This is a genomic window from Lysinibacillus sp. F12 (assembly GCF_057773605.1).
Window position 1 is genome coordinate 230,686 of the sequence record NZ_JBYMLP010000003.1, and the last position, 111,926, is coordinate 342,611.

140 protein-coding genes and 4 pseudogenes (1 of these 144 running past the window's edge) are annotated in these 111,926 nt (G+C 38.0%); 100 read left to right on the top strand and 44 right to left on the bottom strand.

Annotation, left to right across the window (positions count from 1 at the left end; translation table 11 throughout):
* A protein-coding gene (gene fumC / locus AC3CH7_RS14935; RefSeq protein ID WP_488381519.1) for a class II fumarate hydratase crosses the window boundary here: on the bottom strand, positions 1-833 show its 5' portion. 559 nt of this gene lie to the left of the window's left edge; the window shows 833 of its 1,392 coding nt (coding positions 1-833); the start codon lies at positions 831-833; the stop codon falls past the left edge of the window.
* 275 nt (positions 834-1,108) lie between these two features.
* The gene (locus AC3CH7_RS14940) at positions 1,109-1,324 is read right to left on the bottom strand and encodes a hypothetical protein (RefSeq protein WP_012294039.1); all 216 of its coding nucleotides are present in this window, start codon (positions 1,322-1,324) and stop codon (positions 1,109-1,111) included.
* A 526-nt stretch (positions 1,325-1,850) separates the two neighbouring features.
* Here AC3CH7_RS14940 and AC3CH7_RS14945 point away from each other — a divergent pair.
* The 5 genes from AC3CH7_RS14945 (at position 1,851) to AC3CH7_RS14965 (ending at position 6,402) form a co-directional block, all read left to right on the top strand.
* A complete protein-coding gene (locus tag AC3CH7_RS14945; RefSeq protein WP_012294040.1) occupies positions 1,851-2,579 on the top strand; it encodes an AAA family ATPase in 729 nt (242 codons plus the stop codon).
* Positions 2,576-3,799: a GNAT family N-acetyltransferase gene (locus tag AC3CH7_RS14950; protein WP_031419764.1), complete on the top strand. Its 1,224-nt coding sequence runs from the start codon at positions 2,576-2,578 to the stop codon at positions 3,797-3,799. Before AC3CH7_RS14945 ends, AC3CH7_RS14950 begins: the two co-directional genes overlap by 4 nt.
* Before the next feature lie 137 nt (positions 3,800-3,936).
* Complete coding sequence (locus tag AC3CH7_RS14955) at positions 3,937-4,074, top strand: hypothetical protein (protein ID WP_447402839.1); 138 nt, start codon at positions 3,937-3,939, stop codon at positions 4,072-4,074.
* 71 nt (positions 4,075-4,145) lie between these two features.
* Positions 4,146-4,664: a GNAT family N-acetyltransferase gene (locus AC3CH7_RS14960; protein WP_031419766.1), complete on the top strand. Its 519-nt coding sequence runs from the start codon at positions 4,146-4,148 to the stop codon at positions 4,662-4,664.
* A 526-nt stretch (positions 4,665-5,190) separates the two neighbouring features.
* A complete protein-coding gene (locus AC3CH7_RS14965; protein WP_447402840.1) occupies positions 5,191-6,402 on the top strand; it encodes an MFS transporter in 1,212 nt (403 codons plus the stop codon).
* Between the two features lie 52 nt (positions 6,403-6,454).
* Here the strand turns inward: AC3CH7_RS14965 and pdxR are convergent, their stop codons facing one another.
* A complete protein-coding gene (gene pdxR / locus AC3CH7_RS14970) occupies positions 6,455-7,864 on the bottom strand; it encodes a MocR-like pyridoxine biosynthesis transcription factor PdxR (protein ID WP_447402841.1) in 1,410 nt (469 codons plus the stop codon).
* A gap of 110 nt (positions 7,865-7,974) precedes the next feature.
* On the opposite strand from pdxR, the gene AC3CH7_RS14975 reads away from it, so the two are divergent.
* On the top strand, positions 7,975-8,415 hold the full coding sequence (locus AC3CH7_RS14975) for a GNAT family N-acetyltransferase (protein ID WP_036166314.1): 441 nt from the start codon (positions 7,975-7,977) through the stop codon (positions 8,413-8,415).
* Between the two features lie 100 nt (positions 8,416-8,515).
* Here AC3CH7_RS14975 and AC3CH7_RS14980 read toward each other — a convergent pair whose 3' ends face one another.
* A complete protein-coding gene (locus tag AC3CH7_RS14980; RefSeq protein WP_012294047.1) occupies positions 8,516-9,199 on the bottom strand; it encodes a class I SAM-dependent methyltransferase in 684 nt (227 codons plus the stop codon).
* Positions 9,200-9,428: 229 nt separating this feature from the next.
* Between AC3CH7_RS14980 and AC3CH7_RS14985 the strand changes: the two genes are divergently transcribed.
* The 5 genes from AC3CH7_RS14985 (at position 9,429) to AC3CH7_RS15005 (ending at position 11,758) form a co-directional block, all read left to right on the top strand.
* A complete protein-coding gene (locus AC3CH7_RS14985) occupies positions 9,429-10,028 on the top strand; it encodes a CPBP family intramembrane glutamic endopeptidase (protein ID WP_012294048.1) in 600 nt (199 codons plus the stop codon).
* Positions 10,029-10,099: 71 nt separating this feature from the next.
* A complete protein-coding gene (locus tag AC3CH7_RS14990) occupies positions 10,100-10,285 on the top strand; it encodes a hypothetical protein (RefSeq protein ID WP_031419772.1) in 186 nt (61 codons plus the stop codon).
* Entirely contained in the window at positions 10,278-10,445 is a 168-nt protein-coding gene (locus tag AC3CH7_RS14995) for a hypothetical protein (protein WP_008175876.1), read from the top strand. Before AC3CH7_RS14990 ends, AC3CH7_RS14995 begins: the two co-directional genes overlap by 8 nt.
* An 8-nt stretch (positions 10,446-10,453) precedes the next feature.
* Positions 10,454-11,086, top strand: a complete 633-nt coding sequence (locus AC3CH7_RS15000) for a hypothetical protein (protein ID WP_012294050.1) — start codon at positions 10,454-10,456, stop codon at positions 11,084-11,086.
* Positions 11,087-11,446: 360 nt separating this feature from the next.
* Positions 11,447-11,758, top strand: coding sequence for an RNHCP domain-containing protein (locus AC3CH7_RS15005; protein ID WP_031419777.1), 312 nt, complete (start codon positions 11,447-11,449; stop codon positions 11,756-11,758).
* A gap of 49 nt (positions 11,759-11,807) precedes the next feature.
* Here the strand turns inward: AC3CH7_RS15005 and AC3CH7_RS15010 are convergent, their stop codons facing one another.
* The gene (locus AC3CH7_RS15010; RefSeq protein WP_447402842.1) at positions 11,808-12,305 is read right to left on the bottom strand and encodes a DUF1648 domain-containing protein; all 498 of its coding nucleotides are present in this window, start codon (positions 12,303-12,305) and stop codon (positions 11,808-11,810) included.
* Positions 12,306-12,396: 91 nt separating this feature from the next.
* Between AC3CH7_RS15010 and AC3CH7_RS15015 the strand changes: the two genes are divergently transcribed.
* From AC3CH7_RS15015 to AC3CH7_RS15045, 7 genes are all read left to right on the top strand, one after another.
* Positions 12,397-13,137 (top strand): sulfite exporter TauE/SafE family protein, encoded by a 741-nt coding sequence (locus AC3CH7_RS15015; RefSeq protein WP_036215674.1) that lies wholly within the window; start codon positions 12,397-12,399, stop codon positions 13,135-13,137.
* 3 nt (positions 13,138-13,140) lie between these two features.
* The gene (locus AC3CH7_RS15020; RefSeq protein ID WP_488381518.1) at positions 13,141-14,085 is read left to right on the top strand and encodes a PD-(D/E)XK nuclease family protein; all 945 of its coding nucleotides are present in this window, start codon (positions 13,141-13,143) and stop codon (positions 14,083-14,085) included.
* A 45-nt stretch (positions 14,086-14,130) separates the two neighbouring features.
* On the top strand, positions 14,131-14,787 hold the full coding sequence (locus AC3CH7_RS15025; protein WP_488381517.1) for a hypothetical protein: 657 nt from the start codon (positions 14,131-14,133) through the stop codon (positions 14,785-14,787).
* A 583-nt stretch (positions 14,788-15,370) separates the two neighbouring features.
* Positions 15,371-15,502, top strand: a complete 132-nt coding sequence (locus AC3CH7_RS15030; RefSeq protein ID WP_257216143.1) for a hypothetical protein — start codon at positions 15,371-15,373, stop codon at positions 15,500-15,502.
* A gap of 119 nt (positions 15,503-15,621) precedes the next feature.
* Positions 15,622-15,774 (top strand): hypothetical protein, encoded by a 153-nt coding sequence (locus AC3CH7_RS15035; protein WP_012294057.1) that lies wholly within the window; start codon positions 15,622-15,624, stop codon positions 15,772-15,774.
* A gap of 194 nt (positions 15,775-15,968) precedes the next feature.
* On the top strand, positions 15,969-17,147 hold the full coding sequence (locus AC3CH7_RS15040; RefSeq protein ID WP_488381516.1) for an MFS transporter: 1,179 nt from the start codon (positions 15,969-15,971) through the stop codon (positions 17,145-17,147).
* Positions 17,148-17,244: 97 nt separating this feature from the next.
* On the top strand, positions 17,245-17,904 hold the full coding sequence (locus tag AC3CH7_RS15045; protein ID WP_036162693.1) for an MBL fold metallo-hydrolase: 660 nt from the start codon (positions 17,245-17,247) through the stop codon (positions 17,902-17,904).
* A gap of 38 nt (positions 17,905-17,942) precedes the next feature.
* On the opposite strand, the gene AC3CH7_RS15050 is transcribed toward AC3CH7_RS15045, so the two are convergent.
* The gene (locus tag AC3CH7_RS15050) at positions 17,943-19,109 is read right to left on the bottom strand and encodes a Ger(x)C family spore germination protein (RefSeq protein ID WP_198696011.1); all 1,167 of its coding nucleotides are present in this window, start codon (positions 19,107-19,109) and stop codon (positions 17,943-17,945) included.
* 140 nt (positions 19,110-19,249) lie between these two features.
* Positions 19,250-19,495 (bottom strand): YkuS family protein, encoded by a 246-nt coding sequence (locus AC3CH7_RS15055; protein ID WP_012294061.1) that lies wholly within the window; start codon positions 19,493-19,495, stop codon positions 19,250-19,252.
* A 326-nt stretch (positions 19,496-19,821) separates the two neighbouring features.
* Between AC3CH7_RS15055 and AC3CH7_RS15060 the strand changes: the two genes are divergently transcribed.
* A complete protein-coding gene (locus tag AC3CH7_RS15060) occupies positions 19,822-20,013 on the top strand; it encodes a hypothetical protein (protein ID WP_012294062.1) in 192 nt (63 codons plus the stop codon).
* A gap of 53 nt (positions 20,014-20,066) precedes the next feature.
* Here the strand turns inward: AC3CH7_RS15060 and AC3CH7_RS15065 are convergent, their stop codons facing one another.
* Positions 20,067-20,642 (bottom strand): LOG family protein, encoded by a 576-nt coding sequence (locus AC3CH7_RS15065; protein ID WP_031419819.1) that lies wholly within the window; start codon positions 20,640-20,642, stop codon positions 20,067-20,069.
* An 80-nt stretch (positions 20,643-20,722) separates the two neighbouring features.
* On the opposite strand from AC3CH7_RS15065, the gene AC3CH7_RS15070 reads away from it, so the two are divergent.
* Both AC3CH7_RS15070 and AC3CH7_RS15075 read left to right on the top strand, forming a co-directional pair.
* Complete coding sequence (locus AC3CH7_RS15070) at positions 20,723-21,040, top strand: MazG nucleotide pyrophosphohydrolase domain-containing protein (protein WP_012294064.1); 318 nt, start codon at positions 20,723-20,725, stop codon at positions 21,038-21,040.
* A 78-nt stretch (positions 21,041-21,118) separates the two neighbouring features.
* The gene (locus AC3CH7_RS15075) at positions 21,119-21,514 is read left to right on the top strand and encodes a GNAT family N-acetyltransferase (protein WP_080695186.1); all 396 of its coding nucleotides are present in this window, start codon (positions 21,119-21,121) and stop codon (positions 21,512-21,514) included.
* A gap of 16 nt (positions 21,515-21,530) precedes the next feature.
* Here the strand turns inward: AC3CH7_RS15075 and AC3CH7_RS15080 are convergent, their stop codons facing one another.
* A complete protein-coding gene (locus AC3CH7_RS15080; protein WP_197149470.1) occupies positions 21,531-21,983 on the bottom strand; it encodes an NUDIX domain-containing protein in 453 nt (150 codons plus the stop codon).
* A gap of 96 nt (positions 21,984-22,079) precedes the next feature.
* On the opposite strand from AC3CH7_RS15080, the gene AC3CH7_RS15085 reads away from it, so the two are divergent.
* On the top strand, positions 22,080-22,577 hold the full coding sequence (locus AC3CH7_RS15085) for a hypothetical protein (RefSeq protein ID WP_012294067.1): 498 nt from the start codon (positions 22,080-22,082) through the stop codon (positions 22,575-22,577).
* Positions 22,578-22,645: 68 nt separating this feature from the next.
* Here AC3CH7_RS15085 and AC3CH7_RS15090 read toward each other — a convergent pair whose 3' ends face one another.
* Positions 22,646-23,818, bottom strand: coding sequence for a multidrug effflux MFS transporter (locus AC3CH7_RS15090; RefSeq protein WP_481276628.1), 1,173 nt, complete (start codon positions 23,816-23,818; stop codon positions 22,646-22,648).
* A 363-nt stretch (positions 23,819-24,181) separates the two neighbouring features.
* Here AC3CH7_RS15090 and AC3CH7_RS15095 point away from each other — a divergent pair, with 363 nt between their 5' ends.
* Together AC3CH7_RS15095 and AC3CH7_RS15100 are read left to right on the top strand one after the other, a co-directional pair.
* Positions 24,182-24,724 (top strand): GNAT family N-acetyltransferase, encoded by a 543-nt coding sequence (locus AC3CH7_RS15095; RefSeq protein ID WP_012294069.1) that lies wholly within the window; start codon positions 24,182-24,184, stop codon positions 24,722-24,724.
* A 220-nt stretch (positions 24,725-24,944) separates the two neighbouring features.
* Positions 24,945-25,475, top strand: a complete 531-nt coding sequence (locus AC3CH7_RS15100; protein ID WP_481276345.1) for a helicase — start codon at positions 24,945-24,947, stop codon at positions 25,473-25,475.
* An 81-nt stretch (positions 25,476-25,556) separates the two neighbouring features.
* Here AC3CH7_RS15100 and AC3CH7_RS15105 read toward each other — a convergent pair whose 3' ends face one another.
* Positions 25,557-25,952 carry a hypothetical protein gene (locus AC3CH7_RS15105; RefSeq protein ID WP_012294071.1) on the bottom strand — a complete coding sequence of 132 codons (396 nt, stop codon included), beginning with the start codon at positions 25,950-25,952 and terminating at the stop codon, positions 25,557-25,559.
* Positions 25,953-26,141: 189 nt separating this feature from the next.
* On the opposite strand from AC3CH7_RS15105, the gene nagZ reads away from it, so the two are divergent.
* Together nagZ and AC3CH7_RS15115 are read left to right on the top strand one after the other, a co-directional pair.
* Positions 26,142-27,842 carry a beta-N-acetylhexosaminidase gene (gene nagZ / locus AC3CH7_RS15110; RefSeq protein WP_481276346.1) on the top strand — a complete coding sequence of 567 codons (1,701 nt, stop codon included), beginning with the start codon at positions 26,142-26,144 and terminating at the stop codon, positions 27,840-27,842.
* Between the two features lie 274 nt (positions 27,843-28,116).
* Entirely contained in the window at positions 28,117-28,302 is a 186-nt protein-coding gene (locus AC3CH7_RS15115; RefSeq protein WP_036166283.1) for a hypothetical protein, read from the top strand.
* Between the two features lie 68 nt (positions 28,303-28,370).
* On the opposite strand, the gene AC3CH7_RS15120 is transcribed toward AC3CH7_RS15115, so the two are convergent.
* Positions 28,371-30,548: a DNA topoisomerase III gene (locus AC3CH7_RS15120; protein WP_036161385.1), complete on the bottom strand. Its 2,178-nt coding sequence runs from the start codon at positions 30,546-30,548 to the stop codon at positions 28,371-28,373.
* 297 nt (positions 30,549-30,845) lie between these two features.
* Between AC3CH7_RS15120 and AC3CH7_RS15125 the strand changes: the two genes are divergently transcribed.
* Together AC3CH7_RS15125 and AC3CH7_RS15130 are read left to right on the top strand one after the other, a co-directional pair.
* On the top strand, positions 30,846-31,325 hold the full coding sequence (locus AC3CH7_RS15125) for an RNA polymerase sigma factor (protein ID WP_488381515.1): 480 nt from the start codon (positions 30,846-30,848) through the stop codon (positions 31,323-31,325).
* Positions 31,325-31,843: a hypothetical protein gene (locus tag AC3CH7_RS15130; RefSeq protein WP_012294076.1), complete on the top strand. Its 519-nt coding sequence runs from the start codon at positions 31,325-31,327 to the stop codon at positions 31,841-31,843. Before AC3CH7_RS15125 ends, AC3CH7_RS15130 begins: the two co-directional genes overlap by 1 nt.
* A gap of 277 nt (positions 31,844-32,120) precedes the next feature.
* Here AC3CH7_RS15130 and AC3CH7_RS15135 read toward each other — a convergent pair whose 3' ends face one another.
* Entirely contained in the window at positions 32,121-32,735 is a 615-nt protein-coding gene (locus AC3CH7_RS15135; RefSeq protein ID WP_012294077.1) for a TetR/AcrR family transcriptional regulator, read from the bottom strand.
* Between the two features lie 357 nt (positions 32,736-33,092).
* Between AC3CH7_RS15135 and AC3CH7_RS15140 the strand changes: the two genes are divergently transcribed.
* The 13 genes from AC3CH7_RS15140 (at position 33,093) to AC3CH7_RS15200 (ending at position 43,054) form a co-directional block, all read left to right on the top strand.
* Complete coding sequence (locus tag AC3CH7_RS15140; protein WP_036215700.1) at positions 33,093-33,845, top strand: SDR family NAD(P)-dependent oxidoreductase; 753 nt, start codon at positions 33,093-33,095, stop codon at positions 33,843-33,845.
* Between the two features lie 531 nt (positions 33,846-34,376).
* Complete coding sequence (locus tag AC3CH7_RS15145; protein ID WP_012294079.1) at positions 34,377-35,735, top strand: aspartate kinase; 1,359 nt, start codon at positions 34,377-34,379, stop codon at positions 35,733-35,735.
* Between the two features lie 103 nt (positions 35,736-35,838).
* Positions 35,839-36,021, top strand: a complete 183-nt coding sequence (locus tag AC3CH7_RS15150) for a hypothetical protein (RefSeq protein ID WP_031419837.1) — start codon at positions 35,839-35,841, stop codon at positions 36,019-36,021.
* A 205-nt stretch (positions 36,022-36,226) separates the two neighbouring features.
* Complete coding sequence (locus AC3CH7_RS15155; protein WP_031419839.1) at positions 36,227-36,910, top strand: adenosylcobinamide amidohydrolase; 684 nt, start codon at positions 36,227-36,229, stop codon at positions 36,908-36,910.
* Positions 36,907-37,863, top strand: a complete 957-nt coding sequence (gene cbiB / locus AC3CH7_RS15160; protein WP_036215706.1) for an adenosylcobinamide-phosphate synthase CbiB — start codon at positions 36,907-36,909, stop codon at positions 37,861-37,863. The genes AC3CH7_RS15155 and cbiB overlap by 4 nt, the downstream gene beginning before the upstream one ends.
* A complete protein-coding gene (locus tag AC3CH7_RS15165; protein WP_012294083.1) occupies positions 37,850-38,944 on the top strand; it encodes a pyridoxal phosphate-dependent aminotransferase in 1,095 nt (364 codons plus the stop codon). Before cbiB ends, AC3CH7_RS15165 begins: the two co-directional genes overlap by 14 nt.
* Entirely contained in the window at positions 38,941-39,549 is a 609-nt protein-coding gene (locus AC3CH7_RS15170; protein ID WP_012294084.1) for a histidine phosphatase family protein, read from the top strand. Before AC3CH7_RS15165 ends, AC3CH7_RS15170 begins: the two co-directional genes overlap by 4 nt.
* 12 nt (positions 39,550-39,561) lie before the next feature.
* On the top strand, positions 39,562-40,137 hold the full coding sequence (locus tag AC3CH7_RS15175; RefSeq protein ID WP_012294085.1) for a bifunctional adenosylcobinamide kinase/adenosylcobinamide-phosphate guanylyltransferase: 576 nt from the start codon (positions 39,562-39,564) through the stop codon (positions 40,135-40,137).
* Between the two features lie 20 nt (positions 40,138-40,157).
* Positions 40,158-40,934, top strand: a complete 777-nt coding sequence (gene cobS, locus AC3CH7_RS15180) for an adenosylcobinamide-GDP ribazoletransferase (RefSeq protein WP_200991172.1) — start codon at positions 40,158-40,160, stop codon at positions 40,932-40,934.
* Positions 40,907-41,503 carry a histidine phosphatase family protein gene (locus tag AC3CH7_RS15185; protein ID WP_197149475.1) on the top strand — a complete coding sequence of 199 codons (597 nt, stop codon included), beginning with the start codon at positions 40,907-40,909 and terminating at the stop codon, positions 41,501-41,503. Before cobS ends, AC3CH7_RS15185 begins: the two co-directional genes overlap by 28 nt.
* Positions 41,455-41,847 carry a bifunctional adenosylcobinamide kinase/adenosylcobinamide-phosphate guanylyltransferase gene (locus tag AC3CH7_RS15190; RefSeq protein WP_447402848.1) on the top strand — a complete coding sequence of 131 codons (393 nt, stop codon included), beginning with the start codon at positions 41,455-41,457 and terminating at the stop codon, positions 41,845-41,847. Before AC3CH7_RS15185 ends, AC3CH7_RS15190 begins: the two co-directional genes overlap by 49 nt.
* A 32-nt stretch (positions 41,848-41,879) precedes the next feature.
* Positions 41,880-42,371: an ECF transporter S component gene (locus AC3CH7_RS15195; protein WP_036166270.1), complete on the top strand. Its 492-nt coding sequence runs from the start codon at positions 41,880-41,882 to the stop codon at positions 42,369-42,371.
* Positions 42,371-43,054, top strand: coding sequence for a hypothetical protein (locus AC3CH7_RS15200; protein ID WP_036161398.1), 684 nt, complete (start codon positions 42,371-42,373; stop codon positions 43,052-43,054). The genes AC3CH7_RS15195 and AC3CH7_RS15200 overlap by 1 nt, the downstream gene beginning before the upstream one ends.
* A gap of 190 nt (positions 43,055-43,244) precedes the next feature.
* Here the strand turns inward: AC3CH7_RS15200 and AC3CH7_RS15205 are convergent.
* A pseudogene (locus AC3CH7_RS15205) lies at positions 43,245-43,475 on the bottom strand (transposase); the annotation flags it as partial.
* A 466-nt stretch (positions 43,476-43,941) separates the two neighbouring features.
* Here AC3CH7_RS15205 and AC3CH7_RS15210 point away from each other — a divergent pair.
* The 6 genes from AC3CH7_RS15210 to AC3CH7_RS15235 all read left to right on the top strand — a co-directional run bounded on the left by AC3CH7_RS15210 (position 43,942) and on the right by AC3CH7_RS15235 (position 50,744).
* A complete protein-coding gene (locus AC3CH7_RS15210) occupies positions 43,942-45,675 on the top strand; it encodes an ABC transporter ATP-binding protein (protein WP_197148874.1) in 1,734 nt (577 codons plus the stop codon).
* Entirely contained in the window at positions 45,672-47,483 is a 1,812-nt protein-coding gene (locus AC3CH7_RS15215) for an ABC transporter ATP-binding protein (RefSeq protein ID WP_488381514.1), read from the top strand. The genes AC3CH7_RS15210 and AC3CH7_RS15215 overlap by 4 nt, the downstream gene beginning before the upstream one ends.
* A 48-nt stretch (positions 47,484-47,531) precedes the next feature.
* Entirely contained in the window at positions 47,532-47,954 is a 423-nt protein-coding gene (locus tag AC3CH7_RS15220) for a DUF1801 domain-containing protein (RefSeq protein ID WP_031419881.1), read from the top strand.
* A 148-nt stretch (positions 47,955-48,102) separates the two neighbouring features.
* Entirely contained in the window at positions 48,103-49,086 is a 984-nt protein-coding gene (locus AC3CH7_RS15225) for an alpha/beta fold hydrolase (protein WP_031419882.1), read from the top strand.
* Position 49,087: 1 nt separating this feature from the next.
* Complete coding sequence (locus AC3CH7_RS15230) at positions 49,088-49,771, top strand: response regulator transcription factor (RefSeq protein WP_012294098.1); 684 nt, start codon at positions 49,088-49,090, stop codon at positions 49,769-49,771.
* Complete coding sequence (locus tag AC3CH7_RS15235) at positions 49,755-50,744, top strand: sensor histidine kinase (protein ID WP_031419885.1); 990 nt, start codon at positions 49,755-49,757, stop codon at positions 50,742-50,744. The genes AC3CH7_RS15230 and AC3CH7_RS15235 overlap by 17 nt, the downstream gene beginning before the upstream one ends.
* A gap of 35 nt (positions 50,745-50,779) precedes the next feature.
* Here AC3CH7_RS15235 and AC3CH7_RS15240 read toward each other — a convergent pair whose 3' ends face one another.
* Positions 50,780-51,649 carry a DMT family transporter gene (locus tag AC3CH7_RS15240; RefSeq protein ID WP_012294100.1) on the bottom strand — a complete coding sequence of 290 codons (870 nt, stop codon included), beginning with the start codon at positions 51,647-51,649 and terminating at the stop codon, positions 50,780-50,782.
* A gap of 122 nt (positions 51,650-51,771) precedes the next feature.
* Complete coding sequence (locus AC3CH7_RS15245) at positions 51,772-52,629, bottom strand: LysR family transcriptional regulator (protein WP_012294101.1); 858 nt, start codon at positions 52,627-52,629, stop codon at positions 51,772-51,774.
* A gap of 141 nt (positions 52,630-52,770) precedes the next feature.
* Here AC3CH7_RS15245 and AC3CH7_RS15250 point away from each other — a divergent pair, with 141 nt between their 5' ends.
* The 7 genes from AC3CH7_RS15250 to AC3CH7_RS15280 all read left to right on the top strand — a co-directional run bounded on the left by AC3CH7_RS15250 (position 52,771) and on the right by AC3CH7_RS15280 (position 57,607).
* Complete coding sequence (locus AC3CH7_RS15250; RefSeq protein ID WP_488381513.1) at positions 52,771-53,979, top strand: MFS transporter; 1,209 nt, start codon at positions 52,771-52,773, stop codon at positions 53,977-53,979.
* A 29-nt stretch (positions 53,980-54,008) separates the two neighbouring features.
* Positions 54,009-54,392, top strand: a complete 384-nt coding sequence (locus AC3CH7_RS15255) for an SRPBCC domain-containing protein (protein WP_012294103.1) — start codon at positions 54,009-54,011, stop codon at positions 54,390-54,392.
* A gap of 109 nt (positions 54,393-54,501) precedes the next feature.
* Positions 54,502-55,218 carry a toast rack family protein gene (locus tag AC3CH7_RS15260; RefSeq protein ID WP_036161404.1) on the top strand — a complete coding sequence of 239 codons (717 nt, stop codon included), beginning with the start codon at positions 54,502-54,504 and terminating at the stop codon, positions 55,216-55,218.
* A 199-nt stretch (positions 55,219-55,417) separates the two neighbouring features.
* The gene (locus AC3CH7_RS15265; protein ID WP_031419890.1) at positions 55,418-55,942 is read left to right on the top strand and encodes a tubby C-terminal domain-like protein; all 525 of its coding nucleotides are present in this window, start codon (positions 55,418-55,420) and stop codon (positions 55,940-55,942) included.
* Between the two features lie 113 nt (positions 55,943-56,055).
* A complete protein-coding gene (locus AC3CH7_RS15270; RefSeq protein WP_236249632.1) occupies positions 56,056-56,811 on the top strand; it encodes an alpha/beta hydrolase in 756 nt (251 codons plus the stop codon).
* Between the two features lie 304 nt (positions 56,812-57,115).
* Entirely contained in the window at positions 57,116-57,322 is a 207-nt protein-coding gene (locus AC3CH7_RS15275; protein WP_343225176.1) for a (4Fe-4S)-binding protein, read from the top strand.
* Between the two features lie 15 nt (positions 57,323-57,337).
* Entirely contained in the window at positions 57,338-57,607 is a 270-nt protein-coding gene (locus AC3CH7_RS15280) for a GNAT family N-acetyltransferase (protein ID WP_012294109.1), read from the top strand.
* A gap of 37 nt (positions 57,608-57,644) precedes the next feature.
* On the opposite strand, the gene AC3CH7_RS15285 is transcribed toward AC3CH7_RS15280, so the two are convergent.
* Positions 57,645-57,797 (bottom strand): hypothetical protein, encoded by a 153-nt coding sequence (locus AC3CH7_RS15285; RefSeq protein ID WP_155273022.1) that lies wholly within the window; start codon positions 57,795-57,797, stop codon positions 57,645-57,647.
* A gap of 240 nt (positions 57,798-58,037) precedes the next feature.
* On the opposite strand from AC3CH7_RS15285, the gene AC3CH7_RS15290 reads away from it, so the two are divergent.
* The 5 genes from AC3CH7_RS15290 to AC3CH7_RS15310 all read left to right on the top strand — a co-directional run bounded on the left by AC3CH7_RS15290 (position 58,038) and on the right by AC3CH7_RS15310 (position 63,770).
* A complete protein-coding gene (locus AC3CH7_RS15290; RefSeq protein ID WP_012294111.1) occupies positions 58,038-58,475 on the top strand; it encodes a hypothetical protein in 438 nt (145 codons plus the stop codon).
* Positions 58,476-58,635: 160 nt separating this feature from the next.
* Positions 58,636-60,318: a methyl-accepting chemotaxis protein gene (locus tag AC3CH7_RS15295; protein ID WP_488381512.1), complete on the top strand. Its 1,683-nt coding sequence runs from the start codon at positions 58,636-58,638 to the stop codon at positions 60,316-60,318.
* Positions 60,319-60,390: 72 nt separating this feature from the next.
* On the top strand, positions 60,391-61,335 hold the full coding sequence (locus AC3CH7_RS15300) for a hypothetical protein (protein ID WP_198695747.1): 945 nt from the start codon (positions 60,391-60,393) through the stop codon (positions 61,333-61,335).
* A 232-nt stretch (positions 61,336-61,567) separates the two neighbouring features.
* Positions 61,568-63,127, top strand: a complete 1,560-nt coding sequence (locus AC3CH7_RS15305) for a right-handed parallel beta-helix repeat-containing protein (RefSeq protein WP_197225004.1) — start codon at positions 61,568-61,570, stop codon at positions 63,125-63,127.
* A gap of 451 nt (positions 63,128-63,578) precedes the next feature.
* A complete protein-coding gene (locus tag AC3CH7_RS15310; RefSeq protein ID WP_012294117.1) occupies positions 63,579-63,770 on the top strand; it encodes a hypothetical protein in 192 nt (63 codons plus the stop codon).
* A 68-nt stretch (positions 63,771-63,838) separates the two neighbouring features.
* Here the strand turns inward: AC3CH7_RS15310 and aac(6') are convergent, their stop codons facing one another.
* Positions 63,839-64,273, bottom strand: a complete 435-nt coding sequence (gene aac(6'), locus AC3CH7_RS15315) for an aminoglycoside 6'-N-acetyltransferase (protein ID WP_012294118.1) — start codon at positions 64,271-64,273, stop codon at positions 63,839-63,841.
* 167 nt (positions 64,274-64,440) lie between these two features.
* Between aac(6') and AC3CH7_RS15320 the strand changes: the two genes are divergently transcribed.
* Genes AC3CH7_RS15320 through AC3CH7_RS15330 form a run of 3 tightly spaced genes read left to right on the top strand, consistent with a single transcriptional unit; the run spans position 64,441 to position 66,310 of the window.
* On the top strand, positions 64,441-65,037 hold the full coding sequence (locus AC3CH7_RS15320; RefSeq protein ID WP_488381511.1) for a class I SAM-dependent methyltransferase: 597 nt from the start codon (positions 64,441-64,443) through the stop codon (positions 65,035-65,037).
* A 24-nt stretch (positions 65,038-65,061) separates the two neighbouring features.
* Positions 65,062-65,637 (top strand): DNA-3-methyladenine glycosylase I, encoded by a 576-nt coding sequence (locus AC3CH7_RS15325; protein ID WP_488381510.1) that lies wholly within the window; start codon positions 65,062-65,064, stop codon positions 65,635-65,637.
* Positions 65,627-66,310 carry a DUF1963 domain-containing protein gene (locus tag AC3CH7_RS15330; protein ID WP_488381509.1) on the top strand — a complete coding sequence of 228 codons (684 nt, stop codon included), beginning with the start codon at positions 65,627-65,629 and terminating at the stop codon, positions 66,308-66,310. Before AC3CH7_RS15325 ends, AC3CH7_RS15330 begins: the two co-directional genes overlap by 11 nt.
* A 6-nt stretch (positions 66,311-66,316) precedes the next feature.
* Here AC3CH7_RS15330 and AC3CH7_RS15335 read toward each other — a convergent pair whose 3' ends face one another.
* A complete protein-coding gene (locus AC3CH7_RS15335; protein ID WP_031419903.1) occupies positions 66,317-66,613 on the bottom strand; it encodes a hypothetical protein in 297 nt (98 codons plus the stop codon).
* Positions 66,614-66,688: 75 nt separating this feature from the next.
* Between AC3CH7_RS15335 and AC3CH7_RS15340 the strand changes: the two genes are divergently transcribed.
* A complete protein-coding gene (locus AC3CH7_RS15340; protein ID WP_289449085.1) occupies positions 66,689-66,889 on the top strand; it encodes a hypothetical protein in 201 nt (66 codons plus the stop codon).
* 161 nt (positions 66,890-67,050) lie between these two features.
* The gene (locus AC3CH7_RS15345; RefSeq protein WP_012294124.1) at positions 67,051-67,350 is read left to right on the top strand and encodes a hypothetical protein; all 300 of its coding nucleotides are present in this window, start codon (positions 67,051-67,053) and stop codon (positions 67,348-67,350) included.
* A gap of 89 nt (positions 67,351-67,439) precedes the next feature.
* Here AC3CH7_RS15345 and AC3CH7_RS15350 read toward each other — a convergent pair whose 3' ends face one another.
* Entirely contained in the window at positions 67,440-67,808 is a 369-nt protein-coding gene (locus AC3CH7_RS15350) for a hypothetical protein (protein WP_031419906.1), read from the bottom strand.
* A gap of 199 nt (positions 67,809-68,007) precedes the next feature.
* Here AC3CH7_RS15350 and AC3CH7_RS15355 point away from each other — a divergent pair, with 199 nt between their 5' ends.
* The 6 genes from AC3CH7_RS15355 to AC3CH7_RS15380 all read left to right on the top strand — a co-directional run bounded on the left by AC3CH7_RS15355 (position 68,008) and on the right by AC3CH7_RS15380 (position 71,636).
* Positions 68,008-68,394, top strand: a complete 387-nt coding sequence (locus tag AC3CH7_RS15355; protein ID WP_289449084.1) for a hypothetical protein — start codon at positions 68,008-68,010, stop codon at positions 68,392-68,394.
* An 80-nt stretch (positions 68,395-68,474) separates the two neighbouring features.
* Complete coding sequence (locus AC3CH7_RS15360) at positions 68,475-69,095, top strand: NAD(P)-dependent oxidoreductase (protein WP_289449082.1); 621 nt, start codon at positions 68,475-68,477, stop codon at positions 69,093-69,095.
* Between the two features lie 14 nt (positions 69,096-69,109).
* A complete protein-coding gene (locus tag AC3CH7_RS15365; RefSeq protein ID WP_171821086.1) occupies positions 69,110-69,280 on the top strand; it encodes a hypothetical protein in 171 nt (56 codons plus the stop codon).
* A gap of 157 nt (positions 69,281-69,437) precedes the next feature.
* On the top strand, positions 69,438-69,593 hold the full coding sequence (locus tag AC3CH7_RS15370) for a hypothetical protein (RefSeq protein WP_012294129.1): 156 nt from the start codon (positions 69,438-69,440) through the stop codon (positions 69,591-69,593).
* 406 nt (positions 69,594-69,999) lie between these two features.
* The gene (locus tag AC3CH7_RS15375) at positions 70,000-70,833 is read left to right on the top strand and encodes a GNAT family N-acetyltransferase (RefSeq protein ID WP_036166229.1); all 834 of its coding nucleotides are present in this window, start codon (positions 70,000-70,002) and stop codon (positions 70,831-70,833) included.
* 266 nt (positions 70,834-71,099) lie between these two features.
* On the top strand, positions 71,100-71,636 hold the full coding sequence (locus AC3CH7_RS15380; protein WP_051891041.1) for a CueP family metal-binding protein: 537 nt from the start codon (positions 71,100-71,102) through the stop codon (positions 71,634-71,636).
* 245 nt (positions 71,637-71,881) lie between these two features.
* Here AC3CH7_RS15380 and AC3CH7_RS15385 read toward each other — a convergent pair whose 3' ends face one another.
* Positions 71,882-72,082 carry a hypothetical protein gene (locus AC3CH7_RS15385; protein ID WP_036161417.1) on the bottom strand — a complete coding sequence of 67 codons (201 nt, stop codon included), beginning with the start codon at positions 72,080-72,082 and terminating at the stop codon, positions 71,882-71,884.
* A gap of 89 nt (positions 72,083-72,171) precedes the next feature.
* Here AC3CH7_RS15385 and AC3CH7_RS15390 point away from each other — a divergent pair.
* The 3 genes and pseudogenes from AC3CH7_RS15390 to AC3CH7_RS15400 all read left to right on the top strand — a co-directional run.
* Positions 72,172-72,457 (top strand): annotated as a pseudogene (locus tag AC3CH7_RS15390) (O-methyltransferase); the annotation flags it as partial.
* A gap of 102 nt (positions 72,458-72,559) precedes the next feature.
* A complete protein-coding gene (locus AC3CH7_RS15395; protein WP_036215800.1) occupies positions 72,560-73,117 on the top strand; it encodes an isochorismatase family protein in 558 nt (185 codons plus the stop codon).
* A 407-nt stretch (positions 73,118-73,524) separates the two neighbouring features.
* The gene (locus AC3CH7_RS15400) at positions 73,525-74,412 is read left to right on the top strand and encodes an AraC family transcriptional regulator (RefSeq protein ID WP_031419916.1); all 888 of its coding nucleotides are present in this window, start codon (positions 73,525-73,527) and stop codon (positions 74,410-74,412) included.
* Between the two features lie 11 nt (positions 74,413-74,423).
* Here AC3CH7_RS15400 and csaA read toward each other — a convergent pair whose 3' ends face one another.
* The 4 genes from csaA to AC3CH7_RS15420 form a co-directional block, all read right to left on the bottom strand.
* Complete coding sequence (csaA, locus tag AC3CH7_RS15405) at positions 74,424-74,756, bottom strand: chaperone CsaA (RefSeq protein WP_012294135.1); 333 nt, start codon at positions 74,754-74,756, stop codon at positions 74,424-74,426.
* Positions 74,757-74,853: 97 nt separating this feature from the next.
* Positions 74,854-75,030 carry a hypothetical protein gene (locus AC3CH7_RS15410; RefSeq protein ID WP_008179752.1) on the bottom strand — a complete coding sequence of 59 codons (177 nt, stop codon included), beginning with the start codon at positions 75,028-75,030 and terminating at the stop codon, positions 74,854-74,856.
* 114 nt (positions 75,031-75,144) lie between these two features.
* On the bottom strand, positions 75,145-75,648 hold the full coding sequence (locus AC3CH7_RS15415) for a hypothetical protein (protein ID WP_230591334.1): 504 nt from the start codon (positions 75,646-75,648) through the stop codon (positions 75,145-75,147).
* Positions 75,649-75,723: 75 nt separating this feature from the next.
* On the bottom strand, positions 75,724-75,861 hold the full coding sequence (locus AC3CH7_RS15420; RefSeq protein ID WP_230584385.1) for a hypothetical protein: 138 nt from the start codon (positions 75,859-75,861) through the stop codon (positions 75,724-75,726).
* Between the two features lie 178 nt (positions 75,862-76,039).
* Here AC3CH7_RS15420 and AC3CH7_RS15425 point away from each other — a divergent pair, with 178 nt between their 5' ends.
* From AC3CH7_RS15425 to AC3CH7_RS15445, 5 genes are all read left to right on the top strand, one after another.
* Positions 76,040-76,324 carry a DUF5316 domain-containing protein gene (locus AC3CH7_RS15425; RefSeq protein WP_031419919.1) on the top strand — a complete coding sequence of 95 codons (285 nt, stop codon included), beginning with the start codon at positions 76,040-76,042 and terminating at the stop codon, positions 76,322-76,324.
* Positions 76,325-76,358: 34 nt separating this feature from the next.
* Positions 76,359-76,568 (top strand): hypothetical protein, encoded by a 210-nt coding sequence (locus AC3CH7_RS15430; protein WP_232900858.1) that lies wholly within the window; start codon positions 76,359-76,361, stop codon positions 76,566-76,568.
* A 103-nt stretch (positions 76,569-76,671) separates the two neighbouring features.
* Positions 76,672-76,980, top strand: coding sequence for a hypothetical protein (locus AC3CH7_RS15435; RefSeq protein ID WP_036166213.1), 309 nt, complete (start codon positions 76,672-76,674; stop codon positions 76,978-76,980).
* A gap of 108 nt (positions 76,981-77,088) precedes the next feature.
* Positions 77,089-77,508 (top strand): hypothetical protein, encoded by a 420-nt coding sequence (locus tag AC3CH7_RS15440; RefSeq protein ID WP_031419921.1) that lies wholly within the window; start codon positions 77,089-77,091, stop codon positions 77,506-77,508.
* A gap of 213 nt (positions 77,509-77,721) precedes the next feature.
* Positions 77,722-78,534, top strand: coding sequence for a DnaD domain protein (locus tag AC3CH7_RS15445; RefSeq protein WP_197225011.1), 813 nt, complete (start codon positions 77,722-77,724; stop codon positions 78,532-78,534).
* Here the strand turns inward: AC3CH7_RS15445 and AC3CH7_RS15450 are convergent.
* The gene (locus AC3CH7_RS15450; protein ID WP_230586165.1) at positions 78,531-79,448 is read right to left on the bottom strand and encodes a phosphotransferase family protein; all 918 of its coding nucleotides are present in this window, start codon (positions 79,446-79,448) and stop codon (positions 78,531-78,533) included. The genes AC3CH7_RS15445 and AC3CH7_RS15450 overlap by 4 nt on opposite strands.
* 380 nt (positions 79,449-79,828) lie before the next feature.
* On the opposite strand from AC3CH7_RS15450, the gene AC3CH7_RS15455 reads away from it, so the two are divergent.
* Positions 79,829-80,608, top strand: a complete 780-nt coding sequence (locus AC3CH7_RS15455; protein WP_036161427.1) for an N-acetylmuramoyl-L-alanine amidase — start codon at positions 79,829-79,831, stop codon at positions 80,606-80,608.
* A gap of 113 nt (positions 80,609-80,721) precedes the next feature.
* Positions 80,722-81,006, top strand: coding sequence for a hypothetical protein (locus tag AC3CH7_RS15460; RefSeq protein ID WP_012294144.1), 285 nt, complete (start codon positions 80,722-80,724; stop codon positions 81,004-81,006).
* 42 nt (positions 81,007-81,048) lie between these two features.
* On the opposite strand, the gene AC3CH7_RS15465 is transcribed toward AC3CH7_RS15460, so the two are convergent.
* The 3 genes from AC3CH7_RS15465 to AC3CH7_RS15475 form a co-directional block, all read right to left on the bottom strand.
* Positions 81,049-81,651 (bottom strand): copper amine oxidase N-terminal domain-containing protein, encoded by a 603-nt coding sequence (locus AC3CH7_RS15465; RefSeq protein WP_012294145.1) that lies wholly within the window; start codon positions 81,649-81,651, stop codon positions 81,049-81,051.
* A gap of 469 nt (positions 81,652-82,120) precedes the next feature.
* Positions 82,121-82,828, bottom strand: coding sequence for a DNA alkylation repair protein (locus AC3CH7_RS15470; protein WP_036215807.1), 708 nt, complete (start codon positions 82,826-82,828; stop codon positions 82,121-82,123).
* Positions 82,829-82,977: 149 nt separating this feature from the next.
* Positions 82,978-83,598 (bottom strand): hypothetical protein, encoded by a 621-nt coding sequence (locus AC3CH7_RS15475; RefSeq protein WP_488381508.1) that lies wholly within the window; start codon positions 83,596-83,598, stop codon positions 82,978-82,980.
* A 225-nt stretch (positions 83,599-83,823) separates the two neighbouring features.
* Here AC3CH7_RS15475 and AC3CH7_RS15480 point away from each other — a divergent pair, with 225 nt between their 5' ends.
* The 6 genes from AC3CH7_RS15480 to AC3CH7_RS15505 all read left to right on the top strand — a co-directional run bounded on the left by AC3CH7_RS15480 (position 83,824) and on the right by AC3CH7_RS15505 (position 87,627).
* Positions 83,824-84,147, top strand: a complete 324-nt coding sequence (locus tag AC3CH7_RS15480; RefSeq protein WP_207974139.1) for a KGG domain-containing protein — start codon at positions 83,824-83,826, stop codon at positions 84,145-84,147.
* A gap of 190 nt (positions 84,148-84,337) precedes the next feature.
* Positions 84,338-84,895, top strand: coding sequence for an integrase (locus AC3CH7_RS15485; RefSeq protein ID WP_488381507.1), 558 nt, complete (start codon positions 84,338-84,340; stop codon positions 84,893-84,895).
* 72 nt (positions 84,896-84,967) lie between these two features.
* Positions 84,968-85,150, top strand: a complete 183-nt coding sequence (locus tag AC3CH7_RS15490; RefSeq protein ID WP_230584388.1) for a hypothetical protein — start codon at positions 84,968-84,970, stop codon at positions 85,148-85,150.
* Positions 85,151-85,479: 329 nt separating this feature from the next.
* Entirely contained in the window at positions 85,480-85,608 is a 129-nt protein-coding gene (locus tag AC3CH7_RS15495) for a hypothetical protein (RefSeq protein WP_012294152.1), read from the top strand.
* 335 nt (positions 85,609-85,943) lie between these two features.
* Positions 85,944-86,981 carry a threonine aldolase family protein gene (locus AC3CH7_RS15500; RefSeq protein ID WP_488381506.1) on the top strand — a complete coding sequence of 346 codons (1,038 nt, stop codon included), beginning with the start codon at positions 85,944-85,946 and terminating at the stop codon, positions 86,979-86,981.
* Positions 86,982-87,075: 94 nt separating this feature from the next.
* Positions 87,076-87,627 carry a DUF1697 domain-containing protein gene (locus AC3CH7_RS15505; protein ID WP_488381505.1) on the top strand — a complete coding sequence of 184 codons (552 nt, stop codon included), beginning with the start codon at positions 87,076-87,078 and terminating at the stop codon, positions 87,625-87,627.
* A gap of 463 nt (positions 87,628-88,090) precedes the next feature.
* On the opposite strand, the gene AC3CH7_RS15510 is transcribed toward AC3CH7_RS15505, so the two are convergent.
* Positions 88,091-88,291, bottom strand: a complete 201-nt coding sequence (locus tag AC3CH7_RS15510; protein WP_031419938.1) for a hypothetical protein — start codon at positions 88,289-88,291, stop codon at positions 88,091-88,093.
* A gap of 163 nt (positions 88,292-88,454) precedes the next feature.
* On the opposite strand from AC3CH7_RS15510, the gene AC3CH7_RS15515 reads away from it, so the two are divergent.
* Positions 88,455-89,258, top strand: coding sequence for an SDR family NAD(P)-dependent oxidoreductase (locus AC3CH7_RS15515; RefSeq protein WP_488381504.1), 804 nt, complete (start codon positions 88,455-88,457; stop codon positions 89,256-89,258).
* A gap of 55 nt (positions 89,259-89,313) precedes the next feature.
* Here AC3CH7_RS15515 and AC3CH7_RS15520 read toward each other — a convergent pair whose 3' ends face one another.
* The 5 genes and pseudogenes from AC3CH7_RS15520 to AC3CH7_RS15540 form a co-directional block, all read right to left on the bottom strand.
* Complete coding sequence (locus AC3CH7_RS15520; protein WP_488381503.1) at positions 89,314-89,817, bottom strand: DinB family protein; 504 nt, start codon at positions 89,815-89,817, stop codon at positions 89,314-89,316.
* A 74-nt stretch (positions 89,818-89,891) separates the two neighbouring features.
* A complete protein-coding gene (locus AC3CH7_RS15525; RefSeq protein WP_232900856.1) occupies positions 89,892-90,089 on the bottom strand; it encodes a hypothetical protein in 198 nt (65 codons plus the stop codon).
* Positions 90,090-90,222: 133 nt separating this feature from the next.
* Positions 90,223-91,094 (bottom strand): annotated as a pseudogene (locus AC3CH7_RS15530) (DMT family transporter).
* Positions 91,095-91,297: 203 nt separating this feature from the next.
* Positions 91,298-91,486, bottom strand: a complete 189-nt coding sequence (locus AC3CH7_RS15535; RefSeq protein WP_031419943.1) for a hypothetical protein — start codon at positions 91,484-91,486, stop codon at positions 91,298-91,300.
* Between the two features lie 185 nt (positions 91,487-91,671).
* Complete coding sequence (locus tag AC3CH7_RS15540; protein WP_036166190.1) at positions 91,672-92,625, bottom strand: bile acid:sodium symporter family protein; 954 nt, start codon at positions 92,623-92,625, stop codon at positions 91,672-91,674.
* 217 nt (positions 92,626-92,842) lie between these two features.
* On the opposite strand from AC3CH7_RS15540, the gene AC3CH7_RS15545 reads away from it, so the two are divergent.
* A complete protein-coding gene (locus AC3CH7_RS15545) occupies positions 92,843-93,271 on the top strand; it encodes a HEAT repeat domain-containing protein (RefSeq protein ID WP_012294160.1) in 429 nt (142 codons plus the stop codon).
* A gap of 367 nt (positions 93,272-93,638) precedes the next feature.
* Here AC3CH7_RS15545 and AC3CH7_RS15550 read toward each other — a convergent pair whose 3' ends face one another.
* From AC3CH7_RS15550 to AC3CH7_RS15560, 3 genes are all read right to left on the bottom strand, one after another.
* A complete protein-coding gene (locus tag AC3CH7_RS15550) occupies positions 93,639-93,854 on the bottom strand; it encodes a hypothetical protein (RefSeq protein WP_031419946.1) in 216 nt (71 codons plus the stop codon).
* A 393-nt stretch (positions 93,855-94,247) separates the two neighbouring features.
* Positions 94,248-94,442: a hypothetical protein gene (locus AC3CH7_RS15555; RefSeq protein ID WP_031419947.1), complete on the bottom strand. Its 195-nt coding sequence runs from the start codon at positions 94,440-94,442 to the stop codon at positions 94,248-94,250.
* 387 nt (positions 94,443-94,829) lie between these two features.
* Complete coding sequence (locus tag AC3CH7_RS15560) at positions 94,830-95,282, bottom strand: CBO0543 family protein (protein WP_426389811.1); 453 nt, start codon at positions 95,280-95,282, stop codon at positions 94,830-94,832.
* 150 nt (positions 95,283-95,432) lie between these two features.
* On the opposite strand from AC3CH7_RS15560, the gene AC3CH7_RS15565 reads away from it, so the two are divergent.
* Both AC3CH7_RS15565 and AC3CH7_RS15570 read left to right on the top strand, forming a co-directional pair.
* Positions 95,433-95,687, top strand: a complete 255-nt coding sequence (locus AC3CH7_RS15565; protein WP_031419952.1) for a hypothetical protein — start codon at positions 95,433-95,435, stop codon at positions 95,685-95,687.
* A 302-nt stretch (positions 95,688-95,989) separates the two neighbouring features.
* Positions 95,990-97,762: an oleate hydratase gene (locus tag AC3CH7_RS15570; RefSeq protein ID WP_488381502.1), complete on the top strand. Its 1,773-nt coding sequence runs from the start codon at positions 95,990-95,992 to the stop codon at positions 97,760-97,762.
* 370 nt (positions 97,763-98,132) lie between these two features.
* Here the strand turns inward: AC3CH7_RS15570 and AC3CH7_RS15575 are convergent, their stop codons facing one another.
* Positions 98,133-98,594 carry a GNAT family N-acetyltransferase gene (locus AC3CH7_RS15575; RefSeq protein WP_036161441.1) on the bottom strand — a complete coding sequence of 154 codons (462 nt, stop codon included), beginning with the start codon at positions 98,592-98,594 and terminating at the stop codon, positions 98,133-98,135.
* Between the two features lie 78 nt (positions 98,595-98,672).
* Here AC3CH7_RS15575 and AC3CH7_RS15580 point away from each other — a divergent pair, with 78 nt between their 5' ends.
* Both AC3CH7_RS15580 and AC3CH7_RS15585 read left to right on the top strand, forming a co-directional pair.
* Positions 98,673-99,068 (top strand): pyrimidine dimer DNA glycosylase/endonuclease V, encoded by a 396-nt coding sequence (locus AC3CH7_RS15580; protein WP_031419957.1) that lies wholly within the window; start codon positions 98,673-98,675, stop codon positions 99,066-99,068.
* Positions 99,069-99,088: 20 nt separating this feature from the next.
* Positions 99,089-99,709, top strand: a complete 621-nt coding sequence (locus AC3CH7_RS15585; RefSeq protein ID WP_031419959.1) for an HAD family hydrolase — start codon at positions 99,089-99,091, stop codon at positions 99,707-99,709.
* A gap of 38 nt (positions 99,710-99,747) precedes the next feature.
* On the opposite strand, the gene AC3CH7_RS15590 is transcribed toward AC3CH7_RS15585, so the two are convergent.
* Complete coding sequence (locus AC3CH7_RS15590; RefSeq protein ID WP_488381501.1) at positions 99,748-100,218, bottom strand: DinB family protein; 471 nt, start codon at positions 100,216-100,218, stop codon at positions 99,748-99,750.
* A 956-nt stretch (positions 100,219-101,174) separates the two neighbouring features.
* Here AC3CH7_RS15590 and AC3CH7_RS15595 point away from each other — a divergent pair.
* Both AC3CH7_RS15595 and AC3CH7_RS15600 read left to right on the top strand, forming a co-directional pair.
* A complete protein-coding gene (locus AC3CH7_RS15595; RefSeq protein WP_012294169.1) occupies positions 101,175-101,870 on the top strand; it encodes a hypothetical protein in 696 nt (231 codons plus the stop codon).
* A 9-nt stretch (positions 101,871-101,879) separates the two neighbouring features.
* Positions 101,880-102,077 carry a hypothetical protein gene (locus AC3CH7_RS15600; protein WP_012294170.1) on the top strand — a complete coding sequence of 66 codons (198 nt, stop codon included), beginning with the start codon at positions 101,880-101,882 and terminating at the stop codon, positions 102,075-102,077.
* Between the two features lie 893 nt (positions 102,078-102,970).
* On the opposite strand, the gene AC3CH7_RS15605 is transcribed toward AC3CH7_RS15600, so the two are convergent.
* The gene (locus tag AC3CH7_RS15605; protein WP_012294171.1) at positions 102,971-103,135 is read right to left on the bottom strand and encodes a YjcZ family sporulation protein; all 165 of its coding nucleotides are present in this window, start codon (positions 103,133-103,135) and stop codon (positions 102,971-102,973) included.
* A 376-nt stretch (positions 103,136-103,511) separates the two neighbouring features.
* On the opposite strand from AC3CH7_RS15605, the gene AC3CH7_RS15610 reads away from it, so the two are divergent.
* Positions 103,512-106,730, top strand: coding sequence for a collagenase (locus AC3CH7_RS15610; protein ID WP_447402860.1), 3,219 nt, complete (start codon positions 103,512-103,514; stop codon positions 106,728-106,730).
* A 178-nt stretch (positions 106,731-106,908) separates the two neighbouring features.
* Here the strand turns inward: AC3CH7_RS15610 and AC3CH7_RS15615 are convergent.
* Together AC3CH7_RS15615 and AC3CH7_RS15620 are read right to left on the bottom strand one after the other, a co-directional pair.
* Positions 106,909-107,103: pseudogene (locus AC3CH7_RS15615) on the bottom strand (SDR family NAD(P)-dependent oxidoreductase); the annotation flags it as partial.
* Positions 107,104-107,237: 134 nt separating this feature from the next.
* On the bottom strand, positions 107,238-107,402 hold the full coding sequence (locus tag AC3CH7_RS15620) for a hypothetical protein (RefSeq protein ID WP_447402861.1): 165 nt from the start codon (positions 107,400-107,402) through the stop codon (positions 107,238-107,240).
* 368 nt (positions 107,403-107,770) lie between these two features.
* Between AC3CH7_RS15620 and AC3CH7_RS15625 the strand changes: the two genes are divergently transcribed.
* The 5 genes from AC3CH7_RS15625 to AC3CH7_RS15645 all read left to right on the top strand — a co-directional run bounded on the left by AC3CH7_RS15625 (position 107,771) and on the right by AC3CH7_RS15645 (position 111,078).
* Entirely contained in the window at positions 107,771-109,201 is a 1,431-nt protein-coding gene (locus tag AC3CH7_RS15625) for a DUF4238 domain-containing protein (protein ID WP_036166175.1), read from the top strand.
* 73 nt (positions 109,202-109,274) lie between these two features.
* Positions 109,275-109,583, top strand: a complete 309-nt coding sequence (locus AC3CH7_RS15630) for an RNA polymerase alpha subunit C-terminal domain-containing protein (RefSeq protein ID WP_418936746.1) — start codon at positions 109,275-109,277, stop codon at positions 109,581-109,583.
* Between the two features lies 1 nt (position 109,584).
* Positions 109,585-110,145, top strand: a complete 561-nt coding sequence (locus AC3CH7_RS15635) for a DUF4256 domain-containing protein (RefSeq protein ID WP_099805201.1) — start codon at positions 109,585-109,587, stop codon at positions 110,143-110,145.
* A 310-nt stretch (positions 110,146-110,455) separates the two neighbouring features.
* On the top strand, positions 110,456-110,656 hold the full coding sequence (locus AC3CH7_RS15640; RefSeq protein WP_008175097.1) for a cold-shock protein: 201 nt from the start codon (positions 110,456-110,458) through the stop codon (positions 110,654-110,656).
* Between the two features lie 194 nt (positions 110,657-110,850).
* Positions 110,851-111,078 carry a hypothetical protein gene (locus AC3CH7_RS15645; RefSeq protein ID WP_012294177.1) on the top strand — a complete coding sequence of 76 codons (228 nt, stop codon included), beginning with the start codon at positions 110,851-110,853 and terminating at the stop codon, positions 111,076-111,078.
* A gap of 239 nt (positions 111,079-111,317) precedes the next feature.
* On the opposite strand, the gene AC3CH7_RS15650 is transcribed toward AC3CH7_RS15645, so the two are convergent.
* Entirely contained in the window at positions 111,318-111,440 is a 123-nt protein-coding gene (locus AC3CH7_RS15650) for a YjcZ family sporulation protein (protein ID WP_080695187.1), read from the bottom strand.
* Between the last annotated feature and the right edge of the window lie 486 nt (positions 111,441-111,926).

Here is a 111,926-nt window from a genome sequence, read left to right on the forward strand (position 1 = left end):
GCGCCATGTACAACAACGGCTTCATCATGGCTTGTTAATGCATGGAATTTATTTGCAGCAGAGGCGAATGTTTTGCCTGTTAGCTCACTGATTTCCGCCGCAACACGATCACCAAATTCTGGATGTGCATTGATCCCAGTACCAACCGCTGTTCCACCAATCGCAAGCTCTTTCATATAGTCTATATTTTGAATAATCATATGCTCGGATTTCTCTAGCATAGCTGCCCAGCCGCTAATTTCCTGACCCAATGTAAGAGGTGTGGCATCCTGTAAATGTGTACGACCAATTTTAATAATATCTTTAAATTGAGTGGCTTTGTCTTCCAAAGTTGATTTTAATAATCGTAGTCGTGGTAATAAATAATCTTCCACTTTTAAAACTGCCGCAATATGCAATGCAGTTGGAAATGTATCATTCGAGCTTTGTGATTTATTGACATCATCGTTCGGATGAATGCGATCTGCCTCACCAGCATCCTGTAAAAGTTGGTTCGCGCGGTGTGCAATCACCTCATTAACGTTCATGTTTGATTGTGTACCACTGCCAGTTTGCCAAACAACTAGTGGGAATTGATCATCCCATTGTCCATTTAAAACTTCATCTGCTGCCTGAACGATTACATTCGCTTTAAGATCTGAAAGCTTGCCTAGTTTATTGTTCGCGATTGCAGCACTTTTCTTTAAAATAGCCATCGCCTGCACAAGCTCAATAGGCATTTGTTCCGTGCCAATTTGGAAATTTTCTTTACTGCGCTGTGTTTGCGCACCCCAAATTTTATCAGCAGGTACTTTGATTTCTCCCATAGTGTCTTTTTCAATACGATAATCCATGTCAAAACAGCTCCTTTATTATGTAAAATTCCTCCAATATACAGATAAAAACGGATACTCTTAGTCTGATGTAAGAATATCCGTTTGATACATGCTTATTCAAAAAAGAGGGGGATTCTGAAATAAGCAATTTGGAGAAAAGAAATAATCTATTGATAATGATAATTGTTATCAATTAAAATGTCAACAAATTTGTTTGGAGAAATAATAGGGTGAGAATAATTCGCAATAGTACTATGGTTATTCCCGAATTTAGAGGAAATAAACGTTATAGATTATCTCTTTTTCTTACCTAAATCTTTAAGTGGCTGCTTTTTAGGAACTTTCTCAAAAATAATTTTCACATGATAATGGTGGTCGTCAATTTGAAGCACCTCAGTTACCTTTGCCTTTCGTCCTTTAATACGAATATCCTCTTCGATGGCAGGGAGTTTGACGAGCAATTGGCTTAATACGGACGTTTTATTTTCATAATAATGAGTGACAAACATTGTTCTTCTCCTTCTAACATTTGATTGTTACTCAATTTATGAGGGGAGCCTAGTTTCTAGAACTTTTATAGATGGAATAGGTGCACGGAGAAAATTTGTTACTCAAACAGCATATAAAGGACCATGGCCTGCAAAAATGCTGATGATCTTGGGTATAATCATAGAACTCCGTTGAATATTGCTGGGAAATTACATTCTTCGCAATTGAAAAATTTCTTTCATACCGAGAATCACGCTGCCACTTAATTTTATAAAAATCAAAAATATGACATAATTTCACGGAATGAAATTGCAACTTTCGACATATTTCTTATTTATTTCTCGGGAAATATCTCTTACATAATGGCGGTGTTGAGTGGGACTACGAGCGCTCAATTTTGCACTATTCCTGCTGTGAACTTTCATTGAAAAAATAATGACTTTATGATGTGATTGACTATTCTTAATTCTTTTTTATCAAAGAGGTAGTGCGATAACGTTTCAGTAGAGACATTGTTCGTTATAATAAGAGGAAGGAGGAAATAAAATGTATTTAAAATCATGTAAAGTGCTACAGGACACGATTCCTAATAAACAAATGTATCCTTTTAATATCCCGAGCTTGCAGGATTTACAGGAGTTGGAGTTTCCAACTAATGTGACCTTCTTTGTTGGGGAAAATGGCTCGGGTAAATCAACCTTACTGGAAGCCATTGCAGATCGTTGCGATTTTAATACGGCAGGTGGTGGCCGCCAAAATCTGTATGAAGTACATAAGGCAGAATCTTCACTGGGTGAGTATATCCGTTTGTCGTGGATGCCGAAAATTTCAAATGGTTTTTTTCTTCGATCCGAAACATTTTATCAATTTGCCAGTCATATTGATTTGATAGAAGATCCAAGGAGATATAACGCTTTTGGTGGAAAATCTCTACATCACCAATCCCATGGTGAATCCTTTCTGGCATTATTTATGAATCGTTTTAAGGGTAAAGCGATTTATTTATTGGATGAGCCCGAGGCAGCATTGTCTCCAACAAGGCAATTAAGTTTGTTGAAAATTATGAAGGATCTAGAGCATGAGGCACAATTTATTATTGCCACACATTCACCGATTTTACTGGGCTATCCTAATGCAACGATTTATAGCTTTGACAATGATGAAATTGAAACAATCCGTTATGAGGATTCCATTCATTACATTGTCACCAAACGGTTTTTAGATGCACCGCAAACTATTTTTAGTGAGTTATTTGATGAGGAGAGGGAATCATGAATCAACGAAAAGGCTTAGTCATGCGAGAAATTCGATTGGATGAAATGGCACAATCTATTGACTTATTAAATTATGTCTTTCAAATGTCCATGTCTATTCATAAGGACCGTCGTTTTGTGAATGCGAAAAGTAGACAATTTAATGAGGGACATGCCATCGGATGGTTTGATGGCTCGCATTTAGTATCGCAAATTTTAAGTTTGCCTTTTGAAGTCAATGTCCATGGGAAGATTTATGAAATGGGGGGGATTACAGCAGTTGGCACCTACCCAGAGTATTCGGGCCATGGCTTGATGGAGAGCTTGATTATTGAAAGCCTACAAAGTATGCGCAACGAGGGACAATGTATATCCTATTTATTTCCATATTCAATTCCCTATTACCGAAAAAAGGGATGGGAAATTATGAGTGACATTGTAGAGTTCCAAGTGAAGGATACACAGCTCCCGCATTATGCCGGACTCAATGGGAAAATTCGACGTGTCGATCCAAAGCATCAGGATGTAGTGGATATCTACGCCCGATATGCCGAAAAAACACATGGGGTAATGGTGCGAAATAGCATTGCGTGGAATGAGAAGTTTCAGGAGGATTTCTGGGAAGAGAAATTCATTGACAGTGATGTTAACCTGCAGGCTGCCGTCTACTACGATGAAGGAGATGTGGCGCAGGGCTATATGTTCTATCGTATTATGGAGGAAAATTATTATATTGATGAAATCGTCTATTTACAGGAAGAAGCACGTAAAGGGTTATGGAATTTTGTCTCTGCCCATAGCTCCATGATTTATAATGTCTATGGGAAAACGACAGGTAATGAAGCCGTAGCATTTCTATTAGAGGATAGTGAGATTATTCAAAAGGTCTCTCCTTATTTTATGGCGAGAATTGTGGATGTTAAAGAGTTTTTATTACGCTATCCATTTGTCAGTCAAGACTTTGAACTTCAGCTAGCCGTAACAGATCGGATTGTAGCTTGGAATAATGGTACCTTCATCATCAAAATGGTGGATGGTAAGCTGTCTGTCCAAAAGGTGAGTGAGACATTAAATGAAAATGCTGTCCATTTAACGGTGCAAACCTTGGCCACGATGCTGCTAGGCTATAAACGACCAAGCTATTTAGAAAAAATCGAACGGTTACAGGGACGTAAAGAGGAAATTGCCTTACTGGAGGACATATTACCCGTAGGCATACCGACCTTCATTGATTATTTCTAGGCACATGAAACAGCATATTGAGCTGAACTACTTCTCACAATAGTTCAGCTTTTATTTGTCATAATGTTACTGCATAGTTGAACAAGGTTGTACCTTTAAATACATAGACATTCATGGATATAGTGAGGGGGATAGAAATGGATTTAATAGTCGGAATAGCTATTGTACTCATTGTGTTTTTCTCTTCTAGCCTAATTGAAAAAAGGTTGAAGTCCATTGAAAAACAAAACAATCGTGTCATCGTAATACTGGAAGAAATAAGAGATAAAAAATAAAGGCATTTGCCAATAGGGGGATTTTACTTCAAGTAAAGGGTAGAGTCCTATTGGAATGGAGTTTTTATTATATGGATCTATATATTGAACGATTACAAGTGGCAGATGCCGAAAGTTTGTATAAATTTGAACTTGAAAACAGAAAATTTTTCGAAGAAATGGTACCTACTCGTGGAGAAGAATACTATAACCCTGAGATTTTTAAAAAAAGACACGAAGCTTTACTTGAAGAACAAGCTCAGGGAGGGTCATATTTCTATTTAATTAAAAATGAAGATAGTTCTATTCTAGGAAGAATAAATTTAGTGGATATTGATAGATTTCATAAAATCGGTCATCTCGGTTATAGGGTGGGGCAAGAACATACTGGAAAAGGAATTGCTAATCAAGCATTACAAAAATTAATTGAAACAATAGCTGATGAGGATATAAAACAAATTAAGGCGGAAACAACAACAAATAACATAGCTTCTCAAAGAGTTTTAGAAAAAAATGGTTTTGAGAAAATAACGACTAGTAGTGAGAGTTTCGAAATGAATGGTCAGAAATTAAATTTCATCTATTATGCTTTAACTATTTCGCCTTGTTAAACTAACAGATGAAGAGTATTGAGCTGTTTAGACAGCTCCCAGACTGTAGACAAAATCCATCGAGTAGCTCACTCTCCATGGATTTTGTCATTTTTCTTTCTCTTTCATTTCTAATATTGGTAAATTATTGCTGATTTCACTATACTCCTCAAGGGAAGCAGCTAGACCCCGACCGCGGATATCGTCTGCCCGTAGTAGAAATCAACGACTTTACTTTGTCTCATGTAAAATAAAAAAGACTGTAGACAGCTCTTTTTTATTTATTGTACAAATGGAGCAATTGAGTTGAAGAAGGATTGGTTATTGAATGAACTTAAAATGTGGTAATAATTTACTATGAATGTGTAATAGTTAAAGAAACAATGCTATAATTCATTTAAATATGTATGGAAGATCAAAAAACTTGTGATAAATCGATATCCCCCAGATTTATCCGCTAGATGATAGGAGTCAAATTTCAATGAATAGTCCAATCTAATATTCCCCTATTTAGCCAAAATCAGATTGAAATATCGGGGGATATAAAATGAAATTGAATAGAAATTTTTCTTTATTACTTTTAGGTCAGTCACTCGCTAATATAGGCGATGTATTATATATAGTCAGTGTTATAAGTACAATTTTTTTGTTAACAGGCTCTGCCATTGCAGCATCGTTTGTGCCATTTACAATTGCCTCTTCTATGTTTATATCTAGTCTGCTGACACCTCTTTTGGTGGAGAAACTAAATCTTAAATGGTTACTAGCTGGGTCACAAATTGCAAAAACGATTTTACTCTTTATTCTAGGGTTTATGGTAATGGGTTTATCAGCAGCTAATTATTATTTTATCTTTTTCATAATAGGAATGATTGCTTTTCTTGATGGATGTGCTAACCCAATCAGGCAGACATTGACTCCATACTATGTTAAACCTGAAAAGCTACTTCAAGCTAATGGAATTTCGGAAACGATTACGCAGGTCATCCAAGCAGGTATGTGGTTCGTAGGAAGTTCCTTGTTAATTATTATGAGCGCTCAACAACTGATTTGGTTAGTTGGATGTTTATTTGTCACGGCAAGCGTATTACTTTGTCTGCTAGAAAGTGTAAACAATCATCCATCAACCGAAATAAAGGGGAAACTTGAAAAGATTAAAGAGGGTTGGCAAACTTTATCTAATACGCCAGTTTTAAAAAGGATTGCTTGGATAGAATTTTTAGAAACAATTGCAGCAACAGTTTGGATAGCTGCTATTTTATATGTGTTTGTCAGCGATGCTTTGAACGTTGATGAAAAATGGTGGGGATTTATCAATGGAGCCAACTTTTTAGGGTTGATTTTAGGAAGTGCCTATTGTATTAAATTTTCTTCTGTGGTGGAAGAGAAAATAGGAGCCTATATTTTTGTCGGTTCCTTTGCAAGCTTCATATTTACAATGTTATTTAGCATAAACAGCATTCCAATGATTTCCTTACTTTTATCACTTTGTGTAGGGCTTTTTGGACAAATTAAACAAATTCCTCAACAAACAGTGATACAAACCAGTGTGTCAAAAGAACAGTTATCAACGGTTTATACTTCATTAGGTGCTATCGGGACTGGGATTTTCGGCATTGGCTCTCTTGTTATGGGGGTAATAGCAGATTTAGTAGGAATTAGACTGGTTTTTGTCATTTCGGGGCTATTACTTGCGATAGTCAGTGTAATCGCTCACAAAAATAAGCAACTGTTTGTTAGAAATGTTTTAAAACAATAAAATGAAAGAAGAAGTTGGACCATCATATTTTTGATGGTCCTTTTTATGAAACTCATTGTACGAAAAAGGTGTTATTTTGAAGGGGTGACCATGCTTTTTTTAGTAGTTGAACGCCTAATTTAATTTCTTCCATTGATAACTTACTGAAGCCTAGTTGTAGCATCGGTTCTATACTTGCTTGCTGGAGAAAAAACGGACTGGTTGGATAAACTCTTACACCGTGGGACTCTGCTTGTTGGATGAGCTGTTGTTCAGAAAGTGAAGTCTTTATTTTCACTAATACATAGAGGCCCGATTGTTCGCCTAAAATAGTGATTTGCTCTCCGAATTGTTGTTGTAGCTCCTGCACAAGGCAATGCATTTTTTGTTTATAGGTTAGACGCATTCTTTTAATATGGCGTGTCCATTCGCCTTGCGCCATAAATTGGGCCATGGTGCGTTGATGAAGGGTGGATGCGTTTTGTTCAAAATGAGCAAATTTCCTTTTGTAAGGCTGCACGAGGGCATTAGGTAACACCATATAGCTTATTCGTATGCCTGGTAAAAAGGATTTCGAGAATGTACCCAAATAAATTACCCGAGATGGGTCGATGGAGGAAAGGGCAGGGAATGGCTGTTGTGTATAGCGAAATTCTCCATCATAATCATCCTCAAGAATATAGCCATTCACTTTTTGTGCCCATTGTATCAGTGCTTGCCGTTGTTGAATGTTCATCGAGACACCATAGGGGAAATGGTGTGAAGGTGTGACATACAAGAGACGTGAAAGACAATTTGTTAAGACATCAAGCTGTGCACCTGCTTCGAACACAGGTAAGGTCTCAATGTCAAAGTTATGTAATTGAAATGCCTCCCGAGCCCCATCATAGCCTGGGTCCTCCAGCAGTATGCTAGGGAAATTTTCCTTCAGTAAAAATGCAAGATACAGAAGCATCTGCTGTGTACTACTTCCAATAATGATATTTTCATGATTGGTATAGAGCCCTCTTGCCTGTAGTAAATACTGGACAAGCTGTTCTTTTAGTATAGGCTCTCCAAACAGTGCCCCATATTGATAACAGGCTGGCTCCTGTAAAACCTGATTGGCGATTTGACGCCAGGCCTTGATGGGAAAGTGTTGTTGATCGACAGCCCCAGCTAGGAAATTCACAAGTAATGCCGAAGTATCCTTTATTGGCTTCGATTGAATAGGCTGTGGTTGCTCTTGTAAGAAAACTTGCTCCAACGCATTCACAAAGTACCCTTTCCGACCTTCACCTCGAATATACCCCTCAGCTACAAGCTGATCGTAGGCCGTTAATGTCGTATTGCGACTCACCTGCAAAGTTTCTGCTAGCTTCCGAATAGAAGGCAGGGTATCATTCTTTTCCAATGTGCCTTCCATAATGAGGGTTTTCAGTTGCTGATAGATTTGTTTATATTTGGCTTCTTTGTCCGTTAATAAAAAGATGAAATCGTCCATAATGCACCTCATCGACATGTTGAAATGTTTGAAACTGTCTCTTTTGAAATGTCAGATAATCTACTACCATCATACTAGAATGACCAATAAATTGAAATGGGGAGTAGAATATGAATATTTGTACTGTATCACAGACAACAATTAGGGATGTGGTCCCGTTATTTAATGCTTATCGTGAGTTTTATGGACAACCGACTGATTTAAAGCAAGCCGAACAGTTTATCCAAGAACGTGTAGAAAAGGAGCAATCCACTATTTTTCTCGCATACTTGAATGGGGAACCAGTAGGTTTTGCGCAGCTATTTCCTACCTTTTCATCCGTAGCTATGAAAAGGGCATTTATTTTAAATGATTTATTTGTGGCAGTGCATGCTAGAAAAAAAGGGGTGGCCAAAGCATTAATCGAACAATGCTACATCTATTGCCAGCAGGAGAACGCTCGTTACTTGATGCTCGAAACAGCAAAGGACAATGTTAATGCCCAAAAGCTCTATGAAAAAGTAGGGATGACCACAGATGATCATGTGTATTACTACAGTATGTATTGGTGAAAAGCGGCGCTATAGTTTTTAAAAGTCATTGTTTGTATGAAATCTACTAATCACCTGGTGAAAGCCCCCACCAATTGAGCTAAATGGCGGGGGCTTTCGGTTAGGCATGACTCATCCAGCCTGCAAAAAGACCAGAAGTGAAAAAGCGAGTAACCTGCTTAAATCCAGCCTCTTTCAGTAATTCCTGCATGTCTTGATCGGATAGGAAAGAGATATTCATAATGACTTTCCCCATATCTTCGACCTTAGCTTTTTTGTATCCTGCGTCTAAAAAGAAGCTTTGCCAGATTTTAATGCGATCTTGCAGTTCGTCACTATTTCGATCTCCATAAGCACATGCGAGGATAAAAGGTTTCCCGGGCTTTAATTGCGCATGAATGTTGTGTAATAAGTTAAGTTTTTGCTGTCGATTTTCGATAAAATGCAGCACAAGGATGCAGCTAGCAGCATCATAGGTTAATGGAGAGGGGGGCAAGGTATCGATGGTTCCTTGAAGAAGCTGAACTCGGCTTTCTATAGATAATTGCTGTGCCTTATACTGAGCAATTTGTAGCATCTCTTCAGACGGGTCAATACCTGTAAAAGTCCAGTTTGGATTAGAGGGTCCCCATGCGGATAGCTCATTACCGCCCCCAGCTCCTACAACTAGCAGGGATGAGTCTTGCTCACCTAAATGAGCTCGGAAATAGGCTTGTGTCATGGCGAATAAAGTGTCATAAGCTGGTACAGAGATACGAGTACTTTGTTCATAGATGCGAGCCTTCTCTAATAGATGTATATTCATAGTTATTACCTCCAATACTATTACATACATTAAAGACCTTAATAGTCTGTAATTGAGTATATATGAAATTTTACCAAAGCACAACAAAGAAATCTCACCCGATTATAATTAAAGTGAAACGATGAATAATTAATATTTAAGATTAATAATTTAATGATTATCATTAAATTATTATTGAATTTAATAGCTCTTTCTTCTACACTTAACGTAATGAATAGGGGGAGAAAATATGATTAATGCTATTGTGCAAGTGTTGTTATTTTCAGTCATACCGTTTGTTTGGTGGAGTTTTTCAGCAAAAAAGGAACAACCCTTTCTTGAATGGTTAGGGTTGCATAGGCCTATTATTGTCGATAAGGGGAAATATGCCATATTTTATATACTTTCTATTGTAATAGTAGTGATGCCTAATTTCGCTCTCGTCTTTTTTTATATGGATGGTTCCATATTAGCGTCCAATCAATTTGCTGGCCTTGGCTTAGCGGGGCTCATACCCGCTCTTCTATATGCTATGATTCAAACCGGCTTATCAGAGGAGCTATTGTTCCGTGGTTTTTTATTGAAAAGGCTGGCAAAATCCTTTGGTTTCCAAGTCGGAAATTTGCTACAAAGCCTCGTTTTTGGGTGTATTCATGGGGCTCTGTTGTGGACGGTATTACCATTTCCAATCATCTTGTTAGTTGTACTATCTACAGGGCTTGCAGGCTATGTAATGGGATGGATGAATGAGCGAGTTGGCGGAGGTTCCATTGTGACAAGCTGGAGTATTCATAGTTTGACTAATTTAATGACTGCTTGCTTATCATTGTTTCAAATTCTATCTTTTTGACTTATTTGCATTTCTTTGACGTCACTTGCATAATAGGGCAGAGAAGATTTTTCGTGAAGGGAAGTGCAAACATGACAGAATGGCCAAAGGGAGTAGCCAAGCCTGCAATTCGTGCATTACAAGCAGCAGGCTATACACAATTGAAACAGCTGGAAAACGTTGAGCTTTCCACTTTAGCTCATTTACATGGAATGGGTCCAAAAGCGCTTGCCGCGATTGAGGCGGCATTAGAGGAAAGTAGGGAGCCGCGTGAATAAGCTAACATTATTTTTATTGGCAATGGTGGTCTATTATATAGTCGTTGTTTTCCTCATCAGTAAGCTTTTTATCATTCCTATCATGAAAGTAATGGCACTTGTCTTCTTTATAGGAGCGGGTTTCATCTTTTCACGTAAGATGCGCAGGAAGCTGCAGTAGGAGGCATTATGAAAATTGTTCAATTAACAGTCATTTATTTAGCCATTATTTTGCTGGCAATGGGGCTATCTTTATCAGGGGTGCGGCTATCCTTTTCCCTCGGTATAATTGCTTTGTTCGTGGTAGCTATTATTTATCGTCATGTACATATTTTATATCGAACAAACAATATGGAACTTGTAGATAAATGGGTGAAGCGCCGTCAGAAAGAACCAATATTTGCGGCTCTCTATGCATCCGCTTATGAAACGGTAGACGAACAGATTCGTGCTATGGATGTCATCATCCACCATTATAAGCAGCCAGCTATCAAAAACAATTACCTATTTACGAAAGCGATTATGGAAAAAAATCTTGGAGCGGCAAAGGCTGCTGCCCAGCAAATTAACAAGGAGCCATTGTCAAGCTACGCCCTTTGCTATATTGCAGCCATGGAAGGTCGAACGGCAGCTATGAGAAGTGACAAGCTGACACAGCCTTGGATGCAACCTGCTGTAGAGGCAGTTTACGCCCATAGCCAAAACAATAAAGAATTGTTCCGCCAATGGGCTGATGCTAGCATCGAACAAGCGCGTGGTGTACAAAAGTATGGTTTAATACATAATTTTAGACAAATGGAAAGAGAATTGGATGGTGAATAACTATTTGGTATACTAAATAAAACATGAAACGTATGAGGAGTCGATCATTTGAAGGTAAATAGATATCCTACAATTGTTCATAAGGGGACGAATGCCTAAGTTAGTGATGATCAATGAGCACCGACTAGTGGAAGGTGGAGAGGTCCGTCTTACAGTGGTTGATACAATAGTCTAAAGTCAATCGTGGTTCGGATAAAGAGATGAAAAATGTTCTTTTGAAGGTGGAACTAGAAGTAATCGTTTTGTAGAGCGAAACGGTGAATGGGTTAAATCATGATCAAAGCCTAATACTATTAATTTAGAAAAACAAAACGGAACCCTTTCTCCAAAGATGAAAAAATCGTCTTGGAGGAAGAACAATTGAGTAGAAAAACTGAAAATACAGCATTTCATTGTGAGCAGTGTGGGCTGGACGTGATCCCATTAAACAATGGTAGTTTCCGCAATCATTGCCCACATTGTTTATATTCTAAGCACCTAGATATTATACCTGGTGATAGAGCCAATCCATGTAAAGGGTTAATGCAACCGATTACTATTGATTATTCATCTAAAAAAGGTTATCAAATTGTACATCAATGTAAAAAATGTGGTCACCTGTCACGTAATAAAGTTGCCATCGATTGCATACAAGAGGATCAGCTTATTTTATTTATGCAATCCATAGAGTAGTTTCATGTTTGGAAGACGTATTAAAGAGCCACTCTTTAATACGTCTTTTTTAATGCTTTTTATTCAATAAAATGCCTCGTACGATTCCCATACTGAAAATACCACAGAGCAAGAAAAGAAAGAGATACGCATGCCATTGCTGTAAAATACGATCGTGCCCAAGTGCGATCGTAAGGTCATTGAAAAGGGAGTACGTAAAGTACAATAAAATACTATTTTTTATGAGACAAAATGTCATGATGCCATTTTGACGCTGACTATGGGACAGCGGCGGTTTATTTTTACGCATCACAGGATAGGCTGCTTTCATCTCTAAATAGTGCAAAAGTAAAAATAGCATAAGTGCAATAAAAGGTAAATAAAATATGGCGATTTTTGGTCCGAATTGTGCGTGGTCACTCGTAAAGCTTTGTAAAACTGGAATCGTTGCAGGAAGCTTTTGATATTGAATCAGTGTAGCTGTGAAGCCAGCTAAAAAAATGATGGCCACGACGATCGTTAGCTGGTGACAAAAGCGTGGTGTTGGTGTTTTTTGTTGTGTTTGCATCCTTGCCCTCATTTCCATCCTCATTCAAAATTACAATCTGTTATACTGTATCATAGAATGATTGCTTTTGTGAGAGAGAAAGAAGGATATGATGGAATACTTGTTATTTTTATTCATTGGAATCATTGGGAATGTCATTGGTACATTAGTGGGTGGCGGTGGTTTAATCACCTTACCAACGATGATGTTAATGGGGGTGCCAGTTCATTCTGCCATTGGCGCCAATAAAGTGTCCAATATGGTAAGTGCTTTTTCGAGCTTTTATACGATCTATAAACGAAAAGAATTAGCATGGTCAGAAATGCAGCCAGTCTTATTAGTATCGTTAATCGGTGGAACATTGGGTGGACTTTTTGCTTCGTTTATGAGTAGCCAAGCATTGACGTTTATTGCCATCGTTTTACTAGGCTTTGCGTTAATGATGTCCTTTATGGGTGGGGCTGATTTTGGCCATAAAGAACTCTTTAAGATGAATCGAAAAAATGGTCCAATCCTTCTTGGAGTTGGTTTTTATGATGGTATGTTTGGGCCTGGCAGTAGTACACTAGCCCTTTATACATATGCTCATGAGAAAATTTCTTATATTAAAGCAGTTGGACTCTCAAGGGTAGGTGTATTCGCCATGTGCTCAGGAGCAGCAATTACTTATATTGCTACGGGAAAAATTGAATGGCCACTTACATTGATTTTAATGGTAGGCTCTACGATTGGTGCGCAAATAGGCATTGTTTTAGCGAGAAAGGTGAAAGCAAATCAAGTAAAACTCCTACTCCGTATTGTAACCATTGTGTTGATCGTACAGCTTGTTTATGATTTTATACAGCAGTTATAGGAGGTGATTGTCCTGTTTGAAATTACACCATATCCTACCTTTTCGTGGTCACTGTCACGCCATAAAACGCTAACAAGCTGTGCCCGTAAATATGGCTATGAATATTATTTTTCTCATAACGGGTGGCTGAGCTACAATGTGGAGCCTTATCATCAACTTGTTTATCGTTTGAAAAAGCTGCAGCCCATGCCTATTTTATTTGGGCAAATTGTTCACCGTTTTATTGAGCAGGCTATTAATGATTATTTACAAACTAGACAGCCCCCCACATTAGAGGAGCTGATTCATGGAGCTAGAGGACAGCTGAATGCGGCATTTATAGATTCTACTCGCCATCTTGAATCTTGGAGGCACAAGCCAAATAAATATTATATGATGCAGGAAATATACTATTCTGGCAAACTTTCTTCTGACCTAGTACAGGATTATAAAGAACGAATCCAGCTTGTCTTTGAGCATTTTTTGATAAGTGAAACATTTCAACAAATTACATCACAAAGAGGCTCTTTACGAATTGGAGAACCAGAACAATTTCGCTCGATGAAAATCAACGATATCCAAGTGTTTGTTGTAATGGATTTTCATTACTTTAATGAACTAACAGATAAATGGGTTATCGTGGACTGGAAGACGGGGGGAGAGTCAGATGATGATCGTCAGCAATTAGCCCTCTATGCCTATTATGTGCAGCAAAAATATCGGGTGCCGCTTGAGCAAATCGAGGTCTATAATGAATATTTACTAACGGGAAAACGGAAAAAATATAGCTTCACCGATATTGATATGGAAAATATTTTACATACATTTCAGTATAGTGTGTTAGAAATGAAAAAGTATCAAGCCGATATTTTTTCCAACGAGCCTGTAGACCTTGTGGATTTTGATCAAACACAAGAAAAATGGCATTGTCGTGGATGCAATTTTAGAGAATTATGTGCGCAAAAGTAGAAATGGAGCATCGCCTATTTTCATTTGTACAAGAGGAGGGGGAAAATGATAAGAAATAAAAAGGCGCTTGTTACTTCCATTATCCTTTTAGGAATTTGTATGTGTTTATTTTTCCCATTTCCTAATTATCAAATGCTGAATGCTCGAATTTCTTTTATGTCGTTTCCTATCCTCAAAGATGAGGGCTATGTGTTGCTTGGTATACTTGGTTCAGTTCTCTTTATCCTTGCTGTGATTTTATTGGTCAAAGGTATAAAAAAATTCCATCTGCTTTCGATTGGTGTAGTGCTAATCACCTTTACCTTTTTCCCTTTACTTCTGATAACCATCTATCAAGAGACTTTCGCTAGCGGCATCATGGCGATTTCCTATACAGAGAATGGCGAATGCCAATTTGATGTAGTTAGCCAACATATATTACAGGGAGAATGTCATCTTGAATTACAAAATCGAAGTAATGAAGCGGTGTCATTTGAGCTAGAGTTTTTAGATGATCATTTAACGGAAAAAGGACAGCGTATGGAGTCGCTCATGAATGTAGCTGGTCCTTATTTTATGACGATTGAGCCTAACCGTAAAAAGTCCATTCATATAAAGGAATTCCTTGATGTATCTGAAGTGCCAAACCATTTTATTCAAGGTGGAGGTTCGTCGTATATACATGTTAAAATTATCGACGGGAAGACTGCACGAATTTTATAAGAAAGTGTTGTTAAAACAGTTGAAGTGTAGGTAGTAGCTTAGGAGTTGCATGTGCAGCTCTTTTTTATTTAACTTCTGAGCGGTTTAGTTGAATAAGAAATGAAATGATTTATGTTAAAATAATGGAAGAAAAAACCATGATGGGGTGAAGTAATGGTGTTTAGAAAATATTTGAGTATGTTTTCATTGTTATTATTTTCTTTGTTCATTCTTTTTGCTTTTATTACCCCCATTGTAGTGAATGGAACCTCTGAAATTGGGGACATTGTGGTCATCTCCTTAATATTAGCTTCATTTCTAGCCGCTCTTTTTAGCCAAAAAGGGAAGTTGAAAATAGTGGCTTTAATTGTTTCCTTGATGCCAGTCCTTTTACTAGTAGGATACCTTTTACTTCCTAGTAGATTGTAAATCAGGCTGCTCTTTTTTATTTAAATGAAAGAACTAGGGATAAAGTTGTCTATATTTTTTTGAGTATGACTCTCTTTTGAAAGGAAATGGCTAGTATAAAAACGAGTTATGAATCATATATAAGAAAAGTAGGCAATAGTATGTTCATTTTTTAAAATCATAAGGGGGGATGAATATGGCTAAACAACTAACCATGTTTGAACTTTTGATAACTCCTATGAAAAAAAATCCAGATGATCGTATGAAAAGTGTTGAAAAGCAAAACGTAGTGGCTCCACGTAAGGTGGGGTATATTGTGCACAGATAAGTTCCTAGGTTGTACGAAGTGGCGCTAAATGATTGTGATGGCGGAAAACTGAATTTGCATTTTTAATTATTTTGTATTAGATTATAATGTATTGATATTTCGAAAGGAGGCAAAAAGTGATGGATACTATTTTTAGAATGGCTGCAATGGAAGTAAAGACATTTTTACAATTAGCTGATGTCAATTCAACGGGACCAGTCTGTCTTTTTTTAGCGAAACTTCATATAGAATTCAGCAACCGGAAGCTTTTTGCCCTTGTATTTAATAGATAAAGTTTTTTTAAAATACTCTATGCATTTCCTGACGCCGGTTTTCTGGCGTCTTTTTGCGTTTTAAAAAAAATAATTGACCAAAAAATTTTTGAAAGGGTGAGACTATTGCTGAAAAAGTTAAGGCAATTTAGGAATGTTTCAGTGTGCCAAGCGCTTCTAATTTAAAAGATTAATTAGAAGCGAGGAATTTTAAAATGAATAAACAAACTATTTTTACTTCAGCATTTCTTTTATTATTTATGAGTAACTTTTTAACTTTTATAGGATTTGAAATGTTACTACCTATTCTACCTGCCTATTTGATGAGCTTACATGCTTCTCCCTTTCAGGTAGGGTTAGTGACTACAGTATTTACAATAGGCGCTATTATTATTCGACCTTTTGTAGGCTATTATTTAGTCGATAACAATAGAAAAGGTTTAGCTATGGGGGCAGGCATAACGCTAATGATTATTACAATCATTTATCCCTTTATGAACACGATTTGGCTCATTCTACTGTTACGGTTTTTCCATGGAGCCACATGGGGAGTGTCGACTACTGCAAATAGTACAATGGCGGTGGATTTAATTCCTAAAACTAGATTAGGTGAAGGGATAGGCTATTTTTCTATTTCGACAACCGTAGGAGCTATTATTGCCCCTAGCTTAGGCATTCTACTCTATCATTCTTTTTCTTTCAGTATATTAATCTATTCTTCTTGCATGCTTTGCCTTTTGGCAGTGATAGCACTTCAATTTGTTTATTCGGCTGAACCGGTTAAGCATGAGAAACAGCCATTTCAATTTATGGAAGCAATTTTTGAGAAAGAAGTATGGTTTCAAGCATTATTGACTGTTATGACGACGCTTGGCTTTGGTGCAATTATTACCTTCCTAGTGCTATACGGCGAACAAAGAGGATTAGATCATATTTTTTTATTTTTCCTTATCAATGCAATTGTTTCCACCTTACTACGTCCCTTTACAGGAAAATGGTTTGATAAAACGGGGCCATGGTCTATTATCATTGTGTCAGCAGTAGTAGGGTTTTTATCATTGATGGTGTTGTCTTACGCGACTAATAGTTGGTTGCTTATTATCGCAGCCATCCTGTTCGGAGCAGGCTATGGAACAGTTATGCCTTGTTTACAAACATGGACTGTTCAAAAAGTCAGTGAGGCAAAAAGTGGTGCGGCTAATGCAACATTTCTTTCTAGTTTTGATAGTGGAGTTGGCATTAGTGCCTTTATATTAGGGCTTTTAGCTGAATGGATGAGTGTAGAGATGATTTTCCGTCTTGTTAGTCTAAGCTTTCTACTTGTTGCTCTGTTCGTTTATATAGATGCTAAGAGAACGAGAAAAAATAATCACATACAGACTACAAAATTTTAAAGTCCATGATGGGGTTGGCAGGAAATTTTAGTCTGAAAGCAGAAACTAAATAGAGGATCACATTATCTCTTCATGTTTGGCAAAGGGGGCGAATGCTATAGAAATATCGAAAGGCGTAAAGGTACTGGAACTGAATTATCAAGGATTCATGATTCATCCTACGCTTTTGTGGGATCAAGATATGGCTGTTTTAATAGACGCAGGTTTTCCTGGACAAATGGAAGAATTGCGAGAGGCTATGGCACAGGTTGGTGTTTCATTGAACCAGCTAAGGGCGGTCATTCTCACGCATCAGGATGTGGATCATATTGGTTGCCTGCCGGATTTAATAGATACATGTGCACAGGAAATACGAATATACGCGCATGCACTAGAGCAACCTTATATTCAAGGGAAACTACCCTTATTAAAAGATGCACATTTAGAGAATCCTCCTAAGGGGCGAGTGGATAAGACTTTAAGTGATGGTGAGGAACTGCCGTTTTGTGGAGGTATTCAAATCATCCATACACCTGGGCATACGCCGGGACATATTAGCCTTTATTTGACACAAAGCAAAACGTTAATTGCCGGAGACTCGCTATACAGTGTTGATGGCAATATTGTGGGTATCCATGAGCCATCCGTATTAGATTTGGCGGAAGCTCAGGAGTCTTTAAAAAAATACCTAGACCTCGAAATTGAGACGGTTGTTTGCTATCACGGGGGCATAAGTAGAGGAGCGGTCCTTGATCAGCTTCATCAAGTGCTATCATAAACAAGAGACCACTCCAATTATTGGGTGGTCTCTTATTGTTATTCGGTAAGAGTTTCTTCAAACGATTTTCGCCCGGGGCTTACTTTGTTGATATGAATATCGATTTTACTGATGGAATCCTTGGTTAAAGGGATTTTGCCATCCTTCTGTATTTTTTTCCATACCTTCACATTGTCACGATAGAGATATTCTGACAAACGAAAGACGTCTGCATCCAAGTTTAAGCCTTCCTCAAAAGTAGCCATAATTTCCTTTTTGACTTCTTTTTCCACCTTTTTCCTGATTTGACTCGGTGTCACTTTCCCTTTAAAGCCATTCAAAATGGTGTTAAATTTTAAATACACTTCAAATTTCACTTGATTGTTTCGAACAATCGGTTTGACATTGACATCTAATTTTTTAATATCAACGGTTAAGTAGTCACGTTCCTCACTATTGTCTAATTTTATCGTAATTTCCCCTTGCTTCGTTGCATTATTCATCCATTCTATTCCTCGAGCTGTATTGCCTTTAATAAAACCCTTGAAACCGTTCTTTGAAAGAATGCCCACACCTGCAAAAACGGTTTCAGTTCGGGATTCCTTTGCCGTTTCCCAGTCTTGATTGATGGAAATGAATGGGACTTTCATTTCATGATTTGGCTCATTTAACCCAATGACTAGCTGTCTCAAGTTAACAGGCTCTACAAACGACTCTTGTTTTGAAGTATTTTTAGGATTACTCAATTTGGTAGAAGTAGGCGATTTTTCAAGAATAGGAGATGCTAATAATACTTCCTCGATAGGGTCTTGTGTACAATAGACCCAAATATGGTATCTTGTTTCTCGAAAGCGTAAAAAAGTGTCGATAATGGGAATGGCATGTTCACTTTCCATTGCTTTTTCCGAGAAAAGGAGAAAGGTCATATGTCCCCAAAAAACTTCTTGGTCCATTGAACGATACAATTTATAAATGGCTTCTTCGATAGTTTTTCCTGTAGCTTTACCGACTTCAGTTGGTGCTGCTTGTGGGTTCGATTGTTCGATTTTTGCTACGTTGGCGAAGTTCATAAGTTGGATGTACGCTATATATTCATTATCCTTATAATCAACACCAACACCTTGCACATAATACATCCGTTGGGGTTCTGTTACATCCCAACAGCCTGACATGAGTAGTGTGGTCGTAAGCATTAAAATAACAAGCAATATATTTTTTTGGCTCATATGTCTCCCTACTTTTTAAAGTTCCTATTATTTATTTTGTACAACTAATAGGTGTATTATAAGTAGAGATTATAAGTATGTAAGGAAAAAACCAAATAAGAAAGTGCTGCTCGCGATGTTTACGCGACAGCACTTCATCATTAATGGAAATATTTTTCGACACGCTGAACGACATCGTTAGCTGAAAGCCCATTCGCATCAATGACAGGACCCTTTATAATTGGATCACTAATCCCCATGACGTCTCGGTCCTGACCAGTAATGATGCAGGCATCACATTTTTTAGCATCCTCTTCATTTCGAAGCTGGATGACTTCATAGCCTTTCGCTTTTAAAGCATCTTCAATATTGGATAAAGACTCTTCAACACCAATAATTCTAGACATAATTTGTCCACCTCCTATAAGTAATGTGCCATTACATGTAGCGCATTATTCATATTATTTTTTTGAACGTGGATCATGACTGTTAAAGTGACAAACTATGATGATGAGAAATCTCCTCTTCATCATGGTTGCTAATGGTTTGTCTGTTAAAAATTCATTATCTTTCAGATTATGCTTGGCTGGAAATGCAAATTCTGATTGAGCCTACACAACTTTTTTTAAAAGTACAAACTAAAGGATACATGGTACTTCCTCCTGTTACATGAACCCTATACTGAGGAATATAGTTACTACATAGTGAACATACATACAAAGGTGGTGAACAGATGGGCATTGCAGAAGTATTGACCATTGTTTTTGTCCTATTAAAGGTAACGGATATTATTACTTGGTCATGGTGGCTTGTTTTATTACCGACCATACTATCATTTAGTGTATATGTAATCATCATGGTGGTGAAGCTCATTATGGTATTGGTAGCTGTATTCGTGGTGAAAAAGCGAGATGCGACGAGATAAAAAAAGGGTGGTAAGCATAGTCGAATAAAAGGATGACTACCCTTACCACCTGATTATTTGCTTAGCTCGTAGGTTTTTATAGCGGGAGGAACAAAATTTTGACATTGATCTAAAAGCGCTGTAGCTTCTGCCTCAACAATTAAGGCTTCCCGATATTGGGCCTTTAAAAATTGTTCCTGTTGCATATGATCAAAAAATGAGATTAATAAATCGAAATACTGTTCAATATTGAAAATGGCGCAAGGTTTTTGAATGAGGCCGATTTGATTCCAAGTAAACACTTCAAAAAATTCCTCTAGTGTACCAGGACCACCAGGCAGGGCGATAAAGCCATCTGCTAGTTCCATCATTTTACTTTTGCGTTCATGCATGGTGTTGACAACAATCAGCTCTGTTAACTGCTGATGAGCAATTTCACGCTCCTCTAACAAGGTAGGAATCACACCAATAACCTTTCCACCTTCCTGTAGCACGGTATTGGCCACTGTTGCCATAATGCCGACGCTTGCCCCACCATAAATAAGGGTAATTTGACGTTTGGCTAACTCTTTCCCTAGCTGAATTGCACCTTCACGATAGGCGTCTAAAGCGCCGATACTAGATCCGCAAAATACTGCGATACTTTTCATTGTTGACTCCTCCATATCTGATGAGATTCTTTTATAGTATAATTTAATTTGAATAGGAAAGAAATGGAGGGGGAACGAAAATGGAGTTAAATGAGTTTCAACATTGGGTAAAGGACTACTATGAAAGCCGCGGGTGGTCAGAGCTTAACATATTTACACGAATTGGCTTTTTAGCTGAAGAAACTGGTGAGGTAGCTAGAGCAATACGAGCATTAGAAATTGGCCGAGATCGACCAGATGAAATTACACCAACCTATGAGGAAAATAAGCAAGAGCTCATTGAGGAGCTAGGCGATGTAATAGGGAATATTATTGTCATTGCCAATCAATATGATATACCACTTGAGGAAATTTTTGTCGCGCATCAGGATAAACTATTGAAACGTTATCAGGATTAGGAGGAACTTCATTTCGATACGCATATTTCTATTTTATATGAACCGTATGATGATTTTACGAATTTTTTACATGATAAAATTCGTAGCTTTAATAATGAGCATTCTCCATATCATCGGGAAAGTAGACAGAAGGGAGCGGTTCGTCCTCTCCATTTGATCGTAACGGATCAACAACAGCAATGGGTCGGTGGTTTGACCGCTGAAGTTTATTGGGGATGGCTGGAAATACATAAATGTTGGTTTCAAGAAGCGTATCGGGGAAAAGGCTTGGGCAGTAAGCTGCTAGCACAGGTAGAAATAGCCGCACAGGAAATGGGTGCTAAGAAGGCTTTGCTTACAACCTATTCGTTCCAAGCTCGTACGTTTTATGAGGAAAGAGGCTATCAAGTAGTGGGGGAAATAAAAGATTATCCGCCTGGCAGTAGCTACTATACAATGGTCAAAACATTTAATGCTAAAGAAGGCTGTCTCTAAAAATAGGCAGCCTTTTCTAATTGATGTCACCTAAATAAATAGTGGTTTGTAGCCCTTGCTCATATCGCTGAAGCTGTGGAATTAATAATTTGGGATATAGTGGGAACTCGTGGAGCCTTGCCACTGAGACCCATTCTGTCCCAATTTGGTGACTATCTGGATTAGTGGGTTGGGGCAATTGCTCATGGAGCTGACATAGAAAATAATATTCTACTTGATGAACATCCGCGTCAAAGGCAGCATGCTCATGATTTTTCCCAATATATTCGCGGATAAAAAGAAGCTCTCCAATATGCACAGATGCGCCTATTTCTTCAAGGCATTCTCGTTGGAGAGTCGCATGAAATGTTTCACCATGCTCTTGTCCACCTCCAGGACAAAGATAAAAATGTTCCTCCGAAATTTTATTTTTGATCAGCAAGATGTCACCATCAACGAGGATGATGGCTTTGACAGAATTTCTTATCATAGGAACCTCCCTAGCTTGGTTAATTTTTTATGTCTATGACTAAAACGTTCCATGAATGTCTACCTTAATAAAAAGGGGAGATGAAGCGTGTATTCAATGTCCAATTTTAAAATACTTGTTGAAAAACAGACTGAGATTGATACAATTTATCAAAATTGTGATGATTTAATCCAATCAACGGTCACGCCAAAACTAGATGCTGAGGTTGATCAGTTTTTACAGCTCGTTGAACAACATCTAACAGAGCAAGGCTTTAACATTACGAAAACTTCTACAGGCCTCATCGCCCATTTTCAAAAGGCGGTCATTAATATCGATAAACATTCAAAGCATCTGGAACAATGCTTTTTTATTAATTTAAATAGCTACGCAGAGGATCAGGTATCAATTGTGTTAGATATTTCACCTATTATGCTACCTAAAATCTCGAATCAGCTTGACGGCTATACGGATATTATTGAGCAAATGACAGATAAGTTAAAGCAAGCCAAAAGTCTTGAGAAAGCCTGTATGAATCCAAAATTCCTTTATAAGACTCAAAGCAATAAGGTGTTTCAATCCGCACAAGAAGTTGTGGATCACTATTTTCAATAAAAAAGAAGCCACCCTGTAAAACAGGGTGGCATTTTTGTTTTAGTAGATAAGATGCCCGCTAACATCCATTATCGAATATATTTTTTTGCACTTAACCACATCATGGTCGTTAATCCCAAGAAATAAAGTGGCATCGTCAGCAAGGATTCATTGTGAAGCAAACTCATACCATATGTGATCATACTGACAAGCAAGTAATAGCCGAGACTAAAGATGGCGCCTGCTGTTCCAATGACGTCCTGAAAGTTTACTAATGCTAGACTTAAACAGTTAGGAAGAGCAATGCCCGAGCCTAACAGCAAGATAAAAACTGTACCCATAATGCCTATGGCTAGCATACTTGTAGGCAATGGCAAAGTACAGACAATTATTAAGAGGAAAGCCCCTATCAACATCACCGAACAACCTATATGAATAATTTGTTGAGGTAAACGTGTGGTGATAAGTCGCTTAGAAATCATAGCCCCTATAATCGAGGCCAATGCTACGATGATGCCAAGAAAACCATAGAGACCCGGCGTCATCTGAAAGTAATCAATGAAAATAAAAGGTGCCTCCGCATAATAGCTAAATAGCACACCGTTAATGCCCCCAATGACCAAACCGTAGACAAGAACGGTCGGGGAAGCGAAAATGCGTTTGACGACAGGCCAAATCGCTATTCTTTGCCTAGCAGTTGGTTGCGTCGTTTCAGGTAACCTAACAAAGGCATAGATGAACAACCATATACTCATGACCACTAGGACAAAAAATACTGCCCGGAAGCCAAGGGCTTGATCCACCCAGCCCCCAATCAATGGTCCTACCGCAGGAGTAAACGCAATGACTGCGGAAATTTGTGCAAACATTGCATGTCGTTTATGACCGGCTACACTTTCTCGCAAAATGGTTTGCGTAATAATAGAGCCAGTAGCAGCACCGAATGCTTGAATAAAACGACTTACAATGAGAAAGGAGATTGTGTCCGCAAAAAAACATAATGCGCTCCCGATTCCATAAAAAATTAAACCGCCTAACATGGCAGGTCTTCGGCCAATAATATCAGAAATCCATCCCCAGCTAAAAACACCGAATGCAAATCCAATAAAATAGATGCTTAAGGTTAATTGGACAGAACTATTGGATACACCAAGTGCATCTGCAATGTCCGGTAGAGATGGTGTATAAATGGTTTCACTAATTTGTGGGAACGCCACAAGAACAATCATTAACAATAAAGATGGTACAGCCTGTTTTTTCAACATATTGCCCTCCTACAAGCAAATTCTACTCTGTTAGTGACAAGTAGAAAGCGTAGCTAGGGAACCGGCGGGACCATTATTAGAATACGTTCATAAGATAGCATGTTGAAATCACCTTTATATGCTTAATGTAGGAGTGCATAGTCAGCTTTCTATTATAAGCTATTTTATAAATTTTATATAGTAATATTTGTTATTTCTATTAAAATTTAAGAGAAATGACTTGTGCAAAAAATGGGAATTTCATAAGATGGAATAAATATATTTTTTGTAATAGGTGATAGTATGTATCGATCATGGTGTATGAGAAGTCGCCTTTATGCTTGAGATTAAAGGATATAGAAGTGGGAAGGGGGAAGAAGGATGTTTCCAAAGTTAGAAACAGATCGACTAAAATTAAGAAAACTGACGCAGGCTGATGTACCTGCCATTTTTCATTGCCTTTCCAATGTGGAGGTAACACGCTATTATGGGCAGGAACCTTTTATTGAAAAACAGCAGGCTGAACAGTTAATCAAGCTTTTTGACAAAAACTATGAGGAAAAGAGAGGCATACGGTGGGGTATTGAGCGTAAAGAAACTGGCGAAGTCATGGGTACGATTGGTTATCATTTATGGTCTGCTCCACACAAACGAGCGGAAATCGGCTATGAAATCCATCCAGATTACTGGCGACAGGGATATATAAAAGAAGCCATTCAGCAAGTAATCGCCTATGGCTTTGAACACATGAATTTACAGCGGATTGGGGCTGTTGTGTATTTAGAAAATGAAGCATCCAATCAGTTACTGCTGAAGCTAGGTTTTCAGCAAGAGGGAATTCTAAGAGACTATATGGTGCAAAATGAAAAAGCATATGATACGTTTATCTATTCTTTATTAAAAAAAGAAGTAGCCACTAGGTAGATTGATTTGTTTCCATAAATTGAATAACAATTCTTAACAATTAGGCGCAATTCTGCAACAAGAATTGTGCTTTTAATCATGACAAGAGCCGTATTCTTAGACTATATGTGAAAGATACCGTGAACAAATGTACGTAAGCGAACGGCAGAGGAAAAAGATTTGAATGTCGTTATTTTCATTAAATGTATAATGTGGTGCTTATTAATAAGGAGTGATACAATTGAAAATTTATCCTGATTGCCCTGTTATTGATAAGTCAATAGAGGTTGGTGGACTAACGAAATGGCAGCTAATTCAAAAGTTACAAGAGCATTCTATCTCGATGAATCATTACGGAGAGAAATTATTATCTGATGATAAATTTATTACTTCTGAAAGAAAGTATAGCCTAAAAATTGTTGAACTTGCTGTTAGAAATCTTGGTTTTCCTGATGGAGCCACGATGCCTCAGCTTATTGAACAAGCAAACAAACTTGGCTTGGATTTATGTCCTCTTGAGGTCGGACCTTACGTAAGACTTGCATATTTAGACCAACCTGAAAGTAAATCAGGGAATCCTCAACAACAAAATCGAGCGCCTTCTGGGTCCATCACAATTGCCTCAGAAATCGTAAGTGATGAGGAGGATTTTCCTAAAGGATTTTACATTAGAAAAATAGATGGAGTACTTTGGCTACGTGGATATCTTGCTGACGACTTGCATGTTTGGAATCCTGATGATCTATTTATCTTTCGTAATCATTCAGAATAATTCAATGTTGGCAATTAAAAATCAAGATGAGGAAATAACAGAAATCCCCCTCACTGTTTTAATGATGAGGGGGGATGTTAATTATTTAACTAATGCTAGCAAAAACTGATCGCGATCCGATTCATCCTGCATTTTACTATCCACTAACATTGCACCTGATTGAACATTTGTCCTATCATTGTCAACAAGGAATTGCACATTGACCTTTGCAACCTTATTATTAACGGAGCAATCTCCTTTGAACTCGACTACATCCTGTCTTTTTTGTGTTTCAAAATAAACCCAATAGGGATTTTCGCAGGCAGCAGCAAAGCCATTTTCTAAAGTTTTTGTACTATTTTCATAAGTATAGTTTTTTACATATGTAATATATTCATTGTCAGTAATATCCTTTTGTGGACCATAGAAGTACCAAAATACCCCTAAAATGCCGATTGGTACAATCCACAATATATTCCTTTTACTCAATTTCCCCATACCTTGCCTCCCCCTTTATGAGAATATTTTAACATTTTCCTTCGTATTTTTGCTAGCTTACGATAATATTTTCTAAAGTGTGAATCGTTTCTGTTGATTTCACATGCTTTGTATTCATTCATTAGATATGATAACGTTAGCTGGTAGAATGATTTATGATTCTTAGGGTTGGATTGAGGAGGTTTTTTCATGCATAAAAGAAGACGTGGCTTGCTCCTATTTCTTGTGCTGATTTTAATGGGTTTGCTCTTTTTTATCGGTATGAAGATGCGACCAGCCACACAAACGACTAGAAATTCGGAGTCACCCCCAATCCAGGAGCATAGCGATCATGCAACTGAGGGCGGCGATACCGGAAATCTTGACGTAGTCATTCAGGATATTGTCAACCTAGCAGGAGAAGGAAAAGTACCTGATGTGCCATTTGTCGCAGGGGAGTCAGATAGCCGTACGGTTCATCAGCAATGGGGGGACCCTCAGCAAGTAACGGAGTCCGCTAATGGACAATACGAGGATTTTCTTCAACAAGAGATAACGATTGGCTTTCAAAGTACAAAAGCTTTCGATATCCGTTCATTTAAAGCAGATATAAGGAATATTCATTTAGCAGATATTAAAAATAAATTGGGCGAGCCTGATGAGGTCCGCTATTATCAGGACACAAAGACCAATCAAATTATTTTAGTGTATCAGGTTAACGACCACTATCAACTAAAGTGGATTTTGCCAAAGCCGACTGACGGTGATGCCAATCCTGCTGTTCATCACATCTCTGTCTATACAGCAATAACGGATGATATAGCAGAGACAATCAACCAGATGACATTGGATGAAAAGCTGGGTCAAATGATGTTTGCCGGTGTTTCGGGCACATCACTTCAGCAAGAGACAACGAGTTTAATTCGTGATTACAAGGTTGGAGGATTGATTCTTTATGCCAATAATCTTGAAACACCACAGCAAACAGTCTCACTGATGAATGATCTAATGGCAGCGAACGGGACTAATCGACTACCATTATTTTTGGGAACTGACCAAGAAGGGGGCAAAGTAGTCAGATTACCAGGGCCGTTAAAAAATTTCCCAACAAACCAAAAGATTGGGCAAATCAATCAATCACAATTCTCCTATGAGATTGGTCAATTATTAGGGGAACAATTAAAGGCATTTGGCTTCAATCTAGACTTCGCCCCTGTAATGGATGTGAACAGCAATCCGAACAACCCGATTATTGGTGATCGTTCGTTCTCTAATAAGCCTGATATCGTTAGTCAATTAGGAATTCAGACTATGCAGGGGTTAGAAAGTCAGCAGGTAATTCCAGTCATTAAGCATTTCCCTGGTCATGGTGATACATCAGTAGATTCTCACTTAGAGCTACCCAAAGTGTCGAAAAGTCTAGACGATTTAACTAAGCTAGAGCTTATTCCATTTAAAGCGGCGATTGATAAAGGCGTTGATGTGGTTATGGTCGGTCATATTTTATTACCTAAAATCGATCAACAATACCCTTCATCGATGTCAAAGGAAATTATTACTGGGATTTTAAGAAATCAGCTTGGCTTTGATGGGGTTGTAATGACTGACGATATGACGATGAAGGCCATTACGAATCATTTTAATATTGGGCAAGCTGCTGTAGATTCTGTGAAGGCGGGTAATGATATTATTTTAATTGCCCATGAATTCGCCAATGTCACAGCGGCCATAGATGCATTGAAGGCAGCCGTAAAGAACGGGGAAATCACAGAGCAGCAAATTAATGACAGTGTCCGTAGAATCATTCAGCTGAAAGAAAAATATCAGCTTGTGAATCAGCCAGTATCAGCAGTTGATCTTAATAAGCTCAATGCACATATGGACCAAGTATTAAATACGTATTTGAAATAAGAGGGAAAGGGACATACATATCGATATGTATGTTCTTTTTTTGAAGGGTAGAAGAGGATGAGCGCATGGATCAGGTATTTACATTAGCTAGTCAATTGACGAACCACACCTTGATAGTGTAACTATTAAGGTGTTTTTAGTTTGGTGGCGGATAGAAGTGTTTATAACTTAATGAATATGTAAGGAATGAGTAAGAAAAAAGTGATGACTGATAGATACAATGAAACTAGATTAAAACAAATAGTTTGATGAGAAGATAAGGAGGCAATAGGAAATGGGCATGATGATTGGGATTATTACAGGTGCAATAATAGGGGGTGTTTTATTAATCATCAGCTTCATTTTATTTTGGATAGGCAAGAGAAAACAGGAAGAAAACCGATATGCGCTATGGATGATGCTTGCAGGTTTATTAGCATTAATAACCTCTGGAAGCAATGCTTTAACATATTTCTTTTGAGGTAGTGGGAAAGAAAGGGCGATATAAATATATCGCCCTTTGAAGTGCCTTCCCGCCTAAATGCTCTATTATTGAGGAAATTTAAAATGTACCCTATGTTCTTGTTTATCCCAAATAAGATGCGCATTGAAGGTTTTTTGTCCCTTCTTAAACCCTTTTATCATGTCTGTTTCACCAGTGGCTAGTAGCTTTCTTACATTCGTCTGTGAAATGGTTTTACTAAGAATTTTCTTGGACACAGAAAATTTACAGTTTGCAGCTTTATAGTTTGAACAACCGTAAAAAGTTCCATGATCTATAATAGAGCCATTACAAAGAATACATTTTCCGACAACGGTTTTTTCTTTTTTATATTTCTTTTGATAAGGATTATTGGCACTGATTTTTTCGACTTCCTTTTGATCGAATGTCCATGCTTTTTCGCGTTCATGTGCATCGGTAATCAATTTATAGGTAAGCTTTTTTACTTGCTCCATAAATGCTTGGGGAGAAGCATGTCCTTCACCAATTTCAGCTAGTCGCTGCTCCCATTTTGCCGTCATGGAGGGTGATGTTAATAGGCTGTTTTCACCGAGCGCTTCAATTAATAGCATACCTTTAGACGTAGCAAATACTTGATTTTTCTTTATTTCAATGTACTGTCGATCTTTGAGTGTACCAATAATACCCGCTCGTGTTGCTTCAGTCCCTAAACCTTCTGTTTTAGACAAAACCTTTTCTAATTCCGCATCATCAAGATGTTTACCAGCTGTTTTCATCAATGTAATTAAATGACCTTCTGAATATCTATTAGGTGGCTGTGTTGCCCCTTGTTTAACGCTAGCTTGAGCCACAGTTCCTAGCTCATTTTCATGAAGCAGGGGAAGCATTTCTTCCTCTTCTTGAGATGAACTATCTTTAGTTGGATAAATGACTTTACGCCAGCCCTCCTCGATTTGCTCCTTCCCCTTCGATATGAACTCTGCTCGTTTATCGACAAGCGAATGAATGGTGGTGTAAGCAAAAATGGCATGGTTATAATGTGCTGCAATGACTTGTCTAGCTACTAAATCGTAAATCTTCTCTTCTTCCATGCTTAGCTTACTAAGATTAGGCATCTGTTCTGTCACAATGATTGCATGGTGGTCCGTAACCTTTTTCTCATTTACATATCTTTTGTTATGCATAATGGAGTTTATTGGGGGAGGCAGAAGGTTTTTATATTTATCCATTTTGCTCAAATTGTTTAATATAGTTGGTAGTGTTTTGGCTTCTTCGCTTGTTAAAAACTGTGAATCAGATCTTGGGTATGAAACTAAACCTTTTACATAAAGCTTTTGTAAAATATCAAGAGTTTTTTGTGGTGAAAACTTATAAGCCTTATTTGCTGTAGCCTGTAACCCTGACAAATTAAATAAAAGAGGCGGTGCGTATTCCTTTGTCTCTTTAATTATTTTTGTGATGTCTACATTTTTATGTAGACAGAAATTAGCGATGGCTATCGCTTGTTTTTCTTCCAATACTCTTGACATATTATTTTTGTGCCATTTTGCTTTTAGCATCTTACCTGCAAAATGAAAGACTGCTTCGACTTCCCAAAAAGGCTCTGATTTAAAATTCGCGATTTCATGTTCTCTATGAACAATTAATGCAAGGGTTGGGGTTTGTACTCTGCCAATGGAAAAGACATCTTTGACACCGTTTTTCTTAAGTAGAACCGTATATAATCTCGACGTATTAATACCAATTAGCCAATCTGCACAGGAACGACTTAAAGCTTCGTAATAAATATCCTTCGTTTGTGCTTCAGGTAGTAAATTAGAGAAGCCATTTTTTACCGAGTTTTCGGTTAAGGATGATATCCATAATCGCTTCATCGGTTTGTTTACACCGCATACCCTTAAAATGGTACGAATAATTAATTCCCCTTCACGACCCGCATCTCCACCGATAATAATTTCCTGAATGTCTGCTCTTTTAACTAGATTTTTGATGATAGTAAATTGTTTATACTTAGATTTAGAGACTTTATATTCAAATCGATCGGGGATAATGGGTAATGTTTCCAACTTCCACTTTTTCCATGTAGAATCATATTCTTCGGGTGTTTTTAATTCACATAGATGCCCAATTGCCCATGTGATAATTGCTCCATTTGGGAAATATGAGTTGGCTTTGACTTCAAAATATCCTGTCTTTTTAGTAAAAGAAAAGGGAGCAGCTAACTTGGCAGCTTGGTCTGGTTTTTCTGCAATTACTATTTTCATCTATCATTCTCCTGTTAATAATCATTCCAACTCTTGTCATATCATTATAAATTAATATTCAGTATAACTGTTAGAACAAGCATTTTGTCGGTCTTTTTGATAGTTATCATACAATTCTTATGAAGTCAGTGGTTACAACTTCATAAAAAATACATGTGATCTTAAGGAGGGAATTAGTTTACTCTTCTTTTTCATTTAGGACAGCCTCCAATCATCCATGATAATAAAAGTATAATCCACTGCACGAATTTTAAAAGATGAATCGTATTATGAAAAGAAGGGGGCTCGATAGGAAATATGAAAAAGTTTGCGGGCTTATGTGTTCAAGAGGTTGTTCAAACATATAGTGACACCTTAATCCGAATTGCTGTGCATCAGACAAAAAATATGTCTGAGGCAGAGGACATTGTTCAAGACGTTTTTATGACTCTTATGAAACAGAGAAAGCCCTTTGATCATGAAGATCATTTAAAAGCTTGGCTCATCAAAGTAACTTTTAATAAATGTAAGGATTACTTTAAGTCTTCCCGTGTGACGAAGACAGTGCCGATTACTGAAGAAATGTCCTTTATCGCCAAAGAGGAGCAGATGGTTCTTACGGAGATTTTTGAGCTTAGTCCAGAAGAGAGAGTCATTGTTTATTTACATTATTATGAAGGCTATACAACTGTAGAAATCGCTAATCTATTAGGAATGAATGGCAACACGATTGGCTCCAAGCTACGAAGGGCACGAATGAAATTGAAAACAATACTAGAAGAAGGGACTAAGGTCTGATGAATGCTTATAAAAATGTGCTGAAGCAAATTCATGCTTCCGATGAATTTAAGATAAAGATGCAAAACGAGATGATGGAATTTGAGCAAAAAGAAAAGAGGGCATTTATGAAAAAAGTACGAATTAGTGTGGGAAGTTTAGTTGCCTGTGCAGTAATTGCTGTAGCTGCTCCTTTAGTAAATGTAAACAATGATACTGCACTTGATTTAACGGAAAGAATTGTAGTGGATCATGCAGCTCCTGCGGCAAAAGCAGTCGTCAATATTGAAGGAAAAATCACAGAAGTCGGAAAGGATGGACTGAGCTTTACGTTGGATAACGGCATGGAAGTTGTGGTCACAGATGAGACGAAATTGGGGATAGATGGTCCCACCGCACCCCCAAAGGAAGAACAATTTTTTGAGCCAACATTTAGAGTAGGGAATCTAATAGGCGGTTTCACGGAAGATACGACGACAGACCCAGTAAACGCGGCTGTCATTTATACGAACTGGAATTTTGACAATCCTATACGCTGAGGTACAGCTAAAATACCCCCTTTAGAAATAGAACTAAAGGGGTTGCTATCATTCCTGTTTCAATGAATATTTGTATACAAACTACATCGAAAGGAATAGCAGTTTTGTCAGAACTTTTACATCTATTTTCTAAAAAAGTGGAGGGAATGATCGGGTGGGAAAGTTAAGGGATGGCTGTTACTACGGCTGTGGTGCAACCGTGACCATCCAGTATAATTGGTCAGTTATTGTACATATCAATTAACCTTAAAAGCTGGCATATCATAAATGCCAGCTTTTAAGGTTGCTGAAAGGGGTTATCCAAGTAGGGTCCCTTAATGGTAATACGCATTAACTGAGTGGCCATAAATTTTGGCGTATAGGGCATATCATTTTCTAACCACCAGACGATTACTTCAAGGAAGGCGGCAGCATAAAAACGGATAGCCATCTCACGCGGTACGGTTAATTTTTGATCATCAGGCTCCATCAATTGAATGCCACTTGATACAAAATCGATAATTATCTTTTTTAAGCCTGCCGAAAAATAAGGGATATCTTTTTCTGTGAGGTAGACTTTGTAAAGCTTACTATTCAGCGCAATTTGTTCAAACAAATGCATAAAGGTCTCATGCGGCTGATCATAATGAGGCAATAAATCGAAATCTTTCTTCTCTTCAACCGTTGGGTGAATACTACCTACTAATTCATGTAGGATTTCCTCAGAGCTTTGATACAGTAAGTCTAATTTGTCACGATAATGTAAATAAAAGGTGGCCCGGTTCAAGGTGGCCCGTTGGGTAATATCTTGCACAGTAATCTTCTCATAGCCTTGTTCATCAATTAATTCCACTAGCGCATCTCTTAATAGCTGGCGTGTTCTAATCACGCGAGGGTCCATTTTTTTCGACATTTTCAAGCTCCTTGTATTAAATTTATCGTTTATACAACACGAAAGACTTCCATGTTGTTAATGCATCAATTATCGCTCTTGTGTAGTTTGCCCTTTTTGAACAGACAGTTATAATTATATTAACGACACCGTGTCGATAATACAACTAGTTGTTAACATGTTCATGAATTATACATTTATCTGATTCAGCCATTTAGTAGCAAACGCACGGAAAAGATATGCTTGTTGCACTTTTTTAAGGGTGTCCAAACACCTGCTGAATCGAAATGAAGACTTCTTGCTTATGTCAAGGATTGGAAAAATCTTGGGGCATTTTCACAGTGGGAATGGATTGATAAAGGAAAGGAAGTTTTATAGATGGGACGTTTAAATGGGAAAGTAGCTATTATTACAGGAGCAGCGATGGGTATGGGAGCTTCTGAAGCAAAACTATTTGCACAAGAAGGAGCAAAGGTTATTGCGACAGATGTGCAAATCGAGCCGTTGAATAACTTGGTCAAAGAAATTAAAGAAAATGGTGGAGAGATTATTGCTCTTTCACATAATGTAACTTCTGAGGACGAGTGGAAGGCTGTTATTGCAGAGGCGGTGAAGGTATATGGTAAAGTCGATGTACTAGTCAACAATGCAGGAATTTCATCACCAAAAACGATCGCCAACATGGAAATGGACGAATGGAATAAAGTGATGGACATTAATTTGAATGGCTGTGTCATTGGTATGAAATATGTGATTCCAGAAATGCAAAAGGCTGGTGGCGGTTCTATCGTCAATATTTCTTCCATTGGTGGAATCGTCGGAATGGCAGGGACAAGCCCTTATACTGCAGCAAAAGGAGCACTTCGAGTGTTATCTAAATCAGCTGCAGTCGAGTATGGGAAAGATCATATTCGTGTAAATTCTGTTCATCCTGGCATTATCGTTACGCCTATGACAGCGCCAACGATGGAGGAAGGCGGCGCATTGCCTTTCTATAAAACCTATACACAACTGCCATACTTTGGTGCACCTGAGGATGTAGCCTACGGTGTGGTCTTCCTTGCCTCTGACGAATCGCGCTTTATGACAGGTGCAGAACTAGTCATTGATGGTGGCTGGACTGCGATTTAAATGAATAGCTAGGAAAAACTAGGTTTCACTAAAAATATGTGATCCTAGTTTTTTTTGTATGGATGGGGGAGATATAAAAGATATTCCCTTGTTCAAGCTTAGTCATGAAGGAATTTTACATATCCGCAAAAAAGTGAACAAGCCATCTTCTAGGTCAATAGGAAGATGATAAACCACTTATAACCTCCTACTCAAAACCCTCCTTTCGCCTGCAAATTAGCACAAACAACGAGGATACTTGTGCATATCATAGTGGGGAGTAAGCGTTTTCCTCATTATATAGAAGAAAGTCAAAACGGTAAATTTCACGAATCTGTGAACGTCACGAAAAAAAATTCATAAAAACCTTAACTATTTCATACGAAATCCGTATAATAAATCAAACAGTACGAAAATTGTCCATATTTCTCAGTAAATTGCGCGAATTTTTTAAATTGTATTGACGTAGGAATTGATAATTTGTACACTGTGTACAGTCAATTGTTTTTTGGAGGAATACAATTAATTTGAAAAAGTTAGGATTTGATAGATATGATCGTGTGTAAATTTGGTGGAACATCTGTAGCAAACGCAGAACAAATTCAAAAAGTGGCAAACATTGTGAAATCTAATTCGGCACGTAAAATCGTTGCCGTTTCAGCACCAGGCAAACGATCTGGTGACGATATAAAAGTAACCGATCTATTAATACAATTAGCAACTGCCGCGTTACAACATGAAGATACCGAAGACAAATTGCAAATTGTAGTCGATCGTTTTCGAGCAATTGCAGATGGCTTAGGGCTAGATGATGCCATTTGTGACGTGATTGCGGAAGATTTACGTGAACGTGTACAAGGTGACAAAACGAACGTGGAATTATTCATCGATAGCATTAAAGCAGCTGGTGAAGATAATAACGCTAAGCTTATTGCCGCTTATTTTAATGCCATTGGAATGCCCGCACGCTATGTAAGTCCTAAGGATGGTTTAGTGGTCAATGATTTGCCAGAAAGAACATTTGCTTTACCCGAAGCGTATGCTAATTTAGCGCCTTTAAAAGACACAAAAGAAATTATTGTGTTCCCAGGGTTCTTCGGTTACACTAAAGCGGGCGTATTGCGAACATTTGACCGCGGAGGCTCTGATATTACTGGCTCCATTTTAGCAGCAGCTGTTGAAGCGGAGTTATATGAAAACTTTACGGATGTGGATTGTGTGTTCTCTGCGAATCCGAAGGTTGTCAATGATCCAGTGGAAATTAAAGAAATTACGTATCGCGAAATGCGCGAATTATCATATGCAGGCTTTTCAGTGTTCCATGATGAAGCATTAATGCCTGTCTACAAGATTGGGGTGCCCGTTAACATAAAAAATACAAATAATCCATCAGCCCCAGGTACTCGTATCGTACCAAGTCGTCCTGCAACAGGTCGTCCCGTTACAGGTATCTCGGCAGACAGTGGTTTTTCAACTTTATATGTTTCTAAATATTTGATGAATCGTGAAGTAGGCTTTGGACGAAAGCTACTACAAATTTTAGAAGATGAGAATATTTCTTATGAACACACACCTTCTGGCTTAGACGATATTTCAGTCATTATGCGTTCGAATCAGATATCACCAGATAATGAAGAGCGTATTATTAGTCGAGTGAAAGAAGAGCTACATGCTGAGTATGTAGAAATGCGTCATGGTTTTTCGATGATTGTGATTGTTGGCGAAGGCATGCGCCATAATACAGGGTTAGCTGCCCGTGCAGCTACTGCGATTTCAAGAACTGGTGCAAACATTGAAATGATCAATCAAGGCTCTTCTGAAGTAAGTCTCGTTTTTGGTGTACTTCAGGAATATGAAAACCGCATTTTACAGGCGTTATACGAAGAATTTTTTGCCCATGCGAAAGCTTAATGACACAATTATCACTAATCCAAGGATTCTTACTTGGATTAGTGTTTTCTTTTTGCTAAGAATACGGTAAAATCGAGGGCGTACATAGTTGGGAGGGTTTTTCGTGAAGAATTTAACGATTGGTATGCTTTTTTCGATTGTTGGGATACTTTTTGTCTGTTTAACGATTATGGATATTTTACCGTCATCGACAAAAACAATGAAAGTGGTTTACATAGCGATTGGTTGGGTCTTTATCATTATTGGTTCTGTGATTCGCTTTAAAAATCTCAAGCAAAAGCAGTAACAACACGTCAAAATGGAATTGTAGCAATAGGCAAACTTATGATACAATTTCAAAGAAAATAAATAATTTGAGTATTATGAAGTTGTTAGTCTGTACAAACGTTCAGAAGGTTCAAATTTTAATAAAGAATCGACAGTACAAATTCTTCTTTGTAAGAATTTGTTTTTTTATGTTCGTCATTTATTTATCGTCAGGAGGCAAGGGAATGCCCATACTTTCAAAGGATCATATTCAAATTTTAGACCAATATGTAGCACTTCAAGCTGTTTCACCTATGAAGGTTGTATCCTCGGCCATGCATAATCCAGGCTTTGGTTATTTTACTCATCTGATGAATCGAACTGTGCCCATTACTTATGATGATCGACAGCCCCATCGTGATTTACAACATTTTTTGCAAGCACATGGTTTTCCAATCGATAACACGGTGGCGATGATGACGGCTGTCCAAGCTAAATTTGCGACCATTCGTGATTTTACATATGAAGGCATTCATCTAGTCATTATGATTACTGCTGGTCTGGGCAATGCCGTGGATATTACACGTGCTTTCCATCGTGAGGAGCAGTACCATGCAGGAACAATTAATACATGGGTGCTTATTAACGGAAAATTATCTGATGAAGCGTTATTTCAGGCTATGATTTCTACAACGGAGGCGAAGGTGAAAGCGTTAACGGATGAAGGCATAACTGATCCTACCACTGGCACGCAAGCAACGGGTACATCCACTGATAGCTTACTCATTGCTTCTACTGAAGAAGGAGACTACCATCAATATGCTGGACCTATCACAATGCTAGGTAAGGTTATTGGCTATGGTGTCTATGAAACGATGCGTGCGGCTATTCGGAAATACAAAAAAGATAAAGAGGAGAAGGCGTTATGATTGCCATAGTGATTGCCTGTATCATAGGGATAATTTTCGATGTTTTAGTAGGAGACCCTCCGAAGCTTCCGCATCCCGTGCGATGGATTGGCAAGCTGATTCAATCACAAACAGCTTTGTGGAATCGAGGCAAGTGGCGGAAACTGCGTGGTATGGTGATGGCACTGGCAGTTGTAGGGACAACGATGTTTGTGGTCACACTTATTTTACTACTCAGCTATCAGGTAAGCTTAATTTTTGGCATTTTGGTGGAAGGACTTTTAATTGGCATTGGGCTGGCGCAGCGTAGCTTGAAGGAGGCAGCACTGGCAGTTTATGAGCCCCTTGTAAAAGGTGATTTTGCGGAAGCACGGGTCAAATTATCTTGGATTGTTGGGCGTGATACCGAAAAGCTGGGAGAAGATGAAATTGTACGTGGTGTTGTAGAGACCGTTTCGGAAAATACAAGTGATGGGGTGACCGCCCCACTATTTTATGCCTTTTTATTTGGGGCTATCGGTTTATGGGGCTATAAGGCTGTCAATACGTTAGATTCCATGGTCGGCTATAAAAACGAAACATTCAAAGATTTTGGCATGTTTTCGGCCAAACTTGATGATGTCCTGAATTTTATTCCAAGTCGTATCACTGGCTTTCTTATGGTGCTAGGTACAAAAAATGAAACGAGTTACTCATTTGGACAACGATTAAAGCGGTGGGCGCAAGACGCTAAAAAGCATCCAAGTCCTAATAGTGGTTATTTAGAGGCCGCAACGGCAGTACAGCTTGGCGTACAACTAGGCGGAAAAAATACCTATCAAGGCGTTATTTCTCAACGTGCGATTATGGGAGAAAAATTAGTTCCTCTAACAAAGGAACATATAATGGCATCTATTATTCAAATGCGTATTGCCATGGTGCTCTTTACGCTTGTCATGTTAGCAGTGGAGGTGTTCATTTATGCTATTACCTAATCACGGAGCAAATCCGCAAAATGTTTATCAGCAATTAGGTTTAACGATGCCTGAAGAGGTATATGATTTTAGTGAAAATGTCAATGCGGCAGGACCACCATCCTTTGTCGAAGCACGTTGGCGTACATTTTACCCGCTCATTCAACGCTATCCAGATCCGGATGGAGAGCCTTTTCTAACAAAGGTCGCTGCTTTTCATCAAGTGAAGAAGGACATGGTTTTACTAGGCAACGGGGCGTCAGAGCTCTTTAGTATTATTGCGAGGCGTTATGCTCAAAAGCGCGTCATCGTTGTACATCCTACTTTTTCAGAATATGAGCGAACATTGCGAGCTGCAGGGGCTATTATTATTCCGATTTTGGTGACGGACTTTATCCAATATACGTTGCCAATGGAACGGCTTAAACAAGAAATGGTGGAGGCAGACGCACTCTATATTTGTACACCGAATAATCCAACAGGTGTATTGCCAAAGAAGGAAGCTATACTAGACTTATTGGAGCATGGTCGAGCTGTCAAATGTGAGCTTGTCATCGATGAAGCTTTTATGGATTGGGTTGATGAGGCGAATTCCCTCATTCACGAAAGTGTGGAAAATTCACATGTCCTTGTGGTGCGTTCGATGACTAAAATGTATGCAATACCTGGCTTGCGCCTAGGCTATTTAGTTGCTCATACCTCCATCGTAAACGAGCTAAAGGACATGCTCCCACATTGGAATTTAAATGCCTTTGCACTCGTTATTGGTGCAGGCTGTTTGGATGAGCAGCATTATAGTCAGCAGGCAATTGCCTATGCGACAACGCAAAGGGAGCAGTTGCATCGTTTTTTACAAGAAAACGGCTGTCGTGTCACTAATAGTGTGACAAATTATGTGTGTTTTTCATTGCCAAAGGAGCAGCAGGCGGACGCCTTTTTTACGTATTGTTTAGCACAGGGAGTTGTCCTGCGTCATACGAAAAACTTTAAAGGATTACAGGGCGAATGGTTCCGTATTGGGATTAAAGATATTGCGGCCATGACATATTTACATAATTGTCTGCAGGCGTGGTTTAACGCAAATAAGGGGAGAGAAAAGTGACAACTTTTTATCTAGTAAGACATGGGGAAACACAATGGAATCAGGAGCAGAGACTACAAGGGTGGTTGGACTCTCCGCTAACCGACAATGGCAGAGAAGCGGCTGCTAGATTACAGCAGCAACTACAGTCAATCCCATTTGCGGCAGCTTACAGTAGTTCAAGTGGTCGTGCGAAGGAAACGATGGATATTTTGACGGCTCAACGCCAATTACCAGTTTACTATGAGGATAATTTGCGGGAAATCTGTTTAGGGAATTGGCAAGGTAAGAAAATTGAGGATATTTTGCTGACAGATGGGCTAGATTATGAGCTCTATACGAAGTACCCAGCTCAATTTATGGCAACCCATACGGAAAGCTTTGGTGCTGTCACAGAAAGAGCAATGTATACATTGAAAAAGATAGCGGAGCAGCACCGAGATGAGCATATTTTGATCGTTTCCCATGCAGTGACGATTAAATGTATGATTAATGCCATTTTACAGCGCAATATTGGTGAGCTTTGGTCAGCTCCATATATTCATGGGACAAGCGTCACTGTGATTGAAGGTCAGGGACAGCAATGGGTAATCCAAGAGATTGGTACGCTACATCATTTACAATAGGAGGTTTTACAAATGCCCCTCGTTTTTATTACAGGTGGTGTGCGTAGTGGCAAATCTCATTTTGCAGAACAAGCCGCCATACAGTATTACCAAACGCAGCCTAGTACAGAAAAACGGTTAATGTATATTGCCTCTGGTATTGCTTTAGATGATGAAATGAAGAAGCGAATTGATCGCCATCAAGCTGATCGACTAGCTCAGCCCATGCAATGGATAACAGTAGAGGCCCCTTATAACATCGCGCCCGTATTTGAGACACTCAAGGATGGGGATGTGGTGCTATGGGATTGCGTCACTACTTGGCTCACTAATGCGTTTTATGAAGGCTATGAAAGTGGAGCGCCATGTTTAACGAAGCCTGGCTGTTTAGCATCCAAGCTACACACTGTTAAACAGGCCATCCTTTCTCTGCTAACGAAGAACGTGACATTATTAGTGGTGTCAAATGAGCTGTTTGATGAACCTCCTTATCAAAGTGAAGAGGTGGAGCTGTATCGAAGAACTTTAGGACAATTTCATCAATGGTTTGTTGTGATGGCTCAAGAAGCGTTTGAAATGAATTATGGTATCTTAAAGAGATGGAAATAAGGGAAAAGGAAGGCAAGACAATGAAAAATGTTTGGTATAGCCTACTGTTGGCATTTCAATTTTTTACGGTTTTGCCAGTACATAAGGAATTACCTCTAAAAAGGTCAACGATTACAGGTATGTTTGCTTGCTTGCCATGGATAGGTGCCTTGATGGGGACAACTGTAGCTGGAGTCCTTTACAGTCTTACACAATGGACAGCCAGTAGCGAGGTCATGCTCGCCTTTATCGTCATCGGGCTGTTTGCTTTATGGACAGGCGGTTTACATTTGGATGGCTTTATTGACATGGGGGATGCGTATTTTTCTTATCGAGATCGGGACAAACGACTTGAGATTTTAGATGATCCTCGGGTAGGTGCTTTCGGAGTGCTATCCATACTATTTTTGTTATTTGGAAAATTTGTTGTTCTACATGAGCTTTTTGTGCAACATAAATTTGCATTATGGATGGTCGTATTCATTCCTTTTTTAACAAGGGTTGGCATGAGCTTTTATTTTATGTCACTTAACTGTTCAAAGGAAAAAGGGCTTGCCTTTTTCTTTCAGTCTCATCTACACGCGAAACGATTAAAAATAATGATGCTGCTGTTCCTTTTATTGGCCATGCCGGTTGTGCTGATCATCACAAAGTTCTCGATGCTCCCAATTATATTAGTCCTCGTTTTAGCGCTTGCGCTTGTTATTTTTCGCCAATTTACATTGCGTAATTTTGGTGGTGTCTCGGGAGATTTACTAGGTGCATCTATTGAAGGGATGGAGGTTGTATTATGGGTGACATTGTTACTGTGTGCTTAATGCGGCATGCGCCGACAAAGGCCAATTTAGAAAAGCGTTATCTGGGATGGACGGATGCACCATTAGCTGATACCTCCAAGCTCTCTGTCGTGGATGCATCTATCGAAACGGTATATGGCAGTGATTTACAACGCTGTCGCACCACGGCTGCCCATTATTTCCCAAATGCTAGCTATTATGCAGATGCTCGCTTACGAGAATCAAATTTTGGTGAATTTGAAGGGAAAACCTATGAGGATTTAAAAAAGGATGCTCGTTACCGTGCATGGTTGGATGATCCTATTCACTTCCCACCGCCACAGGGAGAGGCTTTTGATGATTTTGTAGCACGAGTTGTGGAAGGCTTCAATGATTTGCCGAAGATGGAGGATCATTATTTCTTAGTCGTTCATGGCGGAGTGATTCGTGCCTTACTCGTTGCTTATGCGCCAACAGAGCAGCCTTTTTGGTCATACCAAGTGCCACATGATCACCAATTTCATTTAACTTTTACTAGAAAGGCTTGGGAGGAGGGAGCTAGATGCATGTTTTTATCGGAGGCGCCTATAACGGAAAAACCGATTATGTGATGCGTTTATATGAACAGCACGATGTGGTACTTGTCGAAGGCGATCTACCGGATGTTGCACCAGCCTGTGAAATCCTTGTCATTAAACATGTGGAAAAATGGCTTTTGACACAAAACCTTGAGGAAGATGAGGTCGTGGTACAATCCGTCCTCACTAAATTAACAGCCCTTGCCCAACATTGTTCGCTGGTACTTATTGTGACAGATATGGGCCGCGGTGTTGTACCGATGGAAAAACAAGCTCGTTTATTACGTGATACGTGTGGTCGCTTATACCAGGCATTATTTGCTGAAGCAGAGCAAGTCGTACGTATTTGGTACGGGATTGGCGAGCAACTCAAATGAGATCAACATACTAACGGAAAAGAGGAAATGCAATGGATCGACAAACATTAATGACATGGATACTAACGGCTATGGTAGCAGCCATTTGTGCAGTAGGAGCCGCCATTAAAGTACCCGCATTTATTTCGACTGCAGCACTGGATTCGGCACCTGCCTTTTTAGGTGTTGTCTTTTTATCGCCATTATTAGCTGGGATAGCTGGATTCATTGGTCATTTTATTAGCGCATTAACGGCTGGCTTCCCACTTGGTCCACTCCATGTAATTATTGCAGTAGAGATGTTTATTGTTGTTTGGATTTTTGGAATCATGCATAAAAAAGGTATGCATTTTTGGAAATGGCCAGTTGCCCTTGTATTGAACGGCATCGTGGCACCACTTCCATTTTATTTTATTATTAGTCCTGCCTTTTTCTGGGGTGCTCTAGGGAGTATTTTCATCGCAACGGCTATAAATTTAATCATTGTAGCTGTGGTCATGCCCATTCTTTCGAAGGTTTTTGTGCGTAAGGCAGGTCGCGTTTAGTGAGAAATGCTATGAAAGTGGGCGCGTTTATTGCGACAATGGATAATGCGGCGGCCATTGGGGAGAAGCCACAAGATATTGTGCCAGCTTCCGATCAATTGACAGCCTATATGACAGCCCGTGTGACATTTTTAGAGCAGCTGGCTGCACAGGCACTTCCTATTCAAATTTTACTCGCTAATTTTTCAGGGGATGCTGCATGGTCACGCTATGAAAGAGGCATTCAGCAAGTGTTCGAGGAAACAGGCCTTCCCTGTCCAGTCATTGCAGGCAGTTCGGAATCCAATATGCCAACTTTACAGTCTGGTCTAGCAATTACTATGCTTGGGGAAATACAACAGCGAAAAGCATGGGACCTTGAACAGCTTAGTTGGTACACATACGGCTTACCACTTGTTGGCGAGGAACTATTAGCACAGCCTGATGATGTGGCGCAGTTGCAACCTATTTATCAGGCATGGCTGGCAGAAATCGTTCAGCAAGTGTGGCCTGTCGGATCTAAGGGACTTCAGGGTGAGTGTGCGCGTCTTTTTGGCCAGCAATTAGTTGAATGTTCACATGATATGACCAAATCAGCAGGACCAAGTACAGTGATTTTACTTGGTATGGATCCAGAAAAAGAGCAGTTGGCACATCAATTTTTCCAAAGAAATTTTGAGAAACTGCGGATAAGTGCTGAGTAAAACGACTGCTTTGAAAATAATCCAACGAGCGGTACAAGAATTATTTAAAGCGACCTTCATGAATAGACGAGGGCACTGAAAAATTTATGTTTTCATAAAAGCGAACCTTTTTCAGATAAAAATAAGGCACTTCTTGTTCAATTTTGAACAGGAAGTGCCTTATTTCTGTCTCACTGGATCTTCTGTTGCCATATCCAAATGACATATCATACTTTGAGCGCTCTACTAGGTCGACGTCTGATACATCATTAATCGCTTTTAATAATAAGTACTTAAACATGCGAATTGGAGGAATGGTATTACGTCCATTATCTAAACAATATTTTGTTTTTAGCTCTTCTAAAAAAAATGAAAATTCAACAAGTTCATTGACCTGGCGAAGCATGTTATCTTTTGGCACAACAATATCATAGATTGCCATGTATGGACTTAAATTAAGGGTTTCCTAATTTGAAATCATTGGGGCTCCACCTACATATTCATTCTTTTATTATAAAGGAAAGTGTGACTAAAATAATAGTATGATACATTGCGTTGTTTGCAGAAGCATCGCTCGACTCCTGCGGGAAAGCGAGACAGACGAGACCCCGCACGAAGCGAAGCGTAGGAGGAGACTCGGCGCTCGCCCGCGGAAAGCGAGCGGAATGCTTCGGAAAACAACAATAGAGTCACAGTGCCAAATGAAAAAAAGATATGGACTTTTTCAGTGCCCTTTGTATAGGCATGGGGGCTTTTTATTTGGATGGATATCAGCCATATGCTCGACGATATCTCCTCATTTAGTTAAATCTCAACTATTACGAGTCTCGAAAAAATATTGTCAAATGGGAATGGTTTTCAGTTATAATGAGGAACGAGTGGGATTTAAATAGAACGGAGACGAATGTATGCAGGCAATCAAACAGCTAGGGCAGTATTTGGAGCCCTATAAATTTTTCACCTTTATAGCTCCTCTTTTAATGGTGCTGGAGGTGACAATGGATTTAATTCAGCCGACCATTATGCAGCATATGATTGATACAGGGATTGTCAATGGTGATCATGCTTATGTGCTGAGTATGTTTGTGTGGATGCTAGCAAGTGCAGTACTTGGGCTTGTTGGTGGGGTTGGTTGCTCGTATTATAGCTCGAAGGCTGCGATTCATTTTGCTTCGGATGTTCGGCAAGCTCTCTATCAGAAAATGATGACGTATTCAGCTAAAGAACGGGATGCCTTTACGACTGGCAAGCTAATTACCATTTTAACGAGCGATGTTGAAAGCCTTCAACGCGCGTTTATGATGACGCTGCGTATTTTTGTGCGTGGGCCGCTACTCTTTATCGGGGCAGTCATTATCGTGTTTGTAACAGCACGGGAACTTTTTTCCATACTTCTTATTATTGTGCCGATTTTGATTGTGGCTATGTATTTTTTCACGAAGTATTCGGGTCTGCTGTATCGTCGCGTACAAGAGGCTATTGATGCGGTGAATACGAAGCTACAGGAAAATTTAGCGGGTATCCGTGTCGTTAAAGCCTTTCGTCGGGAAACCCAACAGGTATCCCAATTTAGTGAGCTAAATGATGGGCTGACAAAACGTTTCATCACTGCAGAACAAATTGTAGGGGTGCTTGTGCCATTTACCATGTTCGTCGTTAACATTGGGATTGTCGCGGCACTTTGGCTTGGTGCCGTTAAGGTTGAGGCAGGTACATTAAAGGTTGGGGTTATTCTCGCATTTATCAACTACTTAACCATTATCTTAAATGGCTTAATGTCTTCCAGTATGGTGCTGATGCAAATTGCGCGTGCATTGCCTTCAGGAGAACGAATTGTGGATGTCTTAAATATGGATATTGCCGTGAAAGAGGCAGAACTTGCAAGGACAGATTCGATAAAAGGGGCCATTGAATTTGACCATGTGAGTTATCGTTACTATGATACAGCAGAGGATGTTCTTAAAAACATTTCGTTTTCTGTGAAACCGGGGCAAACAGTTGGTATTATTGGGAAAACAGGTAGCGGTAAATCAACACTTGTAAAGCTTTTACCGCGCTTATTCGATCCAACAGGAGGAGCTATTTACATAGATGGTAACCCCCTTTTAGCATATTCTTTATCCACGTTACGGGACCATATAGGATTTACCTCACAAAAGGCCTTATTGTTTTCTGGGACGATTGAAAAAAATATACGCCTTGGTAACGAACGGGCAACGGCAGAGGAAATACAACAGGCATTAGATGCTGCCTGTGCCAGCGAATTTGTGGAGCGCCTTGATAAGGGCTTAGCACATGAGTTGTCACAGGGAGCAACGAATCTCTCAGGTGGGCAAAAGCAACGCTTAGCTTTAAGCCGAGCATTCGTTCGAAAGCCAGCTATTCTCGTGCTGGATGATACGACCTCAGCCCTTGATAGTGCTTCAGAAAAACATGTGCAGCAGGCCATTGCTGCGCATTTTCAAGACACGACGACATTGATTGTAGCTTCAAAAATTGCCTCGATACAGCAGGCAGATATCATAGTTGTCTTAGAGGATGGCGAGATGGTTGGGCAAGGGACGCATCAACAGCTACTTCAAAATAATGTACATTACCAAGCAATTTACGCGTCACAGCAAAAGGCTGGTGAAGAAGAATGAGTCAACATCAAGCAAAGCAAATGAATTTTGGGCGAGGGCCTCGTATAGGTGGGCCAGCTGAAAGAGCGAAAAATCAAAAGGCAACACTGACAAGAGTTTGGCACTATGTCAAACAGCAAAAAATAGGACTGTATTTTTCGATCTTCTTGGTGATCGCTTCCACTTTTTTAAGCTTGGCGGGACCCTATTTGATAGGCCATATCATTGATGATTACATTATGAAAAAAGATATAGATGGGACCATCCGACTAGGAATCATATTAGCTGTGATTTTTACGGTAGCATCGATTCTGACATGGCTGCAAACCTATGTCATGATTCATGTGGCGATGAAAACGATTCGGACATTGCGTCTAGTGCTGTTTCAAAAGCTACAAACGCTCACATTAAGATTTTTTGACCAGCGTGCGCTCGGTGATTTAATGAGTCGTGTCACAAATGATATCGATAATTTAAATACAGCGCTTGCTCAAAGTGTGACGCAAATTGTATCATCCATCTTAACGGTCGTGGGTGTTAGTATTGCCATGTTCACATTAAGCTGGCCATTAGCGATTGTTACCTTAATCATTATTCCGCTTATCGTTTTCACTACTAAGCAAATTATCAAGCGCAGCAGTAAAAATTATGCGGCGCGTCAACGAGATCTTGGTAAGCTGAATGGCTATATTGAGGAAATGATGACAGGTGCAGAGGTACTCACGCTATTTGGCAAGGAACAGCAATCCATTGACACGTTCCATCAGCAAAATGAAAACTTGCGAAAATCCGCACTACGCGCAGAGATTACATCAGGCTTATTAGGACCTATTAATAACTTTATGAATAACCTTGGCCTCGCGATAGTGATCGGGACAGGAGCTCTTTTAGCGGTGAAAGGGTATGTAACAGTTGGTATTATCGCTGCATTTGTCACCTATACAAGGCAATTTTTTCGCCCGCTCAATCAATTATCAAACCTTTTAAACACCTTTCAGTCGGCTATTGCTGGAGCAGAGCGTGTATTTGAAATAGTAGATGAACCATCAGAGGTAGCTGATCGACCTGAGGCTATTGAGGCTCCGTCCTTAAAAGGAGATGTCGATTTCAAGCAAGTATCGTTTAGCTATGAGCAAGGGAAGCCCATTCTCCAAAACATTAACTTCCACGTAAGGGCAGGAGAAACGATAGCTCTTGTCGGGCCTACTGGCTCAGGGAAAACAACCATTATTAATTTACTAACACGTTTTTATGACGTGGATCAGGGTGAAATTTTAATTGATGGGCACAATATTGAACACTATAAAATGTCTACGATTCGCGAAAGGGTAGGTGTGGTTTTACAGGATACCTATTTGTTCTCTGGCACAATTCGTGATAACATTCGCTTTGGAAAGTTGGATGCGACGGATGCTGAGGTTGTGGAAGCAGCAAAAATTGCGAATGCCCATCATTTTATAAAATATTTACCTATACAATACGATACGCCTGTTCAAGCGGGTGGCGCTAATTTAAGTCAGGGACAACGCCAGCTCATTGCTATTGCCCGTGCTATTTTGGAGAACGCGGATATTTTAATTTTAGATGAAGCGACATCCAGTGTGGATACGCAAACGGAAGTCGATATTCAAAAGGGCTTACAGCATTTAATGCAGGGTCGCACCAGCTTTGTCATCGCCCATCGTTTGAAAACCATTGAGAATGCGGATAAAATTCTCGTTATACAGCAGGGCGTAATTATTGAACAAGGCAATCATCAAGCGTTGATGGAACAACAAGGGATGTATCGTCAACTCCAACAAAAGCTATTGTTAGAGCAGGCAGAATAGGGAATAATAGGGATGAACAATGCAATTTTGTGAAGGCGAGGGATACACATGTATGAATTAAAGACGAAAGAAACCGATGCAAGTGTCATTGAATTTATTGAAAGTGTCGATCATCCAAAAAAACGGGAAGATGCCTATCGACTACTGGATATTTTTACGGAGGTCTCTGGCTACGAGGCTAAAATGTGGGGACCAAGTATTATTGGGTTTGGTCATTATCATTACAAATACCAAACAGGCCATGAAGGCGATGCACCACTTGTCGGATTCTCCCCTCGCAAGGCAAAAATTAGTTTATACTTTGCACCAGGTGATCGTGAGCGAGAGCAGCTATTACAGCAGTTTGGTAAACACACAACAGGGAAAGCTTGCGTTTATATTAATAAACTCGCTGATGTTGAAGAAACTATTTTAAAGGCTCTTATTCAACAGTCTATCGCCTTTTTACAGAAAACCTATCCAAATGAATGACTCAAAGAAAGCTGCCACATGATGTAGGCAGCTTTTTTGTGTTCATAGACAAGAATTTCAACTTACCTAGCAAATAGGTTAATAAAATTTAATGAGATATTTATTTTTCGTATGTATCCTTACAAGTATCAACGGAGAGGAGAGGCGTATGAAAAATATCATAAAGAAAATGTTTATTTATTTGGTGTTCATCGTATCGATCGGTATCGTAGCCGTCAGTATGTACCACTATAGTTTGACCCAAAAGGAGGAGGCCATTTTACGTAATAAAGGCATGATGGTAAATATTGATGGTCAGAGCATGAATGTCTATCGGGAGGGGGCTGGGGAGGATACGTATGTTTTTATGGCAGGGTCAGGCATTGCAGCCCCTGTTTATGAGTTAAAGGGGCTTTATAGTAAGTTTTCGCAGCACCATCAAATTGCTGTAGTGGACCGAGCAGGCTATGGCTTTAGTGAAATTGCCCATGATGAAAGAGCTATTGATACCATTCTTATGCAAACAAGGGAGGCTCTTCTGGCAAGCGGGCTCCAGCCGCCCTATATTCTTGTTCCTCACTCTATTTCAGGACTTGAAGCGATTTACTGGGCACAAAAATACCCAGAAGAAGTGAAGGGGATTATCGCTCTGGATATTGGCTTACCTAGTCAATATGTAAAGCATAAAATGAGCACCTTCGATAGATGGATGGTGAAGGGGGTAAGTCTAGCTACTAGCGTTGGTTTACACCGCCTAGTGCCATCACAGGTATATAATCCACAAGTTCTGAACATGTCCTTTTTAACGACTGAGGAAAAGGAAATCTATCAGGCGTTGTCCTTTAAGCAATTTTTTAATGAAGATATGAAAAATGAGCTGTTACACGTCTATGAAAATAGTTTACAATCAGAACAGCTTCCATTGCCGCAAGAAACCCCAATGTTAATCGTGGATGCTATTTCCAAGGAAAATGTACATTCAAAATATACAGAGCAAAACCGGCAGGATTACGCAGACTTTGCGAAGCAATTCACTCATGCCGTAGTGAAAGAGGTAAGTGGCACCCATAGTATATACCTGTATCAACCAGATGCAATCTATCAACTAGCGATGGATTTTATGAAAACGAATGCTGATGAGAGAGGTCGTTAACATGAAAGGATTTCGAATTTTAATTGTAGAAGATGATCACATGATTGGTGATTTACTTCAAAAAATAATGCAACGTGAAGGCTATGAGGCCGTGTGGAAAACAGATGGCAGAGATGTAATGAGGCTCATTCATGATGTAGATTTAGTCATTATGGACATTATGCTACCAGGAGAGGATGGCTACCAATTAAGCAGAAATATTAAACAACTAGGCTTAAATATTCCTATCATTTTTCTATCGGCACGTAGTGATATTGAAAGCAAACTAGAAGGTTTAACCGTTGGTGAAGATTATTTGACAAAGCCGTTTGATCCAAGGGAGCTATTATTGAGAATCCAAAAAATGCTAGTGCAACAATATGGAACGTTTACACAAATACAGCATTTACTCATTGACGGAGAGCATCGAAAAGTATTTCATCAACATCTTCAAAACGAAATTTCATTAACGGCAATAGAACGAAAAATTTTCTTTTATTTATTTGATAACCGTGACAGAGTTTTAACAAAGGAACACTTTTTTGATTATTTATGGCCGTTGGATGATCGTAATCATAATATTCTTAATGTCTACATAAAAAAGATTCGGACAAAGTTGGATGATTCAACAGGCATGATTGTACAAAATATATATGGAGAAGGGTATCGTCTAAATACCCATTTAAGAAATGACGTTAAAAACTAAATATAGAACCCTTTTATTTGTAGCAATTGGGAGTGTGCCCGTCGTTTTATTAGGTATTAGTGTGTTTATGTCCATACTTTATAACAAGGCTTTTAAAACGAAAAATAATGGCATCCCATTCCATGAATCCTTTGCATATCCTGTTATGCTTCTTGCATTTGTACTGTCTTTAGGGATTCTTGCCTTACTATTTTCCACATCCATTCATTCATTATTAGCTAGAATTACCATGCTCAATCAAACAATCCGGGAACTCGCGAGTAATGAACGGATACCCGATACGTTAACGGTAAGCAGTGAGGATGAATTAGGGCAGTTAATTCATTCTGTCAATCTTTTAATTGAGCGCACGACTTATCGGGAATTAGAGTTAGCACAACAGCAGGAGCTCCAAAAAGAGCTACTCCAAAAATTGAGACATGACATCCATACCCCTTTGACAGCGATTCGTTTGCAATTGTTTTATTTAGAAGATCAACTACAAGAGCAGCCAAAACTGGTGGAATCGTTAAATGAACAAATTCAGTATATCGCGAATTTAACGAATGAATTGCCATACCAGTCTTTTGATACGAGCGAAAATTCCTTTGTCGTTCAGGAAGAAGTTCGGCCAGCTTTACTATTGGAGATTATGATTAGGAAATGGAGTTATTTATACAGCATGCAAAATATTGCTCTTCATTTTTATCCAAAGGATGCAGAGGCAATCTGGACAAGTAATGAACTATGGTTACAACGTTTATTTGATAATGTCTTCCAAAATACGTTAAAGCATGCCCAAGCAACCAAACTTGTGGTGACGATTAAAGGAGGCGAAGTATGGATGTCTGATGATGGCATCGGCTTCCATTCTGACGTCGAACAGAGCGGACTTGGACTGAAAATTATCCAAGATATTGCTAGAACCTTGAACATTGTAGTTTCTTTACAATCCACCGAGGAGGGTACGACCTTTCGCTTTACTCCGTCATAAAAAAACAACGGACATCATGTGCCGTTGTTTTTTTATTATGCCGACTTTCGTTGTTGGAGTAAAAAGAGGGCAAGTCCTAGTAAAATGACGAATATGCCAATCCCTTGTTGCACGGAAATCATTTCATCTAAAATAAAATAAGCTAAAATACATGTGCCAATTGTTTCTCCTAAAATACTCATAGAGATGACTGTCGTACTTAGCCATTTTAATAGCCAATTAAATACCGTTTGCCCAAAAATCGTTGCAATTACAGCCAGTCCTAATAGGGACCACCATGTGGATGCGGGGTAGTCGAAAAACGGTTCCTGCATAAAGAGCGCATAAATGGCTAAAAAGATTGAGCTACTGCCATATCCGATAATCGAATAGGTGATAAGTGATAAATCCTTCCGTACAGATTGCCCGATGAAAAAGTAGGCTGTAATAATGCCAGCCGCAATAAAAGCTAGAATATCGCCATAAAGAGCTTGTCCACTAATTTGAAAATCCTGCCAGCCGATAATGAAACAGCCAATGATCGCTACCAAACAGCCAACAATAGCGCCTTTTGAAAAACGCTCTTTAAATAAAAAATAGCTACCTATTAAAGAGAATAATGGCTGTAACGTGACAATAACTGTGGAACTGGCCACTGATGTGTAGTTTAAGGATTCGAACCATAAAACATAATGACAGGACAAAAATAGACCTGATAGAATGCCCAGTCCCCACTGTTTTTTAGACAGGTTAACTAGTTCTTGTCGTAGCCCCTTTTGAGCTACTAAAAAGGGAAGGAGTACAAGCATCGCAAAAAATAGTCGATAAAAAGCCGTAATAGCCGGCGGGGCATCAGCAAGCTTCACAAAAATAGCTGATGTAGATAAAGCAAATACTGCTAAAAACAATGAGATGTAATAAAACATGATGTACTCCTATGTATTTACAAGATTAATAATATCAAACCTATTATAGTGCAGTCTGCTTGAATAATATAGGCTTTTTAAAATATTCGCATAAACAGCAATTTGAGCTATCGATTACTTAGTTACTTCTTTTCAAGCAAGGATTCTACGACCTGCTTTAATTGCAGTATAGAAGAATGCTTATGGTTTTCCTTTTTATAAATGAAGACAGTCTCAATGACCTTGTTAAGTGTCTCCATTTCATAAAAGTGCAGGTCCGGACATGGATAGAGTGCTAGTAACCTCGTATTTAACACGGCCAATGTATGCTCGATTTCTAGAAAATCAAGAATACTACTTACGGATTTAATTTCCTTCATCGTAAAAGGGACTTCTTTGTGAGTAAGCCATTCAGCTAATGCCTTCGAATACATACAGCCTTTACTTAAGACTAGGAGTGTCACAGGCGTTTGCTGGTCAAAATCGATGACATGTGAAGGACTCGAAATGACTTCGAAGGTTTCTGTTGTCATTAAATCATAGTGTAAATCAGCATAATGCTTCAATGGATTACTCGTTAATGCACAGTCTAGCTCCGCCTGATGTACTTTGTGATTTAAGGATGTACTCGATTCGACCGTGAAATCCACGTCGATAGGACTATGACCGGTTTGTAGCGCATTCATGATGGACGCACCATATAATTTAATCGTCGTATGGGAGGTTCCAAATTGAATATGTGCTTGCGTAAATCCAACCGTTTGTAAAAATTCATCATATTGTTGGGCCACCTGCTTTAAAAAGTGTAAATAGTGGTCACCGACGTCTGTTAGCTTTAAGCCTTGAGGTGTTCGTTTAAAGATTTCCTGTCCAATTTCACTTTCCATCTTCTTTACCTTCGAGGTTAGAGCCGATTGTGTATAGTTGGTGATTTCGGCAGATTTACTTAAATTTTGCCTTTCTAATAGCTCAATTTTGATGGCAATGTCGTCAATGTTCATGTTATTTGTCACACACCTATTAAATTTTTTGATAGCCGCTATCATTTTCCTCCATTTTACGAATGCTAGCTGTCAACGTAAACTCAAGATATCTAAATGATACTGCACAAATAAAGCGGTATATAGCTATGGAGGATTTACATGCATACCTATTACAAATGGATCATTTTACTGGTGGCTACGCTTTCGCAAACGGCTTCAACCTTTGTCACATACGGGATGGGGCCCGTCGCCGCCTTTTATCAAATGGAATGGCACTTAACGTCATTCCAAACAGGATTAATTGTTTCTGCCGTGAATATTGGACCGATTTTCTCGATGCTTTTCTTTGGCTATCTCATGGATAAAAAAGGAGAAAAACGGCTGATTGGATGGGGCTCTATTTTACTGGGCCTCTGTACGTTCCTCTTAATTCCTGTGAATCATTATACGACATTGCTAGTCGTATTAATAGTTGTTGGTTTTTGGTACGGTAGTGCCCAAACAGGAGGTAGTACAGCCATCGTAAAATGGTTTCCTAACGAGCATCGAGGTTTAGCGATTGGAATTCGCCAAACGGGAATTCCCATCGGAGGGGCTCTCGCTTCCTTCATACTTACCTATTTATATCATCACATCCATCTGACAGCTGTGCATGGGGCACAAGGTTTCGTAGCAATCGGTGGCGGTTTATTATTTTTATTGATGTATCAGGAGCCAAAACAGCATAAATCTTCTGTAGCAACACCGATACCGTTTAAAGAAAAGATGAAGGCTATCAAAGACAATCGAGCACTCTATCCCATTTTTTTTGTGGGCATTGTGATGATGTCCTTACAGATGATCCTCATCGCCCATTTGATGAGTTATTTACATCAGGAGGGTGGCTATTCATTAACAGCAGCAGGGAAGTATTTGAGTTTGGTCTTGCTTGGAGGGATGGTAGGAAGAATTGCTCTTGCATGGCTGAGTGACCGATACTTTGCTCAGAAGCGCGAGCACTTACTAATCATCGTTATGCTTGCCACATTTGTAATGGTCGCTTGTATGCCTGTTGTTTTACATGCTAAGAGCTTAATGATTTTATTTTGCTGTGTAATGGGCTTTTTCGCCCTTGGCTGGTATTCCTTATATATAGCGAGTGTAACGGAGCAGTCCGATCCTCAATCTGTGGGGCTTACTGTGAGTGCCGCTTTAACGATCAATCAATTCTTTATTGTTTTGGCTCCGTCTATCTACGGTTTACTCGTTTCCATATTTTCAAGTCATCAGATGGCATTGGATATAGTAGCTATGATGGTTATTGTGGGAGCGTTTTATTTATCGAGAACAACCAATAGTAGCCTCTTATCACAAAGTTCGGTAAAATAATGGAAAAATAGGAAATGGGTGTGTTGCGGATGGGTAGCTCAATTTGGATTCATGCAGCAGTAGAAAATGTATGGCAAGCAGTAACCGAGGAGCAATACCTCTCTCAATGGTATGCGCCAGGCTCTACTTGGAACATCCCTAAACTAGCTGCAGGAGAAAAGATGATCTTTACTTTAATGCCTAATGACCATAATCAGCTAGCAGATCCATTGCCAATGCAGTTAACGATTCAGCAGGTCAAAAAACAGGAGATTTTTTCATTTTACTTGGAAGTTCCAGAAACGGTCATCGCTATATCGTTAGCAGTAAAGGACAATGGCACAACAGTTAGCTTCAATATGCAGGGCTATGATGCGCCTCTTGCTAATCTAAAAGCATTGCTAGAGGGTGGTGATTTTCCGCACTTATCGTAACGACTACGTCTCAGGTCTTAGATGAATTTCAAGCGCAAGGTCGTATTTTATATGTTCCACTCCTATATAATGAAATTATTGGTAGAATATATAGCGGGAGGAAATTAAATTGAAGAAATTAGTTGGGTTAGGTGTCGTATTGGGCACATCAGTTTTCGTCTTATCAGGGTGCTTTTCGTTTTTGCCGAGCAAAATGCAAGAAGAAACCATTTTAGTAGAAAAGGATAAAGCCAAGACATTAGAGGTAGCTATTGATTTAGGTGTCGGCGAAATGAATCTAACTGGTGGCGCCAAGGAGTGGGTTGAGGGCAAAGCGGACTATAATATTAAGAAGCTAGCCCCTCAAGTTAATTATGATGTAAGTGGCGATACAGGGGAAGTAGAAATAAAACATAAAGGCTCGACGAAGCTAGGCATCTCCAATATTAAAAATACTTGGGACATCCAATTAAATGACGATATCCCGATGGATTTGACGGTAGAAACTGGGGCTTCCTTAGCCAATCTTGATTTACAGGGACTGCAGCTAGAAAAACTAGATATTGAAGCGGGTGTTGGTGATCTCACTGTCAATTTAGGTGGCGATTGGAAAAAAAGCTTTAATGCAAGTATTGAAACTGGGGTAGGTCAAACGACAGTCATTGTCCCTTCAAAGGTTGGTGTCAAATTAACAACAGAAAAGGGCATAGGTTCATCCAATATTGAAGGTCTCATTTCGAAGGGCAAAGGTGTCTATGTCAATGAAGCATATGATAAGGCGGATGTTGTACTGGAAATCAAATCAGAAATAGGCTTAGGAGATATTACGTTTAAATTAGATAAATAAAGAAAATGCAGTAGACTACTAGTAAAGCGGTAGTCTACTTTTGTATGTTATAAGATGATGCTAAGCATTGAACAGGAAGCATTTGAACTTGAAATAGGTAAATGTATGATACTGCACAAACCGACGCTTACATTCTTTGAATTGGGTGCTTGTTTTATGTTAGTTTTAAGGAAGCAATTGTTTTGAAGGAGCGAGTCGATTGAAAACCTATACATATAAACAGCCAATGGAAATTGATTCTACAGAGGTGGTATCGATTTTAAATGAATCAGGAGAGACATCATCAACGGTTCAACGTGTTTATTCTAATGCTCTAAAAAAAGCATTTGATAAGACGATGGACTTCCGTTATTTTGTACGTTTTGACGTCCAAGATCATACTGGTCAGCCACTATTTACTTGTAAAAAGGTATCTCGACGTGGTCGTGTACATTTCCGAGGCAAGGATTTAGTGACGGGGAAGGACTATATGATTGCCTATGACGGTTGGCAAATAATGATTCCTGATTTAGTTATTACAGATGGAGAGCAGCAAATTAAGCTCAGTAAAGAAATGGAAGACTGGTCGATCTTTACATGGAATGAGGAGCCGATCGCACGTTGGCAAGCGACTTTCTGCGAAACCCATTTTGACATTACACTTCAAATTGAAGATAACAGTCCTATTCAGCATGAAGCCTTTTTTATTGCCATTGGACAGGCTGTATTATTTGTGGGAGCCTAACATTATGCTTATTCGGCATGATAAAATAGGGCACGCCAAGATTAGTGGCATATGTCATTCCATTATGCTATAAATACAACAAGAAGGTAGCCTTAAAGAGGCTACCTTCTATTATGATGAACGTGAAGAAAGGTTCTGATGTTGTGCTTACTATTTTACGGGCTAAAGAAATATACTTGAAAGGAAATGAACACGCGGTATTACTTTTACATTCCTTCACAAGCCATACAAGAGATATGAAGAAAGTGGCGACGAAGCTACACGAAAAGGGCTATACATGTTATGTACCTCTATACAGAGGACACGGCCAGAAGCCAGAACTGTTAGTACAGTACGAAGTTGAGGACTGGTGGCAGGATGTGTTGAAAGCGCACCAATTTTTGCTGGATGAAGGCTATCAAACAATTTCCGTTATCGGCTTATCCATCGGTGGTATATTTACATTGAAACTTGCACAATTAAAAAAGCTACAGCAAATCATTGTCTTATCGGTACCGATTAATAAGGAGCCAGCACAACTAAAACAAAGAATCATTGACTATGCTTATAATTATAAACATATCGAGGGTAAATCAGCGTCTCAAGTTACAGATGAGATGAAGCCGTTTAGTGATATGCCATTGGACGCGATGATTGCATTTCAGCATTTTATTATAGAAACGATGCAGCAGCTTGAGAAAATCACGATTCCAATTGCTATTTTCTACGGCAAAAGAGACGAGGACTTATACGCGTATAGTGCTGACACAATCTATCAGCGTGTTCATTCTGCTAGGAAACACAAAAGGGGCTTTGAAAACTCCAAGCATTTAATGACTTTAGGTCGTGAGCAGGATGAAATCCTTCAGGAAATCATGAGTTTTTTATAGTGAAGAGCTTACTGGTAGGGAGATTGACGACCAATAGTAAATTATGTTATCATTATCTCGAATTAGAGATAAATTAATTCGAGATATATAAATTCGTAACATATCTCAAGACAAACACAAGAATGTTTTCGCGATTTGACAAGCCCTAATTTAAAAATAGAAGAAAGATTAACACCAATTGAATAATAAACATTTTAGATGTAGGTCTAACTGTATATATCGCTAAAGAAAAATATACTATTTGATGGATTATTAGACCATTATTTGGGGTAATGAAAAAAGAAAAATGAGGGGTGTGTTAGGTATGGGTTACCGTGAGTATAGAGGAGAAGAGATAACAGTTTTTTTCGATAAAGACATGTGTCAGCATGCAGCTGAATGTGTAAAGGGCTTGCCAGAGGTGTTTAATGTTAAAGCAAAGCCTTGGATCGCACCGGATCAAGCAGCTGTCAAAAATGTAGTAGAAGTTATCAATCGATGTCCAAGTGGCGCATTAAAATATAAAAGATAAAAGGAGCATCATACCATGGAAATTAAACAAGGTCACCAATCATTTTATATCGGAAACGAGGATAATAGTGAAGCAGAGGTGCATTTTGTACGTGTAGGAGATAGTCGAATCATTCTCGACCATACACATGTAGCCGAACATCTAAGGGGCCAAAATGTTGGACAGCAATTGGTCAAAGCAGCTGTTGAATATGCGAAAAAAGAAAAACTACAAGTTATCCCATTATGTCCGTTCGCAAAAGCAGAGTTCGAAAAGCATCCAGAATATCAAGAACTAGTAGGCTAAATCAAATCGTCGCACCCCAAAACTTAGGGGTGCGTTTTTATTTTTCTCTTTCCAACTTAATTTTTTCAAGTTCCACTTCGAGCTCCTTTAGCTTGATGATGGACTCTTGCTTAATCTGATAAACCTTAATTAAACTAACAATCCCCATCAATAAAATAAACATCAGCATTAAAAATTGAAGATTTGACAAATCCTCACCTCACTTTTATTTCAATTATACACAATAAATACAATAATTTCCTGTTGTGCTAAATGATGAGTAATACAAAAACAAGAAACCAATTTAGTTTTTGATAATTATTTTACTAATTAATAGTAGGACTGCTAAAAATACTCTTTTCTTCTCACGAAACAAAGTAAGTATGCTGGGAGGAGTATGACTATTCGAAATAGAAGGTCTATAGAGTGACAAACATGAAGGAGTGATTGGATGCGATTAACGAAAGGAATTACCGGCTTTGATGCCGACCATTTAATCGAACAGGATATGCGCATGTTTCAATCGATGGTATATCATTTAGCAACAAGTGAACAGCGAGCGAAAGTACGACATTTTATCGATCAACCGCATTTTGTCTATATGCAAGCAGTAGTGGAATTAGATGGAAAGACGCTGACCATTCTTCACCATCGGTGGATGCCATATATTGCTTTTGCAAATTCGGATAAAGAACTTAGCTTTACCTTTTTATCGAGGCCTCAGCTTCACAAATATTTTCCTATGCGAAAATGTTTGGAAGCGGTAACGCTGAATACTTTACTGGAAAAGGACCGAGCCTTGCATAGTTTATCTCCTATGGAATGGAAGAACATTGCCTACTTCAAAAGTCAAACTATTGGAGATGTAATGTTTCATGCTTGGGATTGATTAGGACAAATTACTCATGTCGAAAGATGCTATCAAATACACAAAAAAGACTAAGTTATTTCTGGAAATATAGCAAAAATTCCTAAAGTCACCAATCTTTCTGTTAAAATGGTAGATTACTTTTTATGGAATAGATTCGGAAAATAAGGAGTTTTTGCACATGTCATTCAAAACAATTAGTAGAAGAATTGTTTTTTCCTTTAGCATTGTCATTACAATAATGGCGTTATATATCGTGTACAATTATTTTGCCATTCAGCAAAGTAACAATGCGACAGAACAAATGGTTTCGCAAGAATTACAATTATTGACTATAGATTACGAGCAAGCGCAAACCATTGATTTAAGAATAGCTGCGGCTAGAGGCTATATATTGTCTGGCAATGAAAAGTATAAAACTATTTTTCAAGATAATGTAGCGCGCGCGGCGAGTAATGAAAAACAGCGATTAGCCTTAACAAGCTCTGAAGATTTCAGCAAACTTGCAGAAATAGCGAAGGAATGGAATCGCTATATTGAACAACAAGTATTTGCTATTTATGAACAGGGCAACGCAAAGCTCGCTATCCAAAACATGACGAAAATGGATGCAACAGCAACGACCATTCGTGAAGGCTATGAAGATCTAGCCAAACAACGCAAGCAAGCTATTAATGAGGTAGGAGCCGACGTGATGGTTGCCGGCCAAAATAAGCAGCTAATTGGCATCGTCGTAGGTATACTCATCTTTGTCATTGCAATTATTGTTGAGTTACTGAGTGCTCGTGGTATATCAAGACCCATTATTACATTGACGGAGCGGCTGCAACAAATGACGAATGGCGATTTAAGCGGTCCCCCATTAAAGATTCAATCAAAAGATGAAGTGGGCCAACTCATGGCGGCAACCAATACGATGGCGGATATATTAAATCGCTTATTACAGCATATTCAAACGGTATCAAATGATGTAGCTACCCAGAGTGAGGAGCTATTGCAATCTACAACTGAAGTAAAGACAGGCACCGAGCAAATCGTCAATACGATGACAGAAATTGCAGGTGGAACGGAAGAGCTGGCCAGTCATACGACAGCTATTGCTACCTCCATGAACGATTTTGCTGGAAAAGTAACTGCCGTTCATCAAAGCAATAAAGACGTCCAGCACTATTCTCAGGATGTCAAAGCTTTAGCAAAAGAAGGACGTGATTTAATGTCCTCCTCTACGAAGCAGATGGGAGCAATTCAACGTATTGTGAAGGATGCGGTAGACCAGGTTGATGGATTAAGCAAGCAAACACAAGAAATTTCTAAGCTTGTCACTGTCATTCAATCCATTGCCTCACAAACGAATTTACTAGCATTGAATGCAGCGATTGAAGCAGCCCGAGCGGGAGAACAAGGAAAAGGGTTTGCTGTAGTTGCCGATGAGGTACGAAAGTTGGCTGAGCAAGTGTCATTTTCTGTAGGAGATATAACGAATATTGTGCGAAACATTCAGGATGATTCCAATAGAGTGACCGCTTCTCTTGAACAAGGCTATGGCGAAGTAGAGAAAGGGACAAGGCAAATTACGACTACTAATGCAACGTTTCATCATATTGCTGACGCAATAGAGGCCATTGCTACAAATATTGAACAAACGTCCTCCGAGCTAGATGATGTCGTTCACAATACTGACACGATTAATAAATCCGTAGACGAAATGGCTGCTATTTCTGAACAGTCAGCGGCAGGCATACAGGAAACATCAGCCACCATCGAACAGGCCGCTAGCTCTATGGAGGAAATTAAACATAGTTCCGAGTATTTAGCAGAGATGGCCGAGCAATTAAATAGTCTAATACGACGATTTAAACTGTAACGATATGTCCCTTAATTTCAAACTTCCATCACATTTACGCTGTATACTAATGTATTGGAAGGTGGAATCATTTTGAGAAAATATTTACTTTTATTACTAATGAGTACTTTATTCATGGCACCTGCTGCCTACGCCCATACGATGGATAAAAGTACACTATTTACGGATGTCCCTGAAACAACCTCAACTATTCAGGACATTATGGTGTTACATAGTATTGGGCTCCTTGGGTATAATGGCAAAGATATGGCCTTAAACCCAACTGACAACTTATCACGCAAAGATTTTGCAAGCTGGGTAGGTGGCTTCTTTGGACTTGAAGGAGCAACAGTGGATGAATTAGCACAAGCAGCACAAAAAGAAGAATACATTTCTTCCTTGGAGGGCGACCTTACATACAAGGAAATAAATACAGCACTTTTTCATCATAAACTCGAATTAGAGAACCCCGATGCAACAATGACCAAGGAGGAGTATATTGCCTTCTTAATGGAACATCTGGACTATGATATGGGCGGCCACACGCTTCTTCAAATGGGTGGTTATGCTGAAGGTCCAACTGGTACCATTGAAGATGTCGTGACAGGAGATGAAACGGGCATTATTATCAATGGTAAAACGTATATGCTGTCAGGCCACCCTCGCATTTTTGCGGAATCAACTGATGCTAAAAGCTGGGTAGGTCAACAGCTAGAACGTTCTATTTTTACAACAGCTGGCGATCACCATCATGGACATGGCGGCGATCAAGAAGGACAGGGTAATCATGAAGAAGGTCATGGAGATAGTCATGATGCCCAAACTTCGAATGTAGCCACACTTCAATATGTGCAAATCAGCTCTGCTCAGGTAGCTGAAGATGATACAAAAGAAGTACAAACATCCAATGCCACACCAAGAGAAAAGCAGCAAACTGATGAGACAACATCCTCTAACTCAAGCACTGTGTGGGTCATTGCCATCCTAGTAGTGCTGGCAGCTATCTTCGCCTTTGTTTTTGTGAAAAGAAGAAAATAATGGAAAGTAATAAGAACCAACAAGGATGCCCATTCTTTGTTGGTTTTTTCGATTTCATTTCAGGTATGGAAGCGTGCTGATGTGCCATTCCCTAGCATAAACCGTCATACAATCTTCAATCATCATAAGTGAATCCACGTAAATTCCAGTAATTTTACACAAAATTGAATAACTACAAGCCTGTTCGGTATATAAATAGGGTACGATCATTTTTAGGCTGAGGAGTGTGTAAATGGCAACACTTGTAGTAAAGAGAAGTATTATGCATCGGTACCAAAGCATTGGGCAGGCAATTGAAGAGGCTATGCCTGGGGATATGATAGAAATTCGAGATGGTATTTATGAGGAAAGCTTGGATATTTCCAAGCGGCTGACATTGTATGGAGTTGGCAATGTTACAATTAAAGGTGGTGTTTTTATTCGCTACCAGACCCATGTAGATATGCGCAATTTACGTTTTCGTCAAGGACAGGGGCTCTATGTGAAAGGAGATCTTCAGTTAGAAAATTGTATTATAGAGGAGCAATTGATTCGCACACAGATTATGGTCAGCTATGGTAGTTTACTGATGAAAAATTGTGCTGTGCTTGCTACATCGCTCAATCATTTTGGTCTGCGTGTTGCTAATGGTTCCAGTGTTATTCTCGTTGATACAACACTTGAGCATCATGTGAAAGCTCAAATTATTGCACAAAATTGTGAAATGACATTAAGCAATTGTCTGCTACTCGAAGGGAAAAAACATGGTATTTTTGCGATTCGCCATGTGAAGATGGTAATGGAGGATTGTGAAGTTCATGGTCATGAAAAGGAGCAAATTGTAGCGGCGTCTAGTGAGCTGGCAATCACCAATTGCCTTATTCACCAAGGACAGGGGGTTGGTATACAGCTTTTTGATGATACGATTTTACGTATGGATGGCTGTGAGATTAAGAATCATCATGACACGAATATGATTGTCCACCGTAGTGAGGTAATGGTATCTGATTCTATATTTTCAGATGGCCAAGGACTCGGGCTGTACCTGGGAGAAAAAACTGAAGCTCAATTCTACGATTGTCAGTTTAACCGTCATGTAAAAGCACAAATGCTGATAGAGAATAGCAAGGCAGAGTTTCGCAAATGCCATGTACGTAATGGAATGGCTGTTGGTATGACCATCGTAGATGAAGCTGATGTTTCGATGACCGAATGTCAAATCCAAAACCATCAGCAATTTCATATCATTGTGGATGCAAGTGGGCTACAGCTCCATCAAACGACTATTCAATTTGGGCAATCAGGTGGTATTTATGGCAATGAGCATGCCAAAATTATGCTTCACCATACAAACATTCGAGAGCTGGAAAAGCAACATGTATATTTGAACAATGCCCGTTTGTTTACTCAGCATTGTACGTTTGAACAAATGCAAAATAACGGGATTACGTGTATTGACGCCATTTTTGAAGTAGCCAACAGCCATTTCAAAGACTGCCAGGATAGCACGTATGCGATGATATGGTCTGATCGTTCAATGGGACGTATTGAACATTGCAAAGTAGGCGAAGCAGCACGCCCATTTTTAGCTCTGTCCAATCAATCTTTATTAGAAATACGTGATACAGATTTAAGTGCAGTGAAGGCTCCAGCGGTGGTACAGGAAAACAGTCAGTTATATGTGCAAAAGCATGTTCAGACAACAACTTGGCATCGAGACACAGCTTCAAGAGTATCACAAATAGAGATGGTTCAAACAAATGAAGAGAACCATATAAAAATGCTGAAAAATGATATTAAAAAAATAATTTAATAACCGATTATACAACTAAGACAAGTAGTTTCAATTTTGAAATTACTTTTTTTATGGCGGGCATCAGAAGGTTTCAACTTTATATTTATGGGTAAAGTAATATGTTTGTGTCAAAAACGATGAGATAAATAGGCAGCGAAAACTCTATAATTCGACAAACTGACTGATTATTTTTATAATGGTATAGACAACTTCTTTTCAATTACTGCAATTTTCCAAAAAAATAAGAAGTAAAATGGTATATTTTCTTGTAAATGTTATTTTTGGAATAATAAAGTTTGGAATTGATGTAAAAAAAATAGTAAGAAATTTTAGATAATAGATTGATTAGTTTCGGTGAATTAGCCTATAATTAGTAAAAATGGTTCATATATAAGATGATTATATGTTATTTGTGAAGTGTGTGTAATTTGTTTAAAATAATAATAAAAAGGAATGGGGGTGATAAGAGATGTTTGGGCTGACAAAAGAGGAAATTCTTTTAAAGTTAGAGGAAATTGAATTAGCAGAGAAGCATAAAAGTGCGATTGCTGATATCTTACAACTAAACAATATGCGCATAGAACAACAGCTTGCATTACTGATCCATTTAATAATCGATGAGCGCGAACGTAATATTTCTAACCATACATATTTAAATTAACCATATATATAGATGCAAAAATCACAAGTGCAGGATTCGAAGCACTTGTGATTTTTTTATCACATTTTTTATAATTTTTTTGTAAAACAAATGATTCGATTCGCTTCCGTAAACCCGAGCTGTAAATGTACTTGTAAACTTTCGGTATTGTCCCATTCACAATCACTTGCAAATTCTGAGCATCCCATATGCTTGGCCCATTGTTCACAATGTGCTACAAGCTGTCTAGCATAGCCTTGCTGTCGATAGTTATCCATGACGAATAATCCTTCTAAATAGCCGACTGGACTAGAGTCCGTACCCTCTACATAATCTGTTCTCAGCTGACATTGGGCAAAGCCAATCGCCTTGTCATGGTCGTAGGCTAAGAAAATAGCTGCATTGTCATCCTTCAATAAATGTGTCATGCTTTCAGTAAATTCCTCTACTGTATGATTAGGCCACAGCAATAAAGCTAATGTCGCAGCTGCCAGGGCATCCTGTTGCTCTGCTTGTTGAATCATTCAAAGTTCCTCCATCCTATTCATTCCGAAAACGAAACAAAAATCTTTTTTGTACGTACAAACTAGTAAGAGTTTCTGTCGTTGATGTGCTTTCTATCATTATATACAGGGTATACATGTAAAAAAAGGATAAAATCCACATCGATTTTGATGAGAGGGGAACCGATATGTCATTATTACAATCGTTAATTGAACAGGCAAAAAATCCAAAAGGATGGATGGGTTCATGGATGCTACGTATCATGAATATCACTCATCGTGGCATGAATAGTTGGTTTATCCGGCAAGGTGCCATCAATGATGGGGACCGTGTGTTAGATATTGGCTGTGGCGGAGGGAAAACACTCGGAATTTTATCGAAATTGAATCCCAATAGTATAATTTATGGGATTGATATTTCTGCACAGGCAGTAAAGGAATCCATCAAAATGAATGAAGCGAATGTCGCAAGTGGCAGCATCATTGTTAAGGAGGCAAGTGTGTCTCAAATTCCATATGAGGACCAATTCTTTGATGCAATCACAGCTTTTCAAACCCATTATTTTTGGCCATCATTGGAGCACGATGTTGGGGAAGTATGGAGGGTATTAAAAAATGGAGGAAAATTTATTGTCATTGCGGAGCTCTACAAAATGAATTACCATATGGAAGCATTCCAAACACCAGCAGCTATGAAGGATTTATTGAAAAAAACCGGTTTCCAAACGGTATATATAAGTGAAAAGACAAGTAAAGGATGGCTATGTATTACGGCCATAAAATAATATATAAGCATAGGAGGTTTTTCGATGAAAAGATGTTCGTGGGTCAAGCTAGATCAGCCGTTGTATGTAGATTATCATGACAAAGAATGGGGAGTACCCGTCTATGATGATCAGCATTTATTCGAAATGCTTTGTTTGGAGGGGGCACAGGCAGGACTTAGCTGGTGGACCATTTTACAAAAGCGAGAGGGCTATCGAGAGGCATTTGATCAATTCGAGGCTAAAAAAATTATCCTTTATTCAGAGGACAAGCTTTTGGCATTACAGCAAGACACACGTATTGTGCGCAATAAATTAAAAATCGCTAGCGTTGTGACGAATGCTAAAGCTTTTCTACAAATACAAGAAAAATATGGCTCGTTTTCTGAATATATTTGGGGATTTGTCGATCACCAACCAATTGTAAATGAATGGCCATCTATGGCAGAGGTACCAGTGACAACAGATCGTAGTGATCGGATGAGTAAGCAATTGAAGAAGGACGGCTTTAAATTTGTAGGAAGTACTATTTGTTATTCATTTATGCAGGCAGTTGGTATGGTCAATGATCATATAACGGATTGCTGCTGTCGACAACATGAGCTTGCGCATGAGCATTAAACATATCCAATCTCAGCTAGCCAAGCAAGCGACCATATTCCAGACGGGTGGCTTCCGTCCAACCCATGAGCTTTTAGAAAGTTGGATTGGCTATGTGGGATGGTCATTACTAGAGGAGGATCGACCCTCCAATTTTCAACCGCTTGCTACATTATTTTTGAAAGATTTGCCCTATGTTCCTCCTGCTTTACAGCCATTTCAATTGGTAACGCTATTTGTCCATGAGAATATTTTCGAACATCTCATGGAGGATGATTTGAGCAACTTTTTTAAAATAAGAGCCTACACCACTTTAGAAAACCTAGTACAGCGGGACTGGCAGCATGAGCGTATTCGAGCCTTTCCTCTGCAGGCAGAGCTTATTCACAATGATTATCCAGTATGGGATGGCGGGGGTATTCCTGCACAAATTGAAGAGGACATACTAAGATTGAAGCATGAAAAGGGTCTCAATTATTTTGACGATATCCTCGAAGATCTGTATCCGCAACACAAAATTGGTGGCTACCCGACCTTTTGTCAAAGTGGTTATGATTTTGGAGAAGACACACCTTTTGTCTTCCAGATTGCCTCAGATGCCAAGGCACAACTGAATATTGTGGATAATGGCAATTTTTATTTCTTTTATAATCCAAACGAACAGACATGGCGCGTCTATTGTGATTTTTATTAACATTCTTTAAGGCTTAGCCCAAAAATGTATTGTGATAGCAATCATGTATTGAATGAAAAATAAGCCTAGATACGCGCCTGACATTAGAAAAATAGGATTTAAGAAAACAGCGTGAATCGTTGTCATAAAGACCACATCCTCACGAATAATCTGCGCTATAGAAGTAGCGGCAATATAGCCAAAAAGAATAGCTGATACGACACCTAACGCATTGAAAACAAGGCGCATTTTATCACTTTTTTGCTGAAGATAGACCATGAGAGCAGGTATGACAATGATAGTAACCATTATGAAGACGTTCATCCACACACATCCTTTTTTCTCAGGATGCCCTTGTTAGCTGGTACATAAACCAAAAATATAGAGGAGGGGAATAAGGTGAGATGGCAAGATGGGGAGATGAAAAAAATAAAGAAGGTGAAGAAAATGGAGCATAAAACAGTCGTCAAGAATGGCATAGGCTTTGGTTCTGTTTTAGCGATTACGATTTCATGGAGTGTCCATCATTCCATCATATGGGCAAGCATCCATGGATGCTTTAGCTGGCTCTACGTCCTCTATTATGCATTTACTCGCTAAACTTTAAAGCATACCTATCAGCTAAGTATTTGTTTATTCCAAAAATTTTTGGGGTACAAACAAAGTAACGTTCATAAATATTGACTAACAAGCATAAATAACAAAGTGCTCTTTTTCAAGAGAACAAACTTCAGTATGAACGTAGAAGAAAGGTTGATAGCATGACACATCAAGTAACGGCATTAAGTAATGTGAATGGAAAAGCTACGGGAGTGGAAGGTATTTTACAAAATGTAGCATTTATTTTATCGACGTTTACGGTCTCTTGCCCGCAACGGGAATGGAGCATTCGGTCAGATATTCGTAAACTCTTCCAACGTATGAAAAAAATGAACACCAAACGTTTGATTGAGTGTATCCAGCGTTTTGAGCCTAGAGTAGTCGTAGTGGAAGTGGATTATTTGGGCGATGTTTATCGAGGAAAACTTGAGCCCATTGTGAAAGTAATTATTAATGAATAAGCCTATAAATTCTGCCAGGATTCAACCTGGCAGAAGATCAAATAAATAGTCCGTTTACATATATTAGAAAATATCAATTCCAGAATTCTTTAAGCAATTGTGCTTCTTCGTATTAGAATAATTTGTTGGCAATCTATGATAATCGGAGAAGCTCCTACATCTGCTACTTCTAAGAATGTAGCACAGCACGTTTTAGGATCTAGGCTAATGAAAAAGACATCAGCTAAGCTAAAACCACCTGCTAACACGACGTCTACAAGTGTGCCAATAGGCAGACATTCTAATTGATGGCAAATACAGCCTTTACATTCGTTTTTCTCACAGCAATCTTTCTCAGGGCATTTTTCTTCCTTGTGTTCGCATTTACATGTATGCTTACATTTTTTCTCACAGCACTTTTTTGCTTCGTCTTTTTGTTGACCCCAATTCATATAATGATTAAATCTACAATCTTGCATCTTTTAATCTCCTTTATGGTTAATTTTTAGTATTGGTCGCGCAACCCTTACACATCTAATCTATGAAAAATTAAATAGAGTTCTTGGTAATTTGCCCTTGGAATAGAAAAATGGAAACTTTGTCGTACATAACTAACCGTTTTTAGGGGGTAATACTAGATTTCTGCCTGTTAATATAAAGGTGAAAGGGAGCGAGTGTATGAAGAGAATACTACAAGGTTTCTTTTTACTGATGTTCGCTATAGTAGTGATATCATGGCTGATTGTAGAAAAACAGCCTTCACCAATAGCCGTAAGTTTCTCTCCTTCTCCGACCTATGCGGAAGAGTTTAGTGAAAAATTACAAGAGACTAATTTTACACAAAAGATTATACAAGCAGTACGAAAGGCAGGTTATTCACCAGATAGTACAGTAGGCTATTTGGTAGATTCCCCTAACCATCAAATCATCACCATCCAATTACACGATGGTAATGAAATAGAAAAAAGCACAGAAAGTGAGATTCAAACGATTATCCATGAGCTAGCCAAAGAAGAGAATATGGGAACATTTATAGTGAATGTTCAGCTATTAGAAACAAAATAAGGAAAGCGGGAGACACATATTGCATGTGTCTCTTTTGCATAGAAGGGGCATGTTATAATGGAATGAAGAGGTGAAGGTCTATGAAAATATTAGTTTTGGGTGCAACTGGACGTGTGGGAAGAAAAATTGTTGAGTTCGCGTTAAAAGATCAACACGAAGTAACGACATTTGTCCGTGATCCCCATAAATTACAGATGGACAATAAGAAATTACATATCTTTCAGGGAAATGTCTTAAATAAGAACGATCTCGAACAGGCTATGGTGAATGTGGATGTAGTAGTAAGTGCATTAAATACAGATGGGAATGATACTTTATCTACTAGTATTTTGCTCATACTTGAGGTTATGGAGCAACAAAAGATAAAGAGAATTATTACGATTGGCACTGCGGGTATTTTACAAAGTCGAGTGTCGCCAACAATTCTTCGTTATCAATCAACGGAATCCAAACGAAAATCTACGTTTGCTGCTAAGGAGCATCAGTACGTTTTTGAACAATTACACGTTTCCAATGTCGATTGGACGATTGTTTGTCCAACCTATTTACCAGATGGATCATTTACAGGAACCTATCGAGTGGAGCGTAATTTTTTACCTGAAGGCGGTAGTGAAATATCAGTAGCCGATACAGCCTACTTTGCCTACCAACAAATCTTTAGTAAGGAATTCGTTAAAACGCGAGTAGGGCTCGCCTATTAAAAGGAGGGTAAAAAATGAGAATCATTCACATGCTCATTGGCCTGCTCATTACATGTATTGGGCTTGCTCTGCTAAATACAACGATGGATGCTGCCATTCGAAATATGATGGTAAAAGTATATGGTATCCTTCTTCTGTCTATTGGGGTGTTTTATCTAAAAAAAATTGCGAAAATGGGGAAGTAATAGCTTTGTTAAGTAATGGATTCCTTCAATGGACAGGGTTTTAATAGGAATAGCGGATACTTATGCTTATAGGGTGAGAAAGTAAATGGATATTTTCCTTTTTATTGAAGGTTTGCTATACTTTATGTCGAATATATATCATTAAAGAGGTGATTGTATGGGCAAAGAGATATCAAACCACTATCAATATCCTGAACACCTAACCAATCAAGATGGAAACGAAAAGACAGAGCTATATGTCATAAAGATAACAAAGGAACAAGTGGATAGGTTGATAGAGGATATCGATCAAACTTTAAGGGCGTCTACCTGACGTCTTTTTTTATTATGGGTTTGCATCATTAAGAGTAAAGCTTAGTCCTGCCCCGAAGTAATCAATTCAGGAAAAAGTTCCCTCATTTATTGGTGAATCAAAACGTGCAGTTATTAGCTTTACTTTATAAAAAGTTATAAAATGGTAAAATATTAAATATTACATCAGAACGTTTAAAATGAAAAGAGCTAGAAGGGGCTATTTCATGCTGGATAATTATTTGATTAAGGATTTTACCCTATAGTTCTTTCGTACAGATAAAAAAATAAAATCAGTAAGATTGAAAATGCATCATCGCTACGCCATTTCATAGCTGCCTGTATAAAGCAGTTTTTTCTAAAAAAACTATAGGAATTTAAATACAAACAAATATTTTATCGGATTATGAAAGGAGCTGAGCTGTTTTATGATTTATAAATTGGATAAAAGAGACTACTACAAAATAAAAAGGTTACTACAAACACCTGATCAGAAGAATGATTTAACATTAAATTCCATAATTAATGGTATGAACAGAGGGACAATTTATGTAGACAATCTGCAAGAACCCAATACAGCACTAATAGATGTAACAGGAATAAGCAGTATTTTTATTGGGAATGCGACTAATCAACAGTTTATTGATTCTTTACGAGATTTTCTTGATAATGAATTAAAAATGGATACTTATGAATCGTGTGGTGGAACCTGGTTTATTGCAGTCATAAAAGATGAGATATGGGAACAAGTAGTAGAAAATGTTATTGCTGATAAAGAATACGAACCAGATTATGAGTTGTATTATCAATTCAATCCTAAGGCTTTCGTTTCCTTAAAAGAGCAATACAAACCTTTACCGGATAATTATCTAATAAAAAAAATTGATACCGAAGTCATTAAGAACGATCCAGATGGAATTCTTTCTGACGTATTAGAAGAGGTTTGGTATTCAATTGAAGACTTTAATACTCATGGACTGGGATATTGTATCCTAAGGGATAATAAAATAGTAAGTGCATGTTTTTCTTGCTGTGTACACGAGAATAAGCATGAAATTAGTGTTGAAACATACGACGAGAAACACATGAATAAAGGATTAGCAACTTTAGTATGTTCAGCATATTTAGATGATTGTATAAAAAATGGACTAGTACCCCAATGGTCAACGATGGAAACAAACCTTGAATCTAAACGTTTAGCAAAAAAATTGGGCTTTGAATTTGAGTCAAAACTAAAAACATTGGAGTTTGAATGGAAATGATTATGAGATACTCTTTAAAAGTATATAATATTAAAAATTTAGAAAATTTTTTCTGCTGTAACTTTGAAAAAACTATCCTATAATCAGCAACATGATCACGTTTATTTCATTGGAATGGATTTGCAGTCACCAATACTCAAATAAATAAAATCTGTTTGTAATGTATCTATTTTTCCTCTGCACAATTTCTTCTTATTTATAGTTTATAGTATAAATCGTCAGCGTTTTACAAAGTAGAAAGAATGAAGAAATTAGAGGTGAATAAAATGAAATTAAAAGCTTTTGCTGTAACTTTACTTACTACGGTTGTCCTAGGTGCTTGCAATGGAGAGAGTACTAATGACGATAATCCTAGAAAAGAAGTGGAGATGCAAAATATTAAGGAGTTGGTGAATGAATATAGCGGGGACAAAACTAAAGACGAATCTGCTTCAATCACATCAAACCAGCTGATTGTAACTGATAAAGAAGGAATTGAGTCAGCATATGCTTTGCCAGAAGACGAATTTTTTGTTTCTGTAGCTCCTTACATAAATGAAACTCACCCTTGTACTAACCATAGCTTGACGGGGTGCCAAGGAGAACTGGCTAATAAGGATATAGCTGTCTATATTGAAGACTCAAAAGGTAATGTGCTAGTGGACGAAAGCATGAAAACTCTAGCAAATGGATTTATTGATTTATGGCTACCTCGTGACCAAACGTATAACATAAAAATGGAGCACAAAGGCAAAACGGTAGAATCGATATTTTCTACTTATGAAAGCGATGGCACTTGCATTACAACAATGCAATTAAAATAGAAAAAAGTAGGGTTGTCCAAAAAGTCAGTGAAAGCTGATTATTTGTGGCAACCCTTTCCTTTTTAGATTTTTAAAATGCTAGGTTTAGTTTTGCAATAAGGTTGCGATGTTTATAAAAAAGATACGGTGTTTTTAGCATATTCGAATTGTTAAATGCAACTCAAACGATTTAGTTAATGGATCCATTTCATCTTTGATTGATAAGAAATATCTTTATGATTTAATTCACCATCTTATGTAAAACCTCAGTCCTTTTGACAGGAAAAGGAGTAGTTAAGAGCCAAATAATCACGAATGATTTTAGGATGTCCGCCATTTTCAAGACAAATTTTACTCGCAATTTTAATTTCCTTCTGATTATAGTGAGATTGCGCACCAATTAAAAAGATGCCTGACAGTATCAATAATGTGCCAATCCCCAAAACATATTTTATGACTCTTTTCAATACACGTACCTCCATTTCAAAAGTAATCGCTATCCCCAGTATATGTTGAACGATGAAAGCAATATGTTTATTGACATGATGTATACAAATTAGAAATTGGAGCATTAGGTGGCTATAGTGGCATCTGCCTGGCGAGAGGAATTGAAGATGTGGGGCACATTAACCTCACTAGAGTTAGAGGAAAAATATGCACAAGGAAAATGATGAGCCCTATTTAGCGTACTGTATAAAAATAGAAAATACTGGTGCGTTAATGGTCACGGATAGTCGGGTAGTGTTGCTGATCCAGAGATAACACCAAAACGCTATACAGCCATCATGAAGAAATTTAATGAGCTGGTGGCAGTCCACCCGCAACTGGAGTCCATCCTTTGACCAATTGGGGATGGCATAACCGTTTCTAAAGTAAAAAAATAATAAAGGTAAAACCTCCTTTATGGTAAAGTATGGTTAGTAACCCAAAAAGGAGAGATGCTTTTGAAACAAGCGTTAATTGTGATTGATGCACAGCAAGAACTAATGGAAGGTAATCAGGAGGAACAAGCTGTTTATCGTAAAGACGAATTAGTAGAGACCATCAATAAGGTGATTAACAAGGCAATCGAAGAAAATGCTCAAATTATTTTTGTTCGTGATCAAGATGTAGCTGGTGGGGAGGGAGCTGGCTTTCAAGTACATAAAAAAATCCATGTTCCCACATCAGCTGTCTTTTTTGATAAACTTGCTACCAATGCATTCTACAACACGGGTTTGCTGGACTATTTAAAGGTTCATGATGTGAAGCACTTGGTAATGATGGGGTGTAAAACCGAGCACTGTGTAGATACCGCCGTCAGAACTGCCACTGTTCAAGGCTTTGATGTCACAGTTGTCGGTGATGGACATTCGACGAACGGCTCCAAGGTTTTAGAACCAGGCGCAATAATCGCACATCATAATGACTTATTACATGGTCATTACAATGTTGACCATTTCTCCCTTGTGCGTCATTCCGACGAAGATTTATTTGAGCCGAGCCATTCAACCTATCGCTAACATAAGAATGACCAAGAATTTTAGTTCTTGGTCATTCCTTTTACTTTCTAAAACATCCAATCTACTACATGAAAGACGTTATGCTATAGCAAAAGCTTGTCCAAAAGGATAGATTTTTTTTAGAAATGGAACAGGTAACTTATTGGATATAGTAAAACTGGGATACAAGTTATATGGAAACCTTCTTCTTCATAGGGCCACTGTACGACCAGTGACCCTAAGTATCAAGTCAGGAGGTGTAAGGCTAAAATTAGCTTTACACTATTATATATATGTGAAAGTAGCTTTGAAAGTTAGTGATCTGCCTGTTCGATAGATTATTTTTTGAAAGGCGACTAATTAGGGCACAATATGTCGGATGACATCATTCTATTCTTGCTATTGTTGTGTAAAGGGAGGTTATTCAAGTGGATTCATGCACACGATTGAATGAAGCAATTGCCTATATTGAGGCCAATTTGACAAACGATATTGACATGAGGGAAGTAGCAAGAAAAGCGTATTGTTCAGAGTATCACTTTAAAAGAATGTTTTCATTTCTAGCTGGTATCTCACTATCTGAATACATTCGTCGGCGACGTTTGACACTGGCTGCTCTTGATTTGTCGAACGCCTCTTTGAGAATCCTTGATATAGCTGTTATGTACGGCTATAGCTCAGCAGATGCTTTTACACGAGCTTTTCAGCACTTACATGGAATGACACCCTCAGAGGCAAGGCAAACTGGTCAAACATTTAAAGCTTTCCCACGGATGACCTTCCAACTTACCATCCAAGGAGGAAAAGAAATGAATTACCGACTCGAGCAAAAAGAAGCCTTTCACATTGTTGGCTTGATGAAACGTGTACCGATTATTTTTCAGGGAGAAAATCCGGACATTGTGAAAATGGCGCAATCTCTAACAATTACAGATATTGAGCAGCTTAAAAAGCTGTCCAATGTGGAACCTAAGGGCATCATCCAAGCCTCTACAAATTTTTCAGAGGGGCGAATGGAGGAGAAGGGAGAACTCGATCATTATATTGGAGTAGCTACTACAGAAGCAACAAACCCTGGGTACTTTTGTCAGCTTGCTGTCCCTGCGAATACATGGGTAGTCTTTACAGTGGTAGGACCATTCCCGCAAACACTTCAGGAATCGTGGGGCCGCATTTATGCCGAATGGTTTCCGTCTTCTGGCTATAATCAGGTGGCTGGCCCTGAAATTGTCAGTCATGCGAGCACTGATTTCTCCTCACCAACCTTTACAAGTGAAATATGGATACCCATTCACAAAAAAGAGCCTCTTGCATAATGCACGGCTCTTTAATGTATTTTTGTGCCATTTGGTACGTGCTGATCAGGTGTTAACAGGATAACGTCTCCCTCTTCGGGCACTCCACCAATCACTAACACCTCTGACTTAAAACCGGCAACTCGGCGTGGAGGAAAATTAACAATGGCTACAACTTGCTTTCCGACCATTGCCTCTGGCGTATACCGTTTTGTAATTTGGGCGGAAGACTGTTTAATGCCGATCTCCTCCCCAAAATCGATGTTCATTTTAATAGCAGGAACACGCGCTTTTGGTAGCTCCTGTGCCTGCAAAACTGTACCAACTCGTAGATCAAGCGCTGTAAAATCTTCAAATGTGGCCAATAGACAACTCTCCTTCATTTAACTATATTATCATGCTAACATTGTATGGGAAATTATTCAAAATAAAAAGAAGAGCACATAGAGTGCCCTTCTTTTCTTAACGACGATGCTCCACCAGGTCAATAGCTCCTAACACAATATGAGCTAAACCAAAGCCAAAAATGGTGTTGGCCACCATTTTATTAGAACCATGCTTTTGCTTCATGGCATATCCTGCCGCTGTGACAGCCGACCCGAGAATAGTTGGGATTAAACCTTCACGAACATTATTCATAAAATTGATCCCTCCGTCGTATGATTCGGTATGAGTTTCATACCATACTTACTATGAACGTTTGGAGCTTATCCTATACGAATAAATAGTAGAGGAAAAATACTCGTTTGTTATTTATTGTTGAATCGGTTCTACTTCTATTTGATCGACCATAAATTCGTTCTTCGTATGATCGAATGTATAGGTAATATGGAAATCAGCCACATTTATAGGAAATACGCTAGCTGCAAGGGTCAATTTTATTCGTTGGTTTTCTATATAATAAATCGTTATTGCACCAAAACCTAGCTGATCCTGCTGTATTTCTAGCTCTGGATCGATTTTATAGTCAAAGTGATATTCCTTGCCAAATGCTCGACCCGTAATATTTAATGTTTCAAAGTCTTTTTTCACAACGTTTGACTCCATATGTTGAGCAACAATTTCCTCATAATGAGGAACCTTTATTTCTTGTAAGTCCTGATCTACTACATGAATATCATAATTATCTAGCCCCGTTCCTCTACCAGTCTGAAGGATAATAACAGCTTCCTCATCGCCGTCATCTGTCATATCTATGTAAAACACTTGAGACTCGGTTCCTGTATCATCAGGGTTGTTCCAATTAAAGTCCTTCATTTTCCCATTAAACTCCAGTTTTACGCCATCTCCTTACTTATACAGTTTTACTTCTTTATTGGCAGAGGAACCCATTCATGTGGCATCAGCATGTGTTGGACTATAAGCTTTTTTTAAAGTTTTTTCTTCTGTGGGATTTTCTTTTTGATCTGAATGGCAACCTGAAAACAAAATAGCACTCAACAATAGCAACGCACCCATTTCTTTTTTCAATTTGTATCTACTCCTTTTGTATTCTTTGGAAAACCGTCGACTTTGCTCATCGCAACGATTTATAAATAAAGAAAATTCCTCATTATATTATATAGTGGCTGTAATGAATATGAAAATTTTGGTTTTTTTGAAACGAAAATGAAGCTTCCACCGTATACTACAGAAGGGGTGTGTGGAAATGAAATATGTAGGCATCGGAACGATCATGTCCATCCTAGGTGTTGTATTTTCAATCCTAATATGGGGTACAGAAAAAGCCCATTTCCTTTCGGGGCTTGTAGGTGGAATACTCATTATTTTCGCTTTGTTAATGTCTGGATCAATGGGGAGTGGGGATCGAATGCGGGCCAATTTTGCAACAGAAACCAAAGAAGATAGGGATGAACGTAATCACATCATGAATAACGCTTTATGGTTAGCATTACCGAATATTATTGTCGCTATCTTTGCGTATTATATGTGAAAAAACCGTCTCAATAGAAAGGATGTTGCAGATTTTGGATAAAGAAAAAGATTATTATTCAGAGGCTTCTAGATATACACTTGCAGTTGTTCTCTTCACACTTATTATTTGGGGCATCTATGATTGGCGACATGCAACTCCCAATGGTTTTCAATTTTTATTAATAAACGAAATTGTTATCACCCTTGGCATTACACGATATATGTTGAAGAAGCGAGATCAAAGAAGAAAGCACTCTCAATAATCTTTACATAGGTAATCAATAAAAGTGTCACATCTACCCTAGGTGTGGCTTTTTTTGTTGCATTTAATAGTTAGGAGTACATTTGCAATAGAGAGGTGGTACTATGCAATTAACAGATGGTACACGGACATTTGAAACGGACATAATTGATGAAGCTGCTAGAAAAAAAGAACGTGATGAGCAGGAGCGGGAGATGCTTAATGCATTTGCTCGCTACGCATACCTTCGATACAAGCAAATACGGGATAAGGTTAATCCACGTAAATGCAAATACATGTATATCCATCAAGTTCGTCAACAATTAACTTCACCAGCAAGACTGCAACGTGTTTGCAATCTTTTAAGTATGACTGATGAAGAAATACTTTATATTGTAGAATTTGTCCGCAAGTATTTGAAATACGTCAAATAAAAGCCTCATCATCGGATGGGGTTTTTTTACATAATTTCTAGGGAGAATTGTTTCTCAATCACCCACTCCATATAGTATGATGAACGTGGATAAAGGAGTGAAGCGATTTTGAGATTCATGAAATGGTTAGTTGTTTTTATTATTTTCATTGGTATAGTTGGCTATGGTGTATTACATTTTGGCACGAAATTTGCGTCAGAAAAAATTGTCAATACACTCTCAACAGAATTAGAGAATAGTGGACAAAAGGAAGAAATCAAAAATACAATTGAAAACGATCCGGAGTTAAAAGCCTATATGGAAGAGGCGAAAACGGTAGATAGTAGTACGTTACCTTTTACGTCGAAAGAAGAGGCTACTAAAGTAATCATTCAAAAAGTAGGCATTACAGAGCTAAATGATATTCGTGTGAAATTACAGGACGGCTCCATGACGAAGGAAGAGGCATTACAACAGGTAGAAGGCAAATTATCAGATGAAGAAATAGCTGCATTAAAAGTTATTATCTATAAAGAACTATACGAATAAAACAAGGCACACTCAACATTGGCAGTGAGCGTTGCAGCAGAGGCACTTACGAAATGGTAAGTGTCTTTTTTTGTCCATGTATTCAGAAGAACACCCTCAAAAAAAGGACCATAAATTCTAGCGAAATAAAAAATTAGAAAAATTTGTCCCTTTTTATAGCATAAACTTTTATATAGATAGTACAGAGAGTAATTGTGGAGGAGGGGGATAGCCATGATCTACAGAGTAGTGAAGAACGATAACTTTGTGGTATTGGACAAGGGCTTTTTAAATAATGACCAATTAAGTTGGAAGGCAAAGGGATTGCTTGCCTATATGCTGTCATTGCCAGATGATTGGGATTTTTGTCTGACAGATTTGGCGACACGTAGTAAATGTGGACGTGACGGGACTGCTAGCATTGTTAATGAACTGATTCGGGAAGGTTATCTTCAAAAGGTACAGGAGCGAGCAAAGGATGGAAAATTCAGCAAGGTGGAGTTTGTCGTTTTTGAAGTCTCTAACCGTGCTGCCCAGCCGTCAACGGGTTATCCGTCAACGGCCGCACCACAAACGGAAAAGCCCACACAACTAAATAATAAATTACTAAATAACCAATTACTAAACAATAAAGATGATAATCAACAATCACAGACAGCCTACTACTTTTTCGAACAACAAGGCTTTGGCTCTCTGTCGGCGTATATGACTGCAAAAATTCATTCCTGGCTAAACATTTTTTCAGAGGAAATAGTCATCCATGCGATGAAGCTAGCTGTGGAGCACAATGTATTGTGCTGGCGGTATGTTGAGAAGATATTGCAAAATTGGCATCATAAACAACTAAAGACCATGGCAGATATTGCTTCAGACCAAATGCGCTTTCATGCCCAGAAGAAAAAAGTGACGGACATGCCAGCCAAGAGACGTCAAGAGATTATTCCACAGTGGTTTCACCATCGTCATGAAGAGGAACGGCCACAGCAGCCAGCCATTAATTTTGAAGCAGAGCGGCAAAAAATATTAGCGCTGCTCGAAAGTGGCTAAACGACCTGCTGATCGGGATACCATAAAGGCCTCACGGAGGAAAAGTAAGCATGATCCTGTAAAATTAGCTGAATTCTGGCTAACGCATCGTCAAATGATTGCGGATCATATTGGCGTGTCCAGGCAATGGTTGAAATGACATTTATGGCAGCATATAAGGCATATAGTCGCCAAAACTCATCATCTGGTGGCTGGGTGAAATACCCATTTATTTGCCCGATGCAATAGGGGACACTATGCCGTCTACTAAACAGGGCTAGATTATAAAAATCATGATAGGGATCACCTACATCATAGCCATTAAAATCAATAACCCCATTAAAACTATTTTGGTGGCAAATAATGTGCCCAAGGTGGTAATCATCATGAAGAAGGGTAGTTGGGCGTTGTCTTAATAGCGGCCAATGTTCTTCTATAAAGTACAATAATTTAGCCTCTTGCGGAATTTGATAAGAATCCTGCTGATAGGCTTGTAAATAATTAGTAAATTTCTCTTTTTGTAACGTCTCCCAATGGATAGTTTTTGGTGATTTCACCTGATGAATTTTTCTTAATTCTTTCCCAGCCATTAGACCGAGATGATACTGCTCTGTGTCCGAAAGCTGAAGAATGATTTCATCCGCAGGGGAGCCTATTAAATAGCTCATCACCATCGCTGAAAGATGGTCGTCCGGGAGGACCATATATTCAATGGCCTTATGTGTTTGAACTCCCTGGAGCTCTAAGTCCTGTAGCAAAGTAAATTCAATCCATCTTTTCTCTTGGTGTGCGAGATCGGAGAGGCGTACAAAATAAGGCGTATCATTAACGGTTACGACATATTTGGTATCAGAGGAATAGCCTTTGTCGATTTTTTTAATAGCCGTGTAACCGTGTAGGCTAGTTAATCGATTCATGATATTTTCTACAATCACTTTATCTCTCTCCTTCATTCAGTTTAGAAGATACAAAATACTATATGGAGCCGTTCTTTGTCAATGCACCTGTTGAAGTGAAATGATCATTTATTCATCATTTTAAATAATAGTCATGAGCACAACTAACTAGAAAAAATGGTGTAGCTTGCATTTATTAGAATAAGTGAATGTCACTCTCATCCTTCATTCACTTTATATGTGTAGCAGCAAAAAAGGTGAAATAGAGCAGTCATCCATTCAGCCCATCAGTCAACCATGGCAAATAGCTAGCCTGTCGCAATAAAACTAGTTGTCCATTCACCCCTATAATCGTCAGAACTATTGATGAATAGCATGGTGGTCATTCGCAAAGAAATGATAGGAAAGGATGGTGCATAATGAGTTATGTGATTGAATTGCAGATGATGTCAGGATTACCTAATCAACCGCTCACCGCCATTAAGTACGTGGTAGCACATGAATCGGGTAATAGCACTAACACTGGTCCAAATGCATTAGAAAATGAAATTGCCTATATGAATAAAAATAAAGCCAATGCCTTCGTTTCTCACTGGGTAGGGGGTGGCGGACGCATTGTGCAAATAGCACCAGTTAATCGCGTTCAATATGGTTGTGGCCCTAAAGGGAATCCATATAGCTATGCCCAAGTAGAGCTAGCGCGGACTTCTGATAAGGAACAATTTAAAAAAGATTACGCAGCATATATTTGGTTATTGCGCAAAATGGCTATAGAGGCAGGGATTCCCACTATTTTAGATGGTACTGGCAACGGCATCAAATCCCATCGTTGGATAGCTGATAATTTGGGCGGCACCACACACAAAGATCCGTTTGCCTATTTAATAAGTATGGGTATTAGCGAAGCACAGTTCCAGCAAGATTTAAAAAATGGCCTGGAGGAGGGGTTAACAATGTCACAATATAATGAGTTGAAGCAGGAAATAGAAGCTTTAAAAAGCGTATTAGCTACAAAAGCTAGTTTACTATACGATCGAGAAGTAGCCGCATCTCATAAAGAAGCGTGGGAATGGGCTATTAGAGAAGGCATTATCCGAGGCGATGGCAGTAAAAATATGAATCCGGCAGGGGTTCTCACACGTGAGCAAATGGCTACTATGCTCAAACGTTATTACGATAAATTTGTCGATAATAAATAACTATGCTATAATAAAGAAAGGATAAAGTTCGTTGAAACAGCGTGCTTTATCTTTTTTTTTTAAAGATCTTTAGAACTTTTGTCGAAATAAAAAGAAGAGAGGCGGGGGTTAGGATGTTAACGAAAATAAGAAAAGTAAAATTTGAGCAGGAAAGAAAAAATCCGTTATATAACGTGGTCATGGAGTGTCCAGAGGGAAAACAACTATATATAAAATTTGATTATACCTATAAGACTAAAAATTTCTGGCCATTAGAAGTAAATTATAATAAAAAAAATTATGGCGCCAAATTGGCATGGTATACAAATGAAGTTGAAAATATGACAGTTGCTGCATTTTTAGAGAAAATAGCTAATAAAATTAATAAAAAATATCAGTTCGAGTTAGAACAACACTAAAAAAGCAGCATCCTTCCAAGGAAGCTGCTTTTTGTTTGTCCATTATTTTGTTGTAATATAGACGGTTAATTTGGCTTCATCAAATGTTACCTCTGCGCCAAGGGCTTGACTAACAAAGCGTAAAGGCACCATTGTCGTTCCTTGATAAACTTCGGCAGGGTGGCTAAGGCTAATTGTAGATGTCGTTCCATTTGCATCAACATAAGCTGTTTTGTTGCCAACCCCGATAACAATTTTCTTCCCGACCTTCGTCGCAGTTACTTTTTTAGTGGCATTATCATAAGAAACAGTTGCTCCAAGAGCTTCAAAAATTGGTTTCATCGGTACCAATGTTGTGCCATTTTTCATGTAGGCGCTTGGCGTATAACTTTGTTTTACATTATTCAAATAAACGGCTACTTTTGTCAATGCTGGAGCCTGAATTGCTGTTGTGGGCTGTGTATAGCTGCTTTGACCACCTGAGGAGGAACCACTGTCGCTATTCCCATTATGATAATGATAGCCTGTACAAAGACCTTTTGCCTTTGACTTGTCTGAACAATTATGACCACCATTGCTATCGAGACGCCCTGGATGTGCATCAGCAATCGTGGTAGTGGTGAAGAATAGGGTAATCATCGCTAAAAATAAGACTAATTTTTTCATATATATCCTCCTATTATCAAAATATGTAATTATTATACTATCAAAAAGTAAAATTTGGTATGTTTTTATAGTAAAATAGTAGTGAAATATAGGGAAGCTATTACATATCCAAAATGGAAGGCACTAACAGAAAACGGTTAATTCTTTTCGGTTTTTGCAAGAGGCGATGAGGACAGCTGCAAAAGTTGCTATGGTACTTGATGCAAACATAAGACTCATTGCCCTCATAATACTACCGGTCATATCTTCTTGCCTATAAAGAAGTATCATAGACAGTACCCTGTTAGGATAAAGAAAATGATGACTATAGTACAATGCTTGTTCGGTTGTTCTTTGTTGTCGTTACATAAACGCATGAATTCTAAAATAAAATATAGGAAATTAAAAAAATAATGAAAACCAATATTTTTTATGCGATAACAAAAAAAGCATTCATCCGAATGGGATCAATGCTTGTTAGATTGATTCATTAACATCTTACATATTTACGTTTAAAACCAAGCCTTCCTCGATCAAGTTCCTTTTGAATAGTTTCATAGGCATTCAGTGTCGTGCTTTTTTTATTGTCACGCTTCATTTCCACAGGACCAACTGCCTGTGCTATTGCCACAGCTTTTTCGTGGAGGGGTACATAGGAAATCGCCACTGTGTAAAGAAAATTATTCATCGCAGATTTTGTTCGTTCAGGCGCAGTATGAATTGTTTTTTTCACAACCTCTAGCATGCTTGCTAATTTGCTTTCAGAAAATTCGTTATCTTTACGATTTCCTAAAAGCCAGCAATAGCAGCTCCAGCCTGCTGACATTTTCAGTTCCTCACCACTCGCCATCCATGCATCCGCCACCTCTTGTGCAATAGGTGATTCCGCTAAAGTGACTGCCACTACATAATCAGCCAGCATATAAAAGTAAGCCGAATCCATCCATCGATCAAAATCAGCCGCCGTCATCGTTTTTGGATCTGCAATGACACCTGCAAAATACATAGCATCATAGTTGCCAGTCGCATAAAGCTCTTCTGCCAATGCCTGATCGATTTTAATTTTCTTGGCAATCGGCTTCATGGCTCCTGTTGCCACACCAAAAACCGGCTCATGTGCCCCATTCGACATATACATTTTTTTCGTCCGTTCTTTGCCTAGCTCCTTCAGCTCCTGCATCACCATTTCTGCATTCATAGAAGCACTTCCTTTATTATCTGATTTCAACGCTCTTTACTATTATCCTATAGGGCATGCCCTTTTGTCATGATTGAACTAGTTTCGTCTAGAAATGCTTCCATCTTATTCGAATAAAAAATACGCTATTCAAATATAGTTGTTCACGATTAAAGCCTATTCCAAATAAACATAAATTGTGCAGCATCCGCTTCAAGGGCTAGTTGGTGATATTCGGTCGATTCATCCTCTGTAATTAAGCGACCTTTTTGAACATTTAAAATGGCATGTTTAACAGAAGCAGGATGTTCAACGGAGTAGTGAGAATCCTTTAGGAGGGTAAGGGCAGATCGACATTTATGTTTATCAATGCGTTCATTTTTTCCTTTGAAATATAGTTTTATAAGGTAGGGGATGTCATCAACGATTAAACCAAGCTCTGGATTTGAACGGACGATTAAGTCATCACAAACCCAATTAGATTTACCGGGTTCAAACCATTGCACATTTTTGTTTTTAAAAAATTTTAAATAGGCTTTTATAGCTTCTTGATAATTTTTCTGACGAGCAGGGAGGGCATTGTCTACAAGATCGAGAAGGTAGGAGTCATTAAAATGATGTTCATGGTATTTTTTTAACCCTTCGCGTATTGCTTTCCAATAATCCTTAATTGGATGATAATCGCCCTGATATTTAATATCTTTCACAAATTTCGTCTTGGCGGCACTTCCCTTCATCGTGAAGTCCGTAAATTGTGTTAAGCCAATTGATGGCTTTGTCAAAATTGTCATTTTCACATCACCCTTCCTTCATAAAATTACAATGTTATAGATTAGTATTATATTGGTACGAGTAAATTTATATGATTGCTCGAAGACTGAAGAGAGCTGGAATGGCAAGGTTCTACTACTATAGAAAAATCAATTTTTTGAAAAAAGGATGTTTAGATAGGATGTAGCTGGGAATATAAATAGCGAGCTAGTCAATAGCTCAAAAAAAATTAGGAGGAATAGAAAATGGCTAACAAGCAAAACAATCGCAACAGAAACAACAATGAAAACATGACTGTCGAAGAAGCGGGACGTAAAGGCGGAGAAGCTACCTCCAGAAATCATGATCGTGATTTTTATGAAGAAATAGGACGTAAAGGCGGCGAGGCTACGTCTAAAAATCATGGACATGAATTTTATCAAGAGATTGGCCAAAAAGGTGGAGAAGCTACAGCTGACAACCACGGCGAGGAATTTTACGAAGAAATAGGTCGCAAAGGCGGCGAGGCTCGCAGCAAACAGCGTAGTAATAACACTAACCAAAATCGAAGAACTAACAATAATAACTAATCCCTTTAAATAAGATAAGACCCTTCACACACGGGGCGTTTGTAGTTTTTACTACAAGCGCCTTTTTTGTGGAGCATTTCCTCAAGATCTACAGGATTTATTTGTTGAATTTATATGAATTGTAGTATATATTTAATCCGTTTCCATTATAGTTACATGAGATTGTTTGCAGAGGAAATGAGGACGGATCATGACAAAACAACAAAATGAAAAAGAACTATATGATATCATCAACTCCGTTGTGCAGGCTGTTGGCATGCGGATGACTATAAAGCAGGACCATTCAGGAATTAATATGAGCTATAACTTTATTGGGCATTATGTAGGCTTTGATGCCGAGCGATTAATCGAGGCAAAGAATGAGCTGCCACATCCACCTTCACTTGAAGTGTATGTAAAAACAATGACCTTACATGAGCTGGGTCATGCGGTGGATCGTGAAGCATTACAATCATCGCTTCCGCGTACCATTGAAATTTTTACAATGAAAAAACAACATAGCTTACAGGAAATTTATCTTCATGAGCATCTGTTATCTATGTTGCTGGAAGAACATCATATGAATATTCAATTTGAGCAAACTGCATGGGAAAATGCTTGGGCTCTCAATCATAAACATCACTTAGTAAGTGATGAGGATTTTGATTATATAAAGCATTATAGCCTAGCGACCTATAAAAAATTATATGACCAAGATTTACAAGCATATCACCATCTTTTGAACCAGCTTGTACCTCAATTAGCATAGCTAGAAATGATTATTTCATACCTTTCCAAGAATGAGATCGAACCAATTAGGGCAATGTAATACTACTTGGAGGTGATCATTTTGACAAAGGGCAAGCAATATAAACGTCAGTCAGAGTTGGCGGAATTAGCGACAGATTTAAGTCCAGATGATTTAGATGTGCGTGAAGATAATTCTTTAACAAAAGAACAAAAGAAAAATTCAAACGATACGAATCGTGCGAATGAATCATCATCATGTAAATCTCAATCATAATTCACACACCACAATCCATACGATTGTGGTATTATTTTGTCCGTAATTTCACCTATGAGTAGACTAAAGCAGAGAAGATGGTTTGAATCCGTACATACAATGCATAAACAGATACCAAATTAACATCCATTCCTATCAATTACCAGATTTATATAAAAACTATGGGTATAAAGAGAACAGATTCCATTTTTTGCATGCTATAATCATACATAATGAAAGAGGAGGGATGGAAATAGTGGAATTTTTTATTATGTTTATTGGCATCATCATAGTCGTCAGTATCCTTAGTAGCTTTAGCCAAAAATCTAATCAATCCAATGAGGAGATACATGATTTACATTCAACAAACGATTGGAATGGTCATCATTTGCATACTACTACTCACGAGAACCATCATTGTGCTGATAGCTCAACAACTAGTGATTCGTCATGTGGTCCTTCAGGAGATTGAGCAATGAGGAAATCTAATTTAGTAAGAAAGCCTAATGATTATTATTTATCATTAGGCAAATTTATAGAAAGATTGTAGTTTTTTCATCGTAAATAGAAATTATGGCTAAAAGTATGATTTACAGATGACATACTAGATTTATAACAATGAAATAAAGCCTCCTTTAAAGGGGGGAGAGAATGATTTTTAAAATGATAATCATTCCTATAATTAGTATCTCAGCCCGAAGCGTTCCTTGTAATAGCGAATAAGTCCTTTAGACCACCAACTAACCATAGATTATTACCATCCTAAGGTTGTAAAATAAGCTATAGATACAGAGAGAAATTGGAGGGAAAAGATATGATACGATTTGGAAATGATTATGCAGAAGGTGCCCATCCACAAATTTTGCAAAAATTAGTGGAAACCAATGAGGAGCAATCTCCAGGTTATGGGATGGACGAGCATTCGGAAAGAGCTAAAGCCTATGTCAAAAAAGAGATAGCGGCTGAGCAGGCAGACGTTCACTTTTTAGTTGGTGGCACGCAAACGAATACAACTGTCATCGCCTCCATCCTACGTCCTCATCAAGGAGTCATTGCGGCAACTACAGGCCATATTGCTGTCCATGAGACAGGGGCAATTGAAGCGACCGGTCATAAAGTGCTCACTTTGCCTAGCGATGATGGTAAAATAACGGCCGCACAGGTAAAGGCATGCTATGACGCCCACTGGCAAGACAGCACACATGAACATATGGTACAGCCAGGCTTAGTGTACATATCTCATCCAACAGAAAATGGAACAACATATAGTAAAGCAGAGCTAAGTGCAATAAGTAAAGTTTGCCGGGATTGTGGATTGCCATTGTTTCTAGACGGTGCTCGTTTAGGCTATGGTTTAGTAGCAGACGGTAATGATTTATCGTTAAAAGATATTGCTCAGCTTTGCGATGTATTTTATATAGGTGGAACAAAAATGGGCGCCTTATTTGGCGAAGCGGTCGTAATTGTGAATCCAGCTTACCAACGAGATTTTCGCTATATGATCAAACAAAGAGGTGGGCTACTCGCAAAAGGCAGATTACTAGGTCTTCAATTTGAAACATTATTGGAGAATCATCTTTATTTGGATATTGCCCATCATGCGGTAGAGATGGCAATGCTCATTCAGCAGGCGTTTATCCAAAAAGGATTCACCTTACGCTATAATTCAAAAACCAATCAGCAATTCCCCATTTTGCCGAACGATTTACTTAAGAAATTAGGCGAAAAATACTCCTTCTCTGTTTGGGAAACCTTCGATGATACCCATACGGTTGTTCGTTTTTGCACAAGCTGGGCGACAAAAAAAGAAAATGTGGAGCGTTTAATAAAGGACATCGAGCGACTAGCATAATTATTCAACTGCACTTGGACTTCCCGAGTGCAGTTTTTTTCCTATTATTCCCTAAATATTGCTATAATGCAATTAGGAAGAAAGGTGGGGGTGTATGATTAACTACGTAGCATTACTGAGAGGCATTAATGTAGGTGGACATAATAAAATAAAAATGGCTGACTTAAGGGAAGCTCTTATACCACTTGGATTGCAAAATATTCGTACCTATATACAAAGCGGGAATATTCTTTTTGAATCCACCGAATCAGAGGAAGTTTTGCAGAAGATAATTCATGAAACAATCCAAATAAACTTTGATATTACAAGTACAGTCATCATTAGAACCGCTGAGGAACTTCAGCATATCGTCAACAATTGCCCATTTTCTCAGCAAGACATGGCTGACGCTAGTGCCACGGCAATAGGGGAATGCCTTCATGTCGCCTTATTACCTGCTGCCCCTACGGAAGAAAATAGTAATAAATATTTATCATATGTGAATGAGCAAGAGCGTTGTGTCATCATCGGCAGAGAGGTTTATCTTTTATTTTACAATAGCATTCGCAACGCTAAGCTTAGTCAACAATTGCCCAAGCTCGAGGTGCCCGCAACGGTTCGTAATTGGAAAACAATCATGAAGCTTACAACCATGTTTGATTCATGACGCGAGCTCCATTAAGTTTACTCATTTAACCTATTAGTTATTTCATTGTAAAAACGATTCATCAAAAATGCTCATCATCTATCTCTTTATTTTGATGTGGAATTGGGCGAAAAAACTGTATCAATGGGGAAGAAAAATAATAGGGGAAGCATAAAAACGGGAGCAACTAAGGATGCTTTCGTTTTTTTAAATAGATAATAAAAAGGGCTGTAGCGAGATTATTCGCTACAGCCAAGAATTGGTTGACCCTCTGAGGATTTCCAATGTATTATAGCATAATTATTTAGTTCTTGTATAGAAGGGTAGGAATTAGGTGTATGGTCACACTAAATTAACCCTTGAACATTGCACTTTCTAGTAGTTGGTGACTTGAAAAAACACGCACTGTCAACGGATGAGCTGAAAAAGAAAACGATAGCTCAAGCCAGTACATCGACGTTTGTCTTGACAATACCCATGCGCCTTATTTAAATTTCTCCGGCTTAGCCACTTTGATGGATGAAGCTTCCCCACATTTTGTACAAAACGTTAAGATGAGGGGAGATCCAGTAGCCATAATGGAGCCCATCGGCCGTATATTTCCTTCACTGGTGAAACTGCCAATTTGTCCTGAAGCAAAGGCATCGTTTCCACATGCTTTACAATTCAATTTATTGCTTGCCATATGAACACCTCTTTATGTAATATATGTAAATTTTAACATAAAAAGAGAGCGTAGGTAATCGATTAGCTAGTCTTTTTAGTTTAAAAATAAATAGTTTAATGTTAAACTATCTTTCAGGAAGAAAGAGTTGGTTGCTCTTTTTAGTTATAAGGAGGAATTGTAAATGAATCGTGTACAAAATAAAGTAGCATTAGTAACAGGTGGCGCATCAGGGATTGGTTTATCAGCAGCGACCTTATTAGCACAGGAAGGCGCAAAAGTTGTTATTGCCGATTTCAATGTAGAGGGTGCTAAAGAAGCGGCCAGTTCTTTAGTGAAAGAAGGATACGAAGCTTCAGCTATTTTCCTTGATGCAGGAGATGCCTCTTCTATAGAGGCAGCGGTGAACTTCACGGTGGAACAATACGGCACATTCACAGTACTATTTAATAATGTGGGTCTAACGAACTTGCAGAAGGATTTAGATGTTGTCAATCTAGACTTAGATGAATGGGATCGTTTAGTCAATGTGAACTTAAAATCCATTTTACTCGGTAGCCGTTTTGCGATTCCACATATGCAAAAGGCAGGAGGGGGTTCTATTATTAACACAGCTTCCATGGCCGCATTCGCTAGTGATCAAATCCGTACAGCTTATGGGGCTACAAAAGCAGGCGTGGTCAATCTGACGAAGAACATTGCCACTCAATATGGTAAAGATAAAATTCGCTGTAATGCGGTCGCACCAGGTCTCATTTTAACACCAGCAGCGAAAAATAATATGCCAGAAGAAATGCTAGCAATCTATTCTAAATTTAATGCTCTACCGTATCATGGTGAAGCAGATGATATTGGTCATGCAGTGGTATTTTTAGCCTCTGACGAATCGAAATTTATGACAGGTCAAACATTGCAAATTGAAGGTGGGCATTATTTAGCAAACCCAACCATTGCAGACACGAATAACGGGTTAGCTACTCTTAACTAAGTTCTCCATAAAAGAGGTTGTCCCTTAATAGGCAACCTCGATTTAATTGTTTGATTTACATGTTGGGAGCTTGCAACCCGAACTGTGCCCATTCCTCTTTGGCTGGACCATAAATGCCTGGAACAGCTAAGCCTGCTTGACGCATTAGTACAGTCATTTGTCCACGATGATGACTTTGATGTTGCAATAAAAATAATAAGAGGGAGCCGTTAGGGATGGTTTGACCAATAAATTCAATTGTTTCATTCATGGTCTTGTCTGTCCATTGTGTTTTTAAAGCTTCCATAAAGGCATTACTCGCTTGGTAATAGCTATCTGCAATCAATTGTGCTGAAGTAGGAACAGGAAAATCCTCTGCTGGTGCCTCGAATGTTAGATGGGTATTCGCAGAAATAATTCGAATGGCTGTGACCGTATGCCAAGCTATACGTCCTAAAGTCCAATGTTCAGCAGTAATGGCTTGATGAAGCGATTCATCAGTAAGCTGTTGTAATAGTTTTTGCGTAGCAGTGGCCTCAAATGTCCAGGATTGTAAAAAATGCTCTACTGTTTGAAACATAAAAAACCTCCTAAAATGAAATCTTCCATTCAATTATATATTTATTAATAGTGAATGGGATTATTTTCCACAAATTAAGTTCCCAAAAGAAAAACCATATAAAGTATGGCATAAACAGGAAGGGCAGTGGACGTAACGATATACATTATCCATTCACCCATCGTTAGTTTTCTTTTCCATCTCGTTAATTTAAGATGTCGACGATACACCATAGTAGAAATAAGTATGAGTATAAAGGATAGCTCCTTTAAGGAATCTAATAAGGTAATCAAATCATCATCTCCTTTAGGCTGTTGCAATATATGAGCCGAGCTGTATGAACATGACAACAAAATACGTGATATCCGCCAGTAGCTGGTTTAAGAAAAAAGCGCGCCTCTATACAAGATAGAAACGCACATACTGTTACTCTTCGCGAATGACCATAAATACTCCACTAAAAATAAATAGGGAGCCCAACCAAAACGAAAGACCAATCGCTTCACCTAAAAGAAGCCAGCCTAAAATTGTGCCTACAACGGGCTGAAGGAAGAAAAATAAGCCCCCACTAGAAGCATTCATTAGTTGAAGCCCTTTATTCCACAATAAAAAACCTCCAGCAGTTGAAACAATACCTAAGTATAACAAGCCGCCTGAAATTGTAGGCTGTAAAACAACGGATAAATTCAAATCTTTTAGCCTTGGAATGACAAAAGGCGTTAGTAGTATGACGGCAATCAAAGAAGAGTAGGTTGTTACAACAATTTGAGAGTAATGACTTGGAACCTTTTTTACTAGTACTGACATTAATGCCCATGTTAATGCAGCAACCAATAAGTAGAGTCCACCTAATTGTTGGGTTAAATTAATTCCGCCATGGCCTACAATAGCACCAACGCCAATTGTGGCAAGAATAATGGACAATCCTTTTTTCGGCGTTATGTTTTCCTTCAATATGATACGAGCAAAGACCACCATAAAAGCAGGTGTTGTAGCCGTAATAATCGCACCCATTTGGGCAGTGGAAAGCATAGTGCCCATTTCTTGGGTAACTATCGAAATTGTATTCCCAATGAGGCCGACAAGAATAATAAGGAGCCTATCTTTTTTGGCGATTTTCCAAGATTGCTTCATCATAATGCCAATTAAACCAAGCGCTAATACGGCAATCAAATAACGAATCCAAACAAGCTCCAACGGTGGCACGACTTCCACCACTACTTTAACAACTACATACATAGCGCCCAAATGCTCGCCGCAAGCGATAAAAAGAGGGCACCGATAATTTTAATTCTCATGTTTTTTCCTCCGTTTTCATAGATACCTATGTCCTTAACGGAGAAAAAGCGCTTCTACCGTTAAGGAAGAAGAAGTGCTGGAACGTCCTGTTCAAACAATGGAGCATACATCATTTAGATCACACCATCCTATTCATATATTTTTATAAGTACAAGGGAAACGTCATTGATTTCAGCAAGGCGATTCAGATTGAATAGCAATACTAGTTTCGAGCTGTTCTAAACAACGATACACTACTAAAAACAAAGCCTATAAATCCACAAACGAAGAACATATAAGCTACAAGCTGGGACATAGCTTCCAAGTGATTGGTAAAGATTTTATAGGCTCCTACTAAAAATAATGCTAAGCCGCTAACTAAACAGATGAAAATCCTACTCTTAACAGTCATCACATCCCCCCTGAAAATTAGATTGACGAACGAAGCTTGATACATGCCACTTCTTTTTTGCTCTTTTAGGGAATAGTCAGCCTAAAAAAACCTATAAAAGAGGAGGGACACCAATAAAACTAAAATAGCTCCTACTCCATAAACAGAAATAACTGTAATCATGTCCTTTTTCATGAAAACACCACCTAATTTGAAACTTCATCCATCAAAGTGGTTCTTTTTATCACCAGTTTACTAAAAATTGATGCAAGCACTTGCTGAAATAACATGCCAAACACGACAGGCATTGCTACTTTACCCGGGAAGTATGTAGTAGCAACAATGACCCCAACGGCAATATTTCTCATACCGCCAGTATAAACAAAGGTAGCCATATGTGAATAGTCTTTTAGCAAATAGCGACCTATGTAAAAGGCGAAAACATAGCCGGATACAGCAATTAAAAACACTAATAATATCACGAACAATAGGTGTAGATTAAAATCCTTCAAGTATGGAGCGATCGCACTGCTATTAATTAAAATGACAGTAAATAAACATAGCTTTGAAAAAGGTGCAAGCTTCTTTCCAATTTTCTTGGGTATTTCTCCCTTTGACCATTCATTCACCAATATACCGACAATCGTCGGCAAGACAATCATTAAAACTAAGTTAAATACAAGCGATAGAACGTCTAATTCAATTTTTTCACCCGACACAAAGAAGAGAATGAAAGGGAGAATGAATGGAGAAAGTAGCGTATCGATTAAAATTATGGATAAGCCTAATGGTAAGTTTCCTTTGCAAATATTGATCCAGATAACACTTGTAACCCCTGTTGGAAGTGCAACCGCTAAAACAAAGCCGACCGTTAATAAATGGTCGTCAAAGATCACAGTGGATAAGAAATACGCCCATAACGGCATGAATAGGTGAAGAAAAATAATGGAGAAGATAATAAGTCCTGGATGCTTCATAAAGATTTTTACATCTTTAAATTTCATATGTAAGCTTCCTGAGAATGTCATGAATGCAAATAGCCAGGACACGAGGAATAATAAATTTTGTCCCCAGCTTTCAACTAATACACCTAAAATTAAACTTAATGGTGTCAAGATGGCAATGTATTTTTGGAGAAATACATTTAATTTTTCTAACATCAAAAGACCTTCTTTTTCATCTGATTTTATACCTTAATTATAATAATAACAGGAAGAATAGGGGGATAGGCAAATAAAAAAGCAGAAGGTTCGATAGCATCCGGTCTAATAGGCTTACCAGTGATTTATCGCTATTTTCACCAAGACAACGTATAATAAGTGAAGCAGAAGAAAAAGAATTTATTTTTCCTCTAGTCAAAAAAAGAGGTGCAATTACTTGAAACAGTTTGAAACAGCATTACCTGAGCAGTATGAAACATTAAAAAAACAGGCCAATTATACATCTAGCTGGCGAGAGCGTTTAGACGCAGTCGAAAAGTTATCGGCTTATCAACATGACAAAATCATAGATTTATTATTAAATCGTATGCAGCATGATACTGTCTACAAGGTGCAGGTAGCAGCCTATGAAGCACTTGTGGCGCTTGGCGAGGACGTAGAGAAACCATCACCTGCACGTTTTGATATTATCAAGGGAACAGACAAAATTTTCCTGCGGGTTAAAAAAAGCTTGCCGAAGGACCATACAGTGGCAGACTTTGCAGATAAACTAAAACGTATGCGTTTAGATGTCTTTGATGCGTATGAAGGCGACAAAGGTGTACAATTTATGAACTGGTTAGAGGAACGTTGGGCAAAACTGTAATCAATTGTATACCGATTTATGAAGGAAAGTTATTCTCTCCCAATGTAGAGAGAATGGCTTTTTCTTAGCTAAAGCTGCGGTTCAACAAATAATAAAATGTATTACTTTTTTACTTTGCATCAGGGAACGACGCATACTTTACATAACGATCTTTAATTAACCGGCACTTTTTACGAAATAAGGAAAGCATCAGATGTCAGCTATGTATATATAGCTAAAAGAGCACCAACATTGACTTATTCCTGCCTTTTAGTGTGTTTCCAAGCTTTCGTGTGGGAACGTTTATTGAATTTATAATCTATAAAGTATTTATTAATCAAGAATAGTCATTGCAGTAATACATCAGAAAATGAATACAAAACATTAGTTATCCACGATAATGATGAAAACACCAAATAACAAGAAACATACTCACTATCCCCCAAGCAGTGGAACTCCATAGCCACCAAATTACGGATTTAGCTTTGAATGAATTTTCCTCGTTTATAAAAGCAACCTTACTTTCCATCCCTTTTTTCATGGAAGTGAGAACAATAAATCCAATTATTATGAAGCCAATAGTTATCCAAAGTAATAGGTCCATTTTTACACGCCCTTTATAATTGAAAGTCACTCCAATTTATTATAGTAATTAGATTCTACAAGGAAAACAATAAACCTTGTGATCATTCAAGTGCAATTTAGTATTTAAAATACCCTGTGAAAATAATAGATAAACACATGCTGAAACTTAAAGTTCCAAAAGCTATGTTTGGAATCTTTTCTTTCAATCTGACCTGATTGTAGATGAATAGATTTTGCACATCAACAAAGGATTTTTAATCAAACTTTATTGATCAATTTGCTTGTCTCATTTGCATCATTTCATAGTTTCTTTATTGATTATTTGATATTTGTCTCCATTATAGTAAAACAGCCCCTTCAAAATGAAAGGGGCTGTTCGTGGGGGCTGAAATTACCCTCAAGTCCAAGGGATTTATCGAATTTTGACTTGTCTTTTATCAGTTTCCTTCGAAAAAGGAATCCGTACAATACCAACGATCAATAAAATATTACCTGTCCATCTTAGCCAGACATAATAGGGATGATCCTTTAACAGAAACAGTGAGGTTAGTATAATAATCATCCCAATCCCAATGAGCAATTTTATATAAATGGGTATTTTCGACATTTCCTTCCTCCTTTTAAAATAATGTACTTATCATCAATCTATAATGTTGCTAAGTACTTAAAAGACTAGAAGTGGGTAACGATAATTGCTATTGATCCAAAGATAAGGATGCCCATATTTAGCATACTAATCATTGAATAGTTTCAATATATTATAAAATTTATGTTTACTAAACCTTCCTAATAACTTATGTAAGTCATGTAAAACATATGAAGGGTCACTTTGGTTAGAAGTGACCCTAAGTAACAAATCAGGAGGTTGTTAAACTAGTTTAGCTTAACTATTACTATATATATGATGAGTTCACTTCGTATATCTAGTTGATGGCCTCTTCAGTAGAAATTAAAACTATATTGAAGAAAAATTATTTTTTTAGCAAAAAAATAGTTATCGGAGGACTCGTATTTTCAGTAAAAATCTATAATACCCATACAAACATAAATAAGGGAGCAAATAGGAGAAAAAGGTAAAATAAATATTCCATCCGTTTTGGTAGATGACCCTTTCAAAGAAAACAAATATCCCTTCTAAAAAAGTGGTGAGCAAAGTCATTAAAAATAGAACCAAAAAAGGTTTGTTCGTTTTTTTTATGAAATAGATACAGTAGCAGGATAAGACAGGGTATATGCCAACATCAAAAGGGAGTGAAGCGAAACTTTTTTGTTCGGGAAAAGGTAGCACCTCCCAAAAATCGAAATAAAAGCCGAGAGCATTCATGAGATAAGCAACGACACTAAAAAATGGAGCCACTAAAAAAAGCAATATTTTTTCTTTTTTGTATAGATGCATGAGACAAATCATCCAAGGAATGAGAAAAACTAAAAATAAATGTAAAATCATCTTTTACCCTTTCATTACTAACTAATCTAATCTTTATTAGTATTACTGCAGAACCGTAGAAACATACAGATGTTGGTGATGTGGAATATAACAATACGTCAAAAATATTTTAATTGATGTGGACAATAATGAGGACGGGAGTTGAATAAAGTGAGTGGAATTGATAAACGTAATCGATTAAGCGAGGAGCCATTTACGTATGAAATTACGAAAAAAGGGACTGTCGCTATTTATTACGAGGGGAAACAAATTAAAGTGGTTAAGGAAAACGAGGCAGAGCGTCTTTTAGCAAAAATCCATGAAGCGGAACAACAGACAATAGAAGTTCAATTATTATTAGCGAAAATGACGGGCAATTTTAAAAGAGGGAATGAAAAATTAGGGAAACAAAAAAGAAAGGTTTAGCTATGGAGAATCAAAATTTATGTGATGAATGATTTTTCGGTATAATATTTATGCAATTTATACATCCAATTATTGTATTTCATTTTCCTTTTTAAGGCATTGAGCTAGGTGCGGATCGTGATTTTTTATACCTCATCATCCACTTATAAAAATACAAATGATTGTTATGTCCAATTATAGGGGACTTCTAATGGCGTGCTTTCTTTTGAATTTGAATATTTTGTTAATCATTCGCTCATTTTACCATTTCTGTGGAAATACGTGTTATTCTATATTGGAATAATAAATAGGGAGGCGTTAATATGTATTACAGCAATGGTAACTATGAAGCTTTCGCACGTCCTAAAAAACCTGAGGGGGTAGATGAAAAATCTGCTTATCTAATTGGTTCGGGTCTAGCCTCGCTGTCAGCAGCATGTTTTTTAATTCGGGATGGCCAAATGAAAGGTGAGAACATTCATATTCTTGAAGAGTTAGATATTTCAGGAGGTAGTCTGGATGGCATACTTAATCCGACGAGAGGGTTTATTATTCGCGGTGGTCGAGAAATGGAGGACCATTTTGAATGCTTATGGGATTTATTCCGTTCCATTCCTTCATTAGAGGTAGACAATGCTTCTGTTTTAGATGAATTTTATTGGTTAAACAAAGAAGACCCCAATTATTCAAAATGCCGATTAATAAAAAATAGAGGTCAAAGACTTGAAGATGATGGCAAGTTTACCTTATCGGATCAGTCATCTGAGGAAATGATTAAATTATTCTTTACGCCTGAGGAAAAGCTAGAGGATAAAAAAATCACAGATGTTTTCTCTGAAGAATTTTTTGAATCGAACTTTTGGCTATATTGGTCTACGATGTTTGCATTTGAAAAATGGCATTCAGCTATGGAAATGCGCCGTTATATTATGCGTTTCATTCACCACATTGGTGGACTACCAGACCTATCAGCATTGAAATTTACGAAATATAACCAATATGAATCATTAGTATTACCGATGATAAAATATTTAGAAAGCCATGATGTTGATTTTCAATATAATACGGTAGTAGAGAATGTTTTGGTCGATAAAGTGGGCGACAAAAAAGTAGCTCATACGTTAGTTTTAAGAAAAAATGGCGTGAAAAAGAATATTGAGCTAACAGAAAATGAATTGGTGTTTGTGACAAATGGTAGTATCACGGAGAGTACAACATACGGAGATAACTATACACCAGCCCCTATCAATAAAGATTTAGGTGGAAGCTGGTCACTGTGGAAAAACATGGCTGCCCAAGATACAGACTTTGGACGACCAGAAAAGTTCTGTGATCATCTTCCAGAAGAAAGCTGGTTTGTTTCCGCCACTCTAACGACATTAGATGATCGTGTGGCTCCCTATATTGAGAAAATTAGTAAAAGGGACCCTTATGCAGGTAAAGTAGTGACTGGAGGCATTGTCACAGCTACAGATTCTAATTGGATGCTAAGCTATACGTTAAACCGACAACCTCACTTTAAACAACAACCAAAAGACCAATTAGTCGTTTGGATTTATGGTTTACTATCAAATAAACCAGGTGATTTTATTAAAAAAAGTATTACGGAATGTACTGGTATTGAGATAGCACAAGAGTGGTTATACCATATGGGTGTACCGGTTGATGAAATTCCTGACATCGCCCAAAATTCTTGTAATACTATTCCGTGCTATATGCCTTATATCACCTCTTATTTCATGCCAAGAGCCATGGGGGATCGTCCACTAGTTGTACCAGAAGGCTCTGCTAATTTAGCCTTCATTGGTAACTTTAGTGAAACAGCAAGAGATACGGTTTTTACAACTGAATATTCAGTAAGAACTGCGATGGAGGCAGTCTATCAACTATTAAATATTGATCGTGGAGTTCCAGAAGTATTTGCATCTTCTTTTGATGTTCGCACTTTATTAGCTTCAACTGCTCGCTTATTAGATGGCAAACAATTAACAGATATTGATGCCCAATTTATCTTAAAACAAATTGGTAAATTAGGTATTCACAAAACAAAAGATACGATTATTTATGACTTATTGAAAGAAAGTAAATTAATATAGACATGGGTAATTAGCGGAATCAGCTTACTCAATAGACAAAGCCCTTAAAGGGACTTTGTCTATTTTTATGACGAACATAAATCTTCATCCTAGAAAGAATGAACGGAATGTAATGAAACTATTAAATTTAGTCTATCGTAGCGAGCGGATACCGAATCAATCGAATTACGTTTCTCAGCAGATTTTATTAACGAAGAAATAATCAATGGGTAATAGGTTCTTTGAGCGAAAATATGTATGAGCCGCTGCCATAAAACGAAATAAACATCAAAATGTCGCCCCTATATAGGCGACTTTTTGATGCTATTCATTTGAAGATTGGAGCGCAAACATTTTTATAAAATTGCTCTATAGCGAGGGAGAAACTATACTATAATTCAAAGCGCATCGTATGGTTTATATCCTTAAACCCAAGTTTTTCATATAAGGCTATAGCTCCTTTATTTCCAGACAGAACGTTCAACTCCAAGTAATTTAATTTGCGAGTATCAGCCCATTTCTTCGCTTCTAACAGTAAGGCAGACCCGATTCCTTTACTTTGGTATCGCTTTCCAACAATGACATCAATAATAAAGGCGTAAGTGTATTCGACCATGCATGTATAGCGAGGAGTCGTCATCTCCTTTATTAATAAAAATCCTAGGATTTCATGATCTTTTTCAGCGATTAAAATATCCGAATCATCCTCGATAATGGTATATCGAATAAAATTAACATCTTGTTTAGCAGGTCTGATATATTTAGGTTGTAGAATAGACATTTCTAAAAAGAGCTCTTGGTATAACACCTCGATCTGTGGAATGGCATCAAGTGTGGCAATTTTTATTTCCATCGTCATATACCTCCATTTATGTTTTACTAATATGGAATATTTTACATGATTGGATGAATAATAGAAAGGGGAGAGAGCATGAGATTATGGCATGTGGATGTAATAGGCTTCCTACCAAAAGGGCAGCTACTTTCACAATGGCGAGAATTAAACAGTATATTTGCCAAGGAAGATAAGCATATACTCATTAATTATATTTATGAATATCCTAAAGACGACTTGTTTATTTATACGGAAATGGTCATTGCTGAAATGAAGAAGCGTGGCTATCAAATTAGAGCCTATGAAAAAATGAATAAATACTTTGAGGATTTAGGGCCTGTCGAGGCAAAAACACCTTTTAAGCAACATCATAATAGGGAATATCTTGAAATTTGTTATTATAATTTAAAAGAGAAATTTATTCGCGGTCAGAAAGATTATGATGAGGACATGTATCAACAATTATGTATGTTTGTAAATAGCAATCATTGATAGGGAAGGTGGGGTTGGCCATGCTACAGGCTATTATTTTTGATGTAGATGGGACGATGTTGGATACAGAAAAAGCGATTTTACAGTCGCTGCAAAGGACATTGCGTGAGGAAACGCAAAAAGAATATGCTTGTGAGGAATTACGATTTGCCCTAGGTATTCCAGGGAAGGACACATTACAGCGTTTAAACGTTGAGGATATAGAGGCGGTTCATCAAAAGTGGTCTGCAGCTGTTCTTGATTTTTCTCATGAGGTTTCCGTCTTCCCTAATCTGGAAGCGGTCATCCAATCCTTAGCAAGTAAACCATTAGAGCTCGGCATTGTTACATCGAAAACTAGACAAGAAGTAATAGATGAATTTGATCCGTTTGGGTTAAGTGAATATTTCACCCAAATTATTAGTGCCAGTGATACGGAGCAACATAAACCCCACCCAGAGCCTCTTTTAAAATGTCTGGAATTATTGCAGATAGCCCCTGAAAATGCTATCTATATAGGGGATTCCATATATGATCTACAATGCGCAAAAGAAGCAGGAGCGAAATTTGCCCTTGCCCTGTGGGGTGCCAAAACGACTGAGGGGTATGAAGAGGCGGATTATGTGTTACAGGAACCGTCGGATATCCTGACCCTTATATAGAAAGAAGGTGTATCCATTATGTGATACACCTTCGACTATTAATCCCAAATTTTCGGTATCGTCACTTTCGCTGTTCGCAAATAATCCAGTAATTGCCCCGTATGAACGGACTCATGATAGGCAATCCTCAGCAACATATCGCCTAAATTTCTTATGTATCCTACATCTGAGCGGTCAATTTGAATACTTGTTAAATCCTCATCTGTGAATGATTGAACTGTTTCGATAAATTCAAGTCTATAGGGCGCTGTCGTTAATAATTCTGCTTCAACAGTGGAGTATGCTTGGTTTTCAAAGGGTGAGTCATAATCAGTTAGACTACCTTTATTTTTAATTGCTAGATGGTAATAATGCTCACTTTCAAGAACATGTCTTACCATTTCGATGCAAGACATAGCCTCATTGTCGGGCTTCCAAAGTAATTTTTCTTGGGGGATCGACGTCCAAAGTTTTATACTACGTCTACGTACTTCTTCAAAATTTAATACTAGTACATCAATTGAATTCATATTCTTCCTCCATTCGCTAGTATAATAAAATTATACACGAATGTACGTTCTTCTGGGGAGCTATTTCTATCAGCTTAGCGTATGATTCTTTAATTGTTTATATAAAAAATCATAAATTTGGCTTGTGCTTTTTTCTTCACTATTTGTATAACACGTCTATTATGTTAAAGATACTTTCTGACGTGGTGATTCGCAAAAAATAATTCTTGGTACCGATCATCTTGGTACATTTCCTCAAACCAATCATTCTGTAGTAGTCTTTCCAAATTGCGATCGAATTTTCTTGTATGTAAAGTCGTAGAACCATTCAATGCATTGGCTAAAATTGCTAACAAATTGGGTGTTCAGGAGATACAATCCTTTTTGACACTTGCTGCTGTACGAGAGAAGTGCAACGGTATCTCCCAATTTTGGTTGGGTTCTTTATCGCAGTACATTCTTCGTCAGTTTCGATTATATGCGAAACTGGATGGGGTGACGATTTTTACTTTACTGTTGAAAAAGGTTACCAACGTGCAGTTGTGAAAATTAACTTAGATGCACGATTTATTGAAGATAGGTTAACTTACCGTGAAATATTAGAAATTAAAGACAAAAACTTTATATCAGCATATAAAGAATTTTTTTATAAATGAAATTTTATTAGTCGTGTAGGGTAGTTATCAATAACTTATAAAAAGTAAAAGAGGCATGCAAAAATCATTTATCAAGTGAATTTTAGAATTTTTACTTCGCGAAGTTAAATATGCCTTCCTAAATCAAAAAATGTTGGACCGATTGTATCCTGGTCTACCATTTTTTTCTTTTTGTCCCAACATCTTTAAGGATTGAGAGTAGCAACAGATAATTCTTTTTAAGATTAAATGTAAAAAATTTCATTTTATAGAAGGGATATTCCAATTTAGTGTTGAATTAATAAAGTGTGTAATAAAATACCAAAAATAGGAGGTTTTATTATGTCGAAGGCGAAAAAAATAATTTTGCCAGTATTAATGATCTTTACTATTTTTTGTTTAGGTTTTTCTCCAGCTCAAGATATGTCTGTGCAAGCTAAGGATTCTCCGAGTGTTGTTGTAGTTTCTGGCAAACTTGCTAAGGAACTGGTAAATTCGACGCTCCGAGCAGTCAAGGAGGGTGAAGTTGAGAATGTAGCTCCTGTGTCTGCTTTTGATTTGGAAGGTTCGAGTGTGTACACTGTTGGGGGTGGAGTTACGGTTGTTACAGTTCCTTTGCATGGGGATTATAGCCTTCCTAGTAATATAACAGTATTCTTCGATGAGGATAATACTGTATTACAAACAAATGAAATGTTGGTTACCAAGAATGATTTAGGAAACTTCCGAGTTGAGACGTATTTGGATGGATCACTTAGTAATTCTGTGGATACTGAGCTTGCATATATTACAGATGAAGAGATGCTTGCAGAGGAGCCAGTTATGGAAGCGATGGGTGTAGGAGCAGTGGCGAGTTGTCTTGGTGCAGTACTTGGTATTGGTGCTACGGCGGCATATATTATTGCAGTTGCGTGTGGTGGTTCGTGTGCAACACCGACACCAGTGACTGCTGCGATATGTGCTGCATGTATTGGTGCATATGCAGTTATTGGTGCCGGTGGTATTGCCGGAGCGGTAGCTTGTTTCAATTACCTGTGAGGTGAATAGATGCATAAGGTTTTGGCAATCTCGATTTTGGGAATGGGTATAACTGGGGCCGTTTTAATCATCTCGGTCGCATTGTTATTCAAATCTCCAATTGGAAATGTGGTACTGATGGTTACAGCTGCTTCAACAATAGCATTCATTATATTCGCTGTTGCAGCTTTAGTATTTCGTCGGCGATTAGATGCAAATAGAGAGTAATATATTTATTAAATTAATAACGAGAATAAAAGGGGTTGGGAAAAAACAATCTCTACTTAAAAAGCCTGTGAATTTTTACGAAGAGTAAAAATTCACAGGCTTTAAATTTATATCTGAAGAGATTTAGTTTTATATATCGAAGAAGGAAATAAAGAACAAAAGCAATGAAAATCAATAATAAATTAAACACTAATCACAAGATAATATTAGGAGTGCATGTATTCGTTCAAAAACAAAAAACCTACTATATTTACAACTGATTATGTTCATTTTTTTTAGTTATGGCAGACAATATTATTATGCTTACTTTCAATGTTAATAATGATTAACCAAATGAATGAAGTAGACCGTTCTTATCTCTCGTATTCAATGACCGAAAAATGGGAAGGGCACACCCCTCGGAAGTGCCCCACAGTAACAAATCAGGAGATGCCTTGTTAAACGACTTTCGCTTAACATTACTATTTATATGATTGGATAACTTGGTTTTGTAGACCCTTGTACCGACCCTTAAAAAAATCTATTTATAATTATAGGCTATATGAAGAGATAAACCAGGTACCCATTATTTATGAGTACCTGGTTTATTGTATGAATGAGGATGAAATTGTCTATGTAAAAAATGGATGCCTATAAAAATGCTGCTGACACCGATGATTCTTAATAATACGTTTTGGAGAAATTGCCTATCGCCTACTGTGATAACGATAAACATAAGGCCCATTGTTAATAATGCAGAGCCAAAGATCCCTTTTATTACTCTCATAAAGATGTTCGGTTGATAATGTTGCAGAAATAATCGCTCCTTTCTGAAAAGTAAAAGGATCACTAGGCTGGTTTAAGTGACCCTTTCATTATATTGAAGGGATATTTCTAGGTGCTAAAGGGATGTATTAGTATCCACCACTCATAAAACTAGCGCCAACGATAATTAAAAGAATGAAAAGAACAACGATTAATACAAATGATGAACCGTTATAGCTGCCGCCATTGTCGCCGCCATAATAACAACCGCCACTGTTCATATTACCTACATTTCCGCCGTATCCGTATCCCATTGAAGATCCCTCCTTTCTACAACCTATAATATGTAGGAGGGGAGGATAGAGAAATGTTATTTACCCTATACTAGCTTATTTATTTTCAAGAATAGCATAAATAGAGGGAAATAAAAGAGGCTATTCTTTCAGCAAGTATGGTCGTCTCCCCCTAAAGGTACGTTCCTTCCGATAAAGAATCTGTCTATTGGGTTCTTTTTTTATAAAGAAACCGTCTAAATGTGTCTTAGTGTTCAAAATTCGAAAGAAAATATTCCTAAATATAACATTTTATGTTGATATTTTTACATAATATGTTATTTTTATAGAGGTAATATAGTACTAAAAATTAAATATATTACCAAAAAACCTGAATAGGACTATAGGAGGATATAACATGAAGAAAAAATTTACATTCAATCAGTTATTAATTGGGGTTAGTACAATGGCCATTTCGTTAGGTGGGTTACAGGCTGAAGCATCCGCAGCAGAAAAAACACCGTATAATGTATTACAAATGAAACCTATTGGCATAGAAATGCCGAAAGATGAAATGGTGCATTCCACTATGGCAGAGGAAACATTATCCTATGAAGAACGTTTGGAAATTGGAGATTTTTCACAACGCCCTGCTCCAACTTTAGAGCGCATGGATACACAGCAATTGCAAGAGCAGTACTCGATGGCAGAGCTAAATAAAATGAGCGATCGGGAGCTTATTCATACGCTTGGAAATATACGTTGGTTCCAAATTACAGACTTATTTCAATTCAATGATGACACAAAAGCCTTTTATCAAAATGAAGAGCGCATGCAAGTAATTATCAATGAGTTAGGGAATAGAGGAAGCTCTTTTACAAAAGATGATTCAAAGGGGATTGAAACATTTGTTGAGGTACTCCGTTCTGCTTTTTATGTAGCGTTTTATAATAATGAACTAGGTTATTTAAATGAGAGAAGTTTCCATGATAAGTGTTTACCAGCATTAAAAGCAATAGCCAATAATCCGAACTTTAAACTTGGTACAGATGAGCAGGATAAAGTAGTATCTTCTTATGGAAAATTAATAAGTAATGCTTCTAGTGATGTGGAAACCGTTCAATATGCTACGAAAATTTTAAAACAATATAACGACAATCTTTCTACATATGAAGCCGAAAATTCAAAAGGACAAGCTATTTACGATTTAATACAGGGTATTGATTATGATTTACAGTCGTACTTATATGATACTCGTAAAGAGGCTAATACAACGATGTGGTATGGAAAGATTGATGGCTTTATTGAGGAAGTTAATAACATTGCGCTTATACATAATGTGACGGATAACAATAGTTGGTTAATCAATAATGGCATTTATTATGCAGGGCGTTTAGGGCAGTTCCATAGTAAACCGGATAAAGGTTTAGAAGTTGTGACACAGGCGATGCATATGTATCCCTATTTAAGTGAAGCTTATTTTGTGGCAGTAGAGCAAATTACGACCAATTATGGTGGACGTGACTTACATGGTAATACGGTGGATTTACAAAAAGTACGTGAAGAAGGAAAAAAACAGTATCTACCGAAAACATATACATTTGATGATGGATCGATTGTATTCAAAACGGGAGATCAAGTAACGGAAGATAAAATTCAAAGATTATACTGGGCTGCAAAAGAGGTAAAAGCACAGTATCATCGTGTAATCGGGAATGATAAAGCACTGGAGCCTGGTAATGCTGACGATGTCTTAACAGTTGTCATTTATAACTCTCCCGATCAATATCGATTAAACCGTCAATTGTACGGATATGAAACAAACAATGGTGGTATTTATATTGAAGAGACTGGAACGTTCTTTACATATGAACGTACACCTGAGCAAAGCATTTATAGTTTGGAAGAGCTGTTCCGACATGAATATACGCACTTTTTACAAGGCAGATTTGAGGTGCCTGGTCTATTCGGGACAGGTGATATGTACCAAAATGAGCGATTAACATGGTTCCAGGAAGGAAATGCAGAGTTTTTTGCTGGGTCAACACGTACAAATGATGTTGTGCCACGTAAGAGCATAATTAGTGGGCTGTCACATGATCCGTCACAACGCTATACAGCTGAACAAACAATGTTTGCAAAATATGGTTCCTGGGAATTCTATAACTATTCATTTGCATTACAGTCTTATATGTATACTCATCAATTTGATATGTTTGATAGAATTCAAGATTTAATTCGCGCGAACGATGTGAAAAATTATGATGACTATCGTGAGTCGTTAAGTAAAGATTCACAGCTTAATATGGAATTCCAAGCGTATATGCAGCAATTGATCGATAACCAAGAAAAATATGAGGTGCCACAAGTAGCAGAGGATTATTTAATGCAGCATGAACCAAAAGCATTAAACGAGGTTCAGCAAGAAATTGTCGATATGGCACAATTGCAGGATGCAAAAATGACCAAGCATCAGTCTCAATTTTTTAATACATTTACACTCGAAGGGACATACGTAGGTAGTGCCACACAGGGTGAGTCTCAGGATTGGAAAACGATGAGTAAGCAAGTAAACCAAGTGCTGGACCAATTGTCTAAAAAAGAGTGGAGCGGCTATAAAACAATGACAGCGTATTTTGTCAATTATCGTGTAAATGCGGCTAACCAGTTTGAGTATGATGTGGTTTTCCACGGCGTTTCTACAGATGAAGGCGAAACGCAAGCACCAATTGTAAATATAAATGGTCCATATACAGGCATGACCCATGAAAATATTCAGTTTAAAAGTGATGGGACAAAAGATAAGGATGGAGAAATAGTTTCTTATCTTTGGAATTTTGGGGATGGCACAACAAGTGAAGTGGCAAACCCTACTCATGTATACGAAAAAGAAGGAACTTACAATGTGACATTAACAGTGAAAAATAATAAGGGACTAGCAAGTAAGGGGCAAACAATTGCAACTGTTCGAAAGGGAGGACAGACAGAGCAAGAACAAGCAACAATCATTCCATTTAATAAACCACTAAAAGGTAGTTTGATTGATAATGATACAAATGTCTATCAATTTGACATTACGTCTCCAGAAGAACTAGATATTTCTGTTGTAAATGAAAATCAAATTGGTATGACATGGGTGCTCTATCATGAATCTGATATGCAAAACTATGTAGCATATGGACAGGAAGATGGAGATACAATCAAAGGTAAGTTTAATGCGGAGCCAGGAAAGTATTATTTATATGTTTATAAATTTGATAATAAGAATGGGACATATACCGTTCAAGTACAAAATGATACAAAAGCTGAGATAGAACCAAACAATCGTCCAGAAGAAGCCACTATACTTCCATTTAATACACCATTAAAAGGTCGATTAATGGATGATGATCATACGGATGTTTACGAATTCAATGTTACATCTCCAAAAGAACTAGATATATCTGTTTTAAATGAAAACCGAATTGGTATGACATGGGTGCTTTATCATGAATCAGATAGTCAAAATTATGCATCTTTTGGACAGGAAGAGGGAAACATGATAAACGGTAAATTACATGCAGAGCCAGGAAAGTACTATTTATATGTTTATAAATTTGAGAATGAGAACGGAACATATACAGTACAAGTGCAGTAATGAAGGGAAGGAAATGCAAATAGTAGTATAGAAAATATGCCCGTTCAGCGGTAGACAATAGCCATCGAGAGGATTCACTCTTGATGGCTATTGTCAATATGATAGGTAAAGTAGATGTGAAAGCAGTTCGACTCGCTGTAGTGGCAATCATCGGCCTTACGTTTACGAGCTCTAAATGTTAAAAGATTGTCGGTATCATCCCTCCATCCATACGAATTGGAGAGCCTTTGAATGCGGAAGCATAGGGACTACAAATAAATGTAGTAATTCTCCCGATTTCAATTGGTTTGATAAATCTCTGTATTTCCGATTGAGGGAGATTAGTCTTCATAAATTTTTTTTCTTTCTCTGGAAAGCTCATCTCTAAATTAGCATTCTCTTAAGAGCATCACGATAATCACGAGCATGGTAGGCCGTTAAAACAGTAGGCGGGAAATGATTGCTATCAAAGCTAGTTGCCAGTTTAATGATTCCTTCGGCCATGTTGTCAATAAGATCAGCAAAAGCCTACCAAATTCCGTAATATTGTGCTAAAGAAACAGTTGGTTCAGTCATCAATGCGATAGGTAGTTGTGCTTTTTGAATAACATCGTGAGGGGCTACCCCTAATTGACGGAGCCCCTCCCAAAATCCTAACGGCATTTTCATATGAGTGGACGTACGTAACATCAACGTATCAGGCTCCTTTATTCATTTTATTGTGTAGATGATGTTACGTTTAAACGGAACAGTATATATAGTATCTTTTTCATCGCGCCATGTAACTAGCAAACACTGACTACCAACTTGCTCATTGCGCCAAATTTTTAGAATTAAAACGTGTGCATTACTTTGCAAAATAACGGTACTTTATAAATGAATCAGAAAGGATTGGGCTATATCATACATTCTTTTTTATAAACATCCTTTTGGTTATTTTCTTATAGTGTTTAAGTAAAATCAAAATTTTACTAGATACAGCTTCGTTATATTGGTATAAAGTAGTAAATATAGGAAATTGATATAGATATTATTAAGGTATTGAAAGGTTGTAGCTTTAAATGAAGAAAAATTATTTATTATTATTATTTTTAGTTGTATTAATGTATGGATGTTCTAATGGAGTAAAGGAGACACCTACTGTCACAGCTAAGGATGCTGAAAAAATAGTAACAAATGATCAAGAGAAGCAAGTGGTCAATCGTCAATTATATGAAAAACTATCTGAAGCAGTGGAAACTTTAGGTTTTACATATGACATGCATACTTTTGCAGACAATGAGCATGATCGAGGAGTTTTATATGCGGAATTAGTCGATTTTGATAATGATGGTGTTAACGAGGTTTATACATTCATGAAAGGAGCTGACTACCCACTATCCGCTTATCCTCATCGTAATAAAGATAATTATATACAAGAAATTTGGACAGGACATGCAAATGGAGAAAATGCGTTGCTATCTTTTTCAAGTGAAATTGATAAATTGGTATGTTCGGCTTGTGACATGAATGTTTCTTTAGTAAAGGGGAAGGATGGGCGTACTTTCCTTAAAATGTTTTCCCATCAAATGAGTCAAGGTATTGCAAATAACAAAATATGGGTATACGCAAAGGATTCCAAAAAATCAGAGATGGAATTAGTTGTGTCCGGTAATTTCGGTCATAATAATGAGGGTGATCTCTTTTATACATTAAATGATGAGGAAACAGATCGAATTACGTTCGAAGAAGAATTAGCACGATATGATGGAGAGGAGCGTCCCATACTGATTAGCAATTTTGCTGAGAAAAATTACGGTTTTGATTCTTCTAGTCCAGCCACTATTGTTGGAAAAACCCTTGCAACTCTTTCACCGAGTGTAAATACTATTGTAGGCAAAGAAAAATTACTTGAGAAGGATAAAAAGAAAGAGATTGTTAAAGCATTAGATGAATTTAGTAGTATGAGGAGCATTAATCATCATGACCCGAAAATTGTCATGTCTTTAGTGTTAGACGTTGTCCAGAAGTACAATATTGATCATGAGTATTCGGACAATGGCGAAATGGTTTATGATGGAGCTATCGTTCAAGCGAAATATAAAGAAGCATTCGGTGTTGAACTTGCTATAGATAGTATGAACTTTCCATCGAGAGATAGCCAAGACATTGTAACTTATGAGTTGGGTAAGTTTTATATCTATCCAACTGGCTTTTATTTCGATTCCATTCATCGTAATTATCAAGATGTCTATCAAGTATCTAAAGATGTCTATTATGTAACATTTCTTGACTCTGAATTTAATGACTTAGAATATTCCTTAACAAAAGATGTAATGGTCACTTCTGAGGATATGTTTAAGAAGGACATTGCAAGTTGGCCAATGGATGCTCGGGTATGGCTAAAGCCAGATATACAAAGATATGCGGTAGTTAAATATGTGGATGGAGAACCAAAAATTCAATATATGGGAGCACAAAATTTAACCGATAACCAATTACAAACGTTTTAAATAGTACGGTTCTTCTTATCATTCCGACAAGTGAAATATGATACTATAAACTAATAGCATGTATGCTGGAGGGATGATAGTGAAAGCAGAAAAACGTTTACGGTTTTGCGAAAAAGGACATAGTTTTTACAAAAGCACGGACTGTCCCAGCTGCCCGACCTGTGATAAAGAAAATAAGCCTACGAGTGGCTTCCTTTCAAAGCTGAGTGCTCCTGCAAGAAATGCCTTAGTTCACGAGGGGATTGATCCCTTACATGCACTATCCAAATACACCGAAAAAGACCTATTAAAAATTCATGGAATTGGACCAGCGTCTGTACCTATGTTGAGAGCTTCATTGAAAGAAGAGGGATTATCATTTACGAGTGAGGGAGAAAACTAAAATGACAAATAAAGAATTATCCGTTGAACAACGCGAGGAACTATTGCAAACATTGCAAGCTCGATTTGAAAAAAATATGAATCGTCACGAAGACCTTGAGTGGACAAATGTCCAGGCTAAACTGGAGGCTAATTTGGACAAACTGTGGTCGCTCCATGAAATGGAAGCAACTGGGGGAGAACCGGATGTTGTGCACTATCATCCAGAGACAGATGAATATATCTTTTATGATTGTTCGGCAGAAAGTCCAAAAGGTCGCAGAAGTGTATGTTATGACCGAGAAGCATGGGAAGCAAGAAAAAATCATAAACCAGAAACGACCGCCATGGATATGGCTACAGAAATGGGAATAGAGCTTTTAACGGAAGAGCAATATCGGGAGTTACAGCAACTAGGTAAATTTGATCTAAAAACATCTAGCTGGATTCAAACCCCTGAAAAAATCCGTAAGCTGGGCGGTGCCATCTTCTGTGATCGTCGCTACGACACCATCTTCGTATATCATAATGGGGCAGATTCTTACTATGCTGCTAGAGGTTTTCGAGGATCACTAAAGGTTTAAGTAAAAATGATAATGAAAAAACAATGATCTCTAGGTAATCAAATTACTTGATTGCCTGAGATTTTTTTATAAGTACATGCAAACATGTAACGAGCAAAAAAAATTGATAATGGATTTTTTTACTTAGTACTAGACAAATATGGTTTTTTATTATACAATGATATTAATAAAATCGGTCGTAGTCGTAAAGAAACAATGAATTCACATATTACAAAGAGTAATCGTGTTTTTTGGATACTTTTTGCAATATGTGAATTTTTTCTTTAGAGATGTAAGATTTTATTTAATACAATTAATGGAGGTCATTCAAATGACACAAGGTACAGTAAAATGGTTTAACTCAGAAAAAGGTTTTGGATTCATCGAAGTAGAAGGCGGACAAGACGTATTCGCACACTTCTCAGCTATCCAAGGTGAAGGTTTCAAATCACTTGAAGAAGGCCAAAAAGTAGAATTCACAATCGAAGATGGTCAACGTGGACCACAAGCTGCAAACATCGTAAAACTTTAATATTTGCATGCTTTCAATACCCATATCGGGTACTAATAAAAAACCAGGCGCTCATTTATAATGAGTACCTGGTTTTTTTTCTATGATTACATAAGAACACTTATAATGGCATGGGGTTTTATGACATTTATATTTCTTTTGATTACTTCCACACCATTTTTCCCATGATAAAGATAGATGGGGGGTGTTGGTTCATGGATTATGAATATACAGTGAAGTTCCACTTCAACGAAAGTCGTGAAGAGGAATATAAAATCAAAACTAATATCGGCCAAGAAACATTTACAGAAGAAATGTTTAATGGGTTCAACGAGAAACCTTGGTATACCTTTACAGAAACTGAACATTTTCAATCAATATTAATTAATACGAAAGATGTTTATAAGGTATCCATCGTACAACATACTATACAATTTGATTAATGTATGACGAAAGCCACATCTGTTTTGAACTGCCCTGTAAAAGTTAGACATCAATCTAACTTTTACGGGGGTTTTTTATCATGTCGTTGACTCTATTGACAAGGAAGAAAAAATTAAAAAGAGTCACCCAAGGAAAGTGACTCTAAAAAAGATAAGTGTATGGATGATTGTTATTCCCAGTATTGGAGGATTTATTGCTTTCACGGGACGGATTAATGGGTTGAACCCTTGTAAAAATATTAATATGAATTATACAGGAAAGCAGCTCCAACGATTATGAGAAGAATGAATAGAACAACAAGAAGTGCAAATCCTGCACCATTCCCGTAGCCTCCACCGTTACCACCATAGTATCCAGACATAATGATAAACCTCCTTTCGTAATTTTATAATATGTATGCCTAACAAGTTGATTAGCGATAAATGTCATAGGAACATCAGAAAAAAATTAAAAGTTTAATTCATGAAGGTGAAATTGAATTGGATACAAAGGGAAACGGAGGATTTTTTGAATTATGAAGTGGAAGGGTGTGGTTATATATAACGGTCATTTGTAAGCTGTATGAATAATCCAAAATCAAAAAGTAAGCGCACGAGCACCTGCTTTTGATAGGGACTACATCCAAATGGACCATCATTACATATTAGTTTTTTCCTTTTTTCTTTTCTTGCATAATATGATCTAATGATGGTATTAAATACAGAAGTGGATATGATTATATACCATGGTGCCCCCACCATCTTCCCCGTCGTAACTCGATCATAAATTCCCCAAACTAATACAGAAACCAATAAAAATACGGCAGTATATCTTTCTGATTCTGGATAAATTTTGTACTTTTTGTAGC

Coding starts and splice junctions, on each gene's coding strand:
- AC3CH7_RS14975 (WP_036166314.1), top strand. CDS start 7,975: ATGAATATTTGTACTGTATCACAGACAACAATTAGGGATGTGGTCCCG.
- AC3CH7_RS15365 (WP_171821086.1), top strand. CDS start 69,110: ATGAGAATCATTCACATGCTCATTGGCCTGCTCATTACATGTATTGGG.
- AC3CH7_RS15105 (WP_012294071.1), bottom strand. CDS start 25,952: ATGGGGAAATTGAGTAAAAGGAATATATTGTGGATTGTACCAATCGGC.
- AC3CH7_RS15270 (WP_236249632.1), top strand. CDS start 56,056: ATGATGAACGTGAAGAAAGGTTCTGATGTTGTGCTTACTATTTTACGG.
- AC3CH7_RS15165 (WP_012294083.1), top strand. CDS start 37,850: ATGCTATTACCTAATCACGGAGCAAATCCGCAAAATGTTTATCAGCAA.
- AC3CH7_RS15580 (WP_031419957.1), top strand. CDS start 98,673: ATGAGATTATGGCATGTGGATGTAATAGGCTTCCTACCAAAAGGGCAG.
- AC3CH7_RS15060 (WP_012294062.1), top strand. CDS start 19,822: ATGGGCATTGCAGAAGTATTGACCATTGTTTTTGTCCTATTAAAGGTA.
- AC3CH7_RS15555 (WP_031419947.1), bottom strand. CDS start 94,442: ATGTCGAAAATACCCATTTATATAAAATTGCTCATTGGGATTGGGATG.
- AC3CH7_RS15560 (WP_426389811.1), bottom strand. CDS start 95,282: ATGATTTTACATTTATTTTTAGTTTTTCTCATTCCTTGGATGATTTGT.
- AC3CH7_RS15295 (WP_488381512.1), top strand. CDS start 58,636: ATGTCATTCAAAACAATTAGTAGAAGAATTGTTTTTTCCTTTAGCATT.
- AC3CH7_RS15125 (WP_488381515.1), top strand. CDS start 30,846: ATGAAAAAGTTTGCGGGCTTATGTGTTCAAGAGGTTGTTCAAACATAT.
- AC3CH7_RS15645 (WP_012294177.1), top strand. CDS start 110,851: ATGGATTATGAATATACAGTGAAGTTCCACTTCAACGAAAGTCGTGAA.
- AC3CH7_RS15065 (WP_031419819.1), bottom strand. CDS start 20,642: ATGAAAAGTATCGCAGTATTTTGCGGATCTAGTATCGGCGCTTTAGAC.
- AC3CH7_RS15445 (WP_197225011.1), top strand. CDS start 77,722: ATGATCTACAGAGTAGTGAAGAACGATAACTTTGTGGTATTGGACAAG.
- AC3CH7_RS15070 (WP_012294064.1), top strand. CDS start 20,723: ATGGAGTTAAATGAGTTTCAACATTGGGTAAAGGACTACTATGAAAGC.
- AC3CH7_RS15055 (WP_012294061.1), bottom strand. CDS start 19,495: ATGTCTAGAATTATTGGTGTTGAAGAGTCTTTATCCAATATTGAAGAT.
- AC3CH7_RS15475 (WP_488381508.1), bottom strand. CDS start 83,598: ATGACAATTTTGACAAAGCCATCAATTGGCTTAACACAATTTACGGAC.
- pdxR (WP_447402841.1), bottom strand. CDS start 7,864: ATGGACGATTTCATCTTTTTATTAACGGACAAAGAAGCCAAATATAAA.
- AC3CH7_RS15360 (WP_289449082.1), top strand. CDS start 68,475: ATGAAAATATTAGTTTTGGGTGCAACTGGACGTGTGGGAAGAAAAATT.
- AC3CH7_RS15085 (WP_012294067.1), top strand. CDS start 22,080: ATGTCCAATTTTAAAATACTTGTTGAAAAACAGACTGAGATTGATACA.
- AC3CH7_RS14960 (WP_031419766.1), top strand. CDS start 4,146: ATGGATCTATATATTGAACGATTACAAGTGGCAGATGCCGAAAGTTTG.
- AC3CH7_RS15415 (WP_230591334.1), bottom strand. CDS start 75,648: ATGAAGGACTTTAATTGGAACAACCCTGATGATACAGGAACCGAGTCT.
- AC3CH7_RS15000 (WP_012294050.1), top strand. CDS start 10,454: ATGAAAATTGTTCAATTAACAGTCATTTATTTAGCCATTATTTTGCTG.
- AC3CH7_RS15220 (WP_031419881.1), top strand. CDS start 47,532: ATGTATGAATTAAAGACGAAAGAAACCGATGCAAGTGTCATTGAATTT.
- AC3CH7_RS15050 (WP_198696011.1), bottom strand. CDS start 19,109: ATGAGCCAAAAAAATATATTGCTTGTTATTTTAATGCTTACGACCACA.
- AC3CH7_RS15175 (WP_012294085.1), top strand. CDS start 39,562: ATGCCCCTCGTTTTTATTACAGGTGGTGTGCGTAGTGGCAAATCTCAT.
- AC3CH7_RS15455 (WP_036161427.1), top strand. CDS start 79,829: ATGAGTTATGTGATTGAATTGCAGATGATGTCAGGATTACCTAATCAA.
- AC3CH7_RS15600 (WP_012294170.1), top strand. CDS start 101,880: ATGCATAAGGTTTTGGCAATCTCGATTTTGGGAATGGGTATAACTGGG.
- cbiB (WP_036215706.1), top strand. CDS start 36,907: ATGATTGCCATAGTGATTGCCTGTATCATAGGGATAATTTTCGATGTT.
- AC3CH7_RS15510 (WP_031419938.1), bottom strand. CDS start 88,291: ATGGCAAGCAATAAATTGAATTGTAAAGCATGTGGAAACGATGCCTTT.
- AC3CH7_RS15495 (WP_012294152.1), top strand. CDS start 85,480: ATGATTTACATTCAACAAACGATTGGAATGGTCATCATTTGCATACTA.
- AC3CH7_RS15280 (WP_012294109.1), top strand. CDS start 57,338: ATGGAAATTAAACAAGGTCACCAATCATTTTATATCGGAAACGAGGAT.
- AC3CH7_RS15505 (WP_488381505.1), top strand. CDS start 87,076: ATGATTAACTACGTAGCATTACTGAGAGGCATTAATGTAGGTGGACAT.
- AC3CH7_RS15130 (WP_012294076.1), top strand. CDS start 31,325: ATGAATGCTTATAAAAATGTGCTGAAGCAAATTCATGCTTCCGATGAA.
- AC3CH7_RS15310 (WP_012294117.1), top strand. CDS start 63,579: ATGTTTGGGCTGACAAAAGAGGAAATTCTTTTAAAGTTAGAGGAAATT.
- AC3CH7_RS15355 (WP_289449084.1), top strand. CDS start 68,008: ATGAAGAGAATACTACAAGGTTTCTTTTTACTGATGTTCGCTATAGTA.
- AC3CH7_RS15025 (WP_488381517.1), top strand. CDS start 14,131: ATGATAAGAAATAAAAAGGCGCTTGTTACTTCCATTATCCTTTTAGGA.
- AC3CH7_RS15240 (WP_012294100.1), bottom strand. CDS start 51,649: ATGTTTTATTACATCTCATTGTTTTTAGCAGTATTTGCTTTATCTACA.
- AC3CH7_RS15435 (WP_036166213.1), top strand. CDS start 76,672: ATGCAATTAACAGATGGTACACGGACATTTGAAACGGACATAATTGAT.
- AC3CH7_RS15255 (WP_012294103.1), top strand. CDS start 54,009: ATGGGTAGCTCAATTTGGATTCATGCAGCAGTAGAAAATGTATGGCAA.
- AC3CH7_RS15500 (WP_488381506.1), top strand. CDS start 85,944: ATGATACGATTTGGAAATGATTATGCAGAAGGTGCCCATCCACAAATT.
- AC3CH7_RS15120 (WP_036161385.1), bottom strand. CDS start 30,548: ATGAAAATAGTAATTGCAGAAAAACCAGACCAAGCTGCCAAGTTAGCT.
- AC3CH7_RS14945 (WP_012294040.1), top strand. CDS start 1,851: ATGTATTTAAAATCATGTAAAGTGCTACAGGACACGATTCCTAATAAA.
- AC3CH7_RS14940 (WP_012294039.1), bottom strand. CDS start 1,324: ATGTTTGTCACTCATTATTATGAAAATAAAACGTCCGTATTAAGCCAA.
- AC3CH7_RS15595 (WP_012294169.1), top strand. CDS start 101,175: ATGTCGAAGGCGAAAAAAATAATTTTGCCAGTATTAATGATCTTTACT.
- AC3CH7_RS15115 (WP_036166283.1), top strand. CDS start 28,117: ATGGGCATGATGATTGGGATTATTACAGGTGCAATAATAGGGGGTGTT.
- AC3CH7_RS15605 (WP_012294171.1), bottom strand. CDS start 103,135: ATGGGATACGGATACGGCGGAAATGTAGGTAATATGAACAGTGGCGGT.
- AC3CH7_RS15465 (WP_012294145.1), bottom strand. CDS start 81,651: ATGAAAAAATTAGTCTTATTTTTAGCGATGATTACCCTATTCTTCACC.
- AC3CH7_RS15590 (WP_488381501.1), bottom strand. CDS start 100,218: ATGAATTCAATTGATGTACTAGTATTAAATTTTGAAGAAGTACGTAGA.
- AC3CH7_RS15345 (WP_012294124.1), top strand. CDS start 67,051: ATGACACATCAAGTAACGGCATTAAGTAATGTGAATGGAAAAGCTACG.
- AC3CH7_RS15570 (WP_488381502.1), top strand. CDS start 95,990: ATGTATTACAGCAATGGTAACTATGAAGCTTTCGCACGTCCTAAAAAA.
- AC3CH7_RS14955 (WP_447402839.1), top strand. CDS start 3,937: ATGGATTTAATAGTCGGAATAGCTATTGTACTCATTGTGTTTTTCTCT.
- AC3CH7_RS15250 (WP_488381513.1), top strand. CDS start 52,771: ATGCATACCTATTACAAATGGATCATTTTACTGGTGGCTACGCTTTCG.
- AC3CH7_RS15230 (WP_012294098.1), top strand. CDS start 49,088: ATGAAAGGATTTCGAATTTTAATTGTAGAAGATGATCACATGATTGGT.
- AC3CH7_RS15470 (WP_036215807.1), bottom strand. CDS start 82,828: ATGAATGCAGAAATGGTGATGCAGGAGCTGAAGGAGCTAGGCAAAGAA.
- AC3CH7_RS15225 (WP_031419882.1), top strand. CDS start 48,103: ATGAAAAATATCATAAAGAAAATGTTTATTTATTTGGTGTTCATCGTA.
- nagZ (WP_481276346.1), top strand. CDS start 26,142: ATGCATAAAAGAAGACGTGGCTTGCTCCTATTTCTTGTGCTGATTTTA.
- AC3CH7_RS15540 (WP_036166190.1), bottom strand. CDS start 92,625: ATGTTAGAAAAATTAAATGTATTTCTCCAAAAATACATTGCCATCTTG.
- AC3CH7_RS15640 (WP_008175097.1), top strand. CDS start 110,456: ATGACACAAGGTACAGTAAAATGGTTTAACTCAGAAAAAGGTTTTGGA.
- AC3CH7_RS14950 (WP_031419764.1), top strand. CDS start 2,576: ATGAATCAACGAAAAGGCTTAGTCATGCGAGAAATTCGATTGGATGAA.
- AC3CH7_RS15650 (WP_080695187.1), bottom strand. CDS start 111,440: ATGTCTGGATACTATGGTGGTAACGGTGGAGGCTACGGGAATGGTGCA.
- AC3CH7_RS15215 (WP_488381514.1), top strand. CDS start 45,672: ATGAGTCAACATCAAGCAAAGCAAATGAATTTTGGGCGAGGGCCTCGT.
- AC3CH7_RS15375 (WP_036166229.1), top strand. CDS start 70,000: ATGATTTATAAATTGGATAAAAGAGACTACTACAAAATAAAAAGGTTA.
- AC3CH7_RS15480 (WP_207974139.1), top strand. CDS start 83,824: ATGGCTAACAAGCAAAACAATCGCAACAGAAACAACAATGAAAACATG.
- AC3CH7_RS15320 (WP_488381511.1), top strand. CDS start 64,441: ATGTCATTATTACAATCGTTAATTGAACAGGCAAAAAATCCAAAAGGA.
- cobS (WP_200991172.1), top strand. CDS start 40,158: ATGAAAAATGTTTGGTATAGCCTACTGTTGGCATTTCAATTTTTTACG.
- AC3CH7_RS15145 (WP_012294079.1), top strand. CDS start 34,377: ATGATCGTGTGTAAATTTGGTGGAACATCTGTAGCAAACGCAGAACAA.
- AC3CH7_RS14990 (WP_031419772.1), top strand. CDS start 10,100: ATGACAGAATGGCCAAAGGGAGTAGCCAAGCCTGCAATTCGTGCATTA.
- AC3CH7_RS15425 (WP_031419919.1), top strand. CDS start 76,040: ATGAAATATGTAGGCATCGGAACGATCATGTCCATCCTAGGTGTTGTA.
- AC3CH7_RS15515 (WP_488381504.1), top strand. CDS start 88,455: ATGAATCGTGTACAAAATAAAGTAGCATTAGTAACAGGTGGCGCATCA.
- AC3CH7_RS15140 (WP_036215700.1), top strand. CDS start 33,093: ATGGGACGTTTAAATGGGAAAGTAGCTATTATTACAGGAGCAGCGATG.
- AC3CH7_RS15630 (WP_418936746.1), top strand. CDS start 109,275: ATGATAGTGAAAGCAGAAAAACGTTTACGGTTTTGCGAAAAAGGACAT.
- AC3CH7_RS15325 (WP_488381510.1), top strand. CDS start 65,062: ATGAAAAGATGTTCGTGGGTCAAGCTAGATCAGCCGTTGTATGTAGAT.
- AC3CH7_RS15535 (WP_031419943.1), bottom strand. CDS start 91,486: ATGACTGTTAAGAGTAGGATTTTCATCTGTTTAGTTAGCGGCTTAGCA.
- AC3CH7_RS15245 (WP_012294101.1), bottom strand. CDS start 52,629: ATGAACATTGACGACATTGCCATCAAAATTGAGCTATTAGAAAGGCAA.
- AC3CH7_RS15210 (WP_197148874.1), top strand. CDS start 43,942: ATGCAGGCAATCAAACAGCTAGGGCAGTATTTGGAGCCCTATAAATTT.
- AC3CH7_RS15135 (WP_012294077.1), bottom strand. CDS start 32,735: ATGTCGAAAAAAATGGACCCTCGCGTGATTAGAACACGCCAGCTATTA.
- AC3CH7_RS15635 (WP_099805201.1), top strand. CDS start 109,585: ATGACAAATAAAGAATTATCCGTTGAACAACGCGAGGAACTATTGCAA.
- AC3CH7_RS15330 (WP_488381509.1), top strand. CDS start 65,627: ATGAGCATTAAACATATCCAATCTCAGCTAGCCAAGCAAGCGACCATA.
- AC3CH7_RS15030 (WP_257216143.1), top strand. CDS start 15,371: ATGGCTAAACAACTAACCATGTTTGAACTTTTGATAACTCCTATGAAA.
- AC3CH7_RS15185 (WP_197149475.1), top strand. CDS start 40,907: ATGGGTGACATTGTTACTGTGTGCTTAATGCGGCATGCGCCGACAAAG.
- AC3CH7_RS15015 (WP_036215674.1), top strand. CDS start 12,397: ATGGAATACTTGTTATTTTTATTCATTGGAATCATTGGGAATGTCATT.
- AC3CH7_RS14980 (WP_012294047.1), bottom strand. CDS start 9,199: ATGAATATACATCTATTAGAGAAGGCTCGCATCTATGAACAAAGTACT.
- AC3CH7_RS15010 (WP_447402842.1), bottom strand. CDS start 12,305: ATGCAAACACAACAAAAAACACCAACACCACGCTTTTGTCACCAGCTA.
- AC3CH7_RS15410 (WP_008179752.1), bottom strand. CDS start 75,030: ATGAATAATGTTCGTGAAGGTTTAATCCCAACTATTCTCGGGTCGGCT.
- AC3CH7_RS15095 (WP_012294069.1), top strand. CDS start 24,182: ATGTTTCCAAAGTTAGAAACAGATCGACTAAAATTAAGAAAACTGACG.
- AC3CH7_RS15195 (WP_036166270.1), top strand. CDS start 41,880: ATGGATCGACAAACATTAATGACATGGATACTAACGGCTATGGTAGCA.
- AC3CH7_RS15610 (WP_447402860.1), top strand. CDS start 103,512: ATGAAGAAAAAATTTACATTCAATCAGTTATTAATTGGGGTTAGTACA.
- AC3CH7_RS15460 (WP_012294144.1), top strand. CDS start 80,722: ATGTTAACGAAAATAAGAAAAGTAAAATTTGAGCAGGAAAGAAAAAAT.
- AC3CH7_RS15575 (WP_036161441.1), bottom strand. CDS start 98,594: ATGGAAATAAAAATTGCCACACTTGATGCCATTCCACAGATCGAGGTG.
- AC3CH7_RS15370 (WP_012294129.1), top strand. CDS start 69,438: ATGGGCAAAGAGATATCAAACCACTATCAATATCCTGAACACCTAACC.
- AC3CH7_RS15305 (WP_197225004.1), top strand. CDS start 61,568: ATGGCAACACTTGTAGTAAAGAGAAGTATTATGCATCGGTACCAAAGC.
- AC3CH7_RS15290 (WP_012294111.1), top strand. CDS start 58,038: ATGCGATTAACGAAAGGAATTACCGGCTTTGATGCCGACCATTTAATC.
- AC3CH7_RS15380 (WP_051891041.1), top strand. CDS start 71,100: ATGAAATTAAAAGCTTTTGCTGTAACTTTACTTACTACGGTTGTCCTA.
- AC3CH7_RS15080 (WP_197149470.1), bottom strand. CDS start 21,983: ATGATAAGAAATTCTGTCAAAGCCATCATCCTCGTTGATGGTGACATC.
- AC3CH7_RS15585 (WP_031419959.1), top strand. CDS start 99,089: ATGCTACAGGCTATTATTTTTGATGTAGATGGGACGATGTTGGATACA.
- AC3CH7_RS15190 (WP_447402848.1), top strand. CDS start 41,455: ATGCATGTTTTTATCGGAGGCGCCTATAACGGAAAAACCGATTATGTG.
- AC3CH7_RS15350 (WP_031419906.1), bottom strand. CDS start 67,808: ATGCAAGATTGTAGATTTAATCATTATATGAATTGGGGTCAACAAAAA.
- AC3CH7_RS14985 (WP_012294048.1), top strand. CDS start 9,429: ATGATTAATGCTATTGTGCAAGTGTTGTTATTTTCAGTCATACCGTTT.
- AC3CH7_RS15550 (WP_031419946.1), bottom strand. CDS start 93,854: ATGGACCTATTACTTTGGATAACTATTGGCTTCATAATAATTGGATTT.
- AC3CH7_RS15625 (WP_036166175.1), top strand. CDS start 107,771: ATGAAGAAAAATTATTTATTATTATTATTTTTAGTTGTATTAATGTAT.
- AC3CH7_RS15520 (WP_488381503.1), bottom strand. CDS start 89,817: ATGTTTCAAACAGTAGAGCATTTTTTACAATCCTGGACATTTGAGGCC.
- AC3CH7_RS15155 (WP_031419839.1), top strand. CDS start 36,227: ATGCCCATACTTTCAAAGGATCATATTCAAATTTTAGACCAATATGTA.
- AC3CH7_RS15040 (WP_488381516.1), top strand. CDS start 15,969: ATGAATAAACAAACTATTTTTACTTCAGCATTTCTTTTATTATTTATG.
- AC3CH7_RS15235 (WP_031419885.1), top strand. CDS start 49,755: ATGACGTTAAAAACTAAATATAGAACCCTTTTATTTGTAGCAATTGGG.
- AC3CH7_RS15275 (WP_343225176.1), top strand. CDS start 57,116: ATGGGTTACCGTGAGTATAGAGGAGAAGAGATAACAGTTTTTTTCGAT.
- AC3CH7_RS15335 (WP_031419903.1), bottom strand. CDS start 66,613: ATGAACGTCTTCATAATGGTTACTATCATTGTCATACCTGCTCTCATG.
- AC3CH7_RS15485 (WP_488381507.1), top strand. CDS start 84,338: ATGACAAAACAACAAAATGAAAAAGAACTATATGATATCATCAACTCC.
- AC3CH7_RS14965 (WP_447402840.1), top strand. CDS start 5,191: ATGAAATTGAATAGAAATTTTTCTTTATTACTTTTAGGTCAGTCACTC.
- AC3CH7_RS15035 (WP_012294057.1), top strand. CDS start 15,622: ATGGATACTATTTTTAGAATGGCTGCAATGGAAGTAAAGACATTTTTA.